The organism is Leisingera sp. S132 (genome assembly GCF_025144465.1).
In the GTDB taxonomy this organism is placed as follows: Bacteria; Pseudomonadota; Alphaproteobacteria; order Rhodobacterales; family Rhodobacteraceae; genus Leisingera.
In genome coordinates this window covers 2,999,425-3,108,176 of sequence record NZ_CP083553.1, presented here as the reverse complement: position 1 = coordinate 3,108,176, position 108,752 = coordinate 2,999,425, and the positions used below count along the sequence as shown (strand labels likewise).

Below are 108,752 nucleotides of genomic sequence, written 5' to 3'. Positions count from 1 at the left end.
TCCCGACACCTTGCTGCCATGGGCCTGCACATAGAAATCCACCGGCAGATCTGTTTGCCGCTCGGCATGTGCAGTGACTGCATAGCCCGCAATATAGATATGGTCCGGGCCGCATTGCAGATGCGTCAACGCATCAGGCGCATCCGTACCCGCGCCAATGCCCAGTCCATGGACAGGCAGGATATGATCCATCAGACCGAGGATATGGCCGGTCTCGAACTCCAGAACTTCGCGGATGTTGTTCTTGTAGACTGGTTCAATCGCCGGGATTTTTCCCACGAAATGCAGCTGCATCACCGGCGCGGCCGAGGCCGGGCGCGGTACCGTCAAAACCAGTTCATGGCGGGCCGGGTGGTAGTAGTAATAGCCCGGCTCAAACCCCGCCACATTGGCGAGCTCCACATAGACCTGCGTCGCGTTCAGCGCGCCCGGTGAGGCATAGGCATGCTTGGGCAGCAGCCGTTCTTCGCTGGTGAACTGACCCAGCCAGCGCAGCAGATACCCCAGATCCCGCGCACTGAGCTCCTCAAGCCCCCTGGCACTGGAGGCGGGCTGCTCCGGCTGTTCCAGCACAGCAAGGACGTCCTCGGCCGAGACCTCGCCACCTTCGTAGAAACGATAGGTCTTGCGGGCAAAAGCCAGTTGCCGCTGGGCAGCGTCCGCTTCTGCGCCCGCCAGGGCATAGGTTTTGCGCCCTTCGGTTTCAGCCGCACTGCGCAAGCCCGCGCCAGACAACTGGGCCCGCACTTGCAGGCGGCTTTTCTTGCTGTGGTGGTGAGCGCCGGCATTGCCCTGATCCATCAGCGGTGCTTCGCGCGGGTTCAGCTCAATACCGGCAGCAAGCACCGGCTGGCCAGTGCGGGCATGAGGCTTGATGAATACACCCGCAGCCTTGACCCAGTCGTGGTTCTCGATGGCCAAGCGGATTTCATCCAGTTCAATCCGGTAGCCGCGGAATTTGACCTGATTGTCGGCGCGGCCTCTGAATTGCAGGCTGCCATCGGGATTTTGGCACACCATATCTCCGGTTTTGTAAAGCCGCAGCGGCATGCCGCCAGCCGGGCTGATCCAGGTGATAAAGCGTTCGGCGGTCAGTTCGACGCGATTGTGATAGCCATTTGCCAGCTGGCGGCCGCCAATATACAGCTCGCCCGCCGTACCTTCGACAACCGGCTGCAGGTTTTCATCCAGCACCCAGCAGCTTGTATTTGCGGCTGGCTGGCCGATCGGGATCATCTCCGGGCCGTCTTCCAGCGCTGCCGGTTCCACCGTCTGGGCGGTGGCGTTAATGGTGCATTCGGTCGGCCCGTAAAGGTTTACCAACCGGCAGCCGGGGCGGGCTTCAAAAATCCGGGTGGCCAGCTTGCGGGTCAGGGCCTCGCCGCCGCTGAACAGGCTGGTGAGGGTGGTGCAGCTTTCGAATTCCGGGAGGTCAACCAGTGCCTGCAGCAAGGTTGGCACCCCCTGCAGCATGGTAACCCCATGCTGTTTGACTTGCTCAATCAGAGCTTCTGGATCACGGTAAACACCGGGACGGCCCATCACAACCTGAACGCCGCAGCAGACCGCCAGCAGTTCCCACTGTGCGGCGTCAAAGCTGACGGGAGTTTTTTGCAGGATGACTTCACCCACCCGCAACTTCTGCTCGGTTTGCAGCCAGGTCAGCTGGTTGAGGATCGCAGCATGAGAAATGCCCACGCCCTTTGGCGCGCCGGTGGTGCCGGAAGTGTAGATCATATAGGCCAGATCGTCCTCCAGCAGAGCAGGGCCGCACAAGCAATCGCTGTCTTCCCGGCCAGGAACCGCATCCAGCGCATCCAAGGTAATCACGGTAACTTCCGGCAGGATCATCTCAGCCAGGCGGCCCTGCAGCTTGTCCTGGGTGACGATCACATCAATGCCGGCATCACGGATCATATAAGTGAGCCGGTCCACTGGATAATCGGTGCCCAGCGGCAAATAGGCGCCGCCCGAGAACAGAATGCCCCAGAGGCCGGCCATCATCTCGGCTGAGGATTCCGCGAACAGCCCCACACGGCTTCCCGCGCCGACGCCAGTGCGTTTCAAACGGGCGGCCAGGCGGGCGGCGTATTCGGCCAGATCACTGTAGCGTAGCGCGCTGGTATCGTCGCAGACCGCGATTTCTTCACTGCGGCAACGCACCTGCAGCATCAGCATATCAACCAGCGAGGTACGCTCCGACGCGGTGCGCAGCAGCGCGCGGGTGATATCGGTCTGCTGCGGGCGGGCGGTAACGGGTTTGGAAAGGAGTGAGTTGGGGGTGCTCATGGTATGTCCTGTCAAGTATTGGAATGTTCATTACAAAATTGGCGGCCACTCACCGCCGCGGCAGGCCGGCAGTTAGTAAGTTGCTATTCAGAAAATGCCCGCAGCAGGTACGCCTGCTGCGGGATGAGTCAGTGGTTTTCGTAGAGAAAACCTCGGCCGGAAATTGGGTCGGCCACACCGCAGCTACGCAAGGCGTGCCAGTAGAGAACCGCATTATTAGACAACACTGGTTTCCCAATCCATGTTTCCGCGGCAGCGGCAAAATCCGCCATGGGAACATTGGTTCCCACTTGGACAAGGGCTTCCACATCCGGTCCGTCAACGTCCAGCACTGCGTCACGCAGGTTTTCCAGGGTGACGTCGGAGATGTTTGACGGCGTCCGCCCGCCAAGCCCATGGGTGGCAGCAACCTCAATTCCGCTGTCAGTGAAGAACCGCGAAACCGGTTCATCGCCCAGCTCCAGGTAAGGAGAAATCAGGCCAATTCGCCGGATGCCGCCAAGTGCCTTCAGCGCGGCCAGGATTGCATCAGCGCTCATAATGATCTTTGCGCCCCCTGCTGCTTCCGCAAGCCGGCCATGCAGAGCCTCATGCGCAGCGTGGCCTTCCCAATAGCCATCTGGCGACACCGCGGCAATGACCGCCCCAACACCGCAATGGCGCAGGCTGCGGATGGCGCCCGGTGTGGAGCTGCGGATGTTTTCAATGACCCGGTTGAAGCCCGCCTCATGGGTCAGAGAGTCATCGTCGATGATCATCCTGCCGATGTGGTTTGTGACGCCAACGGGGCGCATGGCCTCCATCTCCGGCTGAGCGGACGTGTTGGTCGATGGAATGGCAACACCGACGCGCAGCCGGTTACCCAGAAAGCTACTCATGATTAGATCCTGTATTTTGAAACTTTCAATCAATGGTTTGGGGCGCAGCTGTGCTGCTAGGCAAGAAACGTGGCGGCTATATCGGCGGCGCCATGGCCTTGGTCCTGCACCCGCCTGTAGCGGTTCAGGCCTGCCTCAGCCAAATCCAGCTTCACCCCGGCTTTCAGTGCGGCGTCAACGATCAGAGCACTGTCCTTGACTGCATTATCGATGGTGAATGCCGGAGTGAAATCGCCCGAGGCCATAGCCTGGGCTTTCATTTGAAAGAAGGGGGTATCCAATGGCCCGCCACGCAGAGTGTCCGCCACCAGATCCGGATCCAGTCCCAGACCGCGGGCCAAGGCCAGGCTCTCTGCCGCTCCATGGGTCAAAGTGAAGACCCAGCTATTCAAGGCTAGTTTCAGCCGGGTCGCCGTTCCGGGGGCGGTGTCCAGCCAGCGGGTGGCTTTGCCGACCGCATCCAGCACCGGCTGGACGGCTTCCTTGGTGCTGTCCGGGCCGGCCGCCAGCACCAGAAGCTGGCCCGCCTCTGCGGGTTGGCGGGTGCCAAGCACGGGCGCGTCGATCAAGGTGAGCCCCTTGCGGGCCGCCAGCGTCTCCAGCCCGGGGATGTCGGCCGGCCCGACCGTGCTCATTTGCAGCCAGCAGACGGGTGCCGCGGGCACGCTGTCCGCGTCGGGCAGCGCCGACATGACTTCTGCGATGGCACTGGCGTCTTTCAGCATGGTCACAATGACATCGGCGTGGAGGGCTGCCCCGGCCGGATCCGCAGCCGGAGTGATATTCGGTGCCGCCAAAGAAGACGCTTTGTCAGGGGTCCGGTTCCATACCCTGACCTGGCAGCCGGCCGCCGCGATGTTGCGGGCCATCGGTGCCCCCATCAGCCCGGCTCCCAGAACGGCCACGCGCAGGGCGGGGCGGGGCGGCGGCGAAATTGCGTCAGTTGTCATGTTGAGCCTCTGTTCTCTGGGTCCAAGCGGCCGCGGAAGGGGGACCCGCATGGGCGGCCGGTATCTGGAGGCAGTTATGGAATATTCATTCCATAACCGTCAACAACCAAAAGGAGAACTTCGCATTACTGTTACACCGTGGCGATGGAGGCTTCGACGATACTGTGCAGATAGGGCTGGCGGGAGGCTGCCGGAAGCCCTTTGCTGACGACCCTAATGCCTTGAATTACGGCAACAAAATACCTGGACAGTATTTGGCAGTCCTGATCAGGCGAAATTTCGCCGGTCTTTTGGCCGTGCCTCAGGAGGCGCAGCAATCCGCTCTCCAGCCGCTGGAAATGCTGTGCGACCAGCGCGCTGAGTTCCGGATCCCGGCCGGAAATCTCCAGGCTGCTGTTGGCAGCAAAGCAACCAAAGCCCTCGTGGTCGCTTAACTCATCGTCAACGATGGATATCAGCAGCGCCCGGAGGCTGCCGCGCACATCAGAGGAGCGGGAGATCTTCGCGACAGTCCCGGTGGTTACCCGCCGGTATTCTTTAAGTGCAAGCGCAAAAAGCGTTTTTTTGCCGCCAAAGGAATTGTATATGGTGCTGCGGGACAGGCCGGTTGCTTCCACCAGATCATTCATGGAAGTCGCCGCATAGCCATTGCGCCAGAATGTGCGCATGACTGCGTCAACTACCGCGCCCTCATCAAATTCTCTTGGCCTCATAGCGCTCTCAACCATTCTGTACCGAATGTCTCAGAACTATGCCGGAAGAGAGATCCATGCAACTATGTTGTGTAGGTGATTGAGCGTAGCGGGGGAAAGCTACAAAGTGGTAGCCAAACGATAGGTGGTTGGCAGCAACTTCCTGCGGATTTCATTCAAGACGATTTTGGTCTTATCGTACTATTCTGCCCCTTACCGGAACAGACCCCTCTCCTGGTTGTGAGACCAGCCACCAATGCCGCCTTCTGTGTGGATCAGCCGGGACAGCACAGCAGCGTCCATACCACTGTGAAACCGCAGGCTACGCCTGTTGGCCAGGCGCAGTTAGATAGGAAAGGGGAGGCTGGCAACGGATTCCGCTGGAGAAGCCTCGGCCACCGGGAGATCAACCGGCAGAAATACGCCCCCTCGGTCAGGAGACCATGTCCGACTTGGCTGCGGCGAACTTTTCCGTTTGCAGTCATTCAGGTCCGCGAATACCGGCGAACCCAAACCACCCTTTCGCTACAGTCAGGTCGGACAAACGAGACGCGGGACGAAATGGCCATTTGGGTTTCGAAACAAAATGACCGCTGTGACTAGCGTCATGCCATTGCTGTCGCTTCGATTTCGAACAGCAAGCCGGGGATCGCGAGGCGGGTTACTCCCAGCAAGGTCATGGGCGGGGCCACTTGATGCGGTCCAAAACGCATCCCCATCAAGTCAAAGTTTTTCAAGGCTTCATCCACATCGGTTGCATAGACGCTGAGCTTAACGACATTGCTCAGATTCATGCGCCCCCCTTTGAGGACAGCTTCCAAATTGTCCAGCGCCAGACTGATCTGCGGGCGCATGTCGCCGGGGTGCTGGGGGGCACCGTTTTCGTCCACGGCAGTTTGACCTGCGCAAATCAATTGACGGGTCGCGCTGTCGATCATCTCTGCCTGATTGTAGCCCAGTTTGATCGACCACTCCCACGGGTTCACTGCTGTCCGTTCCAAATCGCATTCTCCTTGTTTTGCGTTGCTGGAACCGGTGTAAATCAAAATAGTGCCAAAAACTGACACCATTTGTGATAAGGTGTCGATATGAACATTCGGCTCAGACATGACACCATTGTGCGCAGCCTTCGCCGCAATGGCACTTCGACCATTAATACCCTTGCCGATGAGGTCGGCGTATCCCGTCGGACCGTGCTGCGCGACATCAGCGCGTTAAGGGATGAGGGCTATGTGATCCATTCCGATGTCGGGCGCGGCGGTGGGGTGCAACTTGACCCCCAATCGATGCAAGCGACTGCCAAGCTATCGGTGCCAGAAGTTTTCGCGCTGCTTATAAGCGTTGCGGCAATACGCGCGGCGGGAAATCTGCCATTCTCGGAATTGGCTGATGCGGGGCTTGCCAAGATCGAAAAAGCCCTGCCTGGAGATAAGGTGCGCGATCTGCGCGCCTTCCTCGACTGCCTTCATATTGGCCAGCTGTCGCCCCTGCAGGATCTATCTGACATGGGCAAAATGGATTCCGAATTATTGCCTGCATTCGAAGCGGCGTTTCTTGGGCGACACCTCATCCGCTTTGGCTATCGCGACGCAAAGGGCCGCAACACTACGCGCGAAGTGGAACCGCAAGCAATGCTGATCCTCCCGCCGCTATGGTATCTCGTCGGCTGGGACCCGATGCGAGATGGTTTCCGGCACTTTCGTATGGACAGGATCAACAGCCCGGAAGCCGTTCCTAATAGCAGTTTTCGGCGCAGACATGTCCCGTTTAACGACGATGTATGCCCGTATAGCGAATTGCAAATGTGATCGGTGAAGCGGCTAATCGTGCATTGCGCAGCATCGGTCAAGATGGGCTCGATCCGATCCGCCGCTGCACCGTGAACGCAAGTCCGGTCCGGATTGGCGGACGGCACGTGCCAACCGCCAACGTGGTTCAAATGTCGATTTGCTCGGCGACGCTCAGCGCATCTTCAAGTTCGACGCCAAGATATCTGACAGTGCTGTCGACCTTTGTGTGTCCGAGCAGAAGTTGTACCGCTCGGAGATTTTCGGTTTTTCGGTATATCTCCGCTGCTTTGGTCCGGCGCAGCGAATGGGTGCCGTGTCCACTGGGCTCCTGCCCGATCGCCGCCACCCAATCTCGCACAAGCCGTCCATATTGGCGTGTTGAGATGTGCGGGCGGTGGTGAAACCGGCTGGGAAACATGAAACGGAAACCGATCATGTCCGGCGATTTGACCCGCGCGGCAATTGTGTCCCGCGTGTTTTCAGAGAGTTCGAACTGAACGGGCCGCTTGGTTTTGCTCTGGACCACGGACACCCTTTCGCGAACGCGATCATCCCTCACCAGGTCAGTGACGGCCAGTTTGACCAAATCGCATCCGCGAAGCTTGCTATCAATTGCCACGTTGAATAGTGCTAGATCGCGCAAGTTGCCCGCCAGTTCGAGCCGCGCGCGTATCGCCCAGACCTGTTTCGGCAATAGTGGGCGTTTCTGGCCTATGATCCGGCCTTTGTTCCAGGCTCTACGTTTCGGGGTGACAGCGGGAAGTTGGACTCTTGGCATAGTGCGCCCTCCAATCCTCCCGCCAAACCCAGACATCAGCACCGTGCTGGCATCTGAGTTTTACCGGCAGTTTGAATGGCCGTTGTCAGGTTGCCTGTTCTTTGGGACATGCCGCAGACGCATTCGGCAGCTGCGAGCCCACATCGGACCTCTCCAAACCGTGCTGCGCGCGCTCGCAGCGTGCTACACCGCTACACTGCCCAAAAAGATTGTGCTGCGAGGCTGGAGGTAAAGCGGTCGTTCAAGGGATATGCCGCGATGTGGTTGCAGCTCAGGCAGTGGACGCCGGGCGGCACGGACGCATTTCTTGACAGTGGCCATGGTTTTTTCGGCTCCAAGTCGCGACAAGAGCAAGAAGCCTGTCGTTTAGATGCGGGGGGGTGGCTGTTTGCCTATGAAGCCGACCGGGCCGCCCGAGTGTCTTGAAAATCTGCGAAATGACCTGACTGTTCTCGAAATGGTTTTCCAACCAGCCCCGGAGCAAGGCCCCGGAGCCTTTGTGCTGTCAGATCGCCGGATTACTTGGCTGCTTTGAGTTCAGTGTCGATGTTGATGGTCAACTGTCCCACCGGGATGCTGCTGCCGACACCGAAGTCTGCCGGGTCAATCTGCCCCTTGGCGGAGAAGGCCACCCAGTCGCCCTTGTAATAGTCGAAGAACTGGCCGACCGGATGCGCGCCAAGATGGGTCAGGCGCGCGTCCAGCACCACCGGTTTGGTGACACCGTGCAGCGTCAGGTCGCCGGTGATCTCAGCGGTGTCTTTGCCAGTGAGTTTCACGGCGGTGCTGGCAAAGGTGATTTCCGGATAGGTGCCTGCGTCCAGGAAATCCGGGCTCTTGGCGTGCTGATCAAGCGCTTCGACACCGGAGAAGAAGCTGTCCGCCGCGATCGCCGCGGTGACGCTGGCGGTTTCCGGGTTTTCGGCATCCAGTTCCAGGGTGCCGGTGACGGTGGTGAATTCGCCATGCTGCATGGACACGCCAGCATGGCTCCAGCCGACGCGGACCTCAGTATGGCCGGGGTCGGTTTTATAGGTTTCCGCGGCAGCGGCGCCAGCGGTGGCGGCAAGAACAGTCAGAAGGCTGAAAAGGCGGGATTTGGTCATTGTGTATCCTTTCTAATGGTGTGGAATGGAAGGTGGGATCAGAACATGCCGTTGCCGTGGACGAACTCGGCAGGGATTTCCTGCACCGCGTCCCAATGTTCGGCGATCAGCCCATCCTCGACGCGCCACAGGTCATAGAAGGCCGTGGGTTTGCTGTCGTAGATGCCTTCGGCCTGGGTCATCACGAAATTGCCTTCAGCCACCACATTGTGCAGCTTCGTGTAGCCGAAGGAGATTTCGTTCTCGGCCAGATAGGCGATGAACCCCTTCAGTCCGTCGCGGGTGTCCGGCACATAGGGGTTGTGCTGCATGTAGTCGGCGCGGATGTAGCTGTCGATCCTGGCAAGGTCGCCGCCCATCAGCACGTCGGTGACGAGGCCGGTGACCAGTGCCTTGTTGGCGTCGGTCTTGTCCAGATCTGTGATTTCGGTGGTGCCATCAATCATGGAACGGCCGCTGGCGGTCTCAGTCACTTCATCCTGGATCGCATCCCAATGCTCCACCAGCTTGCCGTCTTCAAAGCGGAACAGGTCGATGATCACCTTCGGCCCGAAGAACTCTGCAGTCTGGTGGATCACCACGAAATTTTCATCGCCGAACACCCTGATCGGGTTCACCTGCACTGGCGGATCCAGGGTCTCAAGAAAATCAACAAAGCCCAGCAGCCCTTCGCGCCCATCGGCGGCCTGCGGGTTGTGCTGGATGTAATCCTCGGCGACATGCGCGCGAATGAAATCGCGATCGCCCTTGGCGAGGCCCTGCTCCAAGAGGGCAACGGCTGTGGCCTTGTTTTCTGCTGGGTCTGCGGCGGCGCTGGTCGCGGCGGCGGAGGCAAGCACAGCTGCGGCTGCTTTTTTAAGAAGTGTCATTGCAGTCTCCATCGTGACAGTTGCTTGAGTCGGGTACATGAGTTACTAATAGGAACCGAAGTTTCAATTCGGAAGTAGGCACTTTTTAGTAACTAAGGAAAATCCATGAAGCGGCGTGAAGAACTCGAACGGGAGCTGGGGCTGGATCTGTGCCCGATCCGGACAGTGCTGGCGCAGATCAGCGGCAAATGGAGCCTGCTGGTGATCCTGCTGCTGAGGGACGGGGAACACCGGTTTTCCGAGATTCAGCGGTCAATCCCGGATGTCTCGCAGCGGATGCTGACCCAGACCTTGCGGCAGCTCGAGCGGGATGGGCTGGTGGCGCGCAGGGTCACTCCGGTGGTCCCGCCGCGGGTTGATTATGCCATCACGGAGCTGGGCAAATCGTTGTTTGAACCGATAGGCGCAATGGCCGCCTGGGCGGTGGCGAAACAGCCGGAAATCATGTCGGCGCGGGAGCGTTACGACAGCGCAGGCTAGGGCCGGGACCGCTGTCCCGGCCGCCGGTTCAGGCGAACACCACTTGGATATCGGTGTATTCCGCCAGCCCCTCCTCGCCGAACTCCACGCCGAGCCCCGAGGATTTCACCCCGCCAAAGGGCGCGTTGGGCTGGATTGCCCCGTGCTTGTTGATCCAGACAGAGCCGCATTCCAGCCGTGCCGCGACGGTGCACGCCTTGGCAATATCACTGGACCACACCGACCCGCCCAGCCCGTTGGGGCTGCCGTTGGCGGCGGCAATCGCCTCTTCCACGTCATTGTACTTGATCACCGGCAGGGCCGGGCCAAACTGTTCTTCATCCACCAGCGGGTCGCCATTGGTAAGACCGGCAATGATTGTCGGCTCAAAAAACAGCCCTTTACCTGGGTTGCCGCCCAGCAGCAGTTGACCCTTTTCGCGGGCAGCGGCAACGAGACGGGAAACCTTGGCGTGCTGCATGGGATTCTGCAGCGGGCCAAGGATAGAGGATTCGTCAGATCCCGGACCCACCGGAATGGTGCGGGCAAATTCCACCAGCGCGGCGCAGACTGCGTCATGGATGTCCTCATGAACATAGAGCCGCTTCAGCGCGGCGCAGGTCTGGCCGTTGTTGATGAAAGCGCCCCAGAACAGCCCTTCGGCAATCGCCTGGGGGTCTGCATCCGGCAGCACGATGCCCGCGTCATTGCCACCCATTTCCAGCGTCAGCCGCTTCATTGTCGGCGCAGCCGCGGTCATAATCTTCTCTCCGGTCGTGCAAGAGCCGGTGAAGACAATCTTGCGGATACCCGGATGGGCAGACATTGCCGCTCCCAGGTTGTCAGTCTGGTCGTCTCCGGTGATACAATTGAGAACACCCGCAGGCAGCACTTCGTTTAGCAAAGCCACAAGCCGCAGCGTGCTGAGCGGAGTCAGCGGCGAGGGTTTGATCACCACTGTATTGCCGGTCCGCAGCGCGGGCAGGATGTGCCAAACCGCTATCATAACTGGGTAGTTCCAGGGGGTGATCGAACCGACGACACCAAGCGGTTTGCGATGCAGCTCAATCCGGCCTTCGGCGTCGTCCTGCAGCACCTTGACCGGCAGCGACAGCTCAGCGGTGTATCCAGCCCAGGCTTGGGCGCCGCCCATCTCAAAACGTGATCCGAGGCCATTGAGCGGCTTGCCCTGTTCAGCCGTGATCAGCTGAGCAAGCTCTTCGGCATGCTCCGCGATCTTGGCTGTTACAGCCTCGCAATAGCGCTGAAGGTCGGCATGGGACAGCTGCGACCAGCTGGCAAAGGCCTCCTGCGCGGCTGCTACCGCACGGTCTAGGTCCGCCAGTGTTCCGTTTGGTGCTCGGCCTGCCAGCCCGCCTGCCGGATTGGCCACATCGAAGCGGGCAGCCGCGGGAGCGGGGGCGCCGCCGATTGTCATTTCAAATTTCATGGGGTGTTCTCCTTGCCAGCGGGTCAGGCGGCGGCGGGCATGAAATAGTCCATGTGGACCTTCCAGCCGTCCTCGCCGTTCTGCCAGACCACCACATAGGCCAGATGGATATCACCTGCGCCCTCAGCACGCGGTGTCAGCACCACCCGGCCGGTTTCAATGGCGCTGCTGCCCTCATGCTGCACCGATGTGGTGGATAACTGCGCCGTTTTCATGTCCTGCACGGCGCCAAGGAAATAGGCCGAGGCACCATCCCGGCCGGAAAAGGTTCCAATTCCTTGGCCGATCACCACCGGGTCGGGGGTATAGTAGTCCTCCACCAGCGCGGCGACATCGCCGGCGGCGAAATTCGCCTCGAACTGGCGGGACTTGGTGGCGATCACGTCTTTCAGCGTAGCAGTCATGGTGCAATCCTCCCTTGCGTTTGCGCCTGTCCCAGACTTTTCCGGGGCGCTGACAGCAACGCTAGTCAGGGAAAGGAAGCGACTGTATAGTGCATATGCACTATGCGGGTGGCAGCTTGGCACGGGATAACCTGACCTCATGAACCGCTATGATCTGAGTGAATTTGTGCTGAGCCTGATGGACAAGGCCAACACCCATACGCCGCTGCATTTCCAGCAGTACATGATCGGGCTGATGCGCGGGATTACGGTGTTCGATTCCGCCTGGTGGGGCTGGTCAGTGTTCCGCGGCGGCAAGATCGCGATGGTGCATACGATGGTCAGCGGCCTGCCAGACGGGTTCGAGCCCAAGGTCAAGGCGCATCTGGTAAATGACCCTTTCGTGCGCACAGGCCGCTCCCTGAAACGGTATGCCCGGTCATTGTCTGTCGAGGATGCTGTGACAGATCCCGGATTTAAAGTATTTGCAGCGGAATTCGACCTGACCCAGATGCTGAACGGCCATTGCAAGGTGCGCGAGGGGCCATTCAATTTCTTCATGTCACTCTACCGGCATGGCCAGAACCCGGCCTTTACCGATACGGAGACAACGGATTTCCTGGCTATCCTGCGGCATCTGGAACAGGCGCTGTCGATGTGCCTGCAGCTGGATTTGGGTTTGCGTGTGGATCCCTGTAACGAATGGGGGCTGCTTGATCACGAGGGCGAGCTATTCCTGTGCTCTTCCGGTTTCAATGGCGCGGTGAAAGACGGACTGGAGCCAGGGCAGAAGCCGACCGCCATGATGCGGGAATTCGCTGGGCAAGCGGTGGTTACCGCACCTTCCGGGACCACTTTCAGCCGCGTTCGCTATTTGGACGATCTGTGGCTGGTTTCGGCCCAGCCCGTCAGCCCGCTGAACCGGCTGTCCCCGAAGGAACGCCGGGTGGCGGAGCTGCTGATTGCCGGGGCGACCATGCGGGCGATTGCCGAAGAATCTGGCGTTTCAATCAATACCGTGCGGAATCAGGCGGCCTCCGTTTACCGGAAAACTGGCGTTCACAACAAAGTCGAACTGCTCCGCTTGGCGGGCGGCCTGCCGCGCTAGAGCTGCGCCCGGCCTTTTGCAATTGAGTTGAATCCGGGACTAGGCTGCTGATTTTCTGCAGCTTCTTTCTGTATCCGCAAGCGCTGCAGGGTCGAACAAAAGCCCGCAGCCGGATAGTGCATCTGCACTATGTCTGGCCCGTCCGCCCTTCCATACCGTTTAGGAAACAGGGAGGATCACCATGACCAAACTCACATCTTTCAGCCGCCGCAGTTTCCTGGCCGGAACGGCCGCCGCAACCGGCGCACTGGCGATGCCATCCATTGCAACCGCTGCTTCCAAGAAGGTGCGGATCGGCTTCATCTCGCCGCTGAGCGGGCCGCGCGCCTCGTTCGGGACATCGGACCAGTGGATGGTCGACAGCATCCGCAAGCAGCTGGAGGGCGGGCTGAACTCAGGTGGCAGCTCCCATGAGGTGGAGATCATCGTGAAGGACAACCAGTCCAACATGAACCGCTCAATCTCCGCTGGCAATGAGCTGATCCTGCGCGATCAGGTCGATATGCTGCTGATCAACGACGGCGATGCAGCGGTGGCTTTGGGCGAAATCGCCGATATTCATGGCATCCCGACGATGAGCACGATGCAGCCCTGGCAGGCCTGGATGTTCCCGCGCGGCTCCAACCCTGAACAGGGCTTTCCTTGGACCTTCCATTTCTTTTGGGGCGCAGATGACGCCATGAGCACCTTTGTGCGGCTTTGGGATCAGATCGACACCAACAAGAGCGTTGGCGATTTCTATCTCGACAACCCAGTCGGACAGGCCTTTGCCGATCCGGCGATGGGGTTGCCTGGCTTCATCGAGCGGGGCGGTTACTCGCGCACTGAGGGCGGCATGTTCAAGATCGACTCGGATGACTATTCCGCTCAGGTCAGCCGCTTCCGCGACGCCAGCGCCGATATTGTGACCGGCTTCGGCTTCCCGCCGCATTGGATCACCTTCTGGAACCAGGCGGGGCAGGCTGGTTACACCCCAAAGGCCTGCACCTTTGCGGCGGCCTTTCTGTTCCCGCAGGCGATTGAAGCGATGGGCGCACGCGGCGATGGCATGACAACTGAGGTCTGGTGGACCCCGAATGTGCCCTTCGCCTCATCCTTCACCGGGCAAAGTGCCCGTGAGCTGGCAGATGCCTGGGAGGCGGGCAGCAACGCGCAATGGGTGCAGACGCTGGGCTACAGCCATGCGCTGTTCGAGGTGGGCCTGAATGCGCTGGTGCAGTCCGGCGCCCCCAAGGACCGCGCCGCAGTCCGCGACGTCTTTGCTGCCACAAAACTGGACACGGTTGTGGGGCCGGTGGATTTTGCCTCCAGCCCTGTCAAAAACGTGGCGAAGACCCAGCTGGCGGGCGGCCAGTGGCGCAAGTCCTCCGGCAAGCACGCGTTTGAACTGGTGATTACCGAAAACGCCCTCGCACCCGACATTCGCGTCGAAAGTGAAACCATCGCGTTGCCCAAGGTCTGAGCCATGCTGGAAGCACGCAATCTCAGCAAGGCGTTTGGCGGCCTGCGGGTGATCGAGGATGTCTCGGTCACCGTCGCACCGGGCAATTGCCTCGGGATAATGGGGGCCAATGGCGCGGGCAAGAGCACGTTCTTTGACCTCCTGACCGACGTCACACGCGCCGATGGCGGGTCTGTCCATGTGGCCGGGTGCGATGTCACCGGGTTCGACACCGCCGGGCGGGTGCGCGCCGGGCTGGCACGCGCATTTCAGGTGCCGCGCGCCTTTGCCTCGCTGAGCGTCAGCGACACCCTGTATCTGGCCCAGCACGCCAGCCACGGCATCGCGCCCAAGGCCGCACGGGCAAGGGTGGAGGAGATCCTGGAGATCACCGGCCTTGGACCGCGCCGCAACAACTTCGGTACCGCGCTGCGGTTGTTGGACCGCAAACGGCTCGAACTGGCCAAGGCGCTGGCCTCTGATCCAAAGGTGATCCTGCTGGATGAGGTGTCCGGCGGGCTGACCGATCAGGAAACCGCCGAGATGGTTGTGCTGGTCAAACGCCTGAAGGAGGCGGGGCTGGCGGTGCTGTGGATCGAACATATCGCCCATGCGCTGCAGGAGGCCTCTGACCGGATTATGATGCTTGCGCTGGGTCGCAAGCTGATCGAGGACCGCCCGGAGGTGGTTGCCGCCGACCCGCAGGTGCGCGCGCTTTATCTGGGGGCGGCGGCATGACCCTGTTGCAGATGCAGAACCTGACCGCGCGCTATGGCGATTTCCAGGCCCTGTTCGGGATTGATGCCCATGTGGACGAGGGGGAGACCGTCGCGCTGATCGGGGCCAATGGCGCGGGAAAGACCACGCTGCTGCGCGCGATTGCCGGGCTGGGCACACGCGAGGCCGGACAGCTGACCTTTGCCGGGCAGGACATTCTGGCGCTGGATCCCGGCGCGCTGGCGCAGCGCGGCATTGCCATGGTTCCGGAGGGGCGGCGGCTGTTCCCCAGCCTGACCGTGGCGGAAAACCTGATGATCGGCGGCGATGTCGGACGGCGCGGCTACTGGACCCTGCCGCGGGTGCTGGAGCTGTTCGACGAAATCGCGCCGATGGCGCAGCGGCCTGCAGGTCTGCTGTCGGGCGGCCAGCAGCAAATGGTGGCCATCGGCCGCGCGCTGATGACCAACCCGGAGCTTTTGCTGGTGGATGAGGCCTCCCTCGGGCTGGCGCCAGTGATTGTTGATCGGGTGTATGAGGCTTTGGCCGGCCTCAAGGCGCGCGGCACCACCATTGTGCTGGTCGAACAGGACATCCGCAGGGCGCTGGCAGCCTCTGACCGTTTCTACTGCATGCTCGGCGGGCAAGTGTCGCTGGCAGGCGCTTCGGACGGTGCCTGTTTCGAGCGGGTGAGTCAGGCCTATTTCGGAGAGAACCAATGAGCACAGCCATAGAAATCCTGATGAACGGGCTGTTCCTGGGCGGGCTCTATGCGCTGTTCGGGCTGGGACTGTCGCTGATCTTCGGTGTCATGCGGATTGCCAATATCGCCCATGGCGAGCTGGCCATTGCCGGCGCGCTGGTGCTGTTTACCCTCAGCGCGGCCTGGCCCGTCAGCCCGCTCTTGCTGATGCCGCTGGTCTGCGCGGGCGCCTTCGCCTTTGGCTGGCTGCTGCAGACCCAGCTGCTGAACCGGGTGCTGAGCCCCGATCCAATGCCTGCCCTTCTGGTCACATTCGGCCTGTCGGTAGTGATGCAGAATGCCATGGTCGGCCTTTATGGCGCCAACAGCCGCAGCATCGACCTGGGCGCGGTCAAAACCGCCAATCTCACCATTGCAGGCCAGACAATCGGCTGGCTGCCGCTGGGCATCTTTCTGCTGTCGCTGTCGCTGTTCGGCGGGCTGCATCTGATCCTGAGCAAAACCCGGCTGGGCCGTGCCGTGCGCGCAACCTCTGATGATGCGGAAACCGTGGCGCTGTTTGCAATCCGCCGCCGGCGCATCTTTGCCATTGCCATGGCAGTCTCCGCAGCCTGTGCGGCACTGGCGGGAATGCTGCTGGCCTCACGCAGTTCGATCACGCCGTTTTCCGGTGCGGAGCGGCTGCTCATCGCCTTTGAGGTGATCGTGATCGGCGGCCTTGGCTCAATCTGGGCCAGCTATCTTGGCGGCATCGCCCTGGCGCTGGTGCATGTGGCGGGCTTCTACTTTGATCCGGCGTCGGGGCTGCTCTACGGGCACCTGCTTCTGCTGGTCTTCCTTCTCATCCGCCCGCAGGGGCTTGCCGGAAAGGTGGTGACACGATGACCCGCTCATTTCTCGCCCTTTTGCTCACTGCACTTGCTGCCGCGCCTTTTGCGCTGAATGCAGGCGGGCTGGCGCTGCTGACCGAAATGCTGGTGCTGCTGGCCATCGCCCAAAGCTGGAACTTGCTGGCGGGTTATGGCGGCCTCCTGTCGCTTGGCCACCACGCTTTTGTCGCCACCGGGGCGTACCTCTTGTTTGCCGTCACACGGGACCTGCCTGTCTCTCCCTACATCATGGTCCCGTTGTCCGGGGCCGGGGCGGCGCTGCTGGCGCTTGCCCTGACCCCGGTTCTGTTCCGCCTGCGCGAGGTCTATTTCGCCATCGGCATGTGGGTGGCGGCAGAGATCATAAAAATCGTTGTCGGCCGACTGGACTACTTCGGAAGCTCGTCCGGCCTGCCGCTTTATGCGGCGCGGCGGATCGACACCAGCTGGCTGCCCGCGTCGGCGCACTGGTTTGCGCTGGCACTGGCCGCGGGGCTGTGTCTGGGGCTGTGGCTGCTGCAGCAAAGCCCCTATGGCCTGCATGTCCATGCGATGCGCGATGACGAAACCGCCGCCCGCTCGCTGGGGGTGAAAACCCGGCGGATCAAAGGGACCATCTTTGTCCTTTCGGCGGCGGGGTGCGGCATGGCCGGCGCCATCAGTTTTCTTGGCACGCTCTATGTCTCACCAATCGCCGCCTTCGACATCAACTGGACGGTGAACGCGATCTTCATCTGCGTGATCGGGGGGCTTGGCACAATCCGCGGCCCGGTGCTCGGCGTGCTGCTGTTCGTACTTCTGCGGGAGGGGCTCGCCGCCTATCCCGGCTGGAGCCAGATTGCCCTCGGCCTCATCGCGGTTGCGGTGATGCTGTTGGCGCCGCGGGGGCTGAGCGGCCTGCTGGACCGCCTGCTCCCCAATATCAGAAGGGCCGTCTGAGGCCTGCAAGACCATACCTTCAGGAGGGGAAAATGAAGAAGAGTTTGACGCTGGCCGCCTGGCTGGCCGGATCACTGCTGCCTGCCGCTACCCGTGCTCAGGATGCGCCGCCACTGGATGCCTACGGGTCCTTGTTCCGCAGCATCGCGGGCGACGGCCTGGAAAAGAACCACCGTATTGGTGTCTTGGGCTGGGTGGATGCAACCGCCATCACGGCGTCCAGCACTGGCGCGGACGGAGCACTCGGCAATGGCGCGTTCTTCTCCGGCGAGGAGGGGCTGAACCTCAACCAGCTGGGATTGGTGTTCTGCCGTGGCATCAGCTGCCCCGGTCCGCTGGCCGGCCGCCCGCAAGGCGTTATCGCCCGGGTCGGCCCGTTTCCGGGGCCGCGCGGCGAGCAGGTGGAGTTCGGTTTCAATATCACCGCGACCTATGGGAGGGATTCCGACTTCTTCCGTACTGCGGGGTTTGACGACTTCACCTCCGATCTGGACGATGACAACAAGCTGGCCTTCCCGCAGGCCTATGCTGAGGTCTATCTGCCGTTGCTGGGCGGCACTACGGTCTTGGCGGGGAACTTCCTGTCGCCAGTCTCTGGTAAGGAAATCGGCCTGCCTTTCACCCCGCCCAACTGGTTTTCCACCCATACCTACAGCCTGCAGCATGGGCCTGGGACCCATACCGGCGTGCTGATCAGCTCTCGTCTGCCCACGCGGGAGGGAGCCGGTCTCTGGGGCTTTGAGCTGGGCGCCGTGACCGGCTGGAGCACGGTGGAAGACAGCCGCCCGACGCTGATCGGCGCGCTGCGCTGGCGCAGTGCGGATTTCCGAACCTGGGTCGACTTCGAGGCGGTCTATGGAGACGGCGAGGGCGATGCCTACGGCCCGTCCCGCGGCGGTTCCGCCTATATCGCGCTCAGCAGCACCGGTGAACGGCTCGACCGGGCGGCGGCCTACCTGACGGTTGGCCATCAGGTGAACCCTGATCTGTCGCTCGCATTTGAGGCCAGCTACGGCTTTCAGGAGGGCGGCGATATTCCGGCCCCCGGCGCGATTACCCAAAAAAGCGAATGGTACGGCCTCAATGCCCAGGCCCGTTACCAGCTTGCGGACAATCTGCACCTGAACGGGCGTGCCGAATGGTTCCGCGACGACAGCGCCGCCAACATCCTGTGGGCCGCGAACGGCGCCACCGGCGGCAATGTTTATGCGGTGACGGCGGGGCTGGAGTGGCAGGCAACCCCCGCGCTGCGGATCCGGCCAGAGCTTCGCTACGACACCTATGACGGCGGCGGCACACTGTTTGGCGGTGGCCGCAACGACCAGTTCACCGCGCTGCTGAACGCAACGCTGCGCTTCTGAAACCTGCACATCGAGGAGAGACGACAATGCCGGGTACAGGATTTTACTTTGACGAGCATTGCCTGTGGCACACCACTGGCGAACACGCGCTGATCATGCCGGTCGGGGGCTGGGTGCAGCCGCCCGCTGGCGCCGGTCACGCGGAATCGCCAGAATCCAAGCGGCGGCTGAAGTCGCTGATGGATGTGTCCGGACTGACCGCCCAACTGGGCGTGCAGTCCGCCCGGCCCGTCACCGAATGCGAAATGGCGCGAGTCCACAGCAGTGACTACATTGAGCGTTTCAAGGCGCTCAGCGATGCCGGCGGCGGAAACGCTGGTCTGTTCTCGCCATTTGGAGCTGGCAGCTACGAAATTGCCGCGCTGTCGGCAGGGCTGGCGCGGCGGGCGGTTTTCGATGTGCTGGACGGGACCTATCAGAACGCCTATGCCCTGTCGCGCCCGCCGGGCCACCATGCCGGGCGCGACGGCTCCATGGGCTTCTGCCTGCTGGCCAATATCCCGATCGCCATCGAGGCTGCGAAGGCTGAAAAGGGGCTGGGCCGGGTGGCAGTGCTGGATTGGGATGTGCATCACGGCAACGGCACGCAGGACATCTTCTATGAGCGTGATGATGTTCTGACGATCTCACTCCACCAGCAAAGCTGCTTCCCGCCCGGCTCCGGCTTGGGGGAGGAGCGCGGCGCGGGAGCAGGAGCCGGCTGCAACTTGAACGTCGAGCTGTTGCCGGGCGCGGGCCACCAGTCCTATGCCGATGCGATGGAATTGCTGGTGCTGCCCGCGCTTTATGAATTCAAACCGGATCTGATCATCATCGCCTGCGGGCTTGATGCCAACAATTTCGACCCGCTCAGCCGGATGACTGCGCACAGCGGCACATTCGCCTATCTCACCCGCGCGGTGATGAAGGCCGCCCGTGACCTGTGCGATGGCAAACTGGTTGCGGTGCATGAGGGCGGCTATGCCGAGGCAGTGGTGCCTTTCTGTGCCCATGAGGTGATCGCCACCATGGCGGGTATCACGAGCGATGTCGAAGACCCGTTCCGTGGTGTCGCCGAAGCCAACCAGCCGCCGGCGGACTTCGTGCAGTTTCAGCGGAAGCGGCTGGAGACATTTGCTGCCGAGCTGATTGCAGATTAGGCAGCAGTTTCCAACATCTGTGAGTATCAACGGGTGGCCGAATACTTGTCTGCCGCCCGGAAAGGCGTATTGGCAGTCACATTGCCAGGAATCCACCGCTGCGGCCACTGCGCCTTCACTGGACGAGCGTGAGCTGTTCGACCAATTTGCTTTAGTCTGGTCTGCAAAAGTCCGCTCCGTCATGGGAAGTACCGTTGCTGCGAGTGTAAAATAGGTGTCGTGTGCCTTTGCACTTGCATTCGTTACAATGGTCTATGTCCGGCTTAGTCGCACTGCTCGTTGGTCGACCCTGGCTGCGGAGAGAGATCGGTTTCGAACCTACCATTGTCGGCTCAGATCAATGACCGGTTCGTTAATTTAATCCGTTACGCAGCGACGTGCTCGCGGCAAACGAACATATTTTCTGCGTCAGCGAAAGCTGCAAGAGCAAAAGGCTGCCTCTCCAATCGGGCGTTTGGGTCAAGTTCATTTCATCGTTTCGTTTCCATCCTGTGGGGTAGGGTCTCTCATCCGGGTCAAGCTTCTCTTCGCAGTCATTGTTGGTCCGGTTCGGTTGGACCGCTGCATGCATGTGTCGGATCGGTCGCGGAACGCCCAGCTTAGTCTCGCGCTTTGAATGGCGCAGCAGCCATTTTCGGCGTCATCCGCTGACCTCGTCCGGTGCGGGACGTTCCCGTCATTGATTGTTGGAGGTTCAGTTCATGCGGCGCCCTCCAACAGTCTTTGACGGAACTCGGTGTTGTCGGCCCACATGCGGTGCATGACGACAGCAAGCTTGCGGGCAACGGCGACAATGGCTCTGCGGCGGCCTTTGCGGCGCATCAACTGAAGGCCCCAGCTCTTGATCTCAGAGCTGGCGACGGATCGCATCATCATCGCGTTCGCTGCTGCGTATAGCGCGGATCGAACGTCTGCATCTCCCGCCTTCGAGATACGGCCGGGGTTGTCCATCTCTCCGGACTGGTAGCGCCTCGGTGTCAGGCCAAAATGCGTGGAGACCGTTCTGGAACTGGCGAAGCGTTTGGGATCATCCACCGCCGCTTTGAAGGTCAGGGCCGCGATCGGCCCCACGCCTGGGATTGCCATGAAGCGCAGGCAGTTCTCATTGTGGCTGGCCGCTTGCTTCACGCGTCGATCCAGTTCCCGGTACGCGGAGAAGAGAACCGCTCGGGCCTCCAACAGCGGCAGCAAGGCATGTGACTGGTCTGGGTCTGCTTTGATGATGGGACGCACCCTCTCATCAAAGGACGCCTGGTCGATACGTGATGGCAGCCGCAATCCAAAGATCCGGAACAGCCCGCGTATCTCATTTGCCAGATCGATGCACTTTCGCTGGACCGCCTTGCGACTGCTGAGCAGCGCCCGAATGGCATGAGCCTCTCGGCTTTTCATATGGGCAGAATTGAACCAGCCAGATCGAAGCACATTGGCAATCCCGCGTGCGTCTGTTTTGTCTGTCTTGTTGCGCATGGCCGAAAGTGCCGCATTCACCTGCCGTGCTTCCATGCACACGACGTCGAAACCTACCGCCTGCAACCCGAAGAACAGATGTTGGCTCATCGCGCCTGCTTCGAAACCAATTCGAAGATCAGGGGCCGCGAAGTTTAACAGACAACCAGTGATGTCATCGATCTCGCAAGCGACCGCGCGCTCAAGTACGGTTCCACCTTCGGAATCAATCACACAGACAGCCACTGACCGCAGCGATACGTCCAATCCAACACAGTATTTCATCTTGTTCTCCTCAGATTGCAGAAATCACTGCAACTCTATCGAGAACCCAACCCATCCATCAGGTCAGCCCGATTACCCATGCTTTGTCCCGCGTCTCGTTTGTCCGACCTGACTGTAGCGAAAGGGTGGTTTGGGTTCCGCCGGTATTCGCGGACCTGAATGACCGCAAACGGAAAGTTCGCTGCGCTGCCGAAAATCTCGCGCTGCGGGGCGAGAGTTTTCTGCGGCAGCAATAGCTGTAAGAGCAAAAGGCGGCTACGGTCCGGCGCAGTGTGAATTCACCGGCTCCGGCACCTCGCAGTCGCAGCAAGCGGCAGAAACGGCGGGCTGCGCAGCAGCACAAAACCTCGGCTGGTTGCGTCAAACGGCCGAGTTTGAAAATGGCGCTTCCTGCGCATCGCTGCCGCTGGTGATCGGCGGAGCATCGACCAAATCTGAGGATCCCCTCTGAACGGCTGCTTTGCGCAGTTTGGCCACCTGCCTTTGCCCCAGCAGCTGGAGTATCGCTGCACCTGTTTCAAATGTCATGAAAGGTCTGGATTGAGAGGATCACAGTTGGCCTGGGGCAGGTTGGCGCTGGTTGCTCGGTGCTGTGCTGCCGCATGGCGGCACTGAGCCCAGACCGAATTTACTGCAACGGTGTAGGATTTCACGCAGCCTCACAGCGAAAACAACATCCGTTCTTGCATGTGCTAGAAGAGCCAAGGTGAAGCGTGATGAGATCATCGCGCTCGCCGATGCCCACCAAAGCGGTGTCGAGGATCGCGAGCGCTTCTTCCTTGGCAGCATGGCAGTACTCGCCTTTGCGGCTCTCATTACGGCTGGAGCGGGGGAATCAATTTCAGGCTGGTTGCCGTGAACATCATGCGAACGCGGCTGCACGTGTTTTGCACGCGAATAACGTGCAGTTCCGCAAAAGCTCCCGGAAAACCGGGGAAATTGCCCTGTTTTTCTGCCGCGGCAAAAAATTGAAAAAACGCCTTGTTTCTCTAGGCTCTGGCCAATATACGGGTCAGCGGAGACGTGGCCGAGTGGTCGAAGGCGCTCCCCTGCTAAGGGAGTAGGCGGGAAACCGTCTCGTGGGTTCGAATCCCATCGTCTCCGCCATCATACATTAAGATTTTTCGCTATGTTGGCCCGCCCAAGACATGCCTGCCTGGCTGTCCCACGAAGAGTGGCTGTCTGGTTTTACGCCCGGTCCGCGGCGCAGGTTGTGAGACCTGCAGCCCTTTACCCCTTAACCGCTGCCGTCCTGATTGCCGGAAGCGCGGAAACCCAGGGCTTGTCCCGGCGGCTCAGTCCTGTTGGCTGAGACTGGTGACATACAGCCCCATCTCTGTGCCCCTGCCTTCGGCGGCTATCCTTGCACCCGGCTTCAGGCCTTGAACAAAACCGGCTGGAAAGTTGCACAACTCGCCCCATGCATAGGGCATGCCGTCAATTTCAATAGGGTTCCGGCATTTGCCAGCCTTCAGAAGCTTGGCCTCTGAGACAGTGTATACTGCCCGGGTTTCTGTACCGGCGGCGATTGCCACGACCAGTGGAATGCCCAGTGAAACGAAGTGGCTGTAAACCATAAAGGCAAGGAAGGGGGCAAAGCCGGTGAGGACAATCTTCATGAACGTGCCATGTTTGCGGGGCTGCACTTTCATCCCCTTCAAGACGGCAAAAGGCGCAGCTGCAGCGGCAAGCCCGCCAAGGAGAATTGCCGCCACACGGCTTTGGGTGAGCCATTGCTCTGATGGCAGGAATTGATAGCCGGCCTTGCCCGAGAGGATGGGCAGCGCCCCCAGGAAGAATGCGCCGAGGACAGCCAATGCGAAGATGCGGACACTGCGCGGACGTGCGGCGCGTTCAGGCATAATTGCCTCCACCTGTGAAAACCCTGAAAGGCTCTGTGCATATGCAGAGATGAAAAAACCCGGCCTCGCAGCCGGGTTTGCTTGTGGCCGGGCAGGCTGAGGTTCAGGCCGCCAGCCCTTTGGAGCCGATATCCAGGAACTTCTGCCGCCGGTCCTTGACCAGCGCGGCCGCGTCCATGCCCTTGAGCTCGTCCAGCATCTCCTGGATGGCGCCGCTGACGGATTTGATCGCAGCTTTCGGATCGCGGTGGGCGCCGCCCAGCGGTTCCGGGATGATCCGGTCGTTGACGCCCAGCTTGTTCAGGTCCTGGGCCGTGAGGCGCAGCGCCTCGGCGGCTTCGCGCATCTTCTCGGCGTCCTTCCACAGGATCGACGCGCAGCCCTCGGGGGAAATCACCGAGTAGATCGAATGCTCCAGCATCGCCACACGGTTCGCCGTGGCAAAGGCCACCGCGCCGCCAGAACCGCCTTCGCCGATGATCACCGAAATCAGCGGCACGCCGATCTTCAGGCACATCTCGGTCGAGCGCGCAATCGCCTCGGACTGGCCGCGCTCCTCGGCGCCTTTGCCGGGGTAGGCGCCGGCGGTGTCCACCAGGGTGATCACCGGCAGCTTGAACCGGCTGGCCATTTCCATCAGCCGGATCGCCTTGCGGTAGCCCTCGGGACGGGCCATGCCGAAATTGCGCTCGATCCGGGATTTGGTGTCATGGCCCTTCTCATGGCCGATCACCACCACCGGCTGGTCGTTGAAACGGGCCAGCCCGCCCATCACTGCCAGGTCGTCGGCAAAGTTCCGGTCGCCGGCCAGCGGCGTGTATTCGGTGAACAGCGCCTCAATGTAATCCTTGCAATGCGGGCGCTCCGGATGGCGCGCCACCTGGCACTTCCGCCAGGGCGTCAGATTCTTGTAGAGGTCCTGCAGCAGCTGTGCCGCCTTGGCGTCCAGCGCCTTGGCCTCATCCGCTACATCCATTTCCTCATTCGCGCGCGCCAGCGCCCGCAGCTCCTCCGCCTTGCCTTCGATTTCGGCCAGCGGTTTTTCGAATTCCAGATACTGGGTCATGTTGCCTCTGCTCTGCAGGTTTGCAGCTATATGGCCTTAGCAGCGCCAAGATGCAACTCAGCAAGATTTGTGATCTTGGCTTATGCCATCACCTGAGAGCAGAGAGACACGAAGGAGACGCCGCAAATGGCCGCCAGCTACGAAGACCGGATCCTCAGGGTTCTGGCCTATATCCACGACAACACGGATGGCGACCTGTCGCTGGACCGGCTCGCGGATGTGGCGGCGATGTCGCGGTTTCACTGGCACCGGGTGTTTCGCGCCCTGACCGGCGAGACCTGTGCCCAGGCGGTGCGCCGGATCCGGCTGCACCGCGCCGCGGTCTGGCTGGTGATGGAGGAAATGCCCATCGCGCAGCTGGCAGCCCGCGCAGGCTACCCGAACCAGAACAGCTTCTCCCGCGCCTTCTCTGAATCTTATGGCAGCAGCCCGGCGGCCTTCCGCCGTGACGGCCAGGTGCGGCTGCCCAGCCCAGCCCTAAGAACAGGAAGCTATCCCATGTATGACGTGATCACCCGCACCGACCCCGCCCGCCGCCTTGCCGGCCTGCCGCACGAGGGCGCCTACCACGAGATCGGCAAGAGCTTTGAAGCCCTTGGGGCGATCTGCGAGAGCCGCCAGCTTTGGCCGCAGCTGGGTGCGGTGCTCGGGGTCTATTTCGACAGCCCGGACGAGGTGGACGAGGCCGGGCTGCGCAGCTTTGCAGGTGCGGAGTTCACCGGCGAGGCGCTGCCCGAGGGCATGGAGGAGGTCAGCCTGCCGGGCGGCCGCGTTGCGGTTCTCACCTATAAGGGGCCGTATTCCGGTATCCCGGCTGCGACGCACAGCTTATTCGGCAACTGGCTGCCCGTCTCAGGCGAAGAGCCGGCTGACCAGCCCTGCTACGAGGTCTATCTCAACAATCCCCGCGACACCGCGCCTGAGGATCTCCTGACAGAGATTTGCCTGCCCCTGAAATGATGTTCCGCCCGCCCTCTGGCGCGGGGGCGGGCGCTCCGCCCCTTTGGGCCGGGAGCGGGGCTTGCGTTACTGCGGCCAGATCACCGGGTAAAGCGAGGCCACCAGCAGCACCGCCATGGTCCAGTTGAACAGCACCAGGCGGCGCGGGCTGGTCAGAAACCGCGCCATCTGCTGGCCCAGCACCGTCCAGGAGCCGACCGAGGGCAGGTTGATCGCCCCGAAAATAACCCCTACCAGCAGGATCGCCGCCAGCGTCTGATCCGGCGTGTAGGCGCTGATCGCAGTCAGCGCCATCGCCCAGGCCTTGGGGTTCACCCACTGAAATGCCGCGGCCTGCAGAAAGGTCATCGGGCGGCCTTCCGCGCCTTTGGCCTGAACCGGCGCCGCATTGGCGATCTTCCACGCCAGCCACAAGAGGTACACAACCGAAACCGCCTTCAGCATAGTGTAGCTGACCGGGAAGGCATCAAACACCTGCACCAGCCCGGCGCCGACCAGCAGCACCATGAACACAAATCCCAAGGCGACTCCCAGCATATGCGGGATGGTGCGGCGGAAACCGAAGTTGGCGCCCGAGGCCATCAGCATCAGGTTGTTCGGCCCCGGCGTGATCGAGGAGACAAACGCGAAAAGCGCAAGCGCGGTGAGGAGTTCATAAGTCATGCGCAAAATCATTGCGCCAAACCGGCCAAATGAAATTGCGTTTTGCCGTGCCTTGCGTCTATTTTCACAATCAGTGGCGAAAAATGACAAGATAAACCAGCAAATATTGCGAGAACTCAGCCGCGACGGCCGGATCAGCAACCTGGAACTGGCAGAGCGGGTGGGCCTGTCGCCCTCCGCCTGCCTGCGCCGGGTGCAAGAGCTGGAACGTTCCGGCGTCATCACCGGCTACCGCGCGGTCCTGGACCGGCAAAAACTGGGGGTAGGCTTTGCCACCTACATCGGCGTCGGCCTGGGCGAACACACAAAGGAGGCGCAGGAGGCGTTTGAGCGCGCCATGCAGGCGGCGCCGGAGGTTGTGGAATGCCACAATATCACCGGCACCATCGAATACCTGCTGCGGGTCGAATGCGCCGATCTGCCCAGCTACAAGAGGTTCCACACCGACATCCTCGGCACCTCGCCCTATGTCACCGCGATCACTACCTATGTGGTGATGGGCTCGCCCAAGGATCTGCGGGCGTGAACTCAGGCTGAGGCTGGATATTGAGTATTTGGGGAAAGATGAAAGTCTGATGCGCTTCATCTTTCCCCAAATACTTACTGCGCTGGGTTGGCTTCAGACGCGCGGCCGCAGGTGTTGCGCGCCCACCGTACGCAGCCCTCACCGGATCTTAAGCCGCTTTTGGCAGTCTTGCTCCCGGTCGCGATCACCCGCCGGGGCTTGGCTCCCCGGCACCCTTGGAACCGGACCCCTGCCTGGCAGCGGGGCCGTGCAGAGACAACGTTTAGCACGCGGGCGGATACGCCCGTCCATCTCCGCCATTCTGGCGGCGCCGCCAGTCCATAATGCCTCCGCTGAAGCAGATCATGGATAAAGGCAAAACCGGATCAGACACACCGGCAGGGCAGGGGCCCCGGCCGGGAGAAAGGCATGCCCTGCCGCTGCTTGCCTCTCCAAGGTCAGGCACCCGCCTTTTGTTCTGCGAGCAAGGCCCGCACTGCAATCTCCGGCGAGGCCAGGACCGGCACCCGTGACTGCTCCCGCAGCAGCTCTGCCGCACCGGCCATCGAGGCCTGCGCCAGCACCACGCAGGCAAAATCCATTGCCGCCAGCGCCTCCGCCACATCCGCTGCAATGGCCGCGGCAAAGCCAGTGCTGTCCCCGCACTCAAACAGCGGCCAGTGCCGGCCCAGCTCCAGGCAGGTAAGCTCAGGCTCGCGCGCCCCGAAGGCACGGCGCAGCAGCGCTTCCGAAGGCCCGGCAGTGCTTTCCAGACAATAGGCCATCAGCACCGGCCCGCCGGTGCGCGCCGCTTCCTGCATCATCGGCCAGTCGATGCGGATGGCCCCTGCGTCCTCCGCCGCCGGGCCAAGGGTGGTGCAGGTGCACAGGACCGGCCCGTCCGCCGCCGCGACGGCCGAGGCAATCTCTGCCCTCAGGCCCGCATCAATCCCGCCCTGTGCCCGCTCCAGCCAATCGGCGCGCACCTGCTGATCCAACTCCGCCCCCGGCGCCAGCGCGCGAAAGGTTCCGACATGCAACTCAGCCGTATGCAGCAAGGTCAAATCCGGCATATCTCTCTCCATTCAAAAAGGGCGCCCCCCGGGGACGCCCTTGGAACCTCTCGTCACGGACCGGCGTCAGCTGCCCGCGATCAGCTCGGCCTGCGCCACAATTACCTCGGCCTGCTTGATCGAGGCGATATCGACCAGACGGCCCTTGTAAACCGTGGCGCCGGCGCCGGAGGCCTTGGCCTCTTCCATCGCCGCCAGGATCTCGCGGGCTTCTGCCACGGCCTCATCGGATGGGGTGAAGACCTGGTTGGCCAGCGCGATCTGGCTGGGGTGGATCGCCCATTTGCCGACCATCCCCAAAGTGGCAGAGCGCTTCGCCTGTGCGACATAACCGTCCTCGTCGGAGAAGTCGCCAAACGGCCCGTCCACCGGCAGGATGCCATGGGTGCGGCAGGCGGCGACAATTGCCGCCTGCGCCCAGTGCCAGGGGTCGGACCAGTGTTTCTGGCCCTCGCGGATCATGTAGTAGTTCTCCTGGGTGCCGCCGATGCCGGTGGTCTGCATCCCCATCGAGGCGGCAAAATCCGCAGCGCCCAGGCTCATCGCCTGCAAGCGGGGCGAGGATTTGGCGATGTCTTCCACATGGGCAATGCCTGCCGCGGATTCGATGATCACCTCGAAGGACACCGGCTTGGTGCGGCCTTTGGCGCGTTCGATGGCGGTGACCAGTGCGTCCACCGCATAGACGTCCTCGGCGCAGCCCACCTTGGGGATCATGATCTGGTCCAGCCGGTCGCCGGCCTGCTCCAGAATGTCCACCACATCGCGGTACCAGTAGGGGGTGTCGAGCCCGTTGATCCGCACCGACAGGTATTTATTGCCCCAGTCCACGCTGTTGATCGCCTCGATCACGTTGGCGCGGGCCTGGTCCTTGTCGGAAGGCGCCACCGAATCCTCCAGGTCGAGGTTGATGACATCCGCCGCCGAGGCTGCCATCTTCTCGAACAGCTTCACTTTGGAGCCGGGGCCGAACAGCTGGCAGCGGTTGGGGCGCGCCGGGGCGGCGGGCTGGATGCGGAAGCTCATGGGGCAATCCTCCGGGTAATGACGTTTCAATTCTGCTGGGCTGAAGTGTTAGAAAGTTGCGCGGCCTCATGCAAGGGAATTTTGCAGCCGCAGAAAATGCCGCTGCAATGCGGCGGCGGAAACATTGCCGCAAACAGGCGCGCACCCGCGGGGGACCCGTGCGAGCAACCGGGCATGAGACGTGCATTCATTGAAAACTGGGCCCTGTTTCTGGGCATGCTGATGCTGATGGTGGCCAACGGGCTTCTGGTTACCCTGCTGACAATCCGGGGCGCGGGGCTTGGCTTCTCCGACCTTACTATTTCGATCATGCAGGCGGCCTATCCGGCCGGCGCCTTGCTGGGCACCGTGATGGCGCCGGGGATGGTGGCCAGGGTCGGCCATATCCGGGCGTTTTCGGCGCTCGCGTCGCTGGTGTCTATCTCGGCGATCCTGCATCTTTTGACCTCCGATCCCTATTCCTGGTCCGCGCTGCGGTTCCTCGCCGGGGTTTGCTATCCCGGCATGTATGTGATCACCGAAAGCTGGCTGCAGGCAAAATCCGAAAACAAAAACCGGGCGCAGATCCTGTCGCTCTACTTCATGATCTGGATGGCAGGCCCGGCCATCGGCACCGCGCTGGTGGCGCTGCCGGACCCCAGCGGCAATCTGTTGTTCGGGGCGGTGTCCATCCTGATTTCCCTGTCGATCGTGCCGCTCTTGCTGTCGGGCATCAAGGCGCCGGAGTATGAGGTCCCGGACCGGATGCCGGTGCGCAAACTGTACCGCGTATCGCCGATGGCGGTGCTGGGCAACCTGGTCAGCGCGACTGCGGTGGCGGGTTGGTTCATCGCGCTGCCGCTTTATGCGCTGTCGCGCGGGATGAGCCCGGCTGAGGCATCGGGCGCGCTGGTGGTGGCGATGATCGTGGGCGCGGTCGTGCAGTACCCCGTCGGCTGGATCAGCGACAAGACCGACCGGCGGCTGGTGCTGATAGGGCTCGGCGTCATCGGTGCCGTGGCCTGCCTGTGGATGCTGGCGACCCCCACGCCGCAGGCGCTGGTGATCGGCTTTGCGGTGCTCGCAGGTGCCAGCCTGCCGATGTATGCGGTCTGCTCTGCCCACGCCAACGATCAGCTGAAACCGGCGCAGATCGTGCCGGCCAGCGGCGCCATGGTGTTCCTTTTGAACGCCGGTCAGTTCGGAGGCACTCTGGCCGCTCCAAATATGGTCAGCATTGCTGACGGAAATGGACTGCTGATCCTGCTCGCAGCCCTGTGTTTTATGGTCTCAGGGGTTGCTGCGCTGCGGCGGACGCAGGCCGATGCACCGGAGGAAACCGGCTCCCAGCAGGCCATTGCGGTGCTTGGTGCGCCTCAAACCGGGGTGCTTCAGGCCGAATCCTGGATGGAGGAGGAAAATAATGTCAGCAATAGTGACATACCGCAGGAATCTCCCGATAAATGACAAAATAGTAGGAGGATCTTGCGCGATGGAGGTTCGGCGCGGCGGAATAGGTATGAACTTGTGCGGGAATCTCAGCAAACTCACCGGCAAGAGTGAAGAGGAAACCCGCCATGATCGAAACCCCTTATCTGCTGTTCCTGGGCGATGCGCCCGACATGCTGGCTGCCAAAGTTGCCATCGGCATCCGTGACTGGCGCCCCGAGCACGCGGTCGGCCAGATCCGCCTGCCGGGCTGCGGCGCCGACCTGGGCCTGAAGGACCTGACCCTGGCCGAGGCCAAGGAAGCCGGCGCCAAAACCCTGGTGATCGGTGTCGCCAACCGCGGCGGCGTGATTTCCCAGGCCTGGAAGGAAGTGCTGATCGAAGCGCTGGAAATGGGCTATGACCTGGCCTCCGGCCTGCACAACCTGCTGCGCGACGAAGGCGACCTGGTGGCCGCGGCCCAGACCCACGGCGGCACCCTGCATGATGTGCGCGTGCCCACCGTCGGCTACCCGATTGCCAACGGCAAGCCGCGCAGCGGCAAGCGCTGCCTGGCAGTTGGCACCGACTGCTCGGTCGGCAAGATGTACACCGCGATGGCGATGGACAACGAGATGCGCGAGCGCGGCATGAAGTCGACCTTCCGCGCCACCGGCCAGACCGGCATCCTGATCACCGGCAGCGGCGTGCCGCTGGACGCGGTCATTGCCGACTTCATGGCGGGTTCGATCGAATATCTGACCCCGGACAACGACGACGACCACTGGGACCTGATCGAAGGCCAGGGCTCGCTGTTCCACGTGTCCTACTCTGGCGTCACCATGGCGCTGGTGCACGGCGGCCAGCCGGATGCGCTGATCCTGTGCCACGAGCCGACCCGCACCCATATGCGCGGCCTGCCGGAATATGACGTGCCGACCCTGGAAGAGCTGCGCGAAGTGGCCCTGCCGCTGGCTCAGCGCGCCAACCCGGCCTGTAAGGTCGTTGGCATTTCGGTGAACACCCAGCACCTGTCTGAGGACGAAGCGGTCAAGTACTTGGCCGAAGTCGAAGAGCGCATGGGCCTGCCCGCCGTCGACCCGTACCGCCACGGCGCCGGCCGCCTGGTGGACGCGCTGGCAGCGGCCTGATCTAACAGCCCCGCCGGAGGTGCTCAGGCGCAGCCTGGGATGCCTCCGGCGGGAGTATTTTTGGAAAGATGAAAGAGCAGGTGCCCCGGATGAAGGGCATCATGCCAAGGCCCGCCGCGGCGCGCGCAGGGCCGCAGGAAAGGGCAGTTTCATGAACATCACCGTCACACCGGACGTCTTCAAACTGGCGCAGGTCTTCACCATCTCGCGCGGCTCGCGCACCGAAGCCAAAGTGCTGACCGTGCGGGTTGATAAGGACGGCGTCACCGGCTGGGGTGAATGCGTGCCCTACGCCCGCTATAACGAGACGCTGGAAAGCGTGACCGCTGAAATCGAGGGCCTGCCTGCCGGTTTCACCCGCGAGGAACTGCAATCGCTGCTGCCCGCCGGCGCCGCCCGCAACGCGGTTGACTGCGCGCTGTGGGATCTGGAGGCAAAACAGGCCGGCAAACGGGTCTGGGAACTGGCAGGCCTGCCGGAGCCGAAACCGGAGATCACCGCCTACACCCTGTCGCTGGACACGCCGGAGAAGATGCAGGCGCAGGCGGCGGAGAATGCGTTCCGCCCGCTCTTGAAAATCAAGCTCGGCACCCCCGACGACATGCCCCGCCTGGAGGCGGTGCGCGCCGGCGCGCCCGATGCCAGGATCATCATCGACGCCAATGAGGGCTGGTCGGCTGCGGTCTATGCCGAACTGGCGCCGCATCTGCTGCGCCTGGGCGTAGAGCTGGTGGAGCAGCCGCTGCCCGCGGGTGAGGACGAGGCGCTGATCGGCATGGAGCGACCGGTGCCGGTCTGTGCGGATGAGAGCTGCCATGACCGCGAGAGCCTGCCGAAACTCAAGGGCAAATATGACGTGGTCAACATCAAGCTGGACAAGACCGGCGGCCTCACTGAGGCGCTGAAGCTGCGCGAACAGGCGCTGGCCGAGGGCTATCAGGTGATGGTCGGCTGCATGGTCGGTTCATCGCTGGCGATGGCGCCGGCGACGCTTGTGGCGCAAGGTGCGGCGGTTACGGATCTTGACGGGCCGCTGCTTCTGGCCGAAGACCGCGAGGAACCTTTGACATTTGATGCCGAGGGCGTGCACCCGCCCAAAGCTGCCCTGTGGGGTTGAGGAGACAACAATGACCCGTACTGTTTATGTGAATGGCGAATACCTGCCCGAAGGCGACGCCAAGGTATCGATCTTTGACCGCGGCTTCCTGTTTGCCGATGCGGTTTATGAGGTGACCTCGGTCCTCGACGGCAAGCTGATCGACTTTGAAGGCCACGCCGTGCGCCTGGACCGGTCGCTGAAAGAACTGGACATGGCGTCGCCCTGCTCCAAGGAGGAGCTGCTGGAGATCCACCGCAAGCTGGTGGAGCTGAACGGCATCGAGGAGGGCCTGGTGTACCTGCAGGTCTCGCGCGGTTCTGACGGCGACCGGGACTTTGTATTCCCCTCCGCGGACACCCCGCCGTCGCTGGTGCTGTTCACCCAGAACAAGCCTGGCCTGGCCGACAGCCCTGCCGCTGCGAAAGGCGCCAAGATCATCTCGATTGAGGACATCCGCTGGGGCCGCCGCGACATCAAGACCGTGCAGCTGCTCTATCCGTCGATGGGCAAGATGATGGCCAAGAAGGCCGGCTGCGACGATGCCTGGCTGATCGAAGACGGCTATGTGACCGAAGGCACCTCCAACAACGCCTATTACGTTAAGAACGGCAAGATCGTGACCCGGCCGCTGTCCAATGACATCCTGCACGGCATCACCCGCGCCGCGGTGCTGCGTCTGGCGGCGGAAGCGCAGATGGAGATTGAGGAGCGCCTGTTCACCATCGAGGAAGCCAAGGAGGCGGACGAGGCCTTCACCACCTCTGCCAGCGCCTTTGTGATGCCGGTGGTGGAGATCGACGGCGTGACCCTGGGCGACGGCACCCCGGGCCCGATCGCCAAGCGCCTGCGCGAGATCTACCTGGAGGAAAGCCGCAAGAAAGCTGTCTGAAGCTGCTTGCCGCATTGCTGCAAAAGGCCGTCCCTTGCGGGCGGCCTTTTGTTAAATAGAGAATCGATTCTGCGATTTCCGCCCCGCCGGGCGGGTACGAAAGCCTGGTTCACAGGATGCTGAAACGGCGCATTCTCCCAGCCATGGAAACAATGAGTGTTTTGATGTGGGGACTGTTTTTAAAACCCCCTGTTTCGGCTCTGGATTTTAACTAATTTTACACAAAATGCGCCCTTGGGCGGCAGCTTGCGGTATTCTGATGCCAGGCGATGGGAACCGGCCGGGGGGGCCGCCAGCCAGAGCCGCAAACCGTGGAGGTGCCAGTATGCAACAGTGTTATCAGCCGGTGATGGGGGAAGCCATGAACAGCGAGGCCGCCGAGCCGAGCGACGTGGAAATCCTGGCTGCTGTGCGTCAGGTGCTGACCGCGGACGAGGTCGCGCATCCCGATTTTGTCAAGGCGCCTGCCAGCCAGGGGTGGCTCGCTGGCAAGCTCCTGGCGCGGGAGCGCACGGCCTCTGGCGCGCTGGCGGCGCGTCTTCTGGGCCGCTTGCGCGGTTAGGCGCGCCTTCGGGGGGACGCGCCCAGCCGCGGATGTGTGGTCCGGGGCATTTCCAAAAAGACATTTTGCAGCGGCCGCCCAGAACGGGCGGCCTTTTTCATGGCCGCATCGCTGCCGACGGTCTGTGCTAGGGTAGAGCACGAACCGGACTAAGGAGGGGCGGATGCTGAAACGGGGTCTGATGCTGCTGGCCGCGGCCTTGCTGGGTGTGCCGGCAGGTGCGGCGGCGCAGGACGCGCCGTGCGGCGGGGAGGCGCCGTGCCGGATTGACAGCGGGACCTATCACCTGGGCCTGCCGGACGGCTGGCAGGGCGGGCCTGCGGTGATGTTCCTGCATGGCTATGGCAGCAGCGGCGCCAAGGTTGCTGCCAATAGCGGGCTGGTGGCGGCATTCACCCGGCGCGGTTATGCGGTGATTGCTCCCAGCGGCTTGCCCTGGGCCAACGGCAAACCTGCGGACTGGTCGGTGCGCGACGGCTGGAACACCTATCCCCGCAACGACACGGAGTTCCTGCGCGCGGTGCTGGCGGATGCCGCGGAACGGGCTGGGGTGGATCCGGAGAGACTGCTGCTGAGCGGCTTTTCCCGCGGCGGATCGATGGTCTGGGACATGGCCTGCCGGGTGCCGGAGTTTGCCGCCGGGTATGCGGCGGTCTCTGGCGGTTTCTGGCTGCCGGTGACACGGGACTGCAAGGGGCCGGTGCGGCTGCTGCACATCCACGGCTTTGCCGACACCGTCGTGCCGCTGGAAGGCCGCGCCATCCCCGGTGCGAGTGTGGTGCAGGCCGATATCTGGGAGGGGCTGCAGCTGTGGCGGCGCGAAAACGGCTGCCCCAGTAACGCCGCCGCGCATGCGGCCGAAGACGGGATCTGGCGCAAACGGTGGGACTGCGAAACCGGCGGTCTGGAACTGATCCTGCACAAGGGCGGTCATGGGATGCCCAGGGGCTGGAGCAGTATGGCATTGGACTGGTTTGAAGGCCTGGAGAACTGAGGCGGCGGGCGGGGCTGCGCCGCCGTCCGCTAGATCAGCTGCCTGCTGTCAGCCGCTGCCTGAAGAATGCCAGGATCTCATCCCGCGCGGCCAGGGTCGGGCTGCCTGCCTCATCCACCAGATGCGCGGTGACCACGCTGTGCGGAGCGGGGACGTGTTTGGCAAAGAACGGCGGCACCTCCGCGGCGGCAGCGCTGTCCGGCAGGGTGCGGGCGTCAAAGCGCTCTCCCAGCGCCTCGGCATAGGCGGCAAAGCGCTGCGCCTGGCAGAAGGCGTCGCTCTGGAACCGGTAGGCAAGCACCGTGAGGTCCTCGCGCTCCAGCCGGTCGCGTACGGCGGCCAGTTCTTCGGCTGGGCTTTCGACACCTGCCGGGTTGTCCAGCGGCAGCGAGGGCTGCGCCAGAACCGGGGCAAGCATGGCGGGCTCCAGCATCATCGACAGCGCAAAATTGCCGGTGAAACACATGCCGATGGCGCCGGTGCCGGGGCCGCCGCATTCGCCGTGCGCAAGACGCGCCAGCGCCCGCAGCCACTGGGTGACCGGGCTGGCGCCATGACCGGCAAAGGCGCGGAATTCGGCGCTGACGCAGGCGCGGCGGAACACCTCTGCACCGTCTTCTGCGGTGGCCACAGCACCGTCGCGGCCGAACAGTGAGGGCATGTAAACGGTAAACCCGGCATCGCGTACCCATCGGGCAAAGCGGGCCACATGCGGGCTGATCCCCGGCATTTCCGCCATCACGATTACTGCGGGGCCCTGGCCGGACACATGCACGGTTTTCTCTGCACCGTTGAGGGCGATCCGGCGCGGCTCGAAATCTTCAAGCACGTCATCCTGGTCCATCGGGCGTTTGGTCATCCGGGTTATCCTTCCTGTTGGCGAATCTAAGTCTCAATTTTGAACTCAGATAGAAATCACCTATCTGGGTCCGCATGTCAAACTCAGCTTCTGATTCCCGTGAAACCCTGCCCGCCGTCCGCCGCCGCGCCCTGGTGCCCAAGGAGCAGTGCCCGATGGCGCTGGCCGCCGGGATCCTGGGCGACCGCTGGACGCTCCTGATCCTGCGGGAGGCTTTCTATGGCGTTTGCCGCTATGACGACATGCGTGCGGACCTGAAGGCGCCGCGCTCCACCCTGACGGACCGGCTGAACAGTCTGGTGGCGCGGGGGATACTGGAAAAGCAGCCCTATCAGGAGGCGGGCGACCGGGTGCGCCAGGCCTATGTGCTGACTGACGCGGGGCGCGGATTGGCACTGACCTTTATGGCACTGGCGCAATGGGGGGAGGCGCATGTGACCGGCGGCGCCGCGCCGGTCGGGGTGGTGGACCAGGAGAGTGGCGCGCCGCTGCGGGTCGCGCTGGTGGATGCGGATGGCGCGCCGGCTGATCCGGCGCGCGCGGCTCTGCGGCTGAGGGGCTGAGGCCGCGGCCAGACCGGCTGATTTCACCTTTGGGCAAATACTCCGGGGTGAATTGGCCGCAAGGCCAGGAGGGGCAGCGCCCCTTCGCCCGGCCTTGACGGATAGCCGCTTACTGCTTGTCGGTGACGTTTTCCTTGAACGCCACCTTGAAGTCTGCCTGTTTCTCGGCGCTGGCTTCGGTCTGGTAGCTGGCCTTCCACTCCTCCATGGTCATGCCGTAATAGATCTCGCGGGCCTCATTCTTGCCCATCTCGATGCCGCGCTCGTTGGCGGCCTCCTGGTACCAGCGGGCCAGGCAGTTGCGGCAGAAGCCGGCCATGTTCATCAGGTCGATATTCTGCACATCGGTGCGGTCTTCCATCAGGTGCTTCTGCAGGCGGCGGAAGGCGGCGGCCTGGATTTCGGTCTCGGTTTGCTTGTCCATGGCGGTGGCTCCGGAGTTGTCTGGTGTCCCCGCAGGCCTAGCAGCCGCAGCGGGGGCGGGCAATGGGCGCGGGCGGCGGCGGTCAGACCAGCTGCAGTGCCAGCCACGGTCCCAGCGCAGTGGCGAAAATGACGATCTTGTAGGTGCCAAGCCAGCGGTAGACGGTAAGGCTGACATCGGCTGGCGCCAGCCCGAACATGCGGGCATGCAGCCCCGCAACCCAGTCCCGCATCAGCATCAGAAGCACGGCGGAGAGGGTGAACAGGCCGATATGCAAAACGGTCAGCCAGCCGAAGAAGGCAGAGAGGGTTTCCTGGGCCATGAGGGCTCCTTTCCCGGAATTTCCCGCGTTTCCGTTACAGATATGGTGGCGCATGGCCGGTTCTGCAACGCGGGGTGCCGTTTTCCGGCGCGGAAAACGGCCCGGAAAACACGTGTTTTCCGAGACGGAATTCGCGCCGAATTCCGGGTCAGAGACCGGATGCTTCCAGTGCCCTGAGCAGCACTTGGGCCAGGCGTTCGGCCCAAACCTGCTGGCCGGTGTGTTCGGCAATCAGGTCATTGCGCAGCTCGATCAGCGTGTTGGGGCGGCCCGGCTTGGTGGCGTGGGTTTCGATCGCGTCGCCGGGCAGGTAGCCGGTGTAGGGCTCATTGACGCCGACACAGAGATCGCCGGGGCGGTTCAGTTCTTCCACCACAAATGGCGAGAAGCGCTCGCCTTCGGGAAACAGGATGCCGATCTCCCAGGGGCGCGGGCTGCGGCCGCGCAGCTGGCGGGTAAAGCTGTGGACGGAGATGATGACCGTGCGGGGGCGTTCCGCCAGCCGCGCCAGCGCCCGGTGGTAGGGGCGGTAGCAGCCCTCCAGCCTCTGCTTCAGCTCGGCCTCGCCCGCGTGGCGGTTGGCGGGGATGATGGTGCCGTCATAAAGCTTCATCAGCAGGGTCGGGTCGTCCTCGCCGCGGTTGGGGTCGATCACCAGGCGGGAGAAGTTGGAGGCCACCACCGGCGCGTCCAGCATCTCGCCCAGGAGCTTGGACACCTCATAGGCGCCGACGTCATAGGCGATGTGGCGCTCCATGTCCTCGCGCGGGAGGCCAAGGTCGCCGCCGCCGGCAAAATCCGGCACATGGTTGGTTGCGTGGTCGCAAGTGATCAGCCAGCGGGCGGGACGGTCTGCACCGTGAACAAAAAAGGAAGTGTATGTCATGAGCCTGATATGTTTTGCCGCAAGTTGTTTACGGGAGTTGCGGCAGAATGGGAATTGGGGGATAAGCACTTCAAACGCTGTTTGCGGTAACATGTGCAGGGCCGGAGGAGAGAACCCCAATGAAACGATCGCGCAATGTGAAGATTGTCGCCACTTTGGGGCCGGCCTCGGAGACCTACGAGACCATCCGTGCGCTGCATGAGGCCGGCGCCGATGTGTTCCGCCTGAACATGTCGCACGGCAGCCATCCGGAGATTGCCGAGAAGCACAGGATCATCCGCCAGGTGGAGCAGGATCTGGACAGCCCGATTGCCATTCTGGCGGATCTGCAGGGGCCGAAGCTGCGTGTCGGGGTCTTTGCCAACGGATCTGAGGAACTGGAAGAGGGGGCGAAGTTCCGCCTCGACCTGGATCCGGCGGAGGGCGATGTGACCCGCGTTTGCCTGCCGCATCCGGAGATTTTCCAGGCGCTGGAACCGGGCGCGCATCTCTTGGTCAATGACGGCAAGATCCGCCTGGTTGTGGACACCTGCGGCCCGGATTTCGCCGACTGCACGGTGGAGACCGGCGGCACGATTTCAAACCGCAAGGGCGTGAATGTTCCGGATGTGGTGCTGCCGCTGGCCGCCTTGTCGGAGAAGGACCGGGCGGATCTGGAGTTTGTCTGCGCCCTTGGTGTGGACTGGCTGGCGCTGTCCTTTGTGCAGCGGGCCAAGGATGTCTATGAGGCCCGCGCGCTGGCGGATGGCCGCGCGGCGGTGCTGTCGAAGATCGAGAAGCCGCAGGCGGTGGAAGATTTCGAGGCCATTCTGGACGCCTCTGACGGCATCATGGTGGCACGCGGCGATCTGGGTGTCGAACTGCCGGTGGCGGCGGTGCCGCCGATCCAGAAGCGGCTGGTGCGCAAGTGCCGGGCGGCGGCCAAACCGGTGATCGTTGCAACCCAGATGCTGGAGAGCATGATCGAAAGCCCGATGCCGACCCGGGCCGAGGTCTCCGACGTGGCCACCGCCATCTATGAGGGCGCCGATGCGGTGATGCTGAGCGCCGAGAGCGCGGCCGGCCAGTATCCGGTGCAAGCGGTGCGGACGATGGACAAGGTGGCGATTGAGGTCGAGGCCGACCCGACCTATACCCAGATCATCGCCGCCTCGCGGTCGGCCAAGGGCACCACGGTTGCTGACGGCATCGTCGCCGCGGCACGGGAGATTGCGGAAAAGACCGAGATCAAGGCGATCTGCTGTTTCACCCAGTCCGGCACCACCGCGCTGCTGACCGCGCGGGAACGTCCCGGCGTGCCGATCATCGCAATGACCCCGGTCAGCGCCACTGCGCGGCGGCTGTGCCTCAGCTGGGGTTGCAAATGCGTGATGACGCCGGAGCTGGACCGGTTCAAGGGCGCTGTTGTCAGTGCGGCGCGCGCCGCGCGCGCGGGCGGATACGCAACCGAGGGCGACCAGATCGTGGTCACCGCGGGCGTGCCCTTCAACGTGCCGGGCACCACCAACATCCTGCGCATCGCCCCCTGTGACGAGCGGCTGATCTACAGCACTGATCCGGAGTAGGTGCAGGCCGGTCTGCCGCTGGCGGAGCGGAATTGAAAAGCCGCTGCCTGCCCCTACCATCATCCCATGTTGCTGTGCTGATGGGGGTGGGTCATGCAGACGGATCTGGCGCTGGTTCTGGGGCTTGTGATCGGGGGTTTCACAGTGCCTGCGGTTCTGGCCGGTCTCAGCGAGCGGCGCCCGCCGCGGGCGTCCTTGCTCCCCATCCTTGCGGCCATCGCGCTGGTCACCTATGCGGTGATGATGAATCCGGGCGGCTACAGCGTTGAGGAGATCCCGGACGTGTTTTCCCGGGTCGCGGCGCAGCTTTTCTAGAGAATCCGCTTGCCCATTCCGCCTGCATTGCTTAAAGGGCAGCTCTGTTCCGCGCGGCCGGCCGTCGAGGCATGCCGAGTCGCGCGTCTAGCGAACCCGCATTGAAGGAGACGGAAATGCCCAAGATGAAGACAAAGTCGAGCGCCAAGAAGCGCTTCAAGATTACCGCCACCGGCAAGGTGATGGCAGGTCAGGCCGGCAAACGCCACGGCATGATCAAACGCACCACCAAGTTCATCCGCGACGCTCGCGGCACCACCACCCTGTCGGCACCCGACGCAAAGATCGTCAAGGGCTTCATGCCCTACGACCGCTAAGAGGAGATTTGAGAGATGTCCCGCGTTAAAGGTGGTACCACAACTCACGCCCGTCACAAGAAGGTCATCAAGGCAGCCAAAGGTTACTACGGCCGCCGCAAGAACACCTTCAAGGTTGCCCGCCAGGCCGTCGACAAGGCCAACCAGTACGCAACCCGCGACCGTAAGAACCGCAAGCGCAACTTCCGCGCGCTGTGGATCCAGCGTATCAACGCTGCTGTGCGTTCGCACGACGAAGCGCTGACCTACTCCCGCTTCATCAACGGCCTGACACTGGCCGGCATCGAAGTGGACCGCAAGGTTCTGGCCGACCTGGCCGTGCACGAGCCCGAAGCTTTCGGCGCAATCGTCCGCCAGGCACAGGACGCGCTGGCAGCCTAATGCGCCAGAGAGTTCGAGTTTGAGAGAAGGCCGTCCCGGTTGGGGCGGCCTTTTCCTTTGGCAGCAAGACCGCGCGCATTTGGGCTGAAGCAGGGGCCGTTCAGCGTCAGCAAACCGACCGCACGCGGGCCGGGTTTCCTCAGCCCCGTGGCATCCGCAGTGTGAAAACGGTCAGCCGCTCATCCGACTCCGCCGAAAGATGGCCGCCATGCGCCGCGGCGATCTGCTGGGCGATGTAGAGGCCCAGGCCCAGGCCGTTTTGCGACTCGCGGGTGCCGGAACGGGTGAAAGGCTCAAACAGCAGGGTCATGGTCTCTGCCGGGATCGGGTCGCCATGGTTGGCGACCGACAGGACGAAATCGCCGCCGTCATCGTCAGCGGCCACGGTTACAGGTTTTCCGGGCGTGCCGTGCGTGACCGCGTTGGACAGGAGGTTGGAGACCAGTTGCGCGATGCGGCCGGTGTCGCAGTCCATCGGATCGGCGAAACTGTAGCTTTCGGTGATCGGTGTGCCCGGGTTTGCCAGCCGGATTTCCTCGACCGTTTGCGACAGAACCGGCCTCAGGTCTGTGCTTTCGCTGCGCGCAATGTCGATGCCTTCGCCAAGGCGGGAGCGGGCGAAATCTAGGATGTCGTTGATCAGCGCCGACATCCGGGTGACGGACTGGCGGCCGAGCGCCAGGATTTCCAGAGCCTTGGCCGATTGCGGCTCATTCTCCAGGAGCCTCAGTGCAGCGCCGACCGCAGACAGCGGGTTGCGCAGGTCGTGGCCCAGCACGGCGATGAACTGCTCGCGGAAACGGGCCTCCTGCTCGCGGTCCGCCAGATGGGCCGCGTTCATCTTGGCCTCGGTCACATCCCGGGCGTTGCAATAGAACCGGTCGCCTTCCGGCACCGCGTTCCAGGACAGCCAGCGGTAACTGCCGTCCTTGTGGCGGTAGCGGTTTTCGAACTGCAGCACCGGCTGCCCGTGTTTGACACGCTCAAACGCGGCTTCTGTCCGGGACATGTCATCCGGGTGAAGGAAGTCGAAGAACTGGCGGCTTTCGATTTCCTCTGGCAGCAGGCCGAGGGTGCGGAACCAGGCAGGATTGGTGTCCATGAAGACGCCGGAAGCATCGACCACGCCCAAAAGGTCGGGCGTGACTTTCCAGGTCAGGCTGGTGCGGTCCATTTGGGAGGGCACGGCGGGTTTTCCATGTGGAGCAGAACAGCATCCAGCATGCGCATGCCGCAACCGTCTGGCAAGTCCTAAGTTTCTGGCATAGAGCGGAAAATCTGCCGGTCCGCAGGACCGCGGCCGGGCGCGCCGCAGAGGTCACCACATCCGGCTTTTCGCATATTCCGCATATCCTGCGTCATAAGCCTCTGCTTCGAACGCCGCTTCCTGTTCCTTCAGGAACTGGCCTGCGGTGGGCACGGCGGGGCGGTCAGCCTCTGCATCCCACAGGCGGGAGCGCATCAGCGCCTTGGCGCATTGGAAATAGAGCTCTTCGATGGTGATCACCGCGACAGTGGCGGGCAGCAGGGATTTGCGGGCGAAATGGCTGCGCAGGGCCTCATCCGCAGTCAGCACGGCGGAGCCATTCACCCGCACCACGTTGTTGCAGCCCGGCACGATGAACATCAGGCTGACGCGCGGGTCGCGGACGATGTTGCGCAAGCTGTCAATGCGGTTGTTTCCGCGCCAGTCGGGCAGCCAGAGGGTGCGGTCATCCGCCATATGCACCACCGGGCCGTCATCGCCGCGCGGACTGGCGTCGGTGCCTTCAGGGCCGATGGTGGACAGGACCGCGAACTTCGAGGCGCTGATCCAGTCTCGGTAAAGCGGCGTCAGGCGAGGGGCGACTTTGGTGAGCGACTGCGGCACCGGGGCGCCGTAGATCTCTTCAAGCTCATCTGTGCTGGTAAGGGTTTGCATGGCGTTGGCCTCCTTTTGGTTGCGTTTTAGCTTGCCCTTTCGCTGTCATGGGGCCAGTTTTCGCGCAAATGGGCCAAAATCCGGAGATCACCGCGCGGGGCTGGTCCTCCGCCGATGCCGTGCAGGAATTGCCGCACGGGGTGGTGACCTATGCCCGCAGCTATCCGGACGGCTATATCTCCGCCTGGCATGACCACCCGCGCCATCAGCTGGTCTATGCTGTGGCCGGGCTGATGACGGCGGAGGCCGGCGGCACCAGCTGGGCGGTGCCTGCGGGGTCTGGGCTGATCGTGCCGGCCGGCGTGCTGCACGAGATCCGTATGGCGGGGGAGGTGCAGCTGCAATCGCTTTACATCGATCCGGCAGAGGCGGGGGCGGATGCGATGGCGGAGTGCCGGGCGGTGCTGGTGGAGCCGCTGCTGGCCGGGCTGATCGCGGCCCTGTGCGGCATGAACAATCCCTGGCCGCTGCCGCCGCGGGCGCACCATCTGAGCCGGCTTATCCTGATTGAGCTGGGCGCGGCACCGGAATCGCCGCTGTCGCTGCCCTATCCGGGTGACGCCCGGCTGCGGCGGGTCTGCGATGCGCTGATGGACAGCCCCGGGAGCATGCGGACCATCGATCATTGGGCAGCGCTGGCCGGGATGAGCCGCCGCAGCTTCACCCGCCGGTTCCAGCAGGAAACCGGCCTCAGCCTTGGTGCCTGGCGCGACCGGCTGCGCTGCCAGATCGCGCTGCGGGCCAAAGCGCGCGGCGCCCGGATGGAGCAGGTGGCGCAGCGGCTGGGCTATGCCAGCCGCCAGTCCCTGCTGGCGATGATGCAGCGGGTGGTTTGACCGGGCGCCTGCCGCATCGTAGTGAATTCCGGAATCGCGGAATGCGCCGCCGTATGGCAGGTTGCGCCGGACTTTGACGGAGTGAGGCCAGCATGAAATTCATCCGGGATGTGATCGCGCAACTGGAAACCCCGCGCGACGCGCGGCCGCTGGGCAGCGGCTGGCTGTCGGGATCCATGGCACTCTTGGCGGCCATCACCGGGCTGCTGCTGGTGCTGCTGCGCTGGTACCCGGAGACGTTCTCCTATCCGCAGATCGCCTTTGTGCATTCCAGCGGCTATGTCACCGCCTTTCTGCGCTTTGTGCTGCTGGCGGGCTATGCGATGTCGCTCCTCAGCCTGATCCTGAGCCGCCAGAAAAGCCTGGGCTGGGCGGCGCTGGGGCTGTCGGTTGCTGCCTCGCTGATGGCCACGGCGCAGCCGCAGCACGCCGGCGAGGTGCCGCAGAGTCTCTATTTCGGGCTCGACTACTTCGTCGTCAACGTGCTGCTGGTGGGGTTCCTGTTCGTGCCGCTGGAGCGGTTCTTTCCGGCGCGGCGCGAGCAGACCGTGTTCCGCACCGAATGGCGCGAGGACATGTTCTATTACCTGGTCAGCTCCATGCTGGTGCAGGTGCTGACCTTCCTGACCATGGCGCCCGCGAACTATGTGAACACCGAGTTCGATCTGGAGGGGATCCGCGCCCATATCACCAATCTGCCCTTTGCGGTTCAGGTGCTGATCATCATGGCGGCAACCGATTTCGTGCAGTACTGGGTGCACCGCGCCTTTCACACCTTTCCGGCGCTGTGGCATTTCCATGCGATCCACCACTCGGCCAAGAAGATGGACTGGCTGGCCGGCGCGCGCATGCATTTCATCGAGATTGCGGTGCTGCGCGGGCTGACCGCGGTGCCGATGTTCACGCTGGGGTTCAAGCCTGAGGCGATCCAGGGTTATCTGCTGATCGTCTATTTCTACTCCAGCTTCATCCACGCCAATATCGGCTGGAAGCTGGGCTTCATGGAGCGGTTCCTGGTCACCCCGCGCTACCACCATTGGCATCACGGCAGCGAGCGGGCGGCGATCGACATCAACTATGCCTCGCATTTCCCGCTCTATGACTGGCTGTTCGGCACCCATCATCTGCCGGAGGAGGACTGGCCGTCGAAATACGGGGTGGCCGGCGATACGGTGCCAAACGGCTATTGGCGGCAGTTCCTGTACCCGTTCAACCAGAAGCGCTGGAAGAAGAAGCCGGAAAGCAAGCCCGGGGGCTAAGCCGCGATCCCGTGCGGGCCGTGGCGGATGATGGCCCATTGGCCATAGCTGTCGTCGAGGTCCAGCTTGATCGCCGCATCGGATCTGGTGGAGGCGCTGCCGATCTCGGCCAAGGTAAATTCAATGCCGCCGGGGATGCCGATCTGGACCCGGTGCTCGCCGCCGCCATGCGGGGCCCGGATCGGGCGGCCGGTTGAGGTGACCAGGCCTTCGATATCCAGTTTGGCGGTGCGGTTCTCGATGTCCGCCTCATAGTCGATCCGCTTGATCAGTGTTTCGTGCACCGTCTCGCACATGGCGCGGAACACCCACCAATGAGTGGCTTCCTCATCGGTTTCGCCGCCCAAGAGCACGGTTTCCAGTGCCGCACGCTGGGCATCAGAGGCGCGGTCGTCGATGATTGCCTGCAGCGCGCCCTTGCCTTCGAAGATCGGGCCCGGCCAGGCGTAGAGCAGGGCGGACCTTGTGCCCGTCAGGTCGGTGTCACCGAAATGGCCCTTGTCGATGTGGAGCACCTCGAACCCGGTGCAATTGCCGTGGGTCGGCAGATCCTCGAACTGGCAGGGGCAACCGTAGTTGCAGTTGCAGTTCCCGAAGCTGCGGCCTTCGATATACCAATCCACATGTGCCATGGCTGTCTCCTCCGGTTGCTGCTGAATGGGATGCGCAAAGTGTATCATAATAAGGGTGTGAATTCAGGCGCTGTTTGTCCGGCGCAGCAAGGACGCCGGACGATTGGTCAGGTTGACAAGTAGGCGTCAGTTCCGGTGACCGAAGCATAGGCAAAGCTGAGCGCGGCCATAAAGGCCCTGTGTGTCTGTTCTGCCGGAACAGTGACGCCATTGTATTCCAGGTCGCGGCTGGTGGAGCAGGCATCCTCGACTACGGTGACGTCAAAGCCGAAATCAGAAGCGGCTCTGGCTGCTGCATCAATGCACATGTGGCTCATGCTGCCGGCGAGCGTAACGTCAGTGATGCCGTTTTCGTCCAGCAGCTGCTTGAGGCCGGTTTCGAGGAAGGCATTGACCTTGTGCTTGACCACGACCGGCTCATTCGCTGCGGGCTGTAGCGATGGATGGAACTCTGCGCCGGTGGTGCCGGCGGCAAAGAAAAGGGCGTCCGGGCGCTCATTCTCGTGGCGCACATGCACGATGAACTGCCCTTTGGTGCGGGCGTCGTCCAGAAGCCTGCGGGCGTTTGCGGCGGAGGCTTCCATGCCGTGCAGCTCCCATTTGCCGCCGGGGAAATAGTCATTCTGAATGTCGATCAGGATCAGTGCAGATTTGGCCATGTGCCACTCCTTTGCGGTTGCTGTTTTGGTATAGCGCCTGACGCTGCAGCAGAGTGATTGGCGAAAATGACATAAAACAGGCACAATCAGACAAATGGTACAGGACAGTCAGATTCGCGTCGCCCTTGTGGCCTATCCGGGTGCCCAGCAGGCTGCGCTGCTGGGGCTGCGTGACCTGCTGGAGGCCGCAGGCGGCGGGGCGCCGGGGCAGGCGCGGCGGTTCAAGACCGAGCTGGTCGGGGATTTTGCCGCTCAGGGCCAGTTTGATGCGGTGGTCCTGCCGCCCAGTCTGGGAGAGAGGCCCTCAGGTGCGGCTTTGCAGGCCATTGCTGGATGGGTGAAGAAGCAGCACAAAGGCGGGGCGCTGGCGTGTTCTGTCTGCGCGGGTGCCTTTCTGCTGGCGGCAGCCGGTGTGCTGGACGGACGCCCGGCCACCACCCATTGGGCGCTGGCGCAGGACTTGGCGCGTTCCTATCCGCAGGTGCAGCTGCAGGCGGATCGGCTGCTGATCGACGATGGCGATGTGATCACCGCGGGCGGGCTGATGGCCTGGACCGATCTGGGGCTGCGGTTGATTGCGCGCTTCATGGGGCCTGCGGAGATGCTGGCGACCGCGCGGTTTTTCCTGATTGACCCCGGCGTGCGGGAGCAAAGCTACTACAACCTGTTTGCTCCCGGCCTGACCCATGGCGATGCCGCGGTTTTGGAGGCCCAGCATTGGCTGCAGGCCCGGTTCCATCAGCCGGTGGCGGTGCCGCAGATGGCCGCCGCTGCCGGGCTGGAGGAACGCACATTCCTGCGCCGGTTCCAGGCCGCTACCGGCCTGGCGCCTTCGCAGTATCTGCAGCAGCTGCGTATCGCCAAGGCACGGGAGCAGCTGGAGCTGAGCACGGCGAGTATCGAGGCCATTGCGATGGCGGTGGGCTATCTGGACGTCTCAGCGTTCCGCAAGCTGTTTCTGCGGACCGTAGGCTTGTCCCCCAGCGCCTACCGCAAGCGGTTCGCTCCGGCGCGGTGCTGAAGCCGCAGCCGCGTAAGGGGGACAGGATGACACATCCGCCCGCCACCCGTTCCCGCCCTCTTGCTTTCGGCGGCCCTTGTGGTAGCAGGGCACAAGCAGAATTCGAGGGGCCGTGATGGACGATCTTAAAGCCAAGTACCTGGGTCAGATTGCAGAGGCCGCCGACGAGGCGGCGCTGGAGGCGATCCGCCTTGCCGCCGTCGGCAAGAAGGGCGAAGTGGCGCTGAAGATGCGCGAGCTGGGCAAGATGACTCCGGAAGAGCGCCAGGCGGCGGGCCCGGCGCTGAACGCGCTGAAGGATGAGATCAACTCTGCCCTCGCAGCCAAGAAGGCGGGGCTGGAAGATGCCGCCCTGGATGAGCGCCTGCGCACCGAATGGCTGGACGTGACCCTGCCGTCGCGCCCCGCACGCCAGGGCAGCCTGCATCCGATCAGCCAGGTGCAGGAGGAGATCACCGCGATCTTTGCCGAACTGGGCTTCTCGGTGGCCGAAGGGCCGCGGATTGACACCGACTGGTACAACTTCGATGCGCTGAACATCCCCGGCCACCATCCGGCGCGCGCCGAGATGGACACCTTCTACATGCACCGCGCCGAGGGCGACAACCGCCCGCCGCATGTGCTGCGCACCCATACCTCGCCGGTGCAGATCCGCTCGATGGAGAAGATGGGCGCGCCGCTGCGCATCATCTGCCCGGGCGGCGTCTACCGCGCTGACTATGACCAGACCCACACGCCGATGTTCCACCAGGTCGAAGGCCTGGCGCTGGACAAGGACATCTCGATGGCGAACCTCAAGTGGGTGCTGGAGGAGTTTGTCAAATCCTTCTTCGAGGTGGATGACGTCGAACTGCGCTTCCGCGCCTCGCATTTCCCCTTCACCGAGCCATCCGCCGAGGTCGATATCCGCTGCTCCTGGGAAGGCGGCACGCTGAAGATCGGCGAGGGCGACGACTGGATGGAAATCCTCGGCTCCGGCATGGTGCACCCCAAGGTGATCGCGGCCGGCGGCATCGACCCGGAGATCTACCAGGGCTTTGCCTTCGGCATCGGCATCGACCGCCTGGCGATGCTGAAATACGGCATCCCGGACCTGCGCGCCTTCTTCGACAGCGACCTGCGCTGGCTGCGCCACTACGGCTTCCAGAGCCTGGACATGCCGGCGCTGCATGGTGGTTTGAGCCGGTAAGTGTACGTCATCAGCTTATTCCTGTCGCACTATGTGAACTGGTGTAATACGGTTTCTGAAACCACGCCCCGCTGGAAAATCAATCTGGCGGGGCTGTTGTTTTTCGCGGTGGCTGTTGCATTGATCTCTTTCGCGCCTGAAGAGATTTCTTTGCCGGTTGTGTTCCTGGGAGGTGCCCCGGTCAGCCTGTTCTTTGAACTGGATCGGCGTTTGAGATGGAAACGGGCACGCGAAATGCGGGCCGCCACATCACAACTGCGCAAGACACGAAGTCTGCTCAAAGGCTTCAAACGCTAAACATGTTCTCTTCTTCCCGGCGGGCAGGCCTGGCAGCGCCCGTCCACCCCGCAGGATCGGGGGGAGGCTGCAAGTTCAGTCCTCAGCGCGGAATAAGGCCGAGAGGCCGCCGCGCCATCGCCTGACCGCCCGCACGGGCAGGCGAATTGGGGCCGCAAGCACACCGGTTAGACGTCGTACGGACTTGGCCGGCATAAACTGCCAAACATCATCGTTGGATCGCCTTCCCGCGGTCAGGCGATGGCGTGGCTTGAGCGTGACACTCAGACCGGCGCCGCAGCTGGTGCCCCGCCCAGCCGTTTCCCCAGCGCCTTGATCCTGGCGACCCGGTTTTCCTTGTCCGGGATGATGAAGCCGCGGAGCTTGCGGTTGACCATGCCGGCCATCAGCTTGCCCATCAGCTTGGGTGAGCGCGTCTTGGCATAGCGCAGCTTGACCAATGTGCCGCCGCCGACCTCCTCCATCTCGATGGTTTCATACATCTGCAGGCCCATCGCCAGATTGTAGCGGCCGGTGACATATTCGCCGGGGTTCCAGTCCACCACCTCATAGGGAAACAGCGCATCGCCGCGGTAGCAGTGGTACATCGTGCCGGGCTCGATCTTGCCCTTGTTGGTGTTCAGCAGATCCATTCGGTCGGCGCCCAGCCATTCGGTGCGCAGATCCGGCCGGGTGCAGATGGTAAAGGCGACCTCAGGCGAGACGGCGAGCGGGACGATCCATTCATCAAACAGCAGGTCATCCCCCGCAGCGACAAAGCTGCGCTCGGTTGCGCAGCGGCGCTGCCAGGCAGCGCGCATGTCGCGGACCACGTATTCGACCGGGCCGATATGCTCGATGTCCTCGCTGTGAAACTCGCTTGCGTCAAAGAAATCCACAAGGTCCATCGCCCTGAGCGCGTCGCAGGACAAGAGCGTATAGGCGGTGAGGCCGGTGCGCTCGGTCACGGAGTTTTTCAGCAGCCGGAAGGCAGTGATCACATCCGGGCCGGCCAGCTCATGGCTGCCGCGGCTGTCCTGCTGGATGCATTCGCCGTGATGCACCACCAGCTTCAGCTCCAGATCGCCGATCTTGTGCAGGCGTCGCAGGTGCAGCCGGTGTTGAGGATCATCTTCTCCTTCTCGCGGGCGAAGATGCAGTAAAGGCTTTCGGCAAAGTCGAGGATGAACTGCTTGGTCATCACCTCGCTTTCGAAGGCATACGCAAAGGCCGCATCGCCCTGCAGAGCGGAGACCTGGAGCGGCGCGCGGATCGCGGGGAGCAGAGCGCCGAAAAGCGCGTCCAGGATGCCTTTGGAATGCTCCAGCGGGGTGCCGGCCATGAATTTGGTGTAGCCCGACAGGTCGGCAATGACGAAGAAGGCGTTTTGAACCCCGGAATGCAGATCCGTCATCGGTGTCTCCCTGGCAGTGAGGGGATCAGTATGCGCGAAACCGGGGGAATCTCAAAACATCGCGTGCCTGGAATGTTTGACCAGCCGGCTGCCAGTGAGCGCCGGCCAGCGGCGCAGCCGCACGCGGCCCACAAACTTGTGACGTGACAGCCGCCGCGCGGCGGGTAGGCTCGCAGATATGATCCGAGCCGTCCTTTCCCTCTCCGCCGCCCTGCTGTGGGCTTCCGCTGCAGCTGCCATGGGGCCGTCAAAACCGGCGAAGTGCCACGACGCGGCGCCCTGCGAACTGGGCGGCCGCTCCTATCACGTGATGGAGCCGGAGGGCTGGGACGGGGTTTCTCCTCTGCCGGTGCTGTTGCATTTCCATGGCTGGTCGCGCACCGGGCGCCATGCACAGAAAAGCGACCGGGTCGGGGCCTCTGCCAAGCGCCGCGGTGTTTTGCTGGTGACGCCGAACGGGCGCAACAAGACGTGGGATTTCTGGTCGGTCGGCACGGAAGACGTTGCCTTTGCCGACCGGGTGCTGGAAGACGTCGCCAAACGCTATCCGGTTGACCCCGAACGCATTTACGTCTCCGGCTACTCTTATGGCTCGGCCATGGCCTGGCGCTATGTCTGCCACAGCGGCAATGATGTGGCGGCGCTCTTGGCTGTGGCTGGCACCATCCGGCAGAGTGAAAACTGTCCCGAAGCGCCGCGAGAGGTGCGCCATGTGCACGGGCTGAAGGACACGGTGATGGACTTCCCCTATGGCCCTGGCGGCGAGCGGACGTATCCGGTGGCGCTGTGGCGGGCGCGGCTGGGCTGCGGCGCGGCGCGGGCACTGGGGCAGTGGCAGGTGGTCGACTTCCTCAAGCTGGAGCGCACGGTCTGGGCCGGTTGCGCCCAGGGGCAGGTGGTGCTGGACACCCATCCAGGCGGCCATTTCATCCCGCATGGCTGGATCGGGCGGCAATTGGATGAGCTTTTGAACCTCACTCCCAGCTATCCTTGAGAGCAGGGGCGCAGAACCCTTGAACCTTGGCGCATTCTTTGCCATTGCCTCAGGTCAAACACGCATGTCTGCCAAGGGGTCCCCGACCGATGAAATTCACGCTTTCCTGGCTGAAAGACCACCTCGACACCGACGCCTCGGTGGAAGAGATCACTGATGCCCTGACCGATCTGGGCCTTGAGGTCGAAGGGGTCGTCAATCCGGCTGACGCGCTGAAGGATTTTACCCTTGGCTATGTGAAACACGCCGAGAAGCATCCGGATGCCGACAAGCTGCGGGTCTGCAAGGTGGACACCGATGAGGGCGAGCTGCAGATTATCTGCGGCGCGCCGAACGCGCGCGAAGGCATCACCGTGGTGGTCTGCAAGCCGGGCATGTATATCCCGGGCCTCGACATCACCATCGGCGTCGGCAAGATCCGCGGCGTCGAGAGCTTTGGCATGATGGCCTCTGAGCGCGAGCTGGAGCTGTCGGAGGAGCATGACGGTATCATCGAGCTGCCCTCCGGCGCGGTTGGCGACAAATTCGTGGATTGGCTGGCGGAGAACGATCCGGCCAAGGTCGATCCGGTGATCGAAATCGCGATCACTCCGAACCGCCCCGATGCGCTGGGCGTCTACGGCATTGCCCGCGATCTGGCGGCGCGTGGCCTCGGCACCCTCAAGACCCGCGCCTTTGAAGCGATCCCGGGTGACTTCGCAAGCCCGGTCAAGGTCACGATCGACGCCGATACGCTGGACGGCTGCCCGCTGTTTGCGGGCCGGATGGTCAAGGGCGTGAAGAACGGCCCCAGCCCGCAGTGGCTGCAAGACCGGCTGAAGGCGATTGGCCTGCGCCCGATTTCGGCGCTGGTGGACATCACCAACTTCTTCACCTTCGACCAGAACCGCCCGCTGCATGTGTTTGACGCGGCCAAGGTCTCCGGCGACCTGCGGGTGCACCGCGCGGCTGGCGGCGAGACGCTGAAAGCGCTGGACGAGAAAGAATACACCTTTGGCGCGGGCCAGATGGTGATCTCCGACGCCAATGGCCCCGAGAGCATCGGCGGCATCATGGGCGGCGAAAAGACCGGCTGCACCGAGGAAACCGTGGATGTGTTCCTGGAGAGCGCGTTCTGGGATCACGTGCAGATCGCCATGGCGGGCCGCGCGCTCAAGATAAACTCTGACGCGCGCTACCGCTTTGAGCGTGGCGTCGATCCGGAATACACCATCGAGGGCCTGCACCGGGCGACCCAGATGATCCTGGACCTGTGCGGCGGTGAGCCGTCGGAGGTGGTGATCGCGGGCGACGTGCCGGATCATTCCCGCGCCTACAAGCTGGACGCCGACCGGGTGCAGTCGCTGGTCGGGATGGAGATCCCGGAAAGCGACCAGCGCCAGACCCTGACCCGCCTGGGCTTCCGCCTGGAGGGCAGCATGGCGCATGTGCCCAGCTGGCGCCCGGACGTGCAGGGCGAGGCCGACCTGGTGGAAGAAGTCGCGCGGATCGCGTCGCTGACCAAGCTGCAAGGTAAACCGCTGCCGCGGCTGACCGATGGCATCCCCAAGCCGGTGATGACCCCGCAGCAGCGGCGCCAGCAAATGGCGCGCCGCACCTGCGCCAGCCTCGGCTATAACGAAGTTGTCAGCTACAGCTTTATCGACAAGGCCTCCGCAGCGCTGTTCGGCGGCGGCGATGACGCCACCATGCTGGCCAACCCGATCTCATCAGAGATGTCGCATATGCGTCCCGATCTGCTGGCTGGCCTCTTGCAGGCGGCAGCCCGCAACCAGGCGCGCGGTTTCATGGACCTGGCGCTGTTTGAGGCCGGCCCTGCCTTCACCGGCGGCGAGCCGGGCGAGCAGGTCAATCAGATCGCAGGCCTCTTGGTGGGCCGTACCGGGCCCAAGGACGTGCATGGCGCCTCGCGCGCGGTGGATCTCTATGATGCCAAGGCTGATATTGAAGCGGTACTGGCTGCCATTGGCGCACCGGCCAAGGTGCAGGTCCTGCGCGAAGGTGCCGCCTGGTGGCACCCGGGCCGCCATGGCCGCATCTGCCTGGGGCCGAAGAAGACGCTGGGCGTCTTTGGCGAGCTGCACCCGAAAGTGCTGAAGGAGATGGGCATCAAGGGGGCTGCCGTGGCCTTCACCATCTATCCGGATGAAATTCCGTTGCCGCGCAAATCCTCAGCGACCCGTCCGGCGCTGGCAATCAGCGACCTGCAGGCGGTGGAGCGGGACTTTGCCTTTGTCGTTGACGACAGCGTTGAAGCGCTGACCCTCGTCAATGCCGCGGCCGGGGCCGACAAGGCGCTGATTGAAGACGTGCGCGTCTTTGACGAATTCATCGGCGGCTCCCTGGGCGAGGGCAAGAAGTCGCTGGCGATCACCGTGCGGCTGCAGCCTAGCGATCAGACGCTGAAGGAGAAGGACATCGAGGCGGTAAGCGAAAAGATCATCGCCAAGGTGACCAAGGCGACCGGCGGCACCCTGCGCGGGTAACTGCGGGCCCAAGGCTTTTGAGAAAAAGCCTTGGCAAAAGTTTTGAGGAAAATTTTTGGGCGGCGCACCTTACGGGCGCCGCCATTCCTGTCACCTGCTGGCAAAGAACTCTGCCAGCAGATCGAACACCAGCCGGATCCGGCGGCTGGTGTGCAGCTCGCGGTGCGTGGTGAGCCAAACCGGGAAGGTGATGGCATCGCTGCCGGGCAGAAGCCGCTCAACCTCGGGCGCAGCGGCAGCGGCTTCATCCGACATCGGAGTGACACCGAAGCCCTGCCGCACCAGTTCCCAGGCCACCAGGCCGCTGTTGGAGCCGATCCGGAAGTTATCCGGCGTGATCGGGATTCCCATCGGCACCAGATACTCGATCATCCGGCTGGCGTCGCCGAAGCTGACAAAGTCATGGTCTGCCAGGTCCGCAAGGGTTTGCGGACGCCCGCGCCGGTCCAAATAGGATTTGGCGGCATAGAAATGGCCGGTGGCCTCCTGCACCAGCCGGGCAATCAGCTCCGGCTGTTCGGGGCGGACGTGGCGGATGGCGATATCCGCCTCACGCCGCATCAGGTCGCGGATGTCATTGGCGGCCACCACGTCGATCGTCAGCCGCGGCGCCCGCTGGCGGAGCTGCTGCAGCACCGCTGGCAGCACATGGGCGGACATGATGTCGCTGGCGGTGATCCTGATGGTGCCTTCGATGGAGTGCGCCTGCCCTGTTGCGGCGAGCGACAAGCCATCGGCAGCCTCACCCATCTTGCGGCTGTGGGCCAGCAGCTCCTGTCCCGCATCTGTCAGCGCCAGAGCGCGGCCAAGGCGCTCAAACAGCAGCACACCCAGATCTGCCTCCAGCGCAGCGACCTGGCGCGACAGCGTCGGCTGGGTGAGGCCAAGCTTGCGTGCCGCTGCCGACAGGGAGCCGGTTTCAGCGGTGGCAAGGAAGGCGCGGATATGGTTCCAGTCGGGGCTCATTATGCAAATACGTATATCATTCTTGCGGATTTCGGCAATTTATCCTTGGTTCCTGCATAGGTAGGGTTCGGGGAGCCAAGGAGATGTGCCATGACCGCCGACGCCCGCTTTTGGAACAAGATCGCCCCCAAATACGCCAAGTCCAAGATCCGCGACGAAGACGCCTACCGTTATGCGCTGGAGCGGACACGGTCTTATCTCAAGGCAGACGACTCCGTGCTGGAGCTGGGCTGCGGCACCGGCTCCACCGCCATTGAGCTGGCGCGCGGTGTCTGCAAAATCACCGCAACCGATCTGTCGGAGGCCATGCTGGACGTTGGCCGCGAGCGGGCCTGGGATGCCGGCGCCGGTAACGTTGAATTTCAACGCTGCAGCGCCGGGCAGGCGCCAGAGGGGCCGTTTGATGCGGTCCTGGCGCATAATTTGCTGCATCTGCTGCCGGATCTGGCGGAGGTTCTGGAGGGCGTCGCGGCACGGGTGAAGCCCGGCGGGCTGTTCATCTCCAAGACCCCCTGTTTGGGCGAGATGCGCGGCAGCTGGAAGTACTGGCTGTTTTCGGCCGCCATTCCGCTTATGCGGCTGGCGGGGCAGGCGCCCAGCTACGTGGACTTCATCGATATCCGCAGGCTGGAGGCGGCCGTGCAGAAGGCGGGCTTTGAGATCATCGAAACCGGCAACTACCCGGCCGATACGCCCGGGCGTTACCTGGTGGCGCGGCGGCGCTGAATTTTGCCTTTGCAGCTTCCGCGCTAGGTAACGGGGTGGAGGCTGAGATGTTCGAAGACCGGATGTCTGCCGGGCTTCAGCTGGCCAAGGAACTGGCTGAACTGCCGATGACGGACCCTGTGGTGCTGGCGCTGCCGCGGGGCGGGGTGCCTGTGGCCCTGCCGATTGCGCAGACCTTGCACGCGCCGCTAGACCTGATCCTGATCCGCAAGATCGGCATGCCCTCCAGCCGGGAGCTGGCCGCGGGGGCCTTGGCCGAGGGCAGCAATCCCATTTTCAACGGCGCCCTGCTGAAGGCCGCCGGTATGAAGCAGGAGGATTTCGCCGCCCAGATCGTCCTGGCGCGCGAGGAGAACGCCGCCCGCCGCGCCCGCTATCTGCAAGGGCGCGATCCGATTGTGCTGGAAGGGCGCACCGTGATTGTGGCGGACGACGGGATTGCTACTGGCGCTACCTTCATGGCGGCGCATTTCTGGCTGCAGGAGCGCAAGCCTGCCGGAGTGATCCTGGCGGTTCCGGTTGCGCCGCCGGAAGCGGTGGACGAACTGCGCCCCTTGGTGGATACTCTGGTCTGTTTGCTGAGCCCCAGGGAGTTCTGGGCGGTCGGCGCGCATTACAGGGATTTTACGCAAACCAGCGATGACGAGGTGATGGCCGCCCTGGCCGCGGCCCCGGGCGCTGGCGCAGGAAAGGACAAGACGTGGCATTGAATGTTTATCTCTCGGGAGAGATCCACACCGATTGGCGGGAGCAGATCGTCGAGGGCGCAAAGGGGCTGGAGGTGCGCTTCAGCGCGCCGGTGACCGATCATGACGCCAGCGACGATTGCGGCGTGGCGGTGCTGGGGGCTGAGGAGAACAAGTACTGGCACGACCACAAGGGCGCGATGGTGAATGCGATCCGCACCCGCAAGGGAATTGCGGACGCCGATGTCGTGGTGGTGCGCTTTGGCGACAAGTACAAACAGTGGAACGCGGCCTTTGACGCGGGCTATGCCGCGGCGCTGGGCAAATCGATTATCGTGCTCAGCCCGCCGGAGCATCAGCACGCCCTGAAAGAGGTCCATGCCGCCGCGCTGGCAGTGGCGGAGGAGCCCCGCCAGGTGGTCGAAATACTCACCTATGTGCTGACGGGCAAGCTGCCTGCATGACCGCTCCAACGCTTGAAACAGAGCGGCTGACCCTGCGCCCGCACCGGGTGCAGGATTTCGAGGCCGTGGCGGCGCTCTGGGCGGAGCCGGAGGTGGTGCGTTTCATCTCCGGCACGCCATCGGCGCCAGAGGAAAGCTGGGCCCGGCTTCTGCGCTACATCGGCCATTGGCAGGCGATGGGCTATGGCTATTGGGCGGTCACCCTGCGCGAGAGCGGCCGGTTCATCGGCGAGGTGGGCTTTGCCGACTACCAGCGCAGCATGGAGCCGCCGCTGGCTGGCGTGCCGGAAGCCGGCTGGGTGCTGGCACCGGACGTGCATGGGCAGGGGATCGCGACCGAGGCGGTCGGCCGCATTCACGAGTGGGCAGCAGAGAAGACGGATTGGGCAGAAACGGCCTGCATCTTCGACCCGGCCCACAAGGTCTCGCACAGGGTGGCGCTCAAGCTGGGCTATGCGCCTGCCGGCGAGGCGCTGTACAGGGGCAGCCCGACGCTGGTCATGAAGCGTTCCGTCAGCCGGTGAAGCTGCAAACATTCCATTATTTCAATATTTTGCACGGCGCTTGCAGAGGCTCGTTCATCGGCAGTCCGCAACGCCATGCAACGCTTCTTTAACGCCCCTGGTCTAGGTTCAGGGCGACAAGGGACTACAACATAGGCACCGCGCTTTCCGGAGGGCGGTGTTTGGGACTGCCGAATGACCAACCGCCGCCGCCCTCCAGTGCAAGTCACCCCGCTGATCGAGGACGCGGGACTGTTCAAGCGCGAGGTGCGTGACGTGGTGGTGGAGCTGGTGCCGGTCTTCAGCCGCAACAACCGCGGCGATCTCGTGGTCAAGGGGATCGTGCAGCCTGATGCAGAGATCGAGGTGGTGTTTGCGGGCCGGCGGCTCCGGGAGGCCGGCAACCTGATTGTGCGGATGAAAAAGCTGCGGGCTGCGGGGGTACGCGCGGCCATGAACGGCCATCAGGCGATGAACAGCATCCGTCAGCTGCGGCTGCCGGTGAAGGTCCGCGGCACCTGGCGGTTCCGGTTTCAGCCCGACCCGTCCGGCTGGGAGGTCAAGAACTACCAGCTGATCGCGGCGCAGTGGGCGTTTGCGGATGAGGACGGCGCCACTGTGCTGGCAGGCTGGCCGCCGGCCAAACCGGAAAACAGAGTGCAGGAGCGCGCCCGCGCGGCAAGAGCCCGCAATGCAGCGCTGCGGGCGATGCAGGGCGCGCGGCAGCAATAGGCATCAGGGCCTTGCGGCGTGCAAACGCCCCGCCGGTGGCGGGGCGCCACGACCAACGGAATGCGGCCCCGGCAGGGGCCAAGGACGGGCGGGAGCGCCTCAGCCCGCCTTCTTGATCTCCACCGAATGCGGATAGGGGATGGAGATGCCCTTGGCGTCAAAGGCCTCCTTCACGCCCTGGGTGAGGGCAAATTTCACGTCCCAGTAATCCTCGGCCTTGCACCAGACCCGCGCGGTCAGATCGACGGAGCTGTCGCCCAGATTGGTGACCCGCACCCAAGGTTCCGGATCCTGCAGCACCCGCGCATCCGCATTGGCCTCTGCCAGGATGATCGCCTTGGCGGCGTCGGCGCTGTCGCCGTAGTCGATGCCGAACACCATGTCGACGCGGCGGGTGGCATGATGCGAGAAGTTGGTGATGACCGTGCCCCAGGCCTGGCCGTTGGGAACGATGATCTGCACATTGTCGGGCGTGGCCAGCTCGGTCACGAACAGGTTCACGTCCTTCACCGTGCCGGCGGTGCCGCCGATGTCGACATACTGGCCGATCTTGTAGGGGCGGAACAGGATCAGCATGAAACCCGCGGCCAGATCGCTGAGCGTGCCCTGCAGCGCCAGGCCGATCGCCAGGGTGGCAGCGCCCAGCATCGCAACCAGGCTGGTGGCCTGGATGCCAAAGATGCCGAGGATTGCGACCAGCACCACCGCCAGCAGCACCCAGCGGATCATGCTGGCGGCGAAATTCCCCAGTGTCGGGTCGATCTGCGGCGTCTTGTTGATGCGGTTGCGAACCGCACCGCTGATCCAGCCGGTGGCGATCCAGCCCAGGATCAGCACCACCAGCGCCTTGATGCCCGCCACCATCAGCGGCCACAGCGCCCCGGCCTGTTCAATCAATTGTTCCATCAGTTTCAATCCCTTTCAAACGCGCAGAGGAGCGGAAACCCGCCCCTCTGCAATTCCCTGGTGCTGGCGCCCAGGCGCTATTTCTTCAGCGAGTCGCGGATTTCCAGCAGCACGTCAAGCTCGCTCGGCCCGGCGGGTGCCTCCTCCGCCGGGGCGTCCTCCTGCCGCTCCATCGCGTCGCGGGCGCGGTTCACGGATTTGACCAGCAGGAACACCACCCAGGCGATGATCAGGAAGTTCAGCACCGCCATCAGGAAGGAGCCGTAGGCAAACACCGAGGCCCCGGCTTCGCGTGCAGCTTCCAGCGAGCCGTAACTGGCGCCATCGCCGCCCAGCACCACAAAATTGTTGGTGAAATCCACCCCGCCGGTGAACAGGCCGATGATCGGGTTGATCAGATCATCGACCATGGATTTCACAATTGCGGTGAAGGCGGCACCGATGATGATCCCCACCGCCATATCCATCACATTGCCCTTGGCAATGAAGGCCTTGAATTCGTCCAGCATGCCCGTTTCCTTTCCATCCCTGTCGCGTTGTTATGCGCTACAGGCTAGGAGCGGTGTTTCATTCTGTAAACGGGGAATATCAGGCGGGGAACGCCTCAACTGCAGGGCGGTATCAAGGGCGGCCGCCGGGCCGCCCATGGTCAGGTCACACCAATTCAAAACCATCCGTGTCCAGATCGTCCTCTGCCTCCGGCACTGCTTCGGTGCTGTCTTCCAGGCTCAGCGCCGCCATCAGGTCCATGCCCGACAGATCGCCTGCGCCATCAAGCACATCGTCATAGGCGGCCAGCAGCTCATCCGGGCTCTGGAAACCGCCGCCTGGGGCGTCGATGCGGAACAGCTCTTCCTGCACGCCATCTTCGCCGCTGCCGTAGAACACCACCGATTGCACGGCGGACAGATCGCCGCCGATATCATCCGACAGGAAATAGGTCAGGTAATTGTCAAAGGTCGGCTCGGTGCCTTCGGGCAGGGCAGGAATGCTGTAGGGGTTCGGGTCCGGCTCTTCGGCCAGAATGAAAGTGCCGCCAAGCGGGTCGCCCGTCTCCGAGAAAACTTCGCCAAAGAAGAGCTTCTCATAGACAGGCTCTTCCGGCTCTTCCGGTTCCTCCGGGTCATCGCTGACACCCTTGATGGAGCCGGCGCCCGTGGTGGTGGAGGTGGCGCGGATTCCGAAGATGTCGATCTCGTCGAGGCTTTCGATATCCAGCGCGACGGTCATTGTGTCGCCGGTCTGCAGGTAGGTTTCCTTGTCCTCACCCTCCGGTCCCAGGCCGGGGTCGCTCAGCTCCGTGGCCTCGTCCCACTGCACCTTTTCGCCGTCCAGCCGGGCGCCGTTCATGTTTAGCGGACCGCTCAGGGTCTCGCTGGAGCCGGAAAAGTCATCATCGCCGAAATAGATGGCGTTCACATCCATGGCGCCTTCGTCGACGGTGATGTCGGCAAAGAACGCGCCGTTTTCCTCGTAGACGGTAACGGTATAGGCAAGGCCGTCCACGGAATAGGTAAAGATCTTGGAGCTGTCTGGCATAGGAAAGGCTTTCACTCGTGACCGGAAAGGGTTGCGCAGGCCTGCCCTGCCGGCCGCTGCTGTCCGGGCATCCCGCAATTCCACAAACTCGCCTCATTTTTAACAAAATTGATGGCGGACAAAAACCATCTGCGCGGGAACAAACCGGGCTGATTGTCTCTGTCAGGTGAACGATGGGCCATCTGCCGCAAGCCTCAGGACAGCAGTATCCAGACTGCGGCTGCGGCCAGCACGGTGCCGAAGAGCAGATTCAGCCTGCGGCTGCCGCCCGGTGTCTGGAACAGCTTGCCGATGCTGCCGCCGGCCAGCGCCCAGACTGAGAAGGCCAGAAGATTGTTGAGGGTAAAGACGGATGTAATCAGCAGCACAGGCCATATGCGGGAGGTTTCCTCCTGGTCCAGGAACTGCGAGAACATCAGCGCGATGATCACATAGGCCTTGGGGTTCAGCACCAAAAGCACCGCACCGTCTGTGAAGCTGGCTGCCCGGGCCTGCTGTGTGCCTTCCACCGCTCCGGCCCGGGCCAGTTTCCAGGCGAGCCACAAGACATACAGGGCGCCTGCAGTCTTCAGTGCTGCAAACAGCTGCGGCGCCTGATCCATTGCAGCGACAAAGCCAAGCCCGATAGCTGCCGTCACGACCCAGGTCGCCAGGTGGTACCCTGCGTTGGCCGGAACCGTGGCGGCAAAGCCGAAACGCGCGGCGTTGGCGGCAAAGAACAGGTTGCCGGGGCCGGGGCTGTAGGCGAGCGGGAACAGGAACACGATCAGGGCAGCTGTGGTCTGGAGCATTCGGGACACCTCTTTGAGAGGTTCCAGAAAGGCCGCCTTTGCCGGTCAGATCGATCCGGTTCTTGCGCAAAGGCGGCTCCTTAGCCTAGAGGGACACCTTGCCGGCAAATTCCTCTGCTGCCACGCCGCGGATGAATTCTGCCAGTTTGAGAAAGCTGGCCGGCGTGCCGCTGGACCGCCGCCAGGCCAGGCCGGCCTGCCGGTAAAGCCCTGGCTTCAGCTGGGTGATGGCGACATCGCCCTCCCCGGGTTTGACCTCGGACCCGGCATAGAGCGCGGGCAGGAGCGTCATGCCCATGCCCAGCGACACCATCTGGCGCAGCGCATCCAGGCTGGTCCCCTCGAAATCGTCGCGCAGGCGGGCGCCGGAGTCCGCGCACAGGTCGGACACCTGGCGGCTGAGCATGTAGGACGCATTCAAACGGATCAGGCTTTCACCCGCCAGATCCGTTTTCCTGACGTGATCCCGGCCTGCCAGCGGGTGCTCCCGGGGGACCGCCAGGTGCAGCGGCTCCCGGAACAGGAACGTGTGGCTGATGTCGTCGCGGGCGATGGGCAGCTGGGTCAGGACCAGGTCATGCTTTCCCGCCAAAAGGTCCTCGATCATGTCGCGCGGCGCGCCGTCCCGGATGACCAGTTTCAGTTCCGGATAGACCCTGTGCAGCTGCCTGAGGACACGGGGGAGCAGGTAGGGGCCGATCGTCGGCGAGGATCCGAGCCGCAGGGTGCCTGCCAGCTCGTCTTTGGACGGGCTGCCGGTCTGCTGGAGCCTTTCAACGTCCTGCAGGATCTTTTCGGCCTGTGCCGCGACCTCGCGCCCTTCGGGTGTCAGGATCAGGCCGCTGCGCCGCCGTTCCGCCAGCCGGGTGCCAAGCGCCTCCTCCAGCGCGTTTATCTGCAGGCTGAGAGAGGGCTGGCTGATACCGAGCTGGCGGGCCGCGTTGCGGTACTGCAGCGACTTGCTGAGCACATTGAAGTAACGGAGCTGGCGCAGGGTAATGCCGGTCACAGGATCCTCGCTGCGTTATTGGATAGGAAAAACCTATTCTACTTTCAGATAAGATTGGCTTCTTGCAGGTGCAATGCCTGCCTATCTGAAAAACGGGCCAGGAGTTCATCAGCGATGGACGCGGCCCAGAGCATCAGAAATGGAGGTAAATCATGAAAGACAGTCCCCGGGTAAAAGCGTTTTCGCTGCAAGTGCGGCTGGCGCAGCTGCGTATGAAGCACCAGGACGTGAAGGCGAAAATCGCCACCGAGCTGAAGCGGCCTGCGCCGTGCAGCCTTATCCTGCGCGGGCTGAAACTGCGGCGTCTGCAAATCAAGGATGAGATGACGCGCTGCATGGCGAAACTTCAGGCCCATGGGCTTGCGCGGCTGTCGCGCCTGCAGCCGGTCTCAGGAGAGCCAGCATGATCCTGCATTGCGATCTGCGTCATCCGGTCAGGCGGTTTCTGCACAGCGCCGACATCGACGATATGCGGGCTGCAATTCTCGATGATGAGGAGGACGACGACGGCCCCGACGGGGGCAGCCCGCATATCTGCGTCAAGGGCCGCCGCAGAGCTGTTGCAGCTGCCGGCACCGGATCCTGCCGGGGCTGAGCGCATCCTGTGCAATGGCCGGGTCCAACAGGGGTGCCATAAAAGAAGAAGCCCCGCTGAAGGGCGGGGCTTCCGTATTTCTGTGTGCGCTGAGGGCTTACTGCTTCAGTGCCAGTTTCGGCGACAGCACGTCCAGACCCAGAGCCTCGCCCACGGCGTAGTAGGTCAGCTGGCCCGCGTGCACGTTCAGGCCGTTCAGCAGGTGCGGGTCGTCCTCGCACGCCTGGCGCCAGCCTTTGTTGGCCAGGTTCAGCATGAAGGGCAGGGTGGCGTTGCCCAGAGCCTGGGTCGAGGTGCGCGCGACGGCGCCCGGCATGTTGGCCACGCAGTAGTGCATGATGCCGTCGACTTCATAGATCGGGTCGGCGTGGGTGGTTGCCTTGGAGGTCTCAAAGCAGCCGCCCTGGTCGATGGCGACGTCCACCAGCACCGCGCCCGGCTTCATCTCAGAGAGCTGTGCGCGGGACACCAGTTTCGGCGCTGCGGCACCGGGGACCAGAACCGCACCGATCACCATGTCGGCGTCGCGCACCAGTTCAGCGGTGGCACCGGCGGTGGAGTACTGGTTCTTGAACTCGCGGCCGAACACGTCGTCCAGGTACTTCAGGCGGGTCAGCGAGCGGTCGAGGATGGTGACATCCGCGCCCATGCCGGCTGCGATCTTGGCTGCGTGGGTGCCGACAACACCGCCGCCGATCACCACCACTTTGGCCGGGGCCACGCCGGGGACGCCGCCCATCAGCACGCCGCGGCCGCCGTTGGCCTTCTGCAGGGTGTAGGCGCCAACCTGGGGGGCCAGGCGGCCGGCCACTTCGGACATCGGCGCCAGCAGCGGCAGGCCGCCGCGGTCGTCGGTCACGGTCTCGTAAGCAATTGCAGTACAACCGCTTTCCAGCAGGTCCTTGGTCTGCTCCGGATCGGGTGCCAGGTGCAGATAGGTGAACAGCAGCTGGTTTTCACGCAGCATCTTGCGCTCAACCGCCTGGGGTTCCTTCACCTTGACGATCATGTCGGCGGTGGCAAAGATTTCCTCGGCAGTGTCCAGGATCACGGCACCGGCGGCGACATAGTCCTCGTCGGTGAAGCCTGCGCCCATGCCGGCGCCTTGCTGGATGACAACCTCATGGCCGCGCAGGACGGCTTCGCGGGCGGCGTCCGGGGTCATGCCGACGCGGAATTCCTGCGGTTTGATTTCGGTGGGGCAGCCGATTTTCATGTGAGTATCTCCTCAAAACTCTCTGCGGGCATATTGCCGCAGGCGGCCCGGAATGTGCTGCTTATTTGGGCAGAATAAAAACATGCCTTTCGAAGATTCTTCGCGTATACTGGCCATATACAGCAAGGATCTTCGCAAAATGTCGCTAGACGAAACAGATCGTCGCATTCTTTCGGTGCTGCAAAAGCAGGGGCGCATCTCCAACGCCGACCTGTCGGAGCGGGTGAACCTGTCCGCCTCGGCCTGTCACCGGCGGGTGCAGCGGCTGGAGGCGGAGGGCTATATCCGCGAATATGTCGCCCTGCTGGATGCGCGCAAGATGAACGTGCCGTCGACGGTGTTTGTAGAGATCACCCTGTCCGGCCAGGCGGACGAAGTTCTGGACGCGTTTGAGAAAGCGGTATCGCGGATTCCGGATGTGCTGGAATGCCACCTGATGGCGGGCACCGCGGATTACATCCTCAAGGTGGTGGCGGAGAACACCGAGGATTTCGCCCGCATTCACCGTCAGCATCTGGCGCGGCTGCCGGGAGTGGCTCAGATGCAGTCGAGCTTTGCCCTGCGCACGGTTTTCAAGACCACGGCGCTGCCGGTCTGAAGCTGAAATTAGGGGGGTGGCATGTGTGCACCCCCTGTACACCCCCTGTGCACCGGCGCGGCGCTTTTTCAGGCCGGGCCGGGATAGGTGAACAGCAACAGGTGGGTGAGGTTGAAGGCAAAGTGCATCAGCACCGGCACGCGGAACCGGCCTGCGCCCCAATAGCCCAGCCCGCAGGCGAGCCCCAAGAGCGCCGCAAATGCAGCCACCGCGGGACCGGCGCCGATGTGGGCGAGGCCGAACAGCAGGCTTGCGGCAGCGATGCCCGCAGCTGGCCCGAAACGGCGGCTGAGGCCCTGCTGCAGGTAGCCGCGGAAGAAGGCTTCCTCAGCCAGGCAGGTGAGCAGCAGATTTGCTCCCACCCACAAGAGGGTCCAGCCCGGCAGCGATGGCTCCAGCTCCAGCGCGCCGGTGGCAAGGGCCAGCGGCAGCAGGGCAGCAAGGAGCAGCAGGCCGGAGAGGAAGGCGGGATTGCCTGCCGGATCCTTGCGTTGCAGCAGGGCAGGCCAGGCCAGCAGCAGAGCGAAGAACACCAGCGGCTTGTCGAGGTTCAGGTGCAGGGAATACGGCGCGCCGCCGGGGCCTGCCTGCACCTGATCGAGGATCAGAAGATTATGCACGCCAGGCAGCAGATGGGCGCCAAGCGCCAGTGACCACAGGACCAGCACTGCATGGCCAGCCCATCCGGCAGGGCCGCGGCCGCGGGGGAAGAGGGCGGCAAGCTGCAGGCCGGCAGAGAGCACCGCCAATCCCAGCGGCTCCAGATGCCCGAGCGCCAAGGCCGCGCCTCCAAAGGCGGCAAGCAGGGCAAAGGCCGGCCCGCGATGCCCGCTCCAGCCGGCAGCCAGCGCCGCCATCAGGATCAGCCAGGGCCAGGTTTGCGGCAGGGTGGATAGAACAAAGCTCATGGGCTGCACATAATCCGCTCATCCGGAAGTTTTCCAGCCGGTTATGCAGCGGTTCCGCGGCTTTTGCGCTTGAACCTGTCCGGGATTTCCGCTTGCCTTGAGGGAAGCTGCAGCCGGGCCGGTGACATCAAGCCGTCATATGGCGCCGCTAAGACGCAGGCTTTGCAAACCTCACAAGGAAGGAACCCGCCCGTGACCCGCGAATTTGAAACCGCCTCCCTCGACTGGCTGGAAGCGGAGCTGCAGGACACGCTGGACGAGGACATCGAGATCGAGTTCTCGGAGCCGATGCTGTCGATGGAGATCCGCAAGGTCTACCGCGAGCAGCACCCTGAGATGCTCGACCGGCAGGTCTATTTCCGCAACCTCCTGCGGCTGCAGGCGGAGCTGATCAAGGTGCAGGACTGGGTGCAGCACACCGGCGCCAAGGTCTGCATTCTGATGGAAGGCCGCGACAGTGCCGGCAAGGGCGGGGTGATCAAGCGGATCACCCAGCGGCTGGACCCGCGGGTGGCGCGGGTGGTGGCGCTGCCGGCGCCGAACCGCCGTGAGCAGAGCCAGTGGTATTTCCAGCGCTATGTGCCGCATCTGCCCGCAGGCGGCGAGATCGTGCTGTTCGACCGCTCCTGGTACAACCGGGCAGGGGTCGAGCGGGTGATGGGCTTTGCCAGCGAAGACCAGGTCGAGCAGTTCTTTCAGGACGTTCCCGAATTTGAGCGGATGCTGGTCCGGTCGGGCATTATCCTTCTGAAATACTGGTTCTCGATCACCGACGAGGAACAGCAGCTGCGGTTCCTGATGCGCATCCACGACCCGATGAAGCAGTGGAAACTGTCACCGATGGATCTGGAGAGCCGGATCCGCTGGGAACAGTATACCAAGGCCAAGGAGGCTATGTTCAAGCGCACCAACATCCCAGAGGCACCCTGGTATATCGTCGAGGGCAACGACAAGAAGCGCGAGCGGCTGAACTGCATCGAGCACCTGCTGACCAAGATCCCCTATGAGGAAGTGCAGCACGAGAAGGTGGAGCTGCCGGACCGCAAGTACAATCCGGACTATGAGCGCCAGGTGCTGCCGGATGAGCTGTATGTGCCGAAGATCTATTGAGGCCTGACCGGCACGGAAAAGGGGCGCCGCGGCGCCCCCTTTGCTGTTTGCCCGGCGGGGAATTGGGGATCAGAACAGGAAGTCGCCGGAGCTGAGATCCTGTGCAGTGATCCCTGCCAGCAGCATGCTGTCGCCGTCGGCGTCGGTGATCAGCAGCCCCTTTGCGGTCTGGCTGGTATGGTTGCTCATCAGGTCGCTGAAGCTGGTGATGCCGCCGGCATTGCCGAGGTCAATGCGCTCGCCCAGGGTGTCGGGGTTGAAATCGCTGACGGTATCGGCACCTGTGCTGAAGACGAAGAGATCGCCCTGGGCGCCGCCGGCCATGCGGTCATTGCCGGCACCGCCGTTCAGGGTGTCGGTGCCGTATCCGCCCCATAGCAGGTCATGGCCGTTCTGGCCGAACAGCTGATCCTTGCCGCCGCCGCCGTAAAGCTTGTCCTGGCCTGCGCCGCCCTGCAGCGTGTCATTGCCGCTGCCGCCGCCCAGGGTGTCCTTGTAGTTGCCGCCGTTCAGGCTGTCGTTGCCGCCGCCGCCGCGCAGGGTGTCGCGGCCGAGACCTCCGTTCAGCACATCGTTGCCGCCGCTGCCGGTCAGCTGATCGTCGCCTGCAAGCCCGCTGAGGGTGCCCGCGCTGCTGAGGGTCAGGACGTCGTCGCCGGCGGTTGCGCCGCCGCCTGATCCGCCGCCGGAGCTGCCGCCGTTATCCAGTTGCAACGGGGCGCTGGTGCGGGCGAAGTTCTGGGTGACCATCACCGCGTCCCAGCCGTTGAAATTGCCCTGTTCGATGCCGATGCCGATCACCTCGACATTTGCGTTCAGGATGTTGGCGCGGTGGCCGGGGCTGTTCATCAGTGAATTGTGCAGGTCGATGACATCGTCCGCCAGGCCGGGGGCGCCGCGCTCGCTTTGCCAGGCGATGTTTTCCGCCCAGGTCCAGCTGCCGGAGAAAACAAAGCCCGCGTCCTCCATCCGGTCGCCTGCGCTGGAGCCGCCGGCGCCGGTGTGGGAAAACACATCCTGCTGCAGCATCCATTCGCTGTGATCCTCGGCGGAATCGTTGAGGCGCAGCTCCAGCTGCACCGGGTTGAGCCCGCGCGACGTGCGCTCTGCGTTGATCAGCTCGAGCATCTGCCGCTCGAGATCGCTTGCCTGTGACATTGTAAACTGCTCCGTGAGTGGGCCGGCTGTGCGGCGGTGCCCTGATCCGTTAACGAAATTTTATGGCACTGAAAGGGCGGCCCTGCGCAGGCGGCGGTTACCGGCGAAGCTCTGCCCGGGACGCGGCAGCGGGTACGCGGATTTTTGCGTGTTTGAGCCCCGCGCCTGCCTGCCCGGGCGGCCGGGGCCGCGGCGGCTGTTTTCTGCTGCCTGCCGGCGGGCCGGGCGGCAGGCCGGATTCGGGCGGGATGGACAGGGGCGGGCGGGGGATTTTTGGAAAACAGGGCCGTAAAACGGACCGGACGCCGCCGGGGGGAAACTGGCAGCGTCCGGAGAATTTGGAAACCCTGAAAGACGAGCCTTGTTTGCAGGGACCAAGACCGGCGCCGGTTATAGGGGGGAGCGCCGCCTGCCCAGGGTTTCGGAGAACCGGGTGTTCCAAGCCCGGCCGGCGGGGCAATGGTTAGGGAAACGCAACTGATCTGCCCTGCCGTGAGTCTGTGTATAGCAGAAGGTGGCAGAGAAATACACCCTAAAGATGTATTTGCTGCCAATTTGATATTTTTACGTGTGCCACTTCAGGAGAGGGCGGCCCGCCGCGGGGCGCGATCAGCCGAAGGAGGTGCCCCAAATGACAAACCCCCGGGCAGGGCCGCGGGGGTTGTCTGATCTTTTTGCGGCGGGTCCTGGGACCTGCCATAGTGCTGTCCAAAGCTGGAGAGCAAGGTGTGCTTACAGCAGACCTTCGCGTTGGGCTTTCTTGCGTGCCAGTTTACGGGCACGGCGGATCGCTTCAGCTTTCTCGCGCGCTTTTTTCTCGGACGGCTTTTCGAAATGTTGCTTGAGCTTCATTTCGCGGAAGACGCCTTCACGCTGCAGCTTTTTCTTCAGGGCACGGAGCGCCTGATCGACGTTGTTGTCGCGAACACTAACCTGCATGTGGTTTTCACCACCTTTCTAAGTTGAGTTGCAAGGATTTGCAGGAGGTGGCCGTATAGCAAAGCGCGTATATTTTGTCTAGTAGGGTATCAGGACGCTGCCAGCGGGAGGCTGAGATGACCAAGGACCACGATCACGCACCGGACGGTATCAAGGATAAACTGCTGGATGCGGCGCTGAATCATGTGCCGTTTGACGGCTGGTCGGAGGTGACGTTCCGCGCCGCCTGCCAGGATGCGGATGTGCCGGAGGTGCTGGCCCATGCGGTCTGCCCGCGCGGCGGGGTCGACCTGGCGCTGGCGTTTCATGCCCGGGGCGATTCGCGGATGCTGGAGCGCCTGCAGGCAGAGGACCTGTCGGGCATGCGGTTCCGCGACAAGGTGGCGGCGGCGGTTCGGTTCCGGCTGGAAGCGGTCGAAGACAAGGAAGCGGTGCGCCGCGGCACCACGCTGCTGGCGCTGCCGCAGTATGCCGGCGACGGCGTCAAGGCGATCTGGACCACCTGCGACCTGATCTGGGACGCGCTGGGCGACGGGTCGGACGATCTGAACTGGTACACCAAGCGCGCGACGCTGGCCGGCGTCTATTCCGCCACCGTACTGTTCTGGCTGGGCGATGACAGCCTGGAGCATCAGGCGACCTGGGATTTTCTCGACCGGCGCATCGATAACGTGATGAACTTCGAGAAGCTGAAGGCGGGACTGCAGAAGAACCCGCTGCTGAAGCCCTTGCTGGTGGGGCCGAACTGGCTGGCCGATCAGATCAAGCCGCCGAAGGGGCGGGATGATCTGCCAGGCTCGGTTGGCCCGCGGCGGTAGGGGCAGGCCCGAGGCCGGATGCCTGTCTGCTGGCGGCACGGGACTTGCCGCCGGCCAAAGCGCACAGGCGCGCATCTTGCTGCGGATGGCGGGGGAGAGCCCGGAGTTGTGAATGCTGCGAGGATTTTTGGCGGCCGCTATGTGGCATTTCCGGCGGCTTAGGATGACGCGCAGTTTTGAAGAGGTGCTGTGAGGGGCAGCTGAGGCCGTGCCTGCCAGAAGCAGGCACGCCGCAGAGGCGGCAAGAAATCCGCGTGTTATTCATTTCCACCGGTCAAATCCTGCGCAAGCATCAGCGCATTGCCGTCGGGGTCGTAAAAAGTCGCGGTTTTGACCATGCCCTCGACAACATCCGTTTCGCCGTCAAATTTGACCTTGGCCTGCTCCAGCTTCTGCCGGGCCGGCTCCAGATCAGCGATCCCAAAGACTGGCACGCAGTTGCCGGGTGCTGGCCTGGTGTGCTCGCCAAGGCCAATGGAGACGCCGGGCGTGTTCGTCCGAAGCTCTGACCAGCCCGCCTCATCGGCATGATAGAGCAGCTCAAATCCCAGCATGGTTTCGTACCACTTCGCGCTCGCATGGCGGTCTTTGACTGACATTGCGATGGTGATGGTTTGGTCGACTGCAATCAGTGACATGGGCTTTCCTTATGACTCAAAATATACTAACTATACTTTATGTACATTGAGACGTTTGTCAACATCACGTCAAAGGCCTGGGCGATGCCCATACTGTCGTGCCTGCATTCGGGCATTGCGGGGCGGCAAGCGCCCCTGCTGGCGGCGACGGGTGCAGGCAGAACCGCCTTTGCGCAAAGCATGGATCACCTGATCGAAATCGGATTGATTGAACGGAATCCCGGGTATGGGCATCCGCTGCGTCCGGAATTCCGCCTTACACAGCCGGGGATTGCGGCGGCGGCCATCGCCCATAAGATCCACGGTGTTTCGACAGAAGAAGATCAGCCTTTGCTGCGCCGCTCATGGACTTTGCCGGTTCTGACAACACTCCGCACACCAAGCCAATTCAGCGGCATCAAGCGCACCCTGCCGATGATAACAGACCGGGCGTTGTCGCAATCATTGAAATCCATGGAGGCCAGGGATTGGGTGTGCCGCAGCGTGGACAGCGCCGCCCGCCCGCCGAGGTCTATCTATAGGGCAGTGAACACTGGCGGCCTGATCAGCCGGCTCATTGCACCTGAAATTCGCTTCATTTCGCAGAAACGGCTGTTCATTGAAAAATGACGGCAGCCGGGAAAATCCGCACCGCTATTCCAAAACCGGCAGACGGTCTGTGTCAGCATTAGTAAGGCCGCCGGGACAGATGCCTGCTGCCAGCGCGGCTGCTCCGCAAACCGCCCGGGCTGCGGCGCCTTTGCTGTTTGCGCGCCCCTTGCCGGATGTTAGGCAGAGGCAAGGATCAGGAGGATACCAACCGATGACAAAGATGATGCGCGCGGTGGAGATCGCCAAACCCGGCGGGCCGGAGGTTTTGCAGCTGTGCCAGCGCCCGGTGCCGCAGCCGGGCCATGGCGAGGTGGTGATCAAGGTGACCTATGCCGGGGTGAACCGCCCCGATGCGCTGCAGCGCGCGGGGGCCTATGACCCGCCCAAGGGCGCCAGCGACCTGCCGGGGCTGGAAGCCTCGGGCGAGGTGGTGGCCGTGGGTGCAGGTGTCACTGATGTCTCGGAGGGCGATCAGGTCTGCGCGCTGCTGCCGGGCGGCGGTTATGCGGAATATGTCGCCACCCCTGCGGCACACTGTCTGCCGGTCCCGGCGGGCATGGACCTGAAACAGGCGGCCTGCCTGCCGGAGACCTTCTTTACCGTCTGGTCCAACGTCTTCACCCGCGGCGGGCTGAAAGCGGGCGAGCGGTTCCTGGTGCATGGCGGCTCATCCGGCATTGGCACCACCGCCATTCAGCTGGCCAAGGCGTTCGGGGCGCGGGTGTTTGCGACCGCCGGGTCGGATGAGAAATGCCAGGCCTGTCTGGATCTGGGTGCGGAGCGGGCAATCAACTACCGCGACGAGGATTTCGTCAAGGTGCTGCGGGACGAGGGCGGCGCCGATCTGGTGCTGGACATGGTCGGCGGCGATTACATCCCGCGCAACATCAAGGCGATGGCCGAGGATGGGCGGCTGGTGCAGATCGCTTTTCTGCAAGGTCCCAAGGTGGAGCTGAACTTTGCCCTGATGATGGTCAAGCGCCTCACGCTGACCGGCTCCACCCTGCGCCCGCAAAGCGATCTGGCCAAGGCGCAGATTGCCCAGGATCTGCGCGAGGCGGTCTGGCCGCTGTTGGAAGCGGGCAAGGTCGCGCCGGTCATGGACAGCGAATTTGCGCTGGAGGAGGCGGCAGCGGCCCATGCCCGGATGGAAAGCTCCGGCCATATCGGCAAGATTGTCCTGAAGGTGGGCTGACGGCTTCAGGCCTGCACAGCAAAGGGCCGGCGGATGCGCCGGCCCTTGTTGTTTCTTCAGCTGCTCACTCCACCGCGCGCCGGTACAGGTGCCAGGTCGCATGCCCCAGCACCGGCACCACGATGATCAGACCGGCCAGGAAGGGGATTGATCCGACGATCAGCGACACGCCGACGATCACGCCCCAGGCCATGCAGACCATCGGGTTCTTGCGCAGCACCTTGATTGAGGTTGCCACCGCGACCGGCAGGCCGACATGGCGGTCCATCAGGAGCGGGAAGGACACCAGGCTCATCGCCAGCGCGGCAAAGGCAAAACCCGCGCCCAGGATGCCGCCGCTGATCGACATGATCCAGCCCTCGCGGGTGGTCAGCACATCGCTGATGAACCCCATGATGGAGGCCGGCGGCTCCGGCCCCAGGGTGCGGCTGTAGATCATATCCGCCGCCACCAGCCAGATGATGAACAGTGCCGCCAGATACAGGCCCAGCACCAGGATGGCGCCAAAGGAGGGCGAGCGGATGACCGCAAAGGCATCCATCCAGCGGGTCTCCATCCCGGCCTCGCGGCGCGACGACATCTCATAAAGGCCGACCGCCGCGACAGGGCCGAGGATGGCAAAGCCCATGATCATCGGCACGATAAGCGGCAGCAGGTTCATCGACAGGCTCATCACGATGAGCGCGATGCCGATGATGGGGTAGAACAGCACCAGGAACATCGCGTCCGAGCGGCAGGCGGCAAAATCCTCCAGCCCGGCGGCCAGCGAATGGATGATGTCGTCCATGCTGAGCTTGCGCGCCTCTGGCATGGCCGCGGCGCCGGTGCTGCGCAGTTCGCTTACGGATTGGCCAACGTGGTGGGAGGTGGTCTCTGCACCCTGCAGAAGCCAGCTGAGCGGGTTACCGATTGTTTTTGCCATGCGCTTCCTCCTTCTCGCTGACCAAAACGGAGTGCCGTTCAGGCAGGGCCGGGCGCGGCACAGGTGTAATGTAGCACGAAACGCGGCGGTTTCCGCTTCACAGGCGCTTTACCGCCTTGGGGCGGGGCGGAGGCATGTTTCCGCACCTGCCGGCGGCGGCGCTGGCTGCATGGCAGGGTTTGAGTATTTGGGGAAAGATGAAGCCAGGGTCCCCTGTTCATCTGGCCCGAAGTATCCCGGGGTGAATTGGCCGTGAGGCCAAGAGGGGCTGCGCCCCTGCCTGTTCAGCGGATGGGCGCGAAGCGGGCGTTTTTCAATGTGCAGTCCCGGATCACGTCCCGCCCGCAGGGCACCGGCTCCAGTGCCTTGGACAGGCAGATGCGGGCCTCCTGGATGGCGCCGCCGCGGCAGGTGATGGTCAGACTGTCGCGGTTGAGGTCCGGGTTTTCCTGCAGAAAGGCCTGCTCAACAACCGAGGCAGGCAGGGTCACGGGCTTTTCGAGCCTGCGGAAGGCGGCGGGGCGGGTGACGCGTTCGTAGGCCGTGCGCATCGCGTTGTAGTAGTCCCGCGCGCTGAGGCCGGAGCAGGTGCCGTGTTTCTTCCACTGGTGCCAGGCGAGCCCTGGGCTGCCCATGATGTCCGCCATGTCCCGGCTCATCGCGCGGCTCGGCGGGGCCTCTGCCGTGCGGCAGTAGCTGGGCCAGCCGCGGTGGTACTGCGGCCAGAGGCCATGCAGCGTCCAGCCGTAGTCATGGCGGGCATCACACTGGTCCGCGCCTTTGGCGTCGCCTTCCTGCGCGCACCAGTTCGGCGACCAGCTGAGCGACAGCACGTAATAGTCGAAGTCGCCTGCAGGCTCACCGTCCGCCGCCGCAAGCACCGGCAGCAGGGTCAGAACAGCCGCAAAAACACCTGTGAACAACTTGCGCATTGGCCTCTTTCCTTATGCATCGATGCCGACTATATAGGGCCGAAGTTCCCCGACAACGGAAACCTGCCCCGGATCGCCGGGGACGCCATTTCAGGCGGCGGGAGAGATGTATCCGGGGACCCGAGGTGTTTTTAAGGAGATGAGCACATGGCAAAACCGTTGATGGCCAAGGCAACCGCCGTGTGGCTGGTGGACAATACCACGATCAGCTTCAAGCAAATCGCGGATTTCGTGGGCATGCACGAGCTGGAAATCCAGGGCATCGCCGACGGCGAAGTGGCGGTGGGCGTAAAAGGGTTTGACCCGGTTGCCAACAACCAGCTGACCCAGGATGAGATTGACAAGGCGCAAGGCAACCCGCTGCACAAGCTGAAGCTCAAGTTCAACCCGGCCGCGGCCGGCGAGGAAAAGCGCCGCGGCCCGCGCTATACTCCGCTGTCCAAGCGCCAGGACCGTCCGAACTCGATCCTGTGGCTGGTCAAGTTCCATCCGGAACTCAGCGACGGCCAGATTGCCAAGCTGGTGGGCACCACCAAGCCGACCATCCAGTCGATCCGCGAGCGCACCCACTGGAACATTGCCAACATGCAGCCGATCGACCCGGTGGCTCTGGGCCTGTGCAAACAGTCCGAGCTGGACGCAGCCGTCCAGAAGGCCGCGGCCAAGAAGGCAGCCGAAGGCGGCGTGATGAGTGACGACGAGCGCCGCAAGCTGGTGTCGACCGAGCAGTCGCTGGAGATGGACGCCGAGCCGAAGATCCCGTCCGCCATCGAGGGTTTGGAGACCTTCACCCTGGGCGGCGGCCTGAATGACGACGAGGACAGGAAGCAAGAGGACGTCCTGGACGCCGACAGCTTCTTCAACCTGCCTGCGGGCGGTGATGACGAGGACGACGACGAGGACAGCCGGTTCTGATCCGGGCCTGTCCCCCCTAGGCCGGCCGGGCCGTCAGGCAAATGTAAAATCCCTAAAAAGCCGCAGATCCGATGCTCCGGATTTGCGGCTTTTTCTGTTAGAATTGAGTCTCAATCATACAAGATGTTGACTGCGCACGGGTTGTTCGCGCAGCATGATGTTGCGGTGCAGCCATGTTCCAGGCTGCCTGCAGAATTGGGCACTGCGGCGGAAGCCTTTGGGTGAAAGGGGCGGCTCTGCGGTGCGGACGGACAGTGTTTTGTGAGTGTGCCAGGGGTCCGGATCCGGTGGTCCGGCCCGTGCAGGGATGGCAGGAGTATTGGTTATGGACGCATCCGGGGGGGCGGCGCTGGGGGCCGGCAGCCGCTTGGATATGGAAGAGCTGGCGGGCGCGAGCGGCGCCGGGTTCTGCCAGGCATTTGCTGATCAGATTGCGCGGGGTTTCGGCGCGGATCTGGTCACAGTCAGCGCATTACGGATCCGGCAGGGCGAGCACTTGAAGGTGGTGGCCAGCTGGTTTGACGGGATGCAGCTGGGGGATTTCGAATATGACGCACGCGGCGCGCCGTGCCGGGACGTGGTGCTGCGCGCCGCGCCGCAGGTGTTCCCGGACCGGGTGCAGCAGCTGTACCCCGAAGACGCGATGTTCATCGAGGAAAACATCAACGGCTACGCCGGGGTGCCGCTGTTGGATGGCGCGGGCGCAGTCGCTGGCCTGGTGCAGGCCGCCTGGCGGCAGCCGCCAGGGGCGGCGCTGACGGCAGCGGCGGCAGCCGCCATGCAGCAGTTTGCCCCGCGGCTGGGGGCGGAACTGGCCGGGATGCAGGAGGCCGCAGCCCTGGCGGCGCTGGCGCGCGGGGCGGGGGCAGGCAGCCTGTCGCCCCAGGCGGCCCTGCGGCAGCTGGCGGCAGAGATGCAGCGCGCCTTCCGGGTGCGCCGGGCGTTCATTGCCGAATGCGCGGCTGACAGTCCTGGCGCCTTCCGGGTTCTGGCCTGCTGCGATGGCGGGCAGGCCGCCGCGGGCGGCGGAGAGGGGCTGGTGCCGTATGAAGGCGCCCCTTGCGACTTTCTGCGGGAGGGGGAGCCTTTTCTGGTGCCGAAAGGGCTGCAAGGGATGTTCCCGGCCCAGGAGATGTTCCGGGCGCAGGGACTGGTCTCCTATTTCGGAATGCCGCTGCGGGATGCAAACGGGCAGCTGATCGGCCATTTTGCACTTCTGCACGATGGCGAAATAGCCGCCGGCATTCAGAACAGCGGCTTGATCGGCCTGTGTGCAGAGCGGGGCGAGCAGGAGCTGTGCCGCCGCAGGGCGGAGCGGCGGCGGCGGCAGGCGGAACAGGCGCTGCTGCTGCGCCGCAAGGCCGAAAGCCTGGGGCTGCTGGCGGGCACCATTGCGCATGAGTTCAACAATCTGCTGGCCGGGATGCAGGGCCGCAGCGAGCTGGCACTGGCGCATCTGGCGGCGGCGCATCCGGCAGCGGCAGATGTGCGGGCGGTGAAGGAGGGCCTTCAGGATTCGGCCCGGCTGATGCGGCAGCTGCTGAGCTATGCAAGGGGCGGCGGCGCCCCGCAGCCGGAGGCCTGCGACCTGAACCGGATCGTCCGCGAGACGCTGGCGCTGGTGCCGGCAGAGTGCAAGCTGGGCAAGGCGGTGGTGCTGGACCTGGCGGCGGGGGAGCTGACCGCCCGGATGGATCCGGCCCAGGCCGGACAGCTGCTGATGCAGGCGGTGCTGAATGCGGTGGAGGCGATCGGGCCGGGGGCTGGCACGGTGACGGTGTCCACCCGGCGCAGCAGCCTGGGCACGGCGGAGCGGCGGCGGCTGCTGGCCGGGCGCAGGATGCCTGCGGGCCCCTGTGTTTTGCTGGAGGTGCGCGACACCGGCGGCGGCATGGGGCGCGACACGGTGGCGCGGATCTTCGATCCGTTCTTCACCACCAAACCCGGCGGCCGCGGCCTGGGGCTGGCGGCGGCGATGGGTATCATCAGCAGTCACCGGGGCGGGCTGGAAGTGGACAGCCGGGAGGGCGGCGGCAGCACCTTCCGCTTCTATTTCCCGGTTTGCGGGACGGCGGCAGTGCAGACCGCCGCACCCGGCATTGCGGCGCCGGCGCCGCGCAAAGGGCAGGCACGCCGTATCCTGGTGGTGGATGACGAGGACACCGTGCGCCGGGCTGTCGCAGGCCTGCTGCAGCTGCGCGGCTGCGAGGTCGCCAGCGCCGATGGCCATGATGCGGCGCTGGCGCTGCTGCAGGCCCAGGGGCCGTTTGACGGTGCGGTGATCGACATGAGCATGCCGGGGCGTGGCGGCTGGGAAACGCTGTCCCGGCTGCGTCAGGCCCAGCCCGGGCTGAACGCGGTGATGATGAGCGGCTTTGCCTTCAGCGCCGCGCAAGCGGGCTACCCGGAACTGCACGGGGTTCAGGTGCTGGACAAGCCGTTCACCAAGGAAAAGCTCTACAAGGCGCTGTTCCGGTAGAGGCATCCCGCAGGCCGGTGGCTCCCGCGCCTGCAGGTGCCCCTGCGGGGCCCTTGGCAGCCTTGGGCGTGGCGCCGCGCTGATGCGCGGCGCGGTGGCGTCTAGGTGCCGGGCGCCTGCTCCAGCAGCCAGGCCCGGACCCGTTCGATCCGGCTGGTGCCCGTCTTTGCCTGCGGCGTCAGCAGGTAATAGGCGCTGGCAGGGGTGCAGCGGTGCGGGTGGGCCAGGATCAGGCTGCCTTCCGCCAGTTCGCGGCGGACCAGAAGCTCCGGCAGGATCGCCACCCCGTGGCCGTATTTCACGGCGTCGATCAGCATCTCGAACTGGCCGAACAGGGGGCCGGTGGGGCGGGCGGGCAGCGCCTCGCCCAGATCCTCGAACCAGATTTGCCAGCTGAGCGGGCGGGTGGTGTGCTGCAGCGCCGGGTGGTCCAGCAGGCGGGCAGCGTCCTGCAGCGGGGCTTCCAGCAGGCCGGGCGCCGCCACCGCCGCCAGGGTTTCCGGCATCAGGAGATCGGCACGGAAGCCGGGCCAGGGCGGATCGCCCTGCACGATGGCCAGATCCACCAGGCTGGCATCCACCTGGGCATTGTCCAGATAGGTGATGGTGTTGACCGTCAGCCGCGGCTGCGCCTGCGCCAGCCGGGCAAGATGCGGCATCAGCCAGCGGCTGCCCAGCGTCGGATAGGTGCCGATGTTGAGCGCGCCATAAGGATTGTCGCGGGTGCGCAGCCGGTAGAACGTGGCTTCCAGCGCCTCCAGCTGCGGTGCCAGCTCCTGCAGCAGCATCTGGCCCGCGCCGGTCAGATGCACCCGCTGGCGTTCGCGCCGGAACAGGGTCTGGCCGGTCTGTGCCTCCAGCCCCTGGATCTGGCGGCTGAAGGCGCTTTGCGACAGGTTCATGGCGCGGGCGCCCTGGGCAAAGCTGCCGGAACGGGCGGCGGCCTCGAAACACAAGAGGGCGGAGATGGGCGGGATCTTGCGGCGCATGGGGTCACCCTGCCACTTGTTGCATTTTTTGCAAGAAGGATTGCGGAAACGCTGCTTTTTGGAGTGGATTTAGTCTGCAATGCTGGCGCCGGATGCAACAGCTATAAATGTGAACAGAACGAAACTGGGAGCGCGCAGCATGACATTTGTACCGCAGATCAAGGACGCCGATGTGCAGGCCGTCACCCGGGCCATGCAGGTCATGCCCGATTCCGCCTCGGTGGCGGAGTTTGTGCCGGGGCCGGGCATCCAGCGGCTGGAACTGAAGTTCGACATCCAGCTGTTGCAGGAGGCGCTTGAGGAATGCTTGCGCCGCGAGGACTTCATGGGCGGTATGCAGGACCAGGGGTTCGCCGCGCTGCCGCTGACCCAGCGCCCGGGGCAGTCTGAGTGGACCGCCAATGATCTGTCGGGGCGCTACTGGCTGCGCGCCGACGGCCGCTATGTCGAGGAGCCGCGCGAGGATCTGGTGCCGGAGGTGGAGTTCTCTGAGTTCAATCCGAAGTTTACGGGCACCTATTTCGAGCATGTGCACGGAGAGCTGGCCAAGCGCTTTCCGATCGGGCGCACGCGGGTTTTGTCCAAAGGGCTTTACAACTGCAACTCGTGGCACCGCGATCCGGAGCCGCGGCTGCATATCCCGGTGCTCTCCAATCCCGGATCACTGTTTATCGTGAATCATCACGTCACCCACTTGCCAGCGGACGGCTCTGTCTATTTCACTGACACCCGCGGTTACCACACCGCATTGAACGGAGGAGAAACCCGGCGCGTCCACATCGTGGCGGCGCTGGCCTATGAACAGGTGACGGAATGAACCAATACGCCGGCATGGCGCGGGCAGGGGACAATGCGGCCCTGTGCGATCTGCGCAGCGATACGGTGACACGGCCCGATGCGGGGATGCTGCAGGCAATGGCCGCGGCGGAACTGGGCGATGACGTTTATGGTGAAGACCGCTCGGTGAACCGCCTGGAGGCCGTTCTGGCCGAGCGGCTGGGCAAGGAAGCGGGTCTTTTTGTTCCCACCGGCACGATGAGCAATTTTGCCGCCATGCTGGCCCATTGCCAGCGCGGCGAGGAAGTGATCTGCGGCAGGGGCTACCATGTGAACGCCTACGAGGCGGCTGGCGCCTCGGTTCTGGGCGGCATTGCGCTGTGCCCTCTGCCGGTGCGCGCGGACGGGGCGCTGGACCCGGCGGAAATCAGGGCTGCGGTAAAGGAAGATGATCCGCATTTTCCCGTCAGCCGCCTGGTGTCGCTGGAGAACACCCACAACGGGCTGGCGGTGCCGCTGGCGGACATGGCCGCAGCGGCGGAGGCCGGCCGGGCCGCCGGGCTGTCGGTGCATCTGGACGGGGCGCGGTTCTTCAATGCGATCATTGCGCTGGGGTGCGCAGAGACCGATCTGGCCGGGCTGACTGACACGGTGTCGGTCTGTTTCTCCAAGGGACTGGGCACGCCGGCGGGGTCGGTTCTGGTTGGACCTGCAGAATTGATCGCCAGGGCGCGGCGCTGGCGCAAGATGCTGGGCGGCGGCATGCGGCAGGCGGGTGTGCTGGCGGCGGCAGGGCTCTATGCGCTGGAGCACAACGCGGAGCGGCTGGCGGAAGACCACGCGCGGGCAGCGGACCTGGCGGGAGTTCTGCGGGGGCTGGGAGCGGGTGACGTGTCTCAGGCCACCAACATGGTGTTCTTCACGCCCGCTGACGGGCGCAATGATGATCTGCGGGCGCATCTGGCAGCCGAGGGCGTGGTGATCGGCGGCGGCAGCTCTGGTGCGATCCGCATGGTGCTGCACAAGGATGTCGATGACGGCGCGCTGGGACGCGCGGTGCAGGGGCTGCGGTCTTTCTACGGCTAGCCGCGGGAGCCGGAAAATTCGAATTTTCCGGCCAAAATTCTTTGAAGAATTTTGCGCCCGGCCGCGGCGTCAGATTTCCTTGCGCGCCTGCATCGCGGCGGAAATGGTGCCGTCGTCGAGGTAATCCAGCTCACCGCCGATCGGCACGCCCTGCGCCAGGGAGGTGAGCTTCACCTGTCCCTGCAGCTGATCGGCGATGTAATGCGCCGTGGTCTGGCCGTCGATGGTGGCGTTCAGCGCCAGGATCACCTCGCGGATGCCTTCGGTTGCGACCCGGTCGATCAGCCGCGGGATGCGCAGATCCTCCGGCCCGACCGCGTCCAGCGCTGAGAGCGTGCCGCCGAGCACATGATAGCGGCCCTTGAACACGCCCGAGCGCTCCATCGCCCAGAGGTCGGCCACATCCTCGACCACGCACAGCTCGCCGTTGCCGCGCACCTCGTCGGTGCAGATCGGGCAAATCTCGCTGGTGCCCACGTTGCCGCAGTTGAGGCATTCGCGGGCGGTTGCGGCCACCTCGCTCATCACCTCGGCCAGGGGCGTCAGCAGCAGTGCCCGCTTGCGGATCAGATGCAGCACCGCACGCCGGGCCGAGCGCGGCCCCAGCCCCGGCAGCTTGGCCATCAGGGCAATCAGGTCTTCGATGTTGGTGGTGGAGTTCTTGATCATGCCGCGGGCCTTAAGGTTCCTTGCCATATAGGCCACCCGGGGCCGCGGAGCGCAAGGGTCGCGCGGTAAAATGTTCGGGGTTTGTTTTTGCGTCCGCCCGGGGGTATGCCTTGCCTGAAAATGCGGAGGGTTCGGGATGAGGTGCGAGATGGCGCGGGAAGCAGGAATTACTCCCCAGTTGCGTTTTGGCCGGCTGACCGAGGTTGCGCCGCAGGAAATTGCCCGCCACATGTCAGACCCGCGTATGGCGGAGCATATGCCGTTGCTGACCGGGGCATGGGATGAGGCTGCTGCTAGGGATTTCGTGGACGCCAAGGAGGGCTGCTGGCAGCGCGACGGGCTGGGCCATTGGGCTTTCTTGCGCGGTGAGGATTACCTCGGCTGGGGCGGGTTCCAGAAAGAAGGCGCAGAGTGGGATTTCGGGCTGGTGCTGCGCCCGGACTGCTTTGGCCTTGGCCCCGCCATCGCCCGCAAAGCGCTGGAATTTGCCCGTCAGGATCCGCGTATCCCCTATGTCACCTTCCTGCTGCCGCCGACACGGCGGCATCTGCGGCCGCTGATGCGGCTTGGGGCGGTACAGACCGGGGAGGTGCAATATGAGGGGCAGCGCTTTTTGAGGTTCCGGCTGGAGACGGGCTGAGGCGGGCAAAAGAAAAGGCGGCTCCAATCGGGCCGCCTTTTGCATGGGGGATATCGTGCCGCTCAGAACGGCAGCTTGATGTCCTTGGGCAGGCCCATGCTTTCGGTCAGCTTGGCCATCTCGTCCTGCGCCTTTTCCGCCGCCTTGGCCTGGGCGTCCTTGATGGCGGCCAGGATCAGGTCCTCGACCACTTCCTTGTCGTCGCCGTTGAAGATCGACGGATCGATATCCAGCGCCTTGAGGTCGCCCTTGGCAGAGGCGGTTGCCTTGACGAGGCCCGCGCCGGCCTCGCCGGTCACCATGACGTTGTGCAGGTCTTCCTGCATCTGCGCCATCTTGGTCTGCAGTTCCTGTGCCGATTTCATCATCTTGGCCATGTCGCCAAGACCGCCGAGGCCTTTGAGCATCTGTGTTCTCCTAAGTGCGGGGGCGCAGGGCGCCGTAAGTCATCCCGGCACATATCGCAATTGCGAGGCCGATGAACAAGTGGGGGGAGGCTGTGCAGTCTTCGATTATGCCCAAGGCCTTCTTATCATCAAAGAAAAGCTCATGATTATCCACGGCAACGACGAAGGCCAGAAGGCCCCAAAGTGCGCCTGCGATTGCAAACGGCGTGCGCCTTCTGCTGTAAAGAGCGAATCCGGCGAGGGCGAAAAGGGCCAGCACAACAGGTTTGGACGACAACCGCAGAAGCACATCCCACGTGCTTTCAGCGGGTGCGCCTGTGTCAAAGCAAGTTGTGGCGAAGGCGGGTGCCGGCAAGGCGAACAAGAGCGCCGTCAGGCCGGCGGTTACCCGTCCTCGAAGGGATCCCATTCGTCCTCCACCTCGGGCAGGGCCTCGGCGGCAACTTCGGCGGCCAGTTCCTCGGGCGTGCGGATGCGGGTGATTTTGGCCTTGGGGAAGCTTTCCAGCACCGCCTGCACCAGCGGATGCGCATTCGCCTTTTCGCGCAGGGCGTTCTCGGCGGCGTCGCGGACCTCGGCAATGGTCGCGGCATCGCCGTCGGGCGCGATGGAGACCACCCAGCGGGCCCCGGTCCAGTTCTGCAATGCCGAGCCAAGCCGGGCGGCCAGGTCGCGCGGCGCCTGGGCGGAGGGGGTGAACTCGACCCGCCCCGGCTGGTAGGAGACCAGCCGCACGCCGGTTTCCACCTCGACCAAAAGTTTCACGTCGCGGTTGGTGCGGATCAGCTCGACTACGTGTTCAAAAGACGGATAGCGGGCGAGGGCAGAGCTGACCTGCGGCGCCAGTGCCGTCACCGTGCCGCCGCCGCCATGGGCCACAGGTGCGCCGCCGGGTGCACCGCCTGCCGGGCCGCCTTGCGGTGCACCGCTGCCAAGCGCCTGGGCGCCCATGCCCTGCATCTGCATGCCGCCGCCGGGGCCGCCTGGACCGGGGGGCGGCGGCGGGGGCGTGTCCTGCAGCTTGCGGATCAGTTCCTCGGGCGAGGGCAGGTCGGCCACATGGGTGAGGCGGATCACCGCCATCTCCGCGGCCATCATCGCGTTAGGCGCAGCGGCCACTTCCTCCAGCGCTTTCAGAAGCATCTGCCACATCCGGGTCAGGACGCGCATCGCCAGCGCATCCGCCATCGCCTTGCCGCGGGCGCGTTCATCGGGGCTGACGGTGGGGTCTTCAGCCGCGTCGGGCGTGATCTTCACGACAGAGACCCAATGGGTGATCTCGGCCAGGTCGCGCAGCACCGCCAGCGGGTCGGCGCCCTCGGCATACTGGCCGCTGAGTTCTGTCAGCGCCGCCGCCGCATCGCCGCGCAGGATCATGTCCATCAGATCCAGCACCCGGCCGCGGTCGGCAAGGCCCAGCATGGCGCGGACCTGATCGGCGGTGGTTTCGCCGGCGCCATGGGAAATCGCCTGATCCAAGAGCGAGGTCGCATCGCGGGCAGACCCTTCGGCGGCGCGGGTGATGAGCGCCAGTGCATCTTCGGCAATCTCAGCACCTTCAGCGGCGGCGATCTTGCGCAACAGGGCAATCATCACCTCCGGTTCGATCCGGCGCAGGTCAAACCGCTGGCAGCGCGACAGCACGGTGACCGGCACCTTGCGGATCTCGGTGGTGGCGAAGATGAACTTCACATGCGCGGGCGGCTCCTCCAGCGTCTTCAGCAGCGCGTTGAACGCGCTGGTCGACAGCATGTGAACTTCGTCGATGATGTAGATCTTGTAGCGGGCGGAGGCGGCGCGGTACTGCACCGAGTCGATGATCTCGCGGATGTCATTCACACCGGTGCGGCTGGCCGCGTCCATCTCCATCACGTCCACATGGCGGCCTTCCATGATCGCGGTGCAATGCTCGCATTTGCCGCATGGTTCAGTGGTGGGGCCGCCCTGGCCGTCTTCGCCGACGCAGTTCATGCCCTTGGCGATGATCCGCGCGGTGGTGGTTTTGCCGGTGCCGCGGATGCCGGTCATGATGAAGGCCTGGGCAATCCGGTCGGCGGCAAAGGCGTTTTTCAGCGTCCGCACCATGGCGTCCTGACCCACCAGATCGGCAAAGGTCTCGGGCCGGTATTTGCGGGCCAGAACCTGGTACTGGGAGGGGGTGGTGCCGCTGGGGGTGTCGTTCATGATGTCTCGTGCCGGATTCGATGTGCGGGCGTCCCGCGTTGCGCGCAGGGTATTGAAGCGCAGCCGGTTCGTCCACCGCAGAAGGGCAGGCAGCGTGCGGCCAAGAAAAGGTTTTGGATTTGGCGGGTTTGGCGGTTAGAATCCCTCGCAAGACCCTGGGCGGGAGTGGGAATTGGAACGCAACGCGAGGAGGCGGCATGCGATCTGACGAAGTCTCTGGGACTGCGGCGCAGGAGATGCCTGTGCCCGTGAATATCTCCATCCATGAGGTGCCCGTCGCGGGCGGGAGGCTGGCGCTGTGCCCCTTGCCGGGCAAGGGCGGCGACTATGCGGGCGATATGGGCCGGATCAATGCCTGGAAGCCCGGGCTGGTGATCTCCATGACCACGGCGGAGGAACACGCGGCAGCGGGCAGCCACCGGCTGGGCTGCGACATCCAGAGCATGGCCAGCCGCTGGATCCATCTGCCGGTGCCGGACTTTGACGTGCCATCCCGGCAGGTGGCGGCGAAATGGCCCAAGGCCAGCGCCTCCGCAAGGATGGCGCTGGAGGGCGGCGGCCGGGTGCTGGTCCATTGCAAGGGCGGCTGCGGCCGCTCCGGCATGGCGGTGCTGCGGCTGATGATCGAAAGCGGCGAGGACCCGGCGCAGGCGCTGGCCCGGCTGCGGGCCGTGCGCCCCTGCGCGGTGGAGACGCAGGCGCAGCTGGAATGGGCCTATGCCGGGCGTCCGGCGGGGCTGCGGCCGCAATAGGCCGGCAGCCCGGTGCGGTCTGCCGTTCCCCAGATGCCGTGAGCCGGTTTCCGGCCTAGAGCGCCAGCATCTGCTCCGCCTGATGCACCTCCGCGGTTTTCGGCAGCGCCTCCATCAGCGCGCAGGGGCGGGCGTCCAGTCTTGACGCCGCAAAGCCGGTGCCGCCGCGGCTGAGGATTGCATCGGCAAAGCGGTCCAGCCCCTCGCGCGGGGCCTCTTCCCCGACACCGCAGAACAGCCGGATCCGGTCATGGCTGGCGGCAAACTGCGCCGGGCAGTTGCGCGGGCAGCCGTCCAGCACGCTGGTGCCGGTGATTTCGAAATCCTCATGGGTCATCGGCTTCGCCTTGGTCATCGCCTCTGCCAGTTTGGCGATCATCCGTTCTGCCGCGGGGCAGGGCCGCCCCAGGTATTTGCAATCCGTTGCCGCATAGAAATGCGTCTTGTCCGTCCACATCATGTTTGCGCCCTCCGCGCGTGGTGCGGGGGTTCGGGGACAAGAGACCGGATGAGAAAGCGGGAGCCCCGCGGTGCCATCAGACCCTGTCCGGACACCCCGCCCGGGTTCGAGTTTCACATTCGATGGCAGGTCTCCTGACTTGCGGGTCGCAGCTTTCCCGATCCTTCCCGGCCCATCGGGCCAGTGGCTCTATCGGGGTCGCTCGCCGCTTACAGTTGCGGGGGCAGTCGCGGAATTGGCCTTGCGCTGGGCGGGGCCGCACCGTGTTCCCTTTTCATCCCGGACACAAGATTCTGTGGCGCGGGAACCATCGCCACAAGCGGTAGCGGCTGCCCCCCCGAGTCGTCAATTGTTTTTCTGCGCCTGCATGGCCGCGGGCGCGGGCGTGTGCATCTGCAGGTGCAGCCCCCGGATCACATCCGAATCGCGCCGCACCCGGGCCAGCTGCCAGCCGCCTTGCAGCAGGATGTAGAAATTCTCGGCCGCGGCACGGGCCTCTGCCTCAGCCAGGCCCAGGCGCTGCGCATGGGCCGCGGTCTCTAGTATCCAGCCCTCGAACAGTTTGGCGGCGTGCTGGTGGAACGCCTCGTTTTCCGGTCCTTCGAACAGGGTGGCGGAAACCGGGCAGCCGCTCCATTTGCCTTGTTTGTCAAAGAGCTTGGCCAGCTTGTAGCAGACCGTCTTGGCGCCCTCTCGAAAGGTCGGCGCAGGGGTAAAGGCGGCGGCGATCAGTGCCAGCATCTGCTCCGAGGCCCAGTCTGCCGCAGCCAGCGCGAGGTCGGATTTTCCATTCGGGAAATGGTGGTAGAGCGAGCCCTTGGGAGCCTCTGCCGCGGCCAGCAGTTCGGCCAGGCCGGTGCCGCTGTAGCCCTTGTTGCGAAAGAGGCCGGCTGCCGCCCGCAGCAGCCGCTCGCGGGTGGGGGCGGGGCTGTCCGGGCCGGGCTGGGGTGTCGTCACGTCAGTCATGGCGGCAGGTTGACAGCATTAGACCGATTGGTCCAGAGGTGGAATAGACCAATCGGTCTAGGAGGGTGCCATGCTCGACAGCCATGCAGGACACACCGCGGATATCCGGGTGGAAGACGTGCGCTTTGCCGCCGGTGATGCAGAGCTGGCCGGGCGGCTTTACCACCCGGCGGCCCCGGCCAGGGCAGCGGTGGTGCTGAACGGCGCAACCGGGGTGCCGCAGGGCTACTACCGGCATTTCGCACACTGGCTGGCGGCGGAGCGGCAGATGGCCTGCTTGACCTATGATTACCGGGACTTTGGAGCCTCGGCGCACATGCACCCGCGCCGGTCACAGGCCACCATGGGTGAATGGGCGCTGGCCGATCAGCCAGCCGCCCGCAGTGAAATGCAGCGGCACTATGCGGGCGTGCCGCTGCTGGTTATTGGCCATTCGCTGGGGGCGATGCTGATGCCCCTGCAGGATGGCCTGACGGACGTCGCCCGCATGATCGTGGTCGCGGGCGGCTTGGTGCATCACCACGATCATCCCTGGCCCTACCGCGCGCTGGCGCTGGCCTTCTGGTTCGGCCATGTGCCGCCGCTGGTCCGTGCCCTGGGCTACCTGCCCGGGCGCGCGGTGGGGTTCGGGGCCGACTTGCCGGCAGGTGTCTACTGGCAGTGGCGGCGCTGGTGCACCACGCCGGGCAGCTACCTGCCGGAAACCGGCATCACGCTGCCGCAGCCCCGCTGGGCGGAAACCGGTATCCCGGTGGATCTGTTTGCGATGGCGGATGACGACGTGGTGCCGCCGCCTGCGGTCTGGCGGCTGGGCGATGTCTATGGGGATGTGCCGCAGCGCCGGATTGTGCTGGATCCGCAGGACGCCGGCGTGCAGAAGATCGGCCACCTCGGCGCCTTTGCCCGCGCCAATGCGGCGCTATGGCCGCGGCTGGTGCCGCAGTTCTAGAGCTTGCGCGGGGGGCTGTCCGGAAGGCCGGCTCACGCTTCCTGGTTCAGGCGGACCGGCTCAGGCGCTCTTCGGTGATGCGGGCGTAGTCTGCCAGCCGCAGCTTGAACCGGCGGTTCAGATTGCTGCGTGCCAGTTTCAGCGATTGCACCAGCAGCCGGCCGGTCAGCGAGGTCGGCGACAGTTTGAGCCGCACCGACATCCGGGTCCGTTGCGGCGACAGCGCCAGCAGTTCAACCTCCGTCCGCCCGTCAACGCCGCTGCCGCTGCCCTCCAGCACCATGCCGGACGGCGGCGCATAGGAGGCCATCGTCAGCTTGATCTCGCGCGGCTTGCCGCGGAAGCGGAAGGCAAGGTCCCAGGCCAGGCCGTCTTCCGGGCGGGCCAGATCGCCGCTGCGCTGCAGCTCAATGCCGCGCCGCAGGGCGGACCGCTCCAGCATGGCGAAATCCGAGATCGCACCGAACACCTCGGCAATCGGGGCATCGATGTCTTCTTTGCTGTGAAATTCCATGTTCGCCTGCCTCGTTTGCGGCTTGGGGTCTGCGCCGTTTCCGGCAAATATGCGCTTTAGTCCAGCGTGTCCGCAAGCCAGTTCTTGATCAAAAACTGCGCGATTGCTCCTTTGCGTGCAGGCTTCAGAACCGGGTGTTCGCCTGCGTGAACCGTCATCATCTCCTGGCGGCTGATCCACAGCGCATCCTCGATTTCTTCGGGATCGATGGTGATCTCCCGGCTCAGCGCCTCGCCGGCGCAGCCGAACATCAGCGACATCGGGAAGGCCCAGGGCTGGCTGGACAGATAGCTGACGGCACCGACCTGCACGCCGGTCTCCTCCAGCACTTCGCGGCGCACGGCGGCTTCCAGCGTCTCGCCCGGTTCGACAAACCCCGCGAGCAGCGAATACATTCCTTCGGGCCAGCCGGGGGAGCGGCCCATCAGGACGCTGTCGCCATGAGTGATCAGCATGATCACCACCGGGTCGGTGCGCGGGAAATGCGGAGCCTTGCAGGCCGGGCACACCCGCTGCCACCCGGCCTGTGCCAGATCGCTCGGGCTGCCGCAGCAGGCGCAGAACCGGTGGCTGCGATGCCAGGCCAGCAGCGCTTTGGCGGCGGCGGCCAGTTCCGCTTCCAGCGGGGTGAGGCGGGTCATGATCCGGCGCAGCTCCGCAAAGACATGGGTGTCCGGCAGTTCAGGATGCTGCTGCTCGCTGGCATCGGCAAAGCTGTTCAGCGCGTTCTGGTCCAGATCCCGGGGCTGCCAGTCACTGATGTCGCAGGCAAAGCAGGGCACGCCGCCGGGTGCCAGCCCCAGAAACAGCGCGTCCGGCTTGCGCGCGGCAGCCAGCGGATGCGCCGGAGCGGTCCAGGCCAGGCCGCAGGGCAGATCACCTTCCGCGCCGCGCCGGGTCAGCGGCTTGCCCCGCCACATCAGCAGGACCTGCGCCTCAGGGCTGTTCCAGGCGGTCTCCAGCGCCGCCGCGTCGCTGCGCAAATGCGCGGCGCGCTCCAGCCCGCCGCCACCGCCAAAAGTCACCTGTTCCGCGCGTTTCATGGCAATTCTCCTATGACTGGCGGGTTTCGGGCCGCGCTCAACGGGGAAATGCGGCAATCCATGACAGTGTGCCGCAGCTGTTGCCAGCATTCGGGCGCGATCCGCGCTTGCCTGTCGCCATGCGGCCACACCCGGCGGGGTTGACGCATGGTCATTTTGCAGCAGGGCAGGGCGCTGCAGGGCGCCAGCGCAAGACGGGCATGAAAAAGTTAACGCGCGCAGCAAAGGAACCTTTGCAAATCGTGAAAACGCTGATTCAAATAGCGCGAAACAAAAATGGCGCCGAATGGTGCAAAAGGAGCAGCGGGCAGGCGGTGTCAGCAGTATTTCGGACATGACAGTCGGGGCGGAGGCCTCCAGGGCCCGCAGTGCCGGGGAATTGCATGTGCTGGCCACCACGGACCTGCACTGCAACCTGCTGAGCCATGATTACTATGCAAACCGTCCGGATCCCGCCATTGGTCTGTCGCGGGTCGCCACCCTGATCGCTGAGGCGCGCGCGCAGGCTGCGGCCAGGGGCGCGGCCAGTATCCTGGTCGACAACGGCGATGGGTTCCAGGGGGCGCCGCTGGGCGATGTCCTGCCGCAGGCGGCGGGGCCGCATCCGCTGGTCCGGGCGTTTCAGGTGCTGCAGTATGATGCGGCGGGTCTCGGCAACCACGACTTCGACATCGGGCTGGACGCGCTGGCTGCGGTGACCGCGGACATGCCCTGCCCGGTGCTGTGCTCCAACCTGAGGGCGGCGCAGCCCGGCCTTCCGCTGCCGTTTGCCCCCTCGGCGGTGCTGGAGCGGCAGGTGCCGGGCTGCCCGGGTCTGCCGCCGGTCCGGATCGGGCTGCTGTCGGTGCTGCCGCCGCAGACGCTGTCCTGGTGCCGGCAGGCACTGCAGGGGCAGCTGCAGGCCGCTGGCATCGTGGAGGCCGCCGCGGAGCAGGCCGGGCAGCTGAAAGCGCAGGGCTGCGATCTGGTGCTGGCGCTGGCGCACACCGGCCTGGCGCCTGCGGGCGGCGACCGCAGCGAAAACGCGCTGGACGCACTGGCTGCGCTGCCGGGCATCGACGCCCTGGTTGGCGGCCACACCCATCTGACGTTGCCGCACCCGGATCATCCCTTCAGCAAACCAGTGGTGATGCCGGGGGCGCATGGCTCGCACCTCGGGGTGATCCGGCTGGCGCTGGAGCATGCCCCCGGCGGCTGGCAGATGGCTGGCGGCTCTGCCAGTTTGAGGCCGGTCTCTCAGCCGGGCGCAGCCGGCACCGCAACGCCGCTGGCAAAAGAGGATCCTGTCCTTGTGCAGGCGCTGGCAGAGGATCATTCCCGCACGCTGAAGAGGATGCAGGAGCCGGCCGGCAGCAGTCCGGTGGCGATGCATTCCTACTTCACGTTCTTTGCACCGGACCGCGGCCTTGCCCTGACAGCCAGCGCCCAGGCGGCTGCGGCGCGGGTGCTGCTGCGCGGCTCTGCCGGCGAAGACCTGCCGCTGCTGTCGGCCGCGGCACCGGGAAAATTCGGCGGCCGCTCCGGGCCGCAATCCTATACCGATATAGCGGCCGGCGATCTTTGCGCCAGAAACATTGCCGATCTGCAGGTCTTTCCGAATGAGCTGCGGGTGGTTCAGGTCACCGGCGCGCAGCTGCAGGACTGGCTGGAGATGTCAGCCGGGCTGTTCAACCGGATTGAGCCGGGCAGCTCCGGCCGGCGGCTGAGCGATCCGCAGCGGGCGGGGCATAATTTCGATGTGATCTTCGGGCTCAGCTATCAGATTGATGTCACCCAGCCGCCGCGGTTTTCCGCATCCGGAGACCTGCTCAGCCCGGCGGCGCAGCGGGTCAAGGAGCTGCGCTGGCAGGGCCGCCCTGTGGATCCCGGCCAGCGTTTTGCGGTCGCGGTCAACAGCTACCGGGTCAGCGGCGGCGGCCGGTTCCGGATGCTGGAGGAGGCCCGCGAGCTGCCGCTGCCGCCCTTGCGTATCCGCCAGGGGATCCGCGACTACATCGCCGGACGGCTGCCGCCGGAGCCGCTTGCAGAGGCGCCCTATCCCTGGCAGCTGGCGCCGGTGCCGGGCACCAGCGCAGTGGCGGTGACCGGGCCCGGCGCAGCAGAGCACTTGCAGGAACTGCCCGCCGGCTTAGCCACGCCGCGCGGCTTTGACAGTGCGGGTTTCTGGGAACTGGAGCTGCAGCTTTAAGCCCCCCGAAGCGGTAGCCTCAGCCGCCCTTGCCATTCCCGGCAGCGGTCCTTATATCGGGATTCGAGAGGTTGGCGCGGGCAGGCGCCTCGCCAACCTGGTCAGGTCCGGAAGGAAGCAGCCACAACGAGCCCCGCTTGGGTCGATGTCCAGCCTCTCACTTACCTCCCCCGTTTTGTGATCAAGACGCCGTTTTCCTGCGAGGAAAACGGCCAGGAAAAAACGATTTTTCCTGGCCGGAATTCGTGCCGAATTCCGGCTGGCCTCAGAACCGGCCGTTGTCTGCCGGATAGACGCCGAGAATTTCCACATTGGTGGTGAAATAGCTCAGCTCATCCATTGCCAGCTGCACATTGGCATCATCGGGGTGGCCCTCGATGTCGGCATAGAACTGGGTTGCGGTGAACGATCCGTCCACCATGTAGCTTTCCAGTTTGGTCATGTTGATGCCATTGGTGGCAAAGCCGCCCATCGCCTTGTAAAGCGCCGCCGGGATGTTGCGCACCTGAAAGACGAAGCTGGTGATCATGTTGTGGGCGCCGCGGCGGGTGTAATCGATGTCCTTGGCCATGATCAGGAAACGGGTGGTGTTGTCGCCGTTATCCTCGATATGGCGGGCCAGCACGTCCAGCCCGTAGATCTCGCCTGCCAGTTCGCTGGCCAGCGCGGCGGAGTGGATGTCGCCGGCTTCGGCCACGTCCCGGGCGGCGCGGGCGTTGTCGGGGCTGACGCGGCCGCGGATACCGTGCTCGCGCAGGAAGGTCCCGCATTGCGGCAAGAGCACCAGATGCGAATGGGCCTCGCGGATATCCTCCAGTTTCGCCCCCGGCACCGCCAGCAGGTTGATATGCACCCGCACAAAGGCTTCGTCGATGATATGCAGCCCGCTGTGCGGCAGCAGCCGGTGGCTGTCGGCCACACGGCCATAGGTGGAGTTCTCCACTGGCAGCATCGCCTGCTCGGCCTCGCCGCTGCGCACCGCCTCCAGAATCTCCTCAAAGGTGCGGCAGGGCAGCACCTCCATGCCGGGGCGGGCAATGCGGCAGGCCTCGTGGCTGTAGGAGCCAAGCTCCCCCTGAATGGCGATTTTGCGGCTCATGGGTGTGTTCCCCGTGCAAAACTTCAAGAATTGGGCGTTTCGTCGCGCTGTCTATACCTTGCCACTTGGGAGGGGAAGCCTTAGACACCCCTGCAGACAGCTAAATGGACTCGCGATCATGTTTGACACGATGACCCTCACCAAAGCGACCGCAGGCCTCTGCGGCGCGTTCCTGGTATTCCTTCTGGGCAAATGGGGCGCAGAAGTACTGTATCACATGGACAGCCACGGTGAGGCGTCCTATGTGATCGAAGTCGCCGCGGCCGAAGACGCCGGCAGCGACGAGCCGCAAGTCAGCTTTGAAGAGCTGATGGCCTCCGCCGACGCCGCCAAAGGCGCCAAGGTATTCAAGAAATGCTCCGCCTGCCACAAGCTGGAAGACGGCGCCAACGCAACCGGCCCGTATCTGTACGGTGTGGTTGGCCGCGACATCGCTTCCGCTGCGGGCTTCGGCTACTCCGGCGCGCTGACCGGCCTGGCCGGCAAGGCCTGGACCCCGGAAGAGCTGGACGCCTTCCTGGCCAAGCCGTCGGCCTATGCCTCCGGCACCACCATGTCGTTCTCCGGCCTGAAAAAGCAGACCGACCGGGTGAACCTCATTGCCTATCTGGACAGCCTGGACGGCTAAGCCGGACCGCTGTCCCAGCTATCCAAACGAAAAAGCCGCTGCAAAATGCAGCGGCTTTTTTGATGTTCGCGTGAGCGGTGTTCCATGAGCGGCCGGATCAGGCCGGGTTGTTCTCGCGGTAATAGGCGAGCGCATCGCGTTCCGTGCCGTCGGGCAGGATGCAGACGCCGATGGTGCCCGCTTTGCCGCTGCGCAGCACATAGGTGCCGCCGGTCTGCACGCAGTATGCCTCTTCCGGGCTGGTGTAGACCACTTCCTCTTCCTGCTGGGCGCAGGCGCTGAGCGCGGCGGCCCCGGCAACCGCAAGGGCGGCAAATCTCATTGACTTCAGCATCGCAAACTCCCTCGTTTCATAACGTAATCGTGATATGAGGCTGGCAGGCAATGATATTGCGGGCAAGCGCCGCCTTGAAAAGGCATGGTTTTCGGCTGCTTTGTGCCAAGACAGCCGGAGATATCACCCAATCTCAACTTGAATGTTACCGCCCCCGGACATTAGCTTGGGAGCGAAAACCCGGGCCAGAGTTCCGGGCACAGGAGGTCATGGCAGATGAACACCGCCAAAGCTGCAGCGCGCGTGCGCGCAAAGGACACAGTGAACCCGCTGCAGGCCGCCGCCGCGCTTGCGTTCGGCTTGATCCTGGCACTGGCCGCCGCCACGCTGGCGCGGGCGGAAGAGGCCATCATCAAGGCGCATGGCTTTGCTGAATTCGGGGAACTCAAATACCCGCAAGGCTTTGACCACTTCGACTACGTGAATCCTGAGGCGCCCAAGGGCGGCGAATTGTCGATCTCTGCCGTCGGCACCTTCGACAGTATGAACCCCTACACCCGCAAGGGCCGGGCTGGGGCGCTGTCCTCGGCCCAGTTCGAAAGCCTGCTGGTGGACTCCTATGACGAGCCCGGCTCCTATTACGGCCTGATTGCCGAGAGCCTGGAATACCCCGAAAGCCAGGACTGGGTGATCTTCAACTTGCGCCCGGAGGCGAAGTTTTCCGACGGCAGCCCGGTCACCGCGGATGACGTGGTGTTCTCCCACAACATCCTGCTGGAGCAGGGGCTGAAATCCTACGCCGAAGCGGTGCGCAAACGCATTCCCAAGGCAGAGGCGCTGGGACCGCACCGGGTGAAATTCTACTTCTCCCCGGATTTCCCGCGCCGCGCAATGATCACCCAGGTCGGCGGCACCTCGGTGTTTTCCAAGGCTTGGTTCGAGGCGGATCCGGAAAACCGCCGCATTGACGAGCCGCGCCTGGATCCGGGCATCGGATCCGGGCCATATGTGCTGGAAAGCGCCGATGTGAACCAGCGCATCGTCTATAAGCGCAACCCGGACTACTGGGGCAAGGACCTGAATGTAAACGCGGGCCGCCATAACTATGACCGTATCCGCGTCGAGTATTTCGGCGATGACGTGGCCGCGATGGAGGGTTTCAAGGCCGGCGTCTACACTCTGCGCCCCGAAAACAATTCCAAGAACTGGGCCACCAATTATGAATTTTCCGCCGTCGAATTGGGCCATGTGATCAAGGGCGAGTTCCCCGACGGCAATGTGCCGCCCGCCAGCGGCTTTGTGATGAACCTGCTGAAACCCAAGTTCCAGGACATCCGCGTGCGCGAGGCGATGCAGCTGGCCTTCAATTTCGAATGGACCAACGAAAGCCTGCAATACGGGCTGTTCCGCCACCGCTCCTCCTTCTGGCAGGATTCTCCGCTGGCGGCCCAAGGCCTGCCCGAAGGGCGCGAAAAGGAGGTGCTGGAGGCGCTGAGCGACCAGATCGACCCGTCCATCCTGACCTCTGAGCCGGTGATGGCCCATGCCTCCAAGGCGTCGCGCCCCGGCGACCGCAAAAACCTGCGCCGGGCGATGACACTGCTGGATGAGGCCGGCTGGACCGTGGGTGACGACGGCATGCGCCGCAACGCGCAAGGCAAGCCGCTGAAGGTCGAATTCCTGGCCGACAGCCCGACCATCGAACGCATCGTGCAGCCCTATGCCGCCAACCTGCGCACCATGGGGGTGGATGCGGTGCTGAACCGGGTCGACTATGCCCAGTACACCAGCCGCCGCCGCGAGAAGGAGTTCGATATGATCTCCTCTGCCTACTCGATGCCGCTGGAACCCTCGACCGGTCTATACCAGCAATTCGGCTCCGAGGCGCATGAGTATTCGGTTTTCAACCCGGCCGGCCTGGCCGATCCGGCGGTGGATGCGCTGATCGGCAACATCGTCGATGCCAAGACCCAGGAGGAGCTGCGCGCCAACGCCCGCGCGCTGGACCGGGTGCTGCGGGCCAAGCGGTTTGTGGTGCCGACCTGGTATCTGGACGTGAACTGGATCGCCTATTGGGACATGTACCGCCAGCCGGAAAACCTGCCGCCCTATGACACCGGCCTTCTGGACCTGTGGTGGATCGATGCAGAGCGTGAGGCGGAACTGAAAGCCGCCGGCGCGCTGCGGTAAGGGACCTGAGATGGCAGCCTATATCTTCCGGCGTCTGCTGCTGGTGATCCCGACGCTGTTCGGCATCCTGGTGGTGAACTTTGCCCTGGTGCAGTTTGTGCCCGGCGGCCCGGTCGAGCAGATCATCGCCCAGCTTGAGGGCGGCGGCGATGTGTTCGAGGGTTTTGCAGGCGGCGGCGGTGATGCCGGCACCGAGGCGATCAGCGCGAATGAGAACTACGCCGGCCGCCAGGGCCTGCCGCCGGAGCTGATCAAGGAGCTGGAGGAGCAGTTCGGCCTCGACAAGCCGCCGCTGGAACGCTTTCTGACCATGCTGGGCAACTACGCCCGCTTTGACTTCGGCGAGAGCTATTTCCGCAAGATCGATGTGACCGACCTGGTGCTGGAGAAGATGCCGGTCTCGATCTCGCTTGGCCTGTGGTCGACGCTGATTGCCTATCTGATCTCGATCCCGATGGGCATCCGCAAGGCGATGCGCGACGGCTCGCCCTTTGACACCTGGACCAGCGGCGTGATCATTGCGGCCTACGCAATCCCCGGCTTCCTGTTTGCCATCATGCTCCTGGTGCTCTTTGCCGGCGGTTCCTACTGGCAGATCTTCCCGCTGCGCGGCCTGACCTCCGACAACTGGGAGAACCTCAGCCTGTTTGGCAAGATCGCGGACTATTTCTGGCACATCGCGCTGCCAGTCACCGCCTCCACCATCGCCGCCTTTGCGACGCTCACCTTGCTGACCAAGAATTCCTTCCTCGACGAGATCAAGAAGCAATACGTGATGACCGCCCGCGCCAAGGGCCTCAGCGAGACCCGCGTGCTCTACGGCCATGTGTTCCGCAATGCGATGCTGATCGTGATTGCGGGCTTCCCGGCGGTGTTCATCGGTGTGTTCTTCGCTGGCTCTCTGATCATCGAGACGATCTTCTCGCTCGACGGCCTCGGCCGCCTCGGGTTTGAGGCCGCGGTGGCGCGCGATTACCCGGTGATGTTCGGCACCATGTATATCTTCGGCCTGATGGGGCTGGTGGTCGGGATTATCTCCGACCTGATGTATGTGGTGGTGGACCCGCGCATCGACTTTGAAAAGCGGGAGGGCTGATTGATGAAGCTCTCCCCCCTGAACCAGCGCCGCTGGCGCAACTTCTGCCGCAACCGCCGCGCCTATTGGTCGCTGTGGATCTTCGCGGTGCTGTTCGGCCTGTCGCTGTTTGCCGAGTTCATCGCCAACGACAAGCCGATCCTCGTGAGCTACCGCGGCGAGGTCTATGCGCCGGTGTTCAACTTCTACCCGGAAACCCAGTTCGGCGGCGACTTCCAGACAGAGGCGGTCTATTCCGACCCGGAGGTCGAATGCCTGATCCGTTCCGGCGGGGTGGAGGACTGCTTTGACGAGCCGGAGACCATCCTGGAAGAAATCGCTGCTGGCACCTATGCGGCAGATGGTTTCCACGAAGGTTGGACCCTCTGGCCGCCGATCCCCTACAGCTTCAACACCACCGTGGACCGCCCTGGCGCCGCGCCGCTGCCGCCCGGCGGGCTGAACCTCTTGGGCACCGATGATACCAAGCGCGACGTTCTGGCGCGGGTGATCTACGGTTTCCGCCTGTCGATCCTGTTCACCCTGATGGTGACCGGCGCCGCCAGCCTGATCGGCATTCTGGCCGGCGCGGTGCAGGGCTATTTCGGCGGCCTGACGGACCTGGTGTTCCAGCGTGTGATCGAGGTCTGGGGCTCGGTGAACTCGCTTTATGTCATCATCATCATGTTTGCGATTCTGGGCCGCAGTTTCTGGCTGCTGGTATTCCTGATGGTGCTGTTCGGCTGGACCGCGCTGGTCGGCGTGGTCCGGGCCGAGTTCCTGCGCGCCCGCAACCTGGAATATGTCCGCGCCGCCAAGGCGCTGGGTGTTGGCAACCTGACCATCATGTTCCGCCACATGCTGCCCAACGCAATGGTGGCAACGCTCACAATGCTGCCCTTCATCATCACCGGCACCATCGGCCTCTTGGCGGGCTTGGATTTCCTCGGCTTCGGCCTGCCGTCCTCGGCGCCGTCGCTGGGGGAGCTGACGCTGCAGGCCAAACAGAACCTTGAGGCACCCTGGCTTGCCTTCACCGCCTTCTTCACCTTTGCCATCATGCTGTCGCTCTTGATCTTCATCTTCGAAGGCGTGCGTGATGCCTTTGACCCGCGGAAGACGTTTTCGTGACGTCGCGGACGTTCTCTCTAATCCGTTCTGCTCCGCTTTATTGGATTAGCAATGCTGTTTTGGCGCTGCTGGCACTGTTCTCTATGTTCGAAATCCTGGCAACTCCGAGGCCTCCAGGATCGATGTGGTTTAAGGGGTTATCTTACTTCTTCTTCCTATTGTTTGCTCCTGGAACGCTGTCCTTGACGGCGGCTGCGTTCGTGTTCGCTTTCAGGGTTGAACCACCCACCTGGCTGAGGACTTGGTCGTATATTGCTGCCGCTTTCTACGTTTACGCCTTCTATGCCATCTACACGGTGCCTTCGCTATGACTGATCATCCCCTCCTGAATGTCCAGAACCTCCGCGTCTCCTTCCGCCAGGACGGCAAGATCAGCGAAGCTGTGCGCGGCGTCTCCTTCTCTGTGGGCCGCGGCGAGACCGTGGCGCTGGTGGGCGAGTCGGGCTCCGGCAAATCGGTCTCGGCGCTGTCCACCGTCTCGCTCCTTGGCGACAGCGCCACGGTGACAGGCTCCGTCACCTATGACGGCACCGAAATGGTCGGCGCCGATGAACGCCGCCTGATGCAGGTGCGCGGCAATGACATCAGCTTCATCTTCCAGGAGCCGATGACCTCGCTCAACCCGCTGCACACCATCGAACGGCAGCTGGAGGAATCCCTCGCCCTGCACCAGGGGCTGAGCGGCAAACCGGCCCGCGCCCGCATTCTGGAGCTCTTGGAAAAGGTCGGAATCCGCGACGCCGAAAACCGGCTGACCTCCTACCCGCATCAGCTCTCGGGCGGCCAGCGGCAGCGGGTGATGATTGCCATGGCGCTGGCCAACAAACCCGATATCCTGATCGCCGATGAGCCGACCACCGCGCTGGATGTGACCATCCAGGCGCAGATCCTCGACCTTTTGGCAGACCTCAAGGAAAGCGAGGGCATGGGGCTGTTGTTCATCACCCATGATCTCGGCATCGTGCGCCGTATCGCCGACCGGGTCTGCGTGATGAAAAACGGCGAGATTGTTGAGGAAGGCCCGGCGGCCGAAATCTTTGCCAACCCGCAGCATCCCTACACGCAGAAACTGCTGGCGGCCGAACCCTCAGGCCAGCCGCAGCCGGTGCCGGAGAATGCCGAGGAGCTGGTCTCTGCCAAGGACCTCAAGGTCTGGTTCCCGATCCAGCGCGGTCTGCTGAAGCGCACCGTCGGCCATGTGAAGGCGGTGAACCCGATGTCGGTCTCGGTCCGGGCAGGAGAAACCCTGGGCATCGTAGGGGAGTCCGGCTCCGGCAAGACCACCCTGGCGCTTGCCATCATGCGGCTGATTGCATCCGAAGGCGCGGTCACCTTCCAGGGCCAGGACCTGCGCAAATGGTCCACCCGCGACCTGCGCGCCTTGCGCAAGGACATGCAGATCGTGTTCCAGGACCCGTTCGGTTCGCTCAGCCCGCGGATGACCTGCGCCCAGATCATTTCCGAGGGCCTGGCGATCCACAAGGTGGACCAGCACCGCGACACCCGCGAACTGGTGGCAGAGGTGATGACGGAAGTGGGCCTCGACCCCGCGGCGATGGACCGCTACCCGCATGAGTTCTCCGGCGGCCAGCGCCAGCGCATCGCCATCGCTCGCGCCATGGTGCTGCGCCCGAAACTGGTGGTGCTGGATGAGCCGACCTCCGCGCTGGACATGACGGTGCAGGTGCAAATCGTCGAGCTGCTGCGCGACCTGCAGGCGCGCTATGGGCTGGCCTATCTGTTCATCTCTCACGACCTCAACGTGGTGCGGGCGATGTCGCATCAGGTGGTGGTGATGAACCAGGGCGATGTGGTGGAGACCGGCGCGGCGGAGGAGCTGTTTGCCAACCCGAAACAGGACTATACCCGGCGGCTGCTGGCCGCGGCGGGTTAGACCTCTCGCAGGTTAACTTTCCGTCAGGCTTTGCAGCATCTATGCGTTCGCACTTCACGCAACGCCCACAAGTTGCGGCAGCGCGGTTGACCAAATGTTTCGCGCGCGAAACATTCGGGCAGCATTGTTGACCTATTGAGAGGCCGCTGAAAAGCACCGGAACCCTCCCGCGCCCGCAGGTGCCCCGGCTGCGCCAGGACCCCTTGGCGGCCTTGGGCGAGGCTCAGCGCCCTGGGCGCTGAGCCTCGCCCAACGGGAGCGCTGCGCCATAGGCGTGGCGGCGACGGGCGGGAGAACCTTGCCTTTGAACAAAGGGGATCAGATGGCGGTGCTGTGGCCTGGTTGGTTCAGGCCGTAGGTGTCAAAGCTGCGGGCGATCATCCTGGTCAGCGGGCGGGCTTCCTCGCGGATTTCCAGCCCCTTGGCAGTGACGGCCAGCATGCTGGGGAAAGCGGCGCGGGCCTCTGCAAACAGGCGGTCCAGATCGTCCCCGGTCACCGCAAAGCGCGACAGGATCTCCTCGCGGCAGATGCGGAAATCGCACATCAGCGCCTCGATCAGCCGCGCCCTGAGCAGGTCCTCGCCGCCAAAGGCATGGCCGCGGGCGGTGGCGAACTGGCCGCCGCGGATGGCGCGGACATAGGCCGAAGTGGCCGGCGCGTTCTGTGCATAGCCCTGCGGGAAGCGCGAGATCGCCGAGGCGCCGATGCCGATCAGCACCTCAGCCGGATCGTCGGTGTAGCCCTGGAAGTTGCGGCGCAGGCGTCCAGTCCGCTGCGCAACCGACAGCCCGTCGTGGGGCCGTGCGAAATGGTCGATGCCGATCTCCCGGTAGCCGTCCCACAGGAACAGCTGACGGGCGGTCTCGAACAGTTCCAGCCGCGCCTCTGGCGTCGGCAGCGCGTCGGAACGGATCATGCTTTGCCGCCCGGCCATCCAGGGCACATGGGCATAGCCGTAAACCGCCACCCGGTCCGGCGTCAGCGACAAGAGCTTCTGCACGCTTTCGGTCATGATGGCCGGCGTCTGATGCGGCAGGCCATAGAGGATGTCTGCGTTGAGGCTGCCAATGCCGTGGCTGCGCAGCTGCCCGATGGCGGCGCGTGTGGTCTCAAAGCTCTGGATGCGGCCGATCGCCTGCTGGATGGTGCGGTCGAAATCCTGCACCCCGACCGAGGCGCGGTTCATGCCTGCGGCGGCCAGAGCATCCAGCCGCCGGTCTCCGATTTCATTCGGGTCGATCTCGACCGAGAATTCCGCCCGCGGCGCCAGCGGCAGGGCTTCGGTGATGGCGGCGGCCAGGTCACGGATCAGGTCCGCACTCAGCAAGGTCGGCGTGCCGCCGCCCCAATGCAGGCGCGACAGGGTGATGCCCTCGGGCAGCTGCGCTTTCAAAAGCGCAATCTCAGCCTTCAGAACCTGAACATAGGCCTCCACCGGGGCGTCGGAATGGGTGCCCTGCGTGCGGCAGGCGCAGAACCAGCACAATCTGCGGCAGAACGGCACATGCACATAAAGCGAGATGCTGCTGCCGGGGGAGATCCTTGATACCCAATTAGTAAACTGCCCTGAATCCGTTTCTTTCCCAAAGTGGGGCGCAGTGGGGTAACTGGTGTAGCGCGGCACTTTGGCGTCAAACAAACCCAGTTCGGCCAATTGAGCTTTCTGTTCCATTCAATTACCGTTATGGGAACGCGCGAACCAGAGCCTTGACCCAGATCAAACGGGACCAACGAATGAACGCTCCAGTCCTTTCCCATTCCAGATGCGGCGACTGCCCGATCCGTCACCGTGCTGTTTGCGCGCGCTGCAATGCGGACGAGCTGGAGGAGCTGGACGGGATCAAATACTACCGCAGCTACGAGGCCGGACAGCCGATCATCTGGTCCGGCGATGTGATGAACTTTGTGGGGTCTGTGGTCTCCGGCATCGCCTCACTGACCCAGACGATGGAGGACGGGCGCACCCAGATGGTGGGCCTGCTGCTGCCCAGCGATTTTGTCGGCCGTCCGGGGCGCGAAGGCGCGGCGTACGATGTGGCGGCAACCACTGACGTGGTGATGTGCTGCTTCCGCAAAAAGCCGTTCGAGGAGCTGATGGAGCGCACCCCGCATATCGCGCACCGGCTGCTGGAAATGACTCTGGACGAACTCGACGCTGCGCGCGAGTGGATGCTGGTTCTGGGCCGCAAGACTGCCCGCGAGAAGATCGCCAGCCTCTTGGCTATCATCGCGCGGCGTGATGCCACGCTGACGCCGGGCGGGGCCACCAACAGGATGGTGTTCGACCTGCCGCTGACGCGGGAGGCGATGGCAGATTACCTGGGCCTGACTCTGGAAACCGTGAGCCGCCAGATCTCGGCGCTCAAGCGGGACGGTATCATCGAGCTGGAAGGCAAGCGGCATGTGACCGTGCCTGACATGCGCCTGCTGATGGAAGAGGCGGGCGACGACAGCGACGGCGGCTTCCTGGGCTGAACCCGCCTTTTTCCTGCAATTCCTACCTGCTTTCCGCCAGCCAGCGGGCCACCCGCGCGGCGGGGCTGCGCGGGCCGGAGGGGCGCAGGCTCCACAGCCGGAGTTCACGCGGCAGGCCGGCTCTCTCGGCAAACGGCGCTATCAGCCTGCCGCTGTCCAGCAGGGGTGCCACCAGTGCCTGATGGCCGATCAGCACCCCCGCGCCATTGACGGCCTCCTCCACTGCCAGCGAGTAGAGCGAGTACTCCGGCCCCCGAAGATGCAGGGTCTCGCCCGGGCAGGCGGCTTGCAGCCACAGTTCCCAATCCTGCGCCCAGACCGCGTCTGACAGGCAGGGGACATTTTGCAGGTCTGCGGGGGTGCGCAGCTGTGCTGCAAGCGACGGCGCGCAGACCGGAAAGATCACGTCCTGGTCTATCACCTCGCCCTGGCCGCCGAAGAACAGGCACAGGTCGTAGGGCGTGCGCTTGAGGTTCGGAGGCTCCTCGGTGGCTGTGACCGACACCGCCATCTCCGGCATCGCAGCCCTTAAGGCAGGCAGGCGCGGCGACAGCCAGAACTGGGCAATCGCGGGCAGGGTGGCGATATGCACGGTGCTGGGCTGGGCTTCCTCGCGCAGGTGCCTTGAGGCGGCGTTCAATTGGTCAAAGGCGGCGGAGAATTCCGGCAGCACCCGCGCGCCTAGCGCCGTCAGTGTCACTTGCTTCGGGCGGCGGACAAACAGTGGCGCTTGCAGCGCGTCCTCAAGCGACTTGATCTGGGCCGAGACCGCGCCGGGCGTCACCCCCAGCTCCTGCGCGGCGGCGGAGAAGCCGCCCAGCCGCGCGGCAGCCTCAAACGCGCGCAGGGCGGTCAGCGGCAGGGATTGGGCAGGGGGCGGGGAAACAGCCATGTTTGAGCCTCAATTTTTCTAGCCCTAGTTTTCTGGAAAACTGATTTGCGGGCAAGGGGGCATCGGCGCTTTGATAGGGGCAGAGAGAAACCCGCCGCTGCGCGAAGGAGACAGACCATGACAGAGCTTGCCCGCCGCACCTGGGTGCCCGCCGCCTGCGAAGACTACGTGCAGACCGTGGCCGCCAAAACCGCCGCCGCCACCAGCGCGGAGACCGCTGCGCGGCTGACCGCGCTGGCGGATCTCAATACGCAGATCCACGATCGCGACTGCTTCAACCTGAACCCGGCCACAAATGTGATGAACCCGGCGGCAGAGGCGCTGCTGGCCACCGGTCTCGGCAGCCGGCCGTCGCTGGGTTATCCCGGCGACAAATACGAGATGGGGCTGGAGGCCATCGAGGAGATCGAGGTGATCGCTGCCGAAGTCGCGGCCAAAGTCTTCAACGCGCGCTACGCGGAAATCCGGGTGGGTTCGGGCGCGCTGGCCAACCTCTATGGCTTCATGGCGCTGACCAAACCCGGCGATGCCATCATCGCGCCGCCTGCCGCGGTGGGCGGTCATGTGACCCATCATGCGGGCGGCTGTGCGGGCCTATACGGGCTGCAGACCCATCCGGCGCCGGTGGACGGCGATGGCTATACCGTCGATCTGGATGCGCTGCGCGACCTGGCGCGCGAGGTGCGGCCCAAGCTGATCACCATCGGCGGTAGTCTCAACCTGTTCCCGCATCCGGTGCCGGAAATCCGGGCAATCGCGGATGAGGCGGGCGCCAAGGTGCTGTTCGACGCCGCCCACCAGTGCGGCATGATTGCCGGCGGCCATTGGGCCAACCCGCTGGAGCAGGGCGCGCATATGATGACGATGAGCACCTACAAGAGCCTGGGCGGCCCGGCTGGCGGGCTGATCGTCACCAACGATGCGGACATCGCCGAGCGGCTGGATGGCATTGCCTTTCCCGGCATGACCGCGAATTTCGACGCGGCGAAGTCGGCGGCGCTGGCGATGAGCCTGTTGGACTGGGTGGAGCACGGCGCAGGGTATGCCAAGGCAATGGCCGATCTGTCGCTGTCATTGGCGCAAGAACTGGCAGGGCAGGGGCTGCCGGTCTTTGCCTCTGCGCGCGGCATGACACAGTCGCATCAGTTTGCACTGGAGGCGGCAGAGTTTGGCGGAGGCCAGGCAGCCTCCAAACACTTGCGCAAGGCGGGCTTCCTGGCCTGCGGCATCGGCCTGCCGGTTGCGGAGGTGCCGGGAGACATGAACGGGCTGCGCATCGGCACGCCGGAACTGGTGCGCCGCGGTGTCAGCGTGGCGGATGCGCCCAGGCTGGCAGAGCTGATCGCGCGGGCCTTGCGCGCTGAGGATCCGGCCGGCATTGCTGCTGAGGTTGCCGCGTTCCGTTCTGGTTTCCAGGGGATGCATTACGTTCGCTGAGGGCGGACAAAAGGCGGGGCTCTCCCGCGCCCGCGCGGGCCCGGCGGTGCCGGACCCGCTGGCGGCCTTGGGCCAGGCTCGGCGCACCGCGCCGAGCCTGGCCCAACGGGAGGATGCCTTTTCGCAGGAAAGGCGGACGACGGGCGGGAGAGGCCCTGGTTTCCGGACCTGACGGCAGCGGGTGACCCCGGGCCGCAGTTGTGGTCTACTATTGCGGTAACACAACATGGAGGCGGCAATGCAGTTTGGAAGTCTGATCGGGATGCTGATCATCGGGGCGCTGGCGGGCTGGCTGTCCGGCAAGATCATGCAAGGGCGCGGCTTTGGCATCCTTGGCAATATCATCGTCGGCGTGGTCGGCGCTTTCCTGGCCGGCACCATCTTTCCGGCGCTGGGGTTTGCCGCGGGCGGCGGCTTTTTCTGGTCGCTGATCCACGCCACCATCGGTGCGGTGATCCTGCTGTTCCTGATCGGCCTGATCCGCAAGGCAAGTTAAGTTCCGGCCCGCTGGAACAGGAAAGGCGCCCTGCGGGGCGCCTTTCTGATTGCAATGCCCGGCAGGCTTTAGTGCGCCATCAGAACCGGCACCGCGGCCTGTTCCAGCATGTTGCGGGTGGCGCCGCCCAGGATCGCCTCGCGGAAACGGGAGTGGCCATAGGCCCCCATCACGATCAGGTCGGCGGCGGTATCGGCGGCGTGGCGGTTCAGCACGTCCGACACCCGGGTCAGCGTCTTGCTGAGCACGTCAATCTCGCAATTGACCCCGTGGCGGGCCAGCATCTGTGCCAGCATGCCGCCGGGATCGGAGCGTTCGGGGCCGTGCTGCGGCGGGTCGATCACCGCAATGCGGACCAGATCGGCCCCCTTCAGGAACGGCATTGCCCGGCGGATTGCGGTCATCGCCTCAATGCTTTCGTTCCACGCGGCCAGAACCGTTTTCGGAGTCTTCAGCGGCGTCCCCTTGTCCGGCACCACCAGCACCGGCGCGCGGCCTTCAAACAGCGCGGCCTCGACGATCGGCTCTGCCTCGGCGCGCTTGCCTGAACCGTAAGGCTGGCCCAGCACCACCAGGTCGGAGAACCGTGCCTGGCGCGCCACATGGCGGCCGATGTCGGCGATCTGGGCAACCCCGCTGTCTGTGCCATAGGCCACGCCTGCCTGCTTCAAGGCCGCGTCTGCCTGGGCCTGGACCTCTTCGGCCTCTTCCTGCGCGCGGGCCAGGGTTTCCTGCAGCACCATCGCATTGGCGCCGGCATAGTAGTATCCTGTCTGGGTGCGGTCGACACCAAGGCAAAGCGCATCGGCATGGGCGCCGAATTCCTCAGCCAGGGCCGCAATTTGCGCCAAAGGCGCCGCTGCGGTGTCCGCAGCTGTCAGAACGGTAAGTAAGGACTTGTAGGACATTGACACCTCTCGGCGGAAAAAGCACCGCAATCCTGGCGGGTGCGGGTGCGTGGAGTTTGACTGCTCGGGAAGAAGTGTCACATGTTGCCCGGAAATGTCTTGATGCAGATCAAGGCGGCAGAAAGGCGCGTTTTGCATGAAGGGCGCGGTCTAATAACGTTCCCGTATCCGCAGGATTCGCGGGGGCATGGCAAAGGGACGCAAGATGTCTAATTATATCAAGCTGATAGCGCTTGGTCTGGTCACGCTGTTTGCGATGATCGGCACCAATTACGCGCGGGATCTGGCTTACCAGGTGCACGCGATCATCGTGATGATCGTGGCTGGCGGCCTGTTTCTCTACACTTTGCGCAGAACCGACGAGCCGAAAATGGCACCCGCCGGTCTGGAGAACGAGTATTTCGACAGCGTGATCCGCGCTGGCACGATTGCAACCGCCTTCTGGGGTGTGGTCGGGTTCCTGGCGGGGACCTTCATCGCGTTTCAGCTGGCCTTTCCGGCGCTGAACTTCGAATGGGCCGAGGGCCTGGCCAACTTTGGCCGCCTGCGCCCGCTGCACACTTCCGCGGTGATCTTTGCCTTTGGCGGCAATGCGCTGATCGCGACCTCCTTTTACGTCGTGCAGCGGACCTCCGCGGCGCGGCTGTGGGGCGGCAACCTGGCGTGGTTCGTGTTCTGGGGTTATCAGCTGTTCATCGTGCTGGCGGCAACCGGCTATCTGTTCGGCTCCACCCAGTCCAAGGAATATGCCGAGCCCGAGTGGCACGTCGACCTGTGGCTGACCATCGTCTGGGTGGCCTATCTGGCGGTGTTCCTGGGCACCATCATCAAGCGCAAGGAGCCGCATATCTATGTGGCGAACTGGTTCTACCTGTCCTTCATCGTCACCGTGGCGATGCTGCACCTGATCAACAACATGACCATCCCGGTTTCGATCTGGGGCTCCAAGTCGGTCATCGTGTGGCCGGGCGTGCAGGATGCGATGATCCAGTGGTGGTACGGCCACAACGCTGTGGGCTTCTTCCTGACCGCGGGCTTCCTGGGCATGATGTATTACTTCATCCCGAAACAGGCCGAGCGTCCGGTGTTCTCCTACAAGCTGTCGATCATCCACTTCTGGGCCTTGATCTTCCTCTATATCTGGGCTGGCCCGCACCACCTGCACTACACCGCGCTGCCGGACTGGGCCTCGACCCTGGGCATGGTGATGTCGGTGATCCTGTGGATGCCCTCCTGGGGCGGCATGATCAACGGCCTGATGACCCTGTCGGGCGCCTGGGACAAGCTGCGCACCGATCCGGTGATCCGGATGATGGTGATCTCGCTGGGCTTTTACGGCATGTCCACCTTTGAGGGCCCGATGATGTCGATCCGCGCGGTGAACTCGCTGTCGCATTACACCGACTGGACCATCGGCCACGTGCACTCCGGCGCGCTGGGCTGGAACGGCATGATCACCTTCGGCGCGCTCTACTATCTGGTGCCGGCGCTGTGGAAGCGTGAGAGCCTTTACAGCCTCAAGCTGGTCTCCTGGCACTTCTGGCTCGCCACTATTGGCATCATTCTCTATGCCGCGTCGATGTGGGTGACCGGGATCATGGAAGGCCTGATGTGGCGTGAAGTGGACGCCAACGGCTTCCTGGTGAACTCCTTTGCCGACACCGTGGCCGCGAAGTTCCCGATGTATGTGGTGCGCGGCTTGGGCGGGGTGATGTTCCTCGCGGGGGCGATCATCATGTGCTACAACCTGTGGATGACGGTCCGTAAGGCGCCGGCCAAAGAGGCCAGCCTGACGGTCCCGGTTCCGGCTGAATAAGGAGCCAGGAAGCAATGTCTATTCTCGACAAACATAAGATCCTCGAGACCAACGCGACCCTGCTGCTGATCTTCAGCTTCCTGGTCGTGACCATCGGCGGCCTGGTGCAGATCGCACCGCTGTTCTACCTGGAAAACACCATCGAGAAGGTGGAGGGCATGCGTCCCTACACCCCGCTCGAGATGGCCGGCCGCGAGGTCTACATCCGGGAGGGCTGCTATGTCTGCCACAGCCAGATGATCCGTCCGATGCGTGACGAGGTCGAACGTTACGGCCATTACTCGCTGGCGGCGGAGTCGATGTACGACCGTCCGTTCCAGTGGGGTTCCAAGCGGACCGGGCCGGACCTGGCCCGCGTCGGCGGCCGCTACTCGGATGAGTGGCACGCAGACCACCTGCGCGACCCGCAGTCGGTGGTACCGGAATCGGTGATGCCGAAATACGGCTTCCTCGAAGAGAAGAAGATCGACGGCAAGTACATCGGCGACATCATGGCTACCAACGCGCTCTTGGGCACGCCTTACACGGATGAGATGATCGAAGCCGCGCAGGCTGACTTCCGCGCCCAGGCCGATCCGGACAGCGACTATGACGGGCTGCTGGAGCGCTATGGCGAGGACATCAATGTGCGCAACTTTGATGGCCAGCCGGGGGTTTCCGAGGCTGATGCGCTGATCGCCTACCTGCAGATGCTGGGCACGCTGGTCGACTTCTCGACCTTCACCCCGGACGCGAGCCGCTGAGGGAGGGGCAGAGATGGAACTCTATACACTCCTCAGGCAGTTCGCCGACAGCTGGATGCTGCTGTTCCTGTTCACCTTCTTCATCGGTGTGATTGTCTGGGCGTTCCGCCCGGGCAGCACCAAGGCCTACAAGGACACCGCAAACATCCCGTTCCGGCATGATGACGCACCCGCGCCCAGTGAGGGCCAACCCGCCGCGAATAAGGAGGCGAGGGCATGAGCAAGAAATCGCAGAAATTCGAAGGCGATCCGAACACCACCGGCCACGAGTGGGACGGGATCGAGGAATTCGACAACCCGATGCCGCGCTGGTGGCTGTGGACCTTCTATGCCACCATCATCTGGGGCGTGCTGTACACCATCGCCTATCCGGCATGGCCGCTGATCAACGGCGCCACCGCGGGGGTGCTGGGCTGGTCGACCCGGGCTGATGTCGCGGCGGAGATCACCGCGGTGGAAGAAGCCAACGCGCCGGTCAACGCCAAGCTGGAAGCGGCTGAACTGACCGCCATCGCGGAAGACCCGGAACTGGGCTCCTACGCGGTGTCTGCCGGTTCCGCCGTGTTCAAGACCTGGTGCGCCCAGTGCCACGGCTCTGGTGCGGCTGGCGCCAAGGGCTATCCGAACCTCCTGGACGACGACTGGCTCTGGGGCGGCTCGGTGGAGGACATCCACGCGACCATCACCCACGGCATCCGCAATGAGGACAGCGACGAAGCGCGCTATTCCGAGATGCCTGCATTCGGCCGCGACGAGCTGCTTGAGAAGGAAGAAATCTCTCAGGTGGTCAACTACGTGATGTCGCTGTCGGGTGATCCGCAGGACGCCTCCAAGGTTGAGGCCGGTTCGGTTGTCTTTGCCGACAACTGCGCCTCCTGCCACATGGAAGACGGCACCGGCGACCGCGCGCAGGGCGCGCCGAACCTGGCGGATGCGATCTGGCTCTATGGCGGCGACTACGCCACCCTGACCGAGACCGTGAGCAACTCGCGCTATGGTGTGATGCCGGCCTGGAACACCCGCCTGACAGAGGCGGAAATCCGTGCGGTGTCCTCCTACGTCCATCAGCTGGGCGGCGGCGAATAAGCCGGGGCCGGTTTTCAGAAACGCGGAAAAGGGCTGCCTGCCGGGCGGCCCTTTTTCTGTTGTGGGGCGGCGCTCTGTCATGCAGGGGCGCCTGAGGGAGGACAGCGATCCCACGCCCGGGAGGAGGCAAAGATGCCATCACTGCGCTTTGCCTTACCCCGGCAGGAACGCGGGCTTGCCCGGCCGGGCCCTTTCGGAAGGAGGCAAGACAGTGCAGGCACGTCCTGAACGGCCGTCGGTTGAAGCAAGCCGGATGGCGGCTAGCCGGTGCCGCAGCCTTCCTGCAGGAAGTCACGGACCAGGGACTGAAACAGCGCCGGTTTTTCCAGATGCACCGCATGGGCGGCGCCGGGCACCACGGACAGGCGCACGTTGGGCAGGTTGGTCCACAGCGATTCCACCTGCGGCCAGCGGT

The 108,752-nt window shown here is 63.9% G+C and carries 115 protein-coding genes, 1 tRNA gene, 1 other RNA gene, 1 pseudogene and 1 riboswitch (2 of these 119 only partly in view); of the genes and pseudogenes, 65 read left to right on the top strand and 53 right to left on the bottom strand.

What is annotated here, in order from left to right:
- The 5 genes from K3725_RS15440 to K3725_RS15420 form a co-directional block, all read right to left on the bottom strand.
- Positions 1-2,289: the 5' portion of an amino acid adenylation domain-containing protein gene (locus K3725_RS15440; RefSeq protein WP_260016181.1), read on the bottom strand. It extends 1,653 nt beyond the left edge of the window; 2,289 of the gene's 3,942 nt are visible here — the first part of the coding sequence; the start codon lies at positions 2,287-2,289; its stop codon lies off the left edge, out of view.
- 128 nt (positions 2,290-2,417) lie between these two features.
- On the bottom strand, positions 2,418-3,167 hold the full coding sequence (locus K3725_RS15435) for an arylmalonate decarboxylase (RefSeq protein ID WP_260016180.1): 750 nt from the start codon (positions 3,165-3,167) through the stop codon (positions 2,418-2,420).
- Between the two features lie 56 nt (positions 3,168-3,223).
- Positions 3,224-4,117: an NAD(P)-dependent oxidoreductase gene (locus K3725_RS15430; protein WP_260016179.1), complete on the bottom strand. Its 894-nt coding sequence runs from the start codon at positions 4,115-4,117 to the stop codon at positions 3,224-3,226.
- A gap of 131 nt (positions 4,118-4,248) precedes the next feature.
- A complete protein-coding gene (locus K3725_RS15425) occupies positions 4,249-4,845 on the bottom strand; it encodes a TetR/AcrR family transcriptional regulator (protein ID WP_260016178.1) in 597 nt (198 codons plus the stop codon).
- A gap of 569 nt (positions 4,846-5,414) precedes the next feature.
- On the bottom strand, positions 5,415-5,918 hold the full coding sequence (locus K3725_RS15420) for a RidA family protein (RefSeq protein ID WP_260016177.1): 504 nt from the start codon (positions 5,916-5,918) through the stop codon (positions 5,415-5,417).
- Between K3725_RS15420 and K3725_RS15415 the strand changes: the two genes are divergently transcribed.
- Positions 5,898-6,617 (top strand): YafY family protein, encoded by a 720-nt coding sequence (locus K3725_RS15415; RefSeq protein ID WP_260016176.1) that lies wholly within the window; start codon positions 5,898-5,900, stop codon positions 6,615-6,617. The two genes, K3725_RS15420 and K3725_RS15415, sit on opposite strands and share 21 nt — an antisense overlap.
- Before the next feature lie 127 nt (positions 6,618-6,744).
- Here the strand turns inward: K3725_RS15415 and K3725_RS15410 are convergent, their stop codons facing one another.
- The 3 genes from K3725_RS15410 to K3725_RS15400 form a co-directional block, all read right to left on the bottom strand.
- A complete protein-coding gene (locus K3725_RS15410) occupies positions 6,745-7,377 on the bottom strand; it encodes a tyrosine-type recombinase/integrase (protein WP_260016175.1) in 633 nt (210 codons plus the stop codon).
- A gap of 518 nt (positions 7,378-7,895) precedes the next feature.
- A complete protein-coding gene (locus K3725_RS15405; protein ID WP_260016174.1) occupies positions 7,896-8,483 on the bottom strand; it encodes a YceI family protein in 588 nt (195 codons plus the stop codon).
- 38 nt (positions 8,484-8,521) lie between these two features.
- Positions 8,522-9,352, bottom strand: a complete 831-nt coding sequence (locus K3725_RS15400; protein WP_260016173.1) for a nuclear transport factor 2 family protein — start codon at positions 9,350-9,352, stop codon at positions 8,522-8,524.
- Between the two features lie 105 nt (positions 9,353-9,457).
- Here K3725_RS15400 and K3725_RS15395 point away from each other — a divergent pair, with 105 nt between their 5' ends.
- Entirely contained in the window at positions 9,458-9,832 is a 375-nt protein-coding gene (locus tag K3725_RS15395; RefSeq protein WP_260016172.1) for a helix-turn-helix domain-containing protein, read from the top strand.
- A gap of 28 nt (positions 9,833-9,860) precedes the next feature.
- On the opposite strand, the gene K3725_RS15390 is transcribed toward K3725_RS15395, so the two are convergent.
- Positions 9,861-11,261, bottom strand: coding sequence for an aldehyde dehydrogenase family protein (locus K3725_RS15390; RefSeq protein ID WP_260016171.1), 1,401 nt, complete (start codon positions 11,259-11,261; stop codon positions 9,861-9,863).
- 23 nt (positions 11,262-11,284) lie between these two features.
- Complete coding sequence (locus K3725_RS15385) at positions 11,285-11,665, bottom strand: nuclear transport factor 2 family protein (RefSeq protein WP_260016170.1); 381 nt, start codon at positions 11,663-11,665, stop codon at positions 11,285-11,287.
- 139 nt (positions 11,666-11,804) lie between these two features.
- Here K3725_RS15385 and K3725_RS15380 point away from each other — a divergent pair, with 139 nt between their 5' ends.
- From K3725_RS15380 to K3725_RS15345, 8 genes are all read left to right on the top strand, one after another.
- Complete coding sequence (locus K3725_RS15380) at positions 11,805-12,752, top strand: helix-turn-helix transcriptional regulator (RefSeq protein ID WP_260016169.1); 948 nt, start codon at positions 11,805-11,807, stop codon at positions 12,750-12,752.
- 181 nt (positions 12,753-12,933) lie between these two features.
- Positions 12,934-14,214, top strand: coding sequence for an ABC transporter substrate-binding protein (locus K3725_RS15375; RefSeq protein WP_260016168.1), 1,281 nt, complete (start codon positions 12,934-12,936; stop codon positions 14,212-14,214).
- 3 nt (positions 14,215-14,217) lie between these two features.
- Entirely contained in the window at positions 14,218-14,931 is a 714-nt protein-coding gene (locus tag K3725_RS15370; protein ID WP_260016167.1) for an ABC transporter ATP-binding protein, read from the top strand.
- The gene (locus K3725_RS15365) at positions 14,928-15,632 is read left to right on the top strand and encodes an ABC transporter ATP-binding protein (RefSeq protein WP_260016166.1); all 705 of its coding nucleotides are present in this window, start codon (positions 14,928-14,930) and stop codon (positions 15,630-15,632) included. The genes K3725_RS15370 and K3725_RS15365 overlap by 4 nt, the downstream gene beginning before the upstream one ends.
- Positions 15,629-16,498, top strand: a complete 870-nt coding sequence (locus tag K3725_RS15360; RefSeq protein ID WP_260016165.1) for a branched-chain amino acid ABC transporter permease — start codon at positions 15,629-15,631, stop codon at positions 16,496-16,498. The genes K3725_RS15365 and K3725_RS15360 overlap by 4 nt, the downstream gene beginning before the upstream one ends.
- Positions 16,495-17,421: a branched-chain amino acid ABC transporter permease gene (locus tag K3725_RS15355; protein WP_260016164.1), complete on the top strand. Its 927-nt coding sequence runs from the start codon at positions 16,495-16,497 to the stop codon at positions 17,419-17,421. Before K3725_RS15360 ends, K3725_RS15355 begins: the two co-directional genes overlap by 4 nt.
- Positions 17,422-17,453: 32 nt before the next feature.
- Positions 17,454-18,782, top strand: a complete 1,329-nt coding sequence (locus tag K3725_RS15350; protein WP_260016163.1) for a porin — start codon at positions 17,454-17,456, stop codon at positions 18,780-18,782.
- A gap of 26 nt (positions 18,783-18,808) precedes the next feature.
- The gene (locus K3725_RS15345; RefSeq protein ID WP_260016162.1) at positions 18,809-19,921 is read left to right on the top strand and encodes a class II histone deacetylase; all 1,113 of its coding nucleotides are present in this window, start codon (positions 18,809-18,811) and stop codon (positions 19,919-19,921) included.
- A 699-nt stretch (positions 19,922-20,620) separates the two neighbouring features.
- On the opposite strand, the gene K3725_RS15340 is transcribed toward K3725_RS15345, so the two are convergent.
- Together K3725_RS15340 and K3725_RS15335 are read right to left on the bottom strand one after the other, a co-directional pair.
- Positions 20,621-21,655, bottom strand: a complete 1,035-nt coding sequence (locus K3725_RS15340; protein ID WP_260016161.1) for an IS110 family transposase — start codon at positions 21,653-21,655, stop codon at positions 20,621-20,623.
- Between the two features lie 360 nt (positions 21,656-22,015).
- Positions 22,016-22,183 (bottom strand): hypothetical protein, encoded by a 168-nt coding sequence (locus K3725_RS15335; protein ID WP_260016160.1) that lies wholly within the window; start codon positions 22,181-22,183, stop codon positions 22,016-22,018.
- Positions 22,184-22,361: 178 nt separating this feature from the next.
- Between K3725_RS15335 and K3725_RS15330 the strand changes: the two genes are divergently transcribed.
- On the top strand, positions 22,362-22,514 hold the full coding sequence (locus K3725_RS15330) for a hypothetical protein (protein ID WP_260016159.1): 153 nt from the start codon (positions 22,362-22,364) through the stop codon (positions 22,512-22,514).
- 158 nt (positions 22,515-22,672) lie between these two features.
- A tRNA-Ser gene (locus K3725_RS15325) sits at positions 22,673-22,762 on the top strand.
- 188 nt (positions 22,763-22,950) lie between these two features.
- Here the strand turns inward: K3725_RS15325 and K3725_RS15320 are convergent.
- Together K3725_RS15320 and K3725_RS15315 are read right to left on the bottom strand one after the other, a co-directional pair.
- Positions 22,951-23,517 (bottom strand): hypothetical protein, encoded by a 567-nt coding sequence (locus K3725_RS15320; RefSeq protein ID WP_260016158.1) that lies wholly within the window; start codon positions 23,515-23,517, stop codon positions 22,951-22,953.
- A 103-nt stretch (positions 23,518-23,620) separates the two neighbouring features.
- On the bottom strand, positions 23,621-24,583 hold the full coding sequence (locus tag K3725_RS15315; RefSeq protein ID WP_260016157.1) for an acetyl-CoA carboxylase carboxyltransferase subunit alpha: 963 nt from the start codon (positions 24,581-24,583) through the stop codon (positions 23,621-23,623).
- Positions 24,584-24,709: 126 nt separating this feature from the next.
- Between K3725_RS15315 and K3725_RS15310 the strand changes: the two genes are divergently transcribed.
- Positions 24,710-25,543, top strand: a complete 834-nt coding sequence (locus tag K3725_RS15310) for a GyrI-like domain-containing protein (protein ID WP_260016156.1) — start codon at positions 24,710-24,712, stop codon at positions 25,541-25,543.
- Positions 25,544-25,609: 66 nt separating this feature from the next.
- On the opposite strand, the gene K3725_RS15305 is transcribed toward K3725_RS15310, so the two are convergent.
- On the bottom strand, positions 25,610-26,206 hold the full coding sequence (locus tag K3725_RS15305) for a LysE family translocator (RefSeq protein WP_260016155.1): 597 nt from the start codon (positions 26,204-26,206) through the stop codon (positions 25,610-25,612).
- 73 nt (positions 26,207-26,279) lie between these two features.
- Between K3725_RS15305 and K3725_RS15300 the strand changes: the two genes are divergently transcribed.
- Positions 26,280-26,732 (top strand): Lrp/AsnC family transcriptional regulator, encoded by a 453-nt coding sequence (locus K3725_RS15300; RefSeq protein WP_260016154.1) that lies wholly within the window; start codon positions 26,280-26,282, stop codon positions 26,730-26,732.
- Positions 26,733-27,169: 437 nt separating this feature from the next.
- Here K3725_RS15300 and K3725_RS15295 read toward each other — a convergent pair whose 3' ends face one another.
- Complete coding sequence (locus K3725_RS15295) at positions 27,170-27,784, bottom strand: hypothetical protein (protein ID WP_260016153.1); 615 nt, start codon at positions 27,782-27,784, stop codon at positions 27,170-27,172.
- Positions 27,785-27,850: 66 nt separating this feature from the next.
- Positions 27,851-28,810, bottom strand: coding sequence for an L-malyl-CoA/beta-methylmalyl-CoA lyase (locus K3725_RS15290; RefSeq protein WP_260016152.1), 960 nt, complete (start codon positions 28,808-28,810; stop codon positions 27,851-27,853).
- Positions 28,811-28,984: 174 nt separating this feature from the next.
- Between K3725_RS15290 and K3725_RS15285 the strand changes: the two genes are divergently transcribed.
- The 6 genes from K3725_RS15285 to K3725_RS15260 all read left to right on the top strand — a co-directional run bounded on the left by K3725_RS15285 (position 28,985) and on the right by K3725_RS15260 (position 34,912).
- Positions 28,985-30,256 carry an MFS transporter gene (locus K3725_RS15285; protein WP_260016151.1) on the top strand — a complete coding sequence of 424 codons (1,272 nt, stop codon included), beginning with the start codon at positions 28,985-28,987 and terminating at the stop codon, positions 30,254-30,256.
- Positions 30,257-30,366: 110 nt separating this feature from the next.
- Positions 30,367-31,368 (top strand): N-acetyltransferase DgcN, encoded by a 1,002-nt coding sequence (gene dgcN, locus K3725_RS15280; RefSeq protein WP_260016150.1) that lies wholly within the window; start codon positions 30,367-30,369, stop codon positions 31,366-31,368.
- 151 nt (positions 31,369-31,519) lie between these two features.
- Complete coding sequence (dgcA, locus tag K3725_RS15275; RefSeq protein WP_260016149.1) at positions 31,520-32,485, top strand: N-acetyl-D-Glu racemase DgcA; 966 nt, start codon at positions 31,520-31,522, stop codon at positions 32,483-32,485.
- 10 nt (positions 32,486-32,495) lie between these two features.
- Positions 32,496-33,356, top strand: a complete 861-nt coding sequence (locus K3725_RS15270) for a D-amino-acid transaminase (protein ID WP_260016148.1) — start codon at positions 32,496-32,498, stop codon at positions 33,354-33,356.
- 325 nt (positions 33,357-33,681) lie between these two features.
- Entirely contained in the window at positions 33,682-33,918 is a 237-nt protein-coding gene (locus K3725_RS15265) for a hypothetical protein (protein WP_260016147.1), read from the top strand.
- 163 nt (positions 33,919-34,081) lie between these two features.
- Entirely contained in the window at positions 34,082-34,912 is an 831-nt protein-coding gene (locus tag K3725_RS15260; RefSeq protein WP_260016146.1) for a PHB depolymerase family esterase, read from the top strand.
- A 34-nt stretch (positions 34,913-34,946) separates the two neighbouring features.
- Here K3725_RS15260 and K3725_RS15255 read toward each other — a convergent pair whose 3' ends face one another.
- Positions 34,947-35,771 carry a dienelactone hydrolase family protein gene (locus K3725_RS15255; RefSeq protein ID WP_260016145.1) on the bottom strand — a complete coding sequence of 275 codons (825 nt, stop codon included), beginning with the start codon at positions 35,769-35,771 and terminating at the stop codon, positions 34,947-34,949.
- Between the two features lie 74 nt (positions 35,772-35,845).
- Between K3725_RS15255 and K3725_RS15250 the strand changes: the two genes are divergently transcribed.
- Complete coding sequence (locus K3725_RS15250) at positions 35,846-36,334, top strand: helix-turn-helix domain-containing protein (protein WP_260016144.1); 489 nt, start codon at positions 35,846-35,848, stop codon at positions 36,332-36,334.
- Positions 36,335-36,443: 109 nt separating this feature from the next.
- Here the strand turns inward: K3725_RS15250 and K3725_RS15245 are convergent, their stop codons facing one another.
- The 3 genes from K3725_RS15245 to K3725_RS15235 form a co-directional block, all read right to left on the bottom strand.
- On the bottom strand, positions 36,444-36,758 hold the full coding sequence (locus tag K3725_RS15245) for a DUF1244 domain-containing protein (RefSeq protein ID WP_260016143.1): 315 nt from the start codon (positions 36,756-36,758) through the stop codon (positions 36,444-36,446).
- An 82-nt stretch (positions 36,759-36,840) separates the two neighbouring features.
- Positions 36,841-37,080: a DUF6868 family protein gene (locus K3725_RS15240; RefSeq protein WP_260016142.1), complete on the bottom strand. Its 240-nt coding sequence runs from the start codon at positions 37,078-37,080 to the stop codon at positions 36,841-36,843.
- 148 nt (positions 37,081-37,228) lie between these two features.
- On the bottom strand, positions 37,229-37,966 hold the full coding sequence (locus tag K3725_RS15235; RefSeq protein WP_260016141.1) for an N-formylglutamate amidohydrolase: 738 nt from the start codon (positions 37,964-37,966) through the stop codon (positions 37,229-37,231).
- Positions 37,967-38,085: 119 nt separating this feature from the next.
- Here K3725_RS15235 and pyk point away from each other — a divergent pair, with 119 nt between their 5' ends.
- The 4 genes from pyk (at position 38,086) to rplT (ending at position 40,544) form a co-directional block, all read left to right on the top strand.
- On the top strand, positions 38,086-39,531 hold the full coding sequence (gene pyk / locus K3725_RS15230; RefSeq protein WP_260016140.1) for a pyruvate kinase: 1,446 nt from the start codon (positions 38,086-38,088) through the stop codon (positions 39,529-39,531).
- Positions 39,532-39,624: 93 nt separating this feature from the next.
- Positions 39,625-39,846 carry a hypothetical protein gene (locus K3725_RS15225; protein ID WP_260016139.1) on the top strand — a complete coding sequence of 74 codons (222 nt, stop codon included), beginning with the start codon at positions 39,625-39,627 and terminating at the stop codon, positions 39,844-39,846.
- Positions 39,847-39,962: 116 nt separating this feature from the next.
- Positions 39,963-40,163: a 50S ribosomal protein L35 gene (rpmI, locus tag K3725_RS15220; protein ID WP_260016138.1), complete on the top strand. Its 201-nt coding sequence runs from the start codon at positions 39,963-39,965 to the stop codon at positions 40,161-40,163.
- A 15-nt stretch (positions 40,164-40,178) separates the two neighbouring features.
- The gene (rplT, locus tag K3725_RS15215) at positions 40,179-40,544 is read left to right on the top strand and encodes a 50S ribosomal protein L20 (RefSeq protein ID WP_008557989.1); all 366 of its coding nucleotides are present in this window, start codon (positions 40,179-40,181) and stop codon (positions 40,542-40,544) included.
- A 139-nt stretch (positions 40,545-40,683) separates the two neighbouring features.
- Here the strand turns inward: rplT and K3725_RS15210 are convergent, their stop codons facing one another.
- Together K3725_RS15210 and K3725_RS15205 are read right to left on the bottom strand one after the other, a co-directional pair.
- Positions 40,684-41,718, bottom strand: a complete 1,035-nt coding sequence (locus tag K3725_RS15210; protein ID WP_260016137.1) for a PAS domain-containing sensor histidine kinase — start codon at positions 41,716-41,718, stop codon at positions 40,684-40,686.
- A gap of 144 nt (positions 41,719-41,862) precedes the next feature.
- The gene (locus K3725_RS15205) at positions 41,863-42,465 is read right to left on the bottom strand and encodes a pyridoxamine 5'-phosphate oxidase family protein (RefSeq protein WP_260016136.1); all 603 of its coding nucleotides are present in this window, start codon (positions 42,463-42,465) and stop codon (positions 41,863-41,865) included.
- 68 nt (positions 42,466-42,533) lie between these two features.
- Between K3725_RS15205 and K3725_RS15200 the strand changes: the two genes are divergently transcribed.
- Together K3725_RS15200 and K3725_RS15195 are read left to right on the top strand one after the other, a co-directional pair.
- Positions 42,534-43,301 carry a helix-turn-helix domain-containing protein gene (locus tag K3725_RS15200; RefSeq protein WP_260016135.1) on the top strand — a complete coding sequence of 256 codons (768 nt, stop codon included), beginning with the start codon at positions 42,534-42,536 and terminating at the stop codon, positions 43,299-43,301.
- Positions 43,302-43,393: 92 nt separating this feature from the next.
- The gene (locus K3725_RS15195) at positions 43,394-44,560 is read left to right on the top strand and encodes a sterol desaturase family protein (RefSeq protein WP_260016134.1); all 1,167 of its coding nucleotides are present in this window, start codon (positions 43,394-43,396) and stop codon (positions 44,558-44,560) included.
- On the opposite strand, the gene K3725_RS15190 is transcribed toward K3725_RS15195, so the two are convergent.
- Positions 44,557-45,192, bottom strand: coding sequence for a DUF1326 domain-containing protein (locus tag K3725_RS15190; RefSeq protein ID WP_260016133.1), 636 nt, complete (start codon positions 45,190-45,192; stop codon positions 44,557-44,559). The two genes, K3725_RS15195 and K3725_RS15190, sit on opposite strands and share 4 nt — an antisense overlap.
- A 107-nt stretch (positions 45,193-45,299) precedes the next feature.
- The gene (locus K3725_RS15185) at positions 45,300-45,851 is read right to left on the bottom strand and encodes a cysteine hydrolase family protein (protein WP_260016132.1); all 552 of its coding nucleotides are present in this window, start codon (positions 45,849-45,851) and stop codon (positions 45,300-45,302) included.
- A gap of 94 nt (positions 45,852-45,945) precedes the next feature.
- Between K3725_RS15185 and K3725_RS15180 the strand changes: the two genes are divergently transcribed.
- The 3 genes from K3725_RS15180 to K3725_RS15170 all read left to right on the top strand — a co-directional run bounded on the left by K3725_RS15180 (position 45,946) and on the right by K3725_RS15170 (position 48,358).
- The gene (locus K3725_RS15180; protein ID WP_260016131.1) at positions 45,946-46,872 is read left to right on the top strand and encodes a GlxA family transcriptional regulator; all 927 of its coding nucleotides are present in this window, start codon (positions 45,946-45,948) and stop codon (positions 46,870-46,872) included.
- 115 nt (positions 46,873-46,987) lie between these two features.
- Complete coding sequence (gene pheS, locus K3725_RS15175) at positions 46,988-48,061, top strand: phenylalanine--tRNA ligase subunit alpha (protein WP_260016130.1); 1,074 nt, start codon at positions 46,988-46,990, stop codon at positions 48,059-48,061.
- Positions 48,062-48,358 carry a hypothetical protein gene (locus K3725_RS15170; RefSeq protein WP_260016129.1) on the top strand — a complete coding sequence of 99 codons (297 nt, stop codon included), beginning with the start codon at positions 48,062-48,064 and terminating at the stop codon, positions 48,356-48,358.
- Between the two features lie 263 nt (positions 48,359-48,621).
- On the opposite strand, the pseudogene K3725_RS15165 reads toward K3725_RS15170, so the two are convergent.
- A pseudogene (locus K3725_RS15165) lies at positions 48,622-49,679 on the bottom strand (DUF2652 domain-containing protein).
- A gap of 250 nt (positions 49,680-49,929) precedes the next feature.
- Here K3725_RS15165 and K3725_RS15160 point away from each other — a divergent pair.
- Together K3725_RS15160 and pheT are read left to right on the top strand one after the other, a co-directional pair.
- Positions 49,930-50,745: a PHB depolymerase family esterase gene (locus tag K3725_RS15160; RefSeq protein ID WP_260016128.1), complete on the top strand. Its 816-nt coding sequence runs from the start codon at positions 49,930-49,932 to the stop codon at positions 50,743-50,745.
- Between the two features lie 89 nt (positions 50,746-50,834).
- Positions 50,835-53,231, top strand: a complete 2,397-nt coding sequence (gene pheT, locus K3725_RS15155) for a phenylalanine--tRNA ligase subunit beta (RefSeq protein WP_260016127.1) — start codon at positions 50,835-50,837, stop codon at positions 53,229-53,231.
- A gap of 90 nt (positions 53,232-53,321) precedes the next feature.
- Here the strand turns inward: pheT and K3725_RS15150 are convergent, their stop codons facing one another.
- Complete coding sequence (locus tag K3725_RS15150; protein WP_260018622.1) at positions 53,322-54,200, bottom strand: LysR family transcriptional regulator; 879 nt, start codon at positions 54,198-54,200, stop codon at positions 53,322-53,324.
- Positions 54,201-54,287: 87 nt separating this feature from the next.
- Here K3725_RS15150 and K3725_RS15145 point away from each other — a divergent pair, with 87 nt between their 5' ends.
- From K3725_RS15145 to K3725_RS15125, 5 genes are all read left to right on the top strand, one after another.
- The gene (locus tag K3725_RS15145) at positions 54,288-54,923 is read left to right on the top strand and encodes a class I SAM-dependent methyltransferase (protein ID WP_260016126.1); all 636 of its coding nucleotides are present in this window, start codon (positions 54,288-54,290) and stop codon (positions 54,921-54,923) included.
- A 47-nt stretch (positions 54,924-54,970) separates the two neighbouring features.
- Positions 54,971-55,633 (top strand): phosphoribosyltransferase, encoded by a 663-nt coding sequence (locus tag K3725_RS15140; RefSeq protein ID WP_260016125.1) that lies wholly within the window; start codon positions 54,971-54,973, stop codon positions 55,631-55,633.
- On the top strand, positions 55,624-56,073 hold the full coding sequence (locus tag K3725_RS15135) for a YtoQ family protein (RefSeq protein ID WP_260016124.1): 450 nt from the start codon (positions 55,624-55,626) through the stop codon (positions 56,071-56,073). Before K3725_RS15140 ends, K3725_RS15135 begins: the two co-directional genes overlap by 10 nt.
- Complete coding sequence (locus K3725_RS15130) at positions 56,070-56,597, top strand: GNAT family N-acetyltransferase (protein WP_260016123.1); 528 nt, start codon at positions 56,070-56,072, stop codon at positions 56,595-56,597. Before K3725_RS15135 ends, K3725_RS15130 begins: the two co-directional genes overlap by 4 nt.
- Before the next feature lie 174 nt (positions 56,598-56,771).
- Positions 56,772-57,308, top strand: coding sequence for a hypothetical protein (locus K3725_RS15125; RefSeq protein WP_260016122.1), 537 nt, complete (start codon positions 56,772-56,774; stop codon positions 57,306-57,308).
- A gap of 99 nt (positions 57,309-57,407) precedes the next feature.
- On the opposite strand, the gene K3725_RS15120 is transcribed toward K3725_RS15125, so the two are convergent.
- From K3725_RS15120 to K3725_RS15100, 5 genes are all read right to left on the bottom strand, one after another.
- Positions 57,408-58,214 carry a mechanosensitive ion channel family protein gene (locus tag K3725_RS15120; RefSeq protein WP_260016121.1) on the bottom strand — a complete coding sequence of 269 codons (807 nt, stop codon included), beginning with the start codon at positions 58,212-58,214 and terminating at the stop codon, positions 57,408-57,410.
- 77 nt (positions 58,215-58,291) lie between these two features.
- The gene (gene mscL, locus K3725_RS15115; protein WP_260016120.1) at positions 58,292-58,723 is read right to left on the bottom strand and encodes a large conductance mechanosensitive channel protein MscL; all 432 of its coding nucleotides are present in this window, start codon (positions 58,721-58,723) and stop codon (positions 58,292-58,294) included.
- Between the two features lie 145 nt (positions 58,724-58,868).
- Positions 58,869-59,753 carry a hypothetical protein gene (locus K3725_RS15110; protein WP_260016119.1) on the bottom strand — a complete coding sequence of 295 codons (885 nt, stop codon included), beginning with the start codon at positions 59,751-59,753 and terminating at the stop codon, positions 58,869-58,871.
- Between the two features lie 194 nt (positions 59,754-59,947).
- Positions 59,948-60,544 carry a LysE family translocator gene (locus tag K3725_RS15105; protein WP_260016118.1) on the bottom strand — a complete coding sequence of 199 codons (597 nt, stop codon included), beginning with the start codon at positions 60,542-60,544 and terminating at the stop codon, positions 59,948-59,950.
- Between the two features lie 85 nt (positions 60,545-60,629).
- A complete protein-coding gene (locus K3725_RS15100; protein ID WP_260016117.1) occupies positions 60,630-61,553 on the bottom strand; it encodes a hydrogen peroxide-inducible genes activator in 924 nt (307 codons plus the stop codon).
- Positions 61,554-61,705: 152 nt separating this feature from the next.
- On the opposite strand from K3725_RS15100, the gene K3725_RS15095 reads away from it, so the two are divergent.
- Positions 61,706-61,960: a YdcH family protein gene (locus K3725_RS15095; RefSeq protein ID WP_260016116.1), complete on the top strand. Its 255-nt coding sequence runs from the start codon at positions 61,706-61,708 to the stop codon at positions 61,958-61,960.
- A complete protein-coding gene (locus tag K3725_RS15090; protein WP_260016115.1) occupies positions 61,957-62,148 on the top strand; it encodes a hypothetical protein in 192 nt (63 codons plus the stop codon). The genes K3725_RS15095 and K3725_RS15090 overlap by 4 nt, the downstream gene beginning before the upstream one ends.
- A 97-nt stretch (positions 62,149-62,245) precedes the next feature.
- Here K3725_RS15090 and ald read toward each other — a convergent pair whose 3' ends face one another.
- The gene (ald, locus tag K3725_RS15085; RefSeq protein ID WP_260016114.1) at positions 62,246-63,364 is read right to left on the bottom strand and encodes an alanine dehydrogenase; all 1,119 of its coding nucleotides are present in this window, start codon (positions 63,362-63,364) and stop codon (positions 62,246-62,248) included.
- Positions 63,365-63,503: 139 nt separating this feature from the next.
- On the opposite strand from ald, the gene K3725_RS15080 reads away from it, so the two are divergent.
- On the top strand, positions 63,504-63,962 hold the full coding sequence (locus tag K3725_RS15080) for an Lrp/AsnC family transcriptional regulator (protein WP_039170544.1): 459 nt from the start codon (positions 63,504-63,506) through the stop codon (positions 63,960-63,962).
- Positions 63,963-64,030: 68 nt separating this feature from the next.
- Here K3725_RS15080 and K3725_RS15075 read toward each other — a convergent pair whose 3' ends face one another.
- The gene (locus tag K3725_RS15075) at positions 64,031-64,870 is read right to left on the bottom strand and encodes a CPBP family intramembrane glutamic endopeptidase (protein WP_260016113.1); all 840 of its coding nucleotides are present in this window, start codon (positions 64,868-64,870) and stop codon (positions 64,031-64,033) included.
- A 192-nt stretch (positions 64,871-65,062) separates the two neighbouring features.
- Between K3725_RS15075 and ppk2 the strand changes: the two genes are divergently transcribed.
- Positions 65,063-65,980, top strand: a complete 918-nt coding sequence (gene ppk2 / locus K3725_RS15070; protein WP_260016112.1) for a polyphosphate kinase 2 — start codon at positions 65,063-65,065, stop codon at positions 65,978-65,980.
- Between the two features lie 69 nt (positions 65,981-66,049).
- On the opposite strand, the gene K3725_RS15065 is transcribed toward ppk2, so the two are convergent.
- On the bottom strand, positions 66,050-67,138 hold the full coding sequence (locus K3725_RS15065) for a CAP domain-containing protein (protein WP_260016111.1): 1,089 nt from the start codon (positions 67,136-67,138) through the stop codon (positions 66,050-66,052).
- A gap of 732 nt (positions 67,139-67,870) precedes the next feature.
- Positions 67,871-68,077, bottom strand: a complete 207-nt coding sequence (gene rpsU / locus K3725_RS15060; protein ID WP_005614280.1) for a 30S ribosomal protein S21 — start codon at positions 68,075-68,077, stop codon at positions 67,871-67,873.
- Positions 68,078-68,193: 116 nt separating this feature from the next.
- Between rpsU and K3725_RS15055 the strand changes: the two genes are divergently transcribed.
- Positions 68,194-68,895 (top strand): COQ9 family protein, encoded by a 702-nt coding sequence (locus K3725_RS15055; RefSeq protein ID WP_260016110.1) that lies wholly within the window; start codon positions 68,194-68,196, stop codon positions 68,893-68,895.
- 257 nt (positions 68,896-69,152) lie between these two features.
- Here the strand turns inward: K3725_RS15055 and K3725_RS15050 are convergent, their stop codons facing one another.
- Entirely contained in the window at positions 69,153-69,533 is a 381-nt protein-coding gene (locus tag K3725_RS15050; RefSeq protein WP_260016109.1) for a VOC family protein, read from the bottom strand.
- A 39-nt stretch (positions 69,534-69,572) separates the two neighbouring features.
- Here K3725_RS15050 and K3725_RS15045 point away from each other — a divergent pair, with 39 nt between their 5' ends.
- A complete protein-coding gene (locus K3725_RS15045; protein WP_260016108.1) occupies positions 69,573-70,142 on the top strand; it encodes a helix-turn-helix domain-containing protein in 570 nt (189 codons plus the stop codon).
- 193 nt (positions 70,143-70,335) lie between these two features.
- The gene (locus K3725_RS15040; protein ID WP_260016107.1) at positions 70,336-71,319 is read left to right on the top strand and encodes an NAD(P)H-quinone oxidoreductase; all 984 of its coding nucleotides are present in this window, start codon (positions 70,336-70,338) and stop codon (positions 71,317-71,319) included.
- A gap of 64 nt (positions 71,320-71,383) precedes the next feature.
- Here the strand turns inward: K3725_RS15040 and K3725_RS15035 are convergent, their stop codons facing one another.
- Together K3725_RS15035 and K3725_RS15030 are read right to left on the bottom strand one after the other, a co-directional pair.
- Positions 71,384-72,241 (bottom strand): DUF2189 domain-containing protein, encoded by an 858-nt coding sequence (locus tag K3725_RS15035; protein ID WP_260016106.1) that lies wholly within the window; start codon positions 72,239-72,241, stop codon positions 71,384-71,386.
- A 284-nt stretch (positions 72,242-72,525) separates the two neighbouring features.
- Entirely contained in the window at positions 72,526-73,173 is a 648-nt protein-coding gene (locus K3725_RS15030; protein WP_260016105.1) for a ribonuclease T2, read from the bottom strand.
- Positions 73,174-73,320: 147 nt separating this feature from the next.
- Here K3725_RS15030 and K3725_RS15025 point away from each other — a divergent pair, with 147 nt between their 5' ends.
- Both K3725_RS15025 and K3725_RS15020 read left to right on the top strand, forming a co-directional pair.
- Positions 73,321-74,088 (top strand): DUF1013 domain-containing protein, encoded by a 768-nt coding sequence (locus tag K3725_RS15025; protein ID WP_260016104.1) that lies wholly within the window; start codon positions 73,321-73,323, stop codon positions 74,086-74,088.
- Positions 74,089-74,413: 325 nt separating this feature from the next.
- A complete protein-coding gene (locus K3725_RS15020; RefSeq protein ID WP_260016103.1) occupies positions 74,414-76,567 on the top strand; it encodes a response regulator in 2,154 nt (717 codons plus the stop codon).
- Between the two features lie 101 nt (positions 76,568-76,668).
- Here the strand turns inward: K3725_RS15020 and K3725_RS15015 are convergent, their stop codons facing one another.
- The gene (locus K3725_RS15015) at positions 76,669-77,556 is read right to left on the bottom strand and encodes a LysR substrate-binding domain-containing protein (RefSeq protein ID WP_260016102.1); all 888 of its coding nucleotides are present in this window, start codon (positions 77,554-77,556) and stop codon (positions 76,669-76,671) included.
- A 139-nt stretch (positions 77,557-77,695) separates the two neighbouring features.
- Here K3725_RS15015 and K3725_RS15010 point away from each other — a divergent pair, with 139 nt between their 5' ends.
- A complete protein-coding gene (locus K3725_RS15010) occupies positions 77,696-78,373 on the top strand; it encodes a hypothetical protein (RefSeq protein WP_260016101.1) in 678 nt (225 codons plus the stop codon).
- The gene (ltaE, locus tag K3725_RS15005; protein WP_260016100.1) at positions 78,370-79,419 is read left to right on the top strand and encodes a low-specificity L-threonine aldolase; all 1,050 of its coding nucleotides are present in this window, start codon (positions 78,370-78,372) and stop codon (positions 79,417-79,419) included. Before K3725_RS15010 ends, ltaE begins: the two co-directional genes overlap by 4 nt.
- A 69-nt stretch (positions 79,420-79,488) precedes the next feature.
- Here the strand turns inward: ltaE and recR are convergent, their stop codons facing one another.
- Complete coding sequence (gene recR / locus K3725_RS15000; RefSeq protein WP_260018621.1) at positions 79,489-80,088, bottom strand: recombination mediator RecR; 600 nt, start codon at positions 80,086-80,088, stop codon at positions 79,489-79,491.
- A 148-nt stretch (positions 80,089-80,236) separates the two neighbouring features.
- Between recR and K3725_RS14995 the strand changes: the two genes are divergently transcribed.
- Complete coding sequence (locus K3725_RS14995; protein ID WP_260016099.1) at positions 80,237-80,728, top strand: GNAT family N-acetyltransferase; 492 nt, start codon at positions 80,237-80,239, stop codon at positions 80,726-80,728.
- Between the two features lie 62 nt (positions 80,729-80,790).
- On the opposite strand, the gene K3725_RS14990 is transcribed toward K3725_RS14995, so the two are convergent.
- The gene (locus K3725_RS14990; RefSeq protein ID WP_019298230.1) at positions 80,791-81,135 is read right to left on the bottom strand and encodes a YbaB/EbfC family nucleoid-associated protein; all 345 of its coding nucleotides are present in this window, start codon (positions 81,133-81,135) and stop codon (positions 80,791-80,793) included.
- 384 nt (positions 81,136-81,519) lie between these two features.
- The gene (locus K3725_RS14985) at positions 81,520-83,319 is read right to left on the bottom strand and encodes a DNA polymerase III subunit gamma/tau (protein WP_260016098.1); all 1,800 of its coding nucleotides are present in this window, start codon (positions 83,317-83,319) and stop codon (positions 81,520-81,522) included.
- A 236-nt stretch (positions 83,320-83,555) separates the two neighbouring features.
- Here K3725_RS14985 and K3725_RS14980 point away from each other — a divergent pair, with 236 nt between their 5' ends.
- Complete coding sequence (locus tag K3725_RS14980) at positions 83,556-84,071, top strand: protein-tyrosine phosphatase family protein (protein ID WP_409201599.1); 516 nt, start codon at positions 83,556-83,558, stop codon at positions 84,069-84,071.
- Positions 84,072-84,126: 55 nt separating this feature from the next.
- On the opposite strand, the gene K3725_RS14975 is transcribed toward K3725_RS14980, so the two are convergent.
- Both K3725_RS14975 and K3725_RS14970 read right to left on the bottom strand, forming a co-directional pair.
- Positions 84,127-84,531, bottom strand: coding sequence for a hypothetical protein (locus K3725_RS14975; RefSeq protein WP_260016096.1), 405 nt, complete (start codon positions 84,529-84,531; stop codon positions 84,127-84,129).
- A 106-nt stretch (positions 84,532-84,637) separates the two neighbouring features.
- A riboswitch (cobalamin riboswitch) is annotated at positions 84,638-84,858 on the bottom strand.
- Positions 84,859-84,876: 18 nt separating this feature from the next.
- Positions 84,877-85,497 carry a TetR/AcrR family transcriptional regulator gene (locus K3725_RS14970; RefSeq protein ID WP_260016095.1) on the bottom strand — a complete coding sequence of 207 codons (621 nt, stop codon included), beginning with the start codon at positions 85,495-85,497 and terminating at the stop codon, positions 84,877-84,879.
- A 70-nt stretch (positions 85,498-85,567) separates the two neighbouring features.
- Here K3725_RS14970 and K3725_RS14965 point away from each other — a divergent pair, with 70 nt between their 5' ends.
- Positions 85,568-86,446: a serine aminopeptidase domain-containing protein gene (locus K3725_RS14965; RefSeq protein ID WP_260016094.1), complete on the top strand. Its 879-nt coding sequence runs from the start codon at positions 85,568-85,570 to the stop codon at positions 86,444-86,446.
- 46 nt (positions 86,447-86,492) lie between these two features.
- On the opposite strand, the gene K3725_RS14960 is transcribed toward K3725_RS14965, so the two are convergent.
- Both K3725_RS14960 and nudC read right to left on the bottom strand, forming a co-directional pair.
- Positions 86,493-86,960, bottom strand: a complete 468-nt coding sequence (locus K3725_RS14960; RefSeq protein ID WP_260016093.1) for an SRPBCC family protein — start codon at positions 86,958-86,960, stop codon at positions 86,493-86,495.
- A gap of 56 nt (positions 86,961-87,016) precedes the next feature.
- Positions 87,017-88,003, bottom strand: a complete 987-nt coding sequence (gene nudC / locus K3725_RS14955) for an NAD(+) diphosphatase (protein ID WP_260016092.1) — start codon at positions 88,001-88,003, stop codon at positions 87,017-87,019.
- A 286-nt stretch (positions 88,004-88,289) separates the two neighbouring features.
- Here nudC and K3725_RS14950 point away from each other — a divergent pair, with 286 nt between their 5' ends.
- A complete protein-coding gene (locus tag K3725_RS14950) occupies positions 88,290-90,191 on the top strand; it encodes a 5'-nucleotidase C-terminal domain-containing protein (RefSeq protein WP_260016091.1) in 1,902 nt (633 codons plus the stop codon).
- A 64-nt stretch (positions 90,192-90,255) separates the two neighbouring features.
- Positions 90,256-90,354: signal recognition particle sRNA small type (gene ffs, locus K3725_RS14945), an RNA gene on the top strand.
- Between the two features lie 102 nt (positions 90,355-90,456).
- On the opposite strand, the gene K3725_RS14940 is transcribed toward ffs, so the two are convergent.
- Positions 90,457-91,290: a prephenate dehydratase gene (locus tag K3725_RS14940; RefSeq protein WP_019298220.1), complete on the bottom strand. Its 834-nt coding sequence runs from the start codon at positions 91,288-91,290 to the stop codon at positions 90,457-90,459.
- A gap of 118 nt (positions 91,291-91,408) precedes the next feature.
- On the opposite strand from K3725_RS14940, the gene K3725_RS14935 reads away from it, so the two are divergent.
- Entirely contained in the window at positions 91,409-91,918 is a 510-nt protein-coding gene (locus K3725_RS14935) for a cytochrome c family protein (RefSeq protein ID WP_260016090.1), read from the top strand.
- A gap of 97 nt (positions 91,919-92,015) precedes the next feature.
- Here the strand turns inward: K3725_RS14935 and K3725_RS14930 are convergent, their stop codons facing one another.
- Entirely contained in the window at positions 92,016-92,240 is a 225-nt protein-coding gene (locus K3725_RS14930; protein WP_260016089.1) for a DUF333 domain-containing protein, read from the bottom strand.
- 228 nt (positions 92,241-92,468) lie between these two features.
- Here K3725_RS14930 and K3725_RS14925 point away from each other — a divergent pair, with 228 nt between their 5' ends.
- From K3725_RS14925 to K3725_RS14910, 4 genes are all read left to right on the top strand, one after another.
- The gene (locus K3725_RS14925; protein ID WP_260016088.1) at positions 92,469-94,382 is read left to right on the top strand and encodes an extracellular solute-binding protein; all 1,914 of its coding nucleotides are present in this window, start codon (positions 92,469-92,471) and stop codon (positions 94,380-94,382) included.
- Positions 94,383-94,392: 10 nt separating this feature from the next.
- Complete coding sequence (locus tag K3725_RS14920) at positions 94,393-95,478, top strand: microcin C ABC transporter permease YejB (protein WP_260016087.1); 1,086 nt, start codon at positions 94,393-94,395, stop codon at positions 95,476-95,478.
- Positions 95,479-95,481: 3 nt separating this feature from the next.
- Complete coding sequence (locus K3725_RS14915; protein ID WP_260016086.1) at positions 95,482-96,588, top strand: ABC transporter permease; 1,107 nt, start codon at positions 95,482-95,484, stop codon at positions 96,586-96,588.
- A 307-nt stretch (positions 96,589-96,895) separates the two neighbouring features.
- A complete protein-coding gene (locus tag K3725_RS14910; protein WP_260016085.1) occupies positions 96,896-98,482 on the top strand; it encodes an ABC transporter ATP-binding protein in 1,587 nt (528 codons plus the stop codon).
- 318 nt (positions 98,483-98,800) lie between these two features.
- On the opposite strand, the gene hemN is transcribed toward K3725_RS14910, so the two are convergent.
- Positions 98,801-100,156 carry an oxygen-independent coproporphyrinogen III oxidase gene (gene hemN / locus K3725_RS14905; RefSeq protein ID WP_260016084.1) on the bottom strand — a complete coding sequence of 452 codons (1,356 nt, stop codon included), beginning with the start codon at positions 100,154-100,156 and terminating at the stop codon, positions 98,801-98,803.
- A gap of 62 nt (positions 100,157-100,218) precedes the next feature.
- Between hemN and fnrL the strand changes: the two genes are divergently transcribed.
- Positions 100,219-100,959 (top strand): transcriptional regulator FnrL, encoded by a 741-nt coding sequence (fnrL, locus tag K3725_RS14900; protein ID WP_260016083.1) that lies wholly within the window; start codon positions 100,219-100,221, stop codon positions 100,957-100,959.
- A 22-nt stretch (positions 100,960-100,981) separates the two neighbouring features.
- Here fnrL and K3725_RS14895 read toward each other — a convergent pair whose 3' ends face one another.
- Complete coding sequence (locus K3725_RS14895; RefSeq protein ID WP_260016082.1) at positions 100,982-101,851, bottom strand: LysR family transcriptional regulator; 870 nt, start codon at positions 101,849-101,851, stop codon at positions 100,982-100,984.
- Between the two features lie 117 nt (positions 101,852-101,968).
- Between K3725_RS14895 and glyA the strand changes: the two genes are divergently transcribed.
- Complete coding sequence (glyA, locus tag K3725_RS14890) at positions 101,969-103,288, top strand: serine hydroxymethyltransferase (RefSeq protein ID WP_260016081.1); 1,320 nt, start codon at positions 101,969-101,971, stop codon at positions 103,286-103,288.
- Between the two features lie 238 nt (positions 103,289-103,526).
- On the top strand, positions 103,527-103,784 hold the full coding sequence (locus tag K3725_RS14885) for a GlsB/YeaQ/YmgE family stress response membrane protein (protein ID WP_029205031.1): 258 nt from the start codon (positions 103,527-103,529) through the stop codon (positions 103,782-103,784).
- A gap of 68 nt (positions 103,785-103,852) precedes the next feature.
- Here K3725_RS14885 and K3725_RS14880 read toward each other — a convergent pair whose 3' ends face one another.
- Entirely contained in the window at positions 103,853-104,692 is an 840-nt protein-coding gene (locus K3725_RS14880; RefSeq protein WP_260016080.1) for a universal stress protein, read from the bottom strand.
- A 205-nt stretch (positions 104,693-104,897) separates the two neighbouring features.
- On the opposite strand from K3725_RS14880, the gene ccoN reads away from it, so the two are divergent.
- The 4 genes from ccoN to ccoP are packed head-to-tail and all read left to right on the top strand — an operon-like array spanning position 104,898 to position 108,337.
- The gene (ccoN, locus tag K3725_RS14875; RefSeq protein ID WP_260016079.1) at positions 104,898-106,508 is read left to right on the top strand and encodes a cytochrome-c oxidase, cbb3-type subunit I; all 1,611 of its coding nucleotides are present in this window, start codon (positions 104,898-104,900) and stop codon (positions 106,506-106,508) included.
- A 14-nt stretch (positions 106,509-106,522) separates the two neighbouring features.
- A complete protein-coding gene (gene ccoO, locus K3725_RS14870) occupies positions 106,523-107,251 on the top strand; it encodes a cytochrome-c oxidase, cbb3-type subunit II (RefSeq protein WP_260016078.1) in 729 nt (242 codons plus the stop codon).
- 13 nt (positions 107,252-107,264) lie between these two features.
- Positions 107,265-107,471 (top strand): cbb3-type cytochrome c oxidase subunit 3, encoded by a 207-nt coding sequence (locus tag K3725_RS14865; protein WP_260016077.1) that lies wholly within the window; start codon positions 107,265-107,267, stop codon positions 107,469-107,471.
- Positions 107,468-108,337, top strand: a complete 870-nt coding sequence (ccoP, locus tag K3725_RS14860; protein ID WP_260016076.1) for a cytochrome-c oxidase, cbb3-type subunit III — start codon at positions 107,468-107,470, stop codon at positions 108,335-108,337. Before K3725_RS14865 ends, ccoP begins: the two co-directional genes overlap by 4 nt.
- 260 nt (positions 108,338-108,597) lie before the next feature.
- Here the strand turns inward: ccoP and K3725_RS14855 are convergent, their stop codons facing one another.
- Positions 108,598-108,752: the final stretch of an alpha/beta fold hydrolase gene (locus tag K3725_RS14855; protein WP_260016075.1), read on the bottom strand. 616 nt of this gene lie beyond the right edge of the window; the window shows 155 of its 771 coding nt (coding positions 617-771); the start codon falls outside the window, past its right edge — the gene reads right to left on this strand; its stop codon occupies positions 108,598-108,600.

Coding starts and splice junctions, on each gene's coding strand:
- K3725_RS15435 (WP_260016180.1), bottom strand. CDS start 3,167: ATGAGTAGCTTTCTGGGTAACCGGCTGCGCGTCGGTGTTGCCATTCCA.
- K3725_RS15430 (WP_260016179.1), bottom strand. CDS start 4,117: ATGACAACTGACGCAATTTCGCCGCCGCCCCGCCCCGCCCTGCGCGTG.
- K3725_RS15425 (WP_260016178.1), bottom strand. CDS start 4,845: ATGGTTGAGAGCGCTATGAGGCCAAGAGAATTTGATGAGGGCGCGGTA.
- K3725_RS15415 (WP_260016176.1), top strand. CDS start 5,898: ATGAACATTCGGCTCAGACATGACACCATTGTGCGCAGCCTTCGCCGC.
- K3725_RS15420 (WP_260016177.1), bottom strand. CDS start 5,918: ATGTCTGAGCCGAATGTTCATATCGACACCTTATCACAAATGGTGTCA.
- K3725_RS15410 (WP_260016175.1), bottom strand. CDS start 7,377: ATGCCAAGAGTCCAACTTCCCGCTGTCACCCCGAAACGTAGAGCCTGG.
- K3725_RS15405 (WP_260016174.1), bottom strand. CDS start 8,483: ATGACCAAATCCCGCCTTTTCAGCCTTCTGACTGTTCTTGCCGCCACC.
- K3725_RS15400 (WP_260016173.1), bottom strand. CDS start 9,352: ATGACACTTCTTAAAAAAGCAGCCGCAGCTGTGCTTGCCTCCGCCGCC.
- K3725_RS15395 (WP_260016172.1), top strand. CDS start 9,458: ATGAAGCGGCGTGAAGAACTCGAACGGGAGCTGGGGCTGGATCTGTGC.
- K3725_RS15390 (WP_260016171.1), bottom strand. CDS start 11,261: ATGAAATTTGAAATGACAATCGGCGGCGCCCCCGCTCCCGCGGCTGCC.
- K3725_RS15385 (WP_260016170.1), bottom strand. CDS start 11,665: ATGACTGCTACGCTGAAAGACGTGATCGCCACCAAGTCCCGCCAGTTC.
- K3725_RS15380 (WP_260016169.1), top strand. CDS start 11,805: ATGAACCGCTATGATCTGAGTGAATTTGTGCTGAGCCTGATGGACAAG.
- K3725_RS15375 (WP_260016168.1), top strand. CDS start 12,934: ATGACCAAACTCACATCTTTCAGCCGCCGCAGTTTCCTGGCCGGAACG.
- K3725_RS15370 (WP_260016167.1), top strand. CDS start 14,218: ATGCTGGAAGCACGCAATCTCAGCAAGGCGTTTGGCGGCCTGCGGGTG.
- K3725_RS15365 (WP_260016166.1), top strand. CDS start 14,928: ATGACCCTGTTGCAGATGCAGAACCTGACCGCGCGCTATGGCGATTTC.
- K3725_RS15360 (WP_260016165.1), top strand. CDS start 15,629: ATGAGCACAGCCATAGAAATCCTGATGAACGGGCTGTTCCTGGGCGGG.
- K3725_RS15355 (WP_260016164.1), top strand. CDS start 16,495: ATGACCCGCTCATTTCTCGCCCTTTTGCTCACTGCACTTGCTGCCGCG.
- K3725_RS15350 (WP_260016163.1), top strand. CDS start 17,454: ATGAAGAAGAGTTTGACGCTGGCCGCCTGGCTGGCCGGATCACTGCTG.
- K3725_RS15345 (WP_260016162.1), top strand. CDS start 18,809: ATGCCGGGTACAGGATTTTACTTTGACGAGCATTGCCTGTGGCACACC.
- K3725_RS15340 (WP_260016161.1), bottom strand. CDS start 21,655: ATGAAATACTGTGTTGGATTGGACGTATCGCTGCGGTCAGTGGCTGTC.
- K3725_RS15335 (WP_260016160.1), bottom strand. CDS start 22,183: ATGACATTTGAAACAGGTGCAGCGATACTCCAGCTGCTGGGGCAAAGG.
- K3725_RS15320 (WP_260016158.1), bottom strand. CDS start 23,517: ATGCCTGAACGCGCCGCACGTCCGCGCAGTGTCCGCATCTTCGCATTG.
- K3725_RS15315 (WP_260016157.1), bottom strand. CDS start 24,583: ATGACCCAGTATCTGGAATTCGAAAAACCGCTGGCCGAAATCGAAGGC.
- K3725_RS15310 (WP_260016156.1), top strand. CDS start 24,710: ATGGCCGCCAGCTACGAAGACCGGATCCTCAGGGTTCTGGCCTATATC.
- K3725_RS15305 (WP_260016155.1), bottom strand. CDS start 26,206: ATGACTTATGAACTCCTCACCGCGCTTGCGCTTTTCGCGTTTGTCTCC.
- K3725_RS15295 (WP_260016153.1), bottom strand. CDS start 27,784: ATGCCGGATTTGACCTTGCTGCATACGGCTGAGTTGCATGTCGGAACC.
- K3725_RS15290 (WP_260016152.1), bottom strand. CDS start 28,810: ATGAGCTTCCGCATCCAGCCCGCCGCCCCGGCGCGCCCCAACCGCTGC.
- K3725_RS15285 (WP_260016151.1), top strand. CDS start 28,985: ATGAGACGTGCATTCATTGAAAACTGGGCCCTGTTTCTGGGCATGCTG.
- dgcN (WP_260016150.1), top strand. CDS start 30,367: ATGATCGAAACCCCTTATCTGCTGTTCCTGGGCGATGCGCCCGACATG.
- dgcA (WP_260016149.1), top strand. CDS start 31,520: ATGAACATCACCGTCACACCGGACGTCTTCAAACTGGCGCAGGTCTTC.
- K3725_RS15270 (WP_260016148.1), top strand. CDS start 32,496: ATGACCCGTACTGTTTATGTGAATGGCGAATACCTGCCCGAAGGCGAC.
- K3725_RS15265 (WP_260016147.1), top strand. CDS start 33,682: ATGCAACAGTGTTATCAGCCGGTGATGGGGGAAGCCATGAACAGCGAG.
- K3725_RS15260 (WP_260016146.1), top strand. CDS start 34,082: ATGCTGAAACGGGGTCTGATGCTGCTGGCCGCGGCCTTGCTGGGTGTG.
- K3725_RS15255 (WP_260016145.1), bottom strand. CDS start 35,771: ATGACCAAACGCCCGATGGACCAGGATGACGTGCTTGAAGATTTCGAG.
- K3725_RS15250 (WP_260016144.1), top strand. CDS start 35,846: ATGTCAAACTCAGCTTCTGATTCCCGTGAAACCCTGCCCGCCGTCCGC.
- K3725_RS15245 (WP_260016143.1), bottom strand. CDS start 36,758: ATGGACAAGCAAACCGAGACCGAAATCCAGGCCGCCGCCTTCCGCCGC.
- K3725_RS15240 (WP_260016142.1), bottom strand. CDS start 37,080: ATGGCCCAGGAAACCCTCTCTGCCTTCTTCGGCTGGCTGACCGTTTTG.
- K3725_RS15235 (WP_260016141.1), bottom strand. CDS start 37,966: ATGACATACACTTCCTTTTTTGTTCACGGTGCAGACCGTCCCGCCCGC.
- pyk (WP_260016140.1), top strand. CDS start 38,086: ATGAAACGATCGCGCAATGTGAAGATTGTCGCCACTTTGGGGCCGGCC.
- K3725_RS15225 (WP_260016139.1), top strand. CDS start 39,625: ATGCAGACGGATCTGGCGCTGGTTCTGGGGCTTGTGATCGGGGGTTTC.
- rpmI (WP_260016138.1), top strand. CDS start 39,963: ATGCCCAAGATGAAGACAAAGTCGAGCGCCAAGAAGCGCTTCAAGATT.
- rplT (WP_008557989.1), top strand. CDS start 40,179: ATGTCCCGCGTTAAAGGTGGTACCACAACTCACGCCCGTCACAAGAAG.
- K3725_RS15210 (WP_260016137.1), bottom strand. CDS start 41,718: ATGGACCGCACCAGCCTGACCTGGAAAGTCACGCCCGACCTTTTGGGC.
- K3725_RS15205 (WP_260016136.1), bottom strand. CDS start 42,465: ATGCAAACCCTTACCAGCACAGATGAGCTTGAAGAGATCTACGGCGCC.
- K3725_RS15200 (WP_260016135.1), top strand. CDS start 42,534: ATGGGCCAAAATCCGGAGATCACCGCGCGGGGCTGGTCCTCCGCCGAT.
- K3725_RS15195 (WP_260016134.1), top strand. CDS start 43,394: ATGAAATTCATCCGGGATGTGATCGCGCAACTGGAAACCCCGCGCGAC.
- K3725_RS15190 (WP_260016133.1), bottom strand. CDS start 45,192: ATGGCACATGTGGATTGGTATATCGAAGGCCGCAGCTTCGGGAACTGC.
- K3725_RS15185 (WP_260016132.1), bottom strand. CDS start 45,851: ATGGCCAAATCTGCACTGATCCTGATCGACATTCAGAATGACTATTTC.
- K3725_RS15180 (WP_260016131.1), top strand. CDS start 45,946: ATGGTACAGGACAGTCAGATTCGCGTCGCCCTTGTGGCCTATCCGGGT.
- pheS (WP_260016130.1), top strand. CDS start 46,988: ATGGACGATCTTAAAGCCAAGTACCTGGGTCAGATTGCAGAGGCCGCC.
- K3725_RS15160 (WP_260016128.1), top strand. CDS start 49,930: ATGATCCGAGCCGTCCTTTCCCTCTCCGCCGCCCTGCTGTGGGCTTCC.
- pheT (WP_260016127.1), top strand. CDS start 50,835: ATGAAATTCACGCTTTCCTGGCTGAAAGACCACCTCGACACCGACGCC.
- K3725_RS15145 (WP_260016126.1), top strand. CDS start 54,288: ATGACCGCCGACGCCCGCTTTTGGAACAAGATCGCCCCCAAATACGCC.
- K3725_RS15140 (WP_260016125.1), top strand. CDS start 54,971: ATGTTCGAAGACCGGATGTCTGCCGGGCTTCAGCTGGCCAAGGAACTG.
- K3725_RS15130 (WP_260016123.1), top strand. CDS start 56,070: ATGACCGCTCCAACGCTTGAAACAGAGCGGCTGACCCTGCGCCCGCAC.
- K3725_RS15125 (WP_260016122.1), top strand. CDS start 56,772: ATGACCAACCGCCGCCGCCCTCCAGTGCAAGTCACCCCGCTGATCGAG.
- K3725_RS15120 (WP_260016121.1), bottom strand. CDS start 58,214: ATGGAACAATTGATTGAACAGGCCGGGGCGCTGTGGCCGCTGATGGTG.
- mscL (WP_260016120.1), bottom strand. CDS start 58,723: ATGCTGGACGAATTCAAGGCCTTCATTGCCAAGGGCAATGTGATGGAT.
- K3725_RS15110 (WP_260016119.1), bottom strand. CDS start 59,753: ATGCCAGACAGCTCCAAGATCTTTACCTATTCCGTGGACGGCCTTGCC.
- K3725_RS15105 (WP_260016118.1), bottom strand. CDS start 60,544: ATGCTCCAGACCACAGCTGCCCTGATCGTGTTCCTGTTCCCGCTCGCC.
- K3725_RS15095 (WP_260016116.1), top strand. CDS start 61,706: ATGAAAGACAGTCCCCGGGTAAAAGCGTTTTCGCTGCAAGTGCGGCTG.
- K3725_RS15090 (WP_260016115.1), top strand. CDS start 61,957: ATGATCCTGCATTGCGATCTGCGTCATCCGGTCAGGCGGTTTCTGCAC.
- ald (WP_260016114.1), bottom strand. CDS start 63,364: ATGAAAATCGGCTGCCCCACCGAAATCAAACCGCAGGAATTCCGCGTC.
- K3725_RS15080 (WP_039170544.1), top strand. CDS start 63,504: ATGTCGCTAGACGAAACAGATCGTCGCATTCTTTCGGTGCTGCAAAAG.
- K3725_RS15075 (WP_260016113.1), bottom strand. CDS start 64,870: ATGAGCTTTGTTCTATCCACCCTGCCGCAAACCTGGCCCTGGCTGATC.
- K3725_RS15065 (WP_260016111.1), bottom strand. CDS start 67,138: ATGTCACAGGCAAGCGATCTCGAGCGGCAGATGCTCGAGCTGATCAAC.
- rpsU (WP_005614280.1), bottom strand. CDS start 68,077: ATGCAGGTTAGTGTTCGCGACAACAACGTCGATCAGGCGCTCCGTGCC.
- K3725_RS15055 (WP_260016110.1), top strand. CDS start 68,194: ATGACCAAGGACCACGATCACGCACCGGACGGTATCAAGGATAAACTG.
- K3725_RS15050 (WP_260016109.1), bottom strand. CDS start 69,533: ATGTCACTGATTGCAGTCGACCAAACCATCACCATCGCAATGTCAGTC.
- K3725_RS15045 (WP_260016108.1), top strand. CDS start 69,573: ATGTACATTGAGACGTTTGTCAACATCACGTCAAAGGCCTGGGCGATG.
- K3725_RS15040 (WP_260016107.1), top strand. CDS start 70,336: ATGACAAAGATGATGCGCGCGGTGGAGATCGCCAAACCCGGCGGGCCG.
- K3725_RS15035 (WP_260016106.1), bottom strand. CDS start 72,241: ATGGCAAAAACAATCGGTAACCCGCTCAGCTGGCTTCTGCAGGGTGCA.
- K3725_RS15030 (WP_260016105.1), bottom strand. CDS start 73,173: ATGCGCAAGTTGTTCACAGGTGTTTTTGCGGCTGTTCTGACCCTGCTG.
- K3725_RS15025 (WP_260016104.1), top strand. CDS start 73,321: ATGGCAAAACCGTTGATGGCCAAGGCAACCGCCGTGTGGCTGGTGGAC.
- K3725_RS15020 (WP_260016103.1), top strand. CDS start 74,414: ATGGACGCATCCGGGGGGGCGGCGCTGGGGGCCGGCAGCCGCTTGGAT.
- K3725_RS15015 (WP_260016102.1), bottom strand. CDS start 77,556: ATGCGCCGCAAGATCCCGCCCATCTCCGCCCTCTTGTGTTTCGAGGCC.
- K3725_RS15010 (WP_260016101.1), top strand. CDS start 77,696: ATGACATTTGTACCGCAGATCAAGGACGCCGATGTGCAGGCCGTCACC.
- ltaE (WP_260016100.1), top strand. CDS start 78,370: ATGAACCAATACGCCGGCATGGCGCGGGCAGGGGACAATGCGGCCCTG.
- recR (WP_260018621.1), bottom strand. CDS start 80,088: ATGATCAAGAACTCCACCACCAACATCGAAGACCTGATTGCCCTGATG.
- K3725_RS14995 (WP_260016099.1), top strand. CDS start 80,237: ATGGCGCGGGAAGCAGGAATTACTCCCCAGTTGCGTTTTGGCCGGCTG.
- K3725_RS14990 (WP_019298230.1), bottom strand. CDS start 81,135: ATGCTCAAAGGCCTCGGCGGTCTTGGCGACATGGCCAAGATGATGAAA.
- K3725_RS14985 (WP_260016098.1), bottom strand. CDS start 83,319: ATGAACGACACCCCCAGCGGCACCACCCCCTCCCAGTACCAGGTTCTG.
- K3725_RS14980 (WP_409201599.1), top strand. CDS start 83,556: ATGCCTGTGCCCGTGAATATCTCCATCCATGAGGTGCCCGTCGCGGGC.
- K3725_RS14975 (WP_260016096.1), bottom strand. CDS start 84,531: ATGATGTGGACGGACAAGACGCATTTCTATGCGGCAACGGATTGCAAA.
- K3725_RS14970 (WP_260016095.1), bottom strand. CDS start 85,497: ATGACTGACGTGACGACACCCCAGCCCGGCCCGGACAGCCCCGCCCCC.
- K3725_RS14965 (WP_260016094.1), top strand. CDS start 85,568: ATGCTCGACAGCCATGCAGGACACACCGCGGATATCCGGGTGGAAGAC.
- K3725_RS14960 (WP_260016093.1), bottom strand. CDS start 86,960: ATGGAATTTCACAGCAAAGAAGACATCGATGCCCCGATTGCCGAGGTG.
- nudC (WP_260016092.1), bottom strand. CDS start 88,003: ATGAAACGCGCGGAACAGGTGACTTTTGGCGGTGGCGGCGGGCTGGAG.
- K3725_RS14950 (WP_260016091.1), top strand. CDS start 88,290: ATGGTGCAAAAGGAGCAGCGGGCAGGCGGTGTCAGCAGTATTTCGGAC.
- K3725_RS14940 (WP_019298220.1), bottom strand. CDS start 91,290: ATGAGCCGCAAAATCGCCATTCAGGGGGAGCTTGGCTCCTACAGCCAC.
- K3725_RS14935 (WP_260016090.1), top strand. CDS start 91,409: ATGTTTGACACGATGACCCTCACCAAAGCGACCGCAGGCCTCTGCGGC.
- K3725_RS14930 (WP_260016089.1), bottom strand. CDS start 92,240: ATGAGATTTGCCGCCCTTGCGGTTGCCGGGGCCGCCGCGCTCAGCGCC.
- K3725_RS14925 (WP_260016088.1), top strand. CDS start 92,469: ATGAACACCGCCAAAGCTGCAGCGCGCGTGCGCGCAAAGGACACAGTG.
- K3725_RS14920 (WP_260016087.1), top strand. CDS start 94,393: ATGGCAGCCTATATCTTCCGGCGTCTGCTGCTGGTGATCCCGACGCTG.
- K3725_RS14915 (WP_260016086.1), top strand. CDS start 95,482: ATGAAGCTCTCCCCCCTGAACCAGCGCCGCTGGCGCAACTTCTGCCGC.
- K3725_RS14910 (WP_260016085.1), top strand. CDS start 96,896: ATGACTGATCATCCCCTCCTGAATGTCCAGAACCTCCGCGTCTCCTTC.
- hemN (WP_260016084.1), bottom strand. CDS start 100,156: ATGGAACAGAAAGCTCAATTGGCCGAACTGGGTTTGTTTGACGCCAAA.
- fnrL (WP_260016083.1), top strand. CDS start 100,219: ATGAACGCTCCAGTCCTTTCCCATTCCAGATGCGGCGACTGCCCGATC.
- K3725_RS14895 (WP_260016082.1), bottom strand. CDS start 101,851: ATGGCTGTTTCCCCGCCCCCTGCCCAATCCCTGCCGCTGACCGCCCTG.
- glyA (WP_260016081.1), top strand. CDS start 101,969: ATGACAGAGCTTGCCCGCCGCACCTGGGTGCCCGCCGCCTGCGAAGAC.
- K3725_RS14885 (WP_029205031.1), top strand. CDS start 103,527: ATGCAGTTTGGAAGTCTGATCGGGATGCTGATCATCGGGGCGCTGGCG.
- K3725_RS14880 (WP_260016080.1), bottom strand. CDS start 104,692: ATGTCCTACAAGTCCTTACTTACCGTTCTGACAGCTGCGGACACCGCA.
- ccoN (WP_260016079.1), top strand. CDS start 104,898: ATGTCTAATTATATCAAGCTGATAGCGCTTGGTCTGGTCACGCTGTTT.
- ccoO (WP_260016078.1), top strand. CDS start 106,523: ATGTCTATTCTCGACAAACATAAGATCCTCGAGACCAACGCGACCCTG.
- K3725_RS14865 (WP_260016077.1), top strand. CDS start 107,265: ATGGAACTCTATACACTCCTCAGGCAGTTCGCCGACAGCTGGATGCTG.
- ccoP (WP_260016076.1), top strand. CDS start 107,468: ATGAGCAAGAAATCGCAGAAATTCGAAGGCGATCCGAACACCACCGGC.